The organism is Psychrobacillus sp. FSL W7-1493 (genome assembly GCF_038004905.1).
Lineage (GTDB): Bacteria > Bacillota > Bacilli > Bacillales_A > Planococcaceae > Psychrobacillus.
Genome location: NZ_JBBOSB010000001.1, coordinates 1576885 through 1692227, shown reverse-complemented (window position 1 = coordinate 1692227; position 115343 = coordinate 1576885). Strand labels below are relative to the sequence as shown.

Annotated in this window: 106 protein-coding genes, 1 other RNA gene, 2 pseudogenes and 4 other annotated features (2 of these 113 only partly in view); of the genes and pseudogenes, 18 read left to right on the top strand and 91 right to left on the bottom strand. The window is 37.1% G+C overall.

The genetic code is table 11. The features are described from left to right. The 4 genes in view from aroE to MKX96_RS08515 are tightly spaced (at most 37 nt apart) and all read right to left on the bottom strand, a layout consistent with a single transcriptional unit that may run on beyond the window. A protein-coding gene (gene aroE / locus MKX96_RS08530; protein WP_340883196.1) for a shikimate dehydrogenase crosses the window boundary here: on the bottom strand, positions 1 to 641 show its 5' portion. The gene continues 175 nt to the left of window position 1, outside the view; 641 of the gene's 816 nt are visible here — the first part of the coding sequence; the start codon lies at positions 639 to 641; the stop codon falls past the left edge of the window. 12 nt (positions 642 to 653) lie between these two features. Beyond that, positions 654 to 1757, bottom strand: a complete 1104-nt coding sequence (gene yqeH / locus MKX96_RS08525) for a ribosome biogenesis GTPase YqeH (protein WP_298470404.1) — start codon at positions 1755 to 1757, stop codon at positions 654 to 656. Then, positions 1754 to 2275 carry a YqeG family HAD IIIA-type phosphatase gene (locus tag MKX96_RS08520; RefSeq protein ID WP_169358034.1) on the bottom strand — a complete coding sequence of 174 codons (522 nt, stop codon included), beginning with the start codon at positions 2273 to 2275 and terminating at the stop codon, positions 1754 to 1756. The genes yqeH and MKX96_RS08520 overlap by 4 nt, the downstream gene beginning before the upstream one ends. Before the next feature lie 37 nt (positions 2276 to 2312). Further along, entirely contained in the window at positions 2313 to 3095 is a 783-nt protein-coding gene (locus MKX96_RS08515) for a phosphatidylserine decarboxylase (protein ID WP_340883195.1), read from the bottom strand. A 90-nt stretch (positions 3096 to 3185) separates the two neighbouring features. On the opposite strand from MKX96_RS08515, the gene pssA reads away from it, so the two are divergent. Then, entirely contained in the window at positions 3186 to 3725 is a 540-nt protein-coding gene (gene pssA / locus MKX96_RS08510) for a CDP-diacylglycerol--serine O-phosphatidyltransferase (RefSeq protein ID WP_169358032.1), read from the top strand. A 115-nt stretch (positions 3726 to 3840) separates the two neighbouring features. After that, positions 3841 to 4578, top strand: coding sequence for an RNA polymerase sporulation sigma factor SigK (sigK, locus tag MKX96_RS08505; RefSeq protein ID WP_169358308.1), 738 nt, complete (start codon positions 3841 to 3843; stop codon positions 4576 to 4578). Here sigK and MKX96_RS08500 read toward each other — a convergent pair. From MKX96_RS08500 to cymR, 18 genes are all read right to left on the bottom strand, one after another. After that, complete coding sequence (locus MKX96_RS08500; protein WP_340883194.1) at positions 4575 to 4703, bottom strand: hypothetical protein; 129 nt, start codon at positions 4701 to 4703, stop codon at positions 4575 to 4577. The two genes, sigK and MKX96_RS08500, sit on opposite strands and share 4 nt — an antisense overlap. 62 nt (positions 4704 to 4765) lie before the next feature. Further along, positions 4766 to 5458, bottom strand: coding sequence for a 5'-methylthioadenosine/S-adenosylhomocysteine nucleosidase (gene mtnN / locus MKX96_RS08495; RefSeq protein ID WP_169358031.1), 693 nt, complete (start codon positions 5456 to 5458; stop codon positions 4766 to 4768). An 84-nt stretch (positions 5459 to 5542) separates the two neighbouring features. Then, positions 5543 to 6214, bottom strand: coding sequence for a YrrS family protein (locus tag MKX96_RS08490; protein ID WP_340883193.1), 672 nt, complete (start codon positions 6212 to 6214; stop codon positions 5543 to 5545). Between the two features lie 706 nt (positions 6215 to 6920). After that, positions 6921 to 7394, bottom strand: coding sequence for a transcription elongation factor GreA (gene greA / locus MKX96_RS08485; RefSeq protein WP_251555598.1), 474 nt, complete (start codon positions 7392 to 7394; stop codon positions 6921 to 6923). Positions 7395 to 7506: 112 nt separating this feature from the next. Then, positions 7507 to 8145 carry a uridine kinase gene (gene udk, locus MKX96_RS08480; protein WP_251555599.1) on the bottom strand — a complete coding sequence of 213 codons (639 nt, stop codon included), beginning with the start codon at positions 8143 to 8145 and terminating at the stop codon, positions 7507 to 7509. After that, on the bottom strand, positions 8145 to 9419 hold the full coding sequence (locus MKX96_RS08475) for a peptidase U32 family protein (protein WP_340885930.1): 1275 nt from the start codon (positions 9417 to 9419) through the stop codon (positions 8145 to 8147). The genes udk and MKX96_RS08475 overlap by 1 nt, the downstream gene beginning before the upstream one ends. A 55-nt stretch (positions 9420 to 9474) precedes the next feature. Beyond that, the gene (locus MKX96_RS08470) at positions 9475 to 10404 is read right to left on the bottom strand and encodes a peptidase U32 family protein (protein ID WP_340883192.1); all 930 of its coding nucleotides are present in this window, start codon (positions 10402 to 10404) and stop codon (positions 9475 to 9477) included. Between the two features lie 5 nt (positions 10405 to 10409). Further along, positions 10410 to 11042, bottom strand: coding sequence for an O-methyltransferase (locus MKX96_RS08465; RefSeq protein ID WP_340883191.1), 633 nt, complete (start codon positions 11040 to 11042; stop codon positions 10410 to 10412). Positions 11043 to 11228: 186 nt separating this feature from the next. Further along, positions 11229 to 12347: an endolytic transglycosylase MltG gene (mltG, locus tag MKX96_RS08460; protein ID WP_340883190.1), complete on the bottom strand. Its 1119-nt coding sequence runs from the start codon at positions 12345 to 12347 to the stop codon at positions 11229 to 11231. Positions 12348 to 12444: 97 nt separating this feature from the next. Next, complete coding sequence (locus tag MKX96_RS08455; RefSeq protein ID WP_251555603.1) at positions 12445 to 12738, bottom strand: DUF1292 domain-containing protein; 294 nt, start codon at positions 12736 to 12738, stop codon at positions 12445 to 12447. 11 nt (positions 12739 to 12749) lie between these two features. Beyond that, on the bottom strand, positions 12750 to 13169 hold the full coding sequence (gene ruvX, locus MKX96_RS08450; RefSeq protein WP_169358024.1) for a Holliday junction resolvase RuvX: 420 nt from the start codon (positions 13167 to 13169) through the stop codon (positions 12750 to 12752). Between the two features lie 2 nt (positions 13170 to 13171). Then, positions 13172 to 13438, bottom strand: coding sequence for an IreB family regulatory phosphoprotein (locus MKX96_RS08445; protein WP_053588802.1), 267 nt, complete (start codon positions 13436 to 13438; stop codon positions 13172 to 13174). Positions 13439 to 13514: 76 nt separating this feature from the next. After that, positions 13515 to 16148, bottom strand: coding sequence for an alanine--tRNA ligase (gene alaS, locus MKX96_RS08440; protein ID WP_340883189.1), 2634 nt, complete (start codon positions 16146 to 16148; stop codon positions 13515 to 13517). An 85-nt stretch (positions 16149 to 16233) separates the two neighbouring features. Continuing rightward, positions 16234 to 16449: a binding site (T-box leader), on the bottom strand. Between the two features lie 38 nt (positions 16450 to 16487). Then, positions 16488 to 18932 (bottom strand): SF1B family DNA helicase RecD2, encoded by a 2445-nt coding sequence (gene recD2, locus MKX96_RS08435; protein ID WP_340883188.1) that lies wholly within the window; start codon positions 18930 to 18932, stop codon positions 16488 to 16490. Between the two features lie 20 nt (positions 18933 to 18952). Further along, the gene (locus tag MKX96_RS08430) at positions 18953 to 19609 is read right to left on the bottom strand and encodes a tetratricopeptide repeat protein (RefSeq protein ID WP_340883187.1); all 657 of its coding nucleotides are present in this window, start codon (positions 19607 to 19609) and stop codon (positions 18953 to 18955) included. Positions 19610 to 19623: 14 nt separating this feature from the next. Beyond that, entirely contained in the window at positions 19624 to 20739 is a 1116-nt protein-coding gene (gene mnmA, locus MKX96_RS08425) for a tRNA 2-thiouridine(34) synthase MnmA (RefSeq protein ID WP_298470374.1), read from the bottom strand. 18 nt (positions 20740 to 20757) lie between these two features. Further along, entirely contained in the window at positions 20758 to 21891 is a 1134-nt protein-coding gene (locus tag MKX96_RS08420; protein ID WP_340883186.1) for a cysteine desulfurase family protein, read from the bottom strand. A gap of 17 nt (positions 21892 to 21908) precedes the next feature. Further along, entirely contained in the window at positions 21909 to 22331 is a 423-nt protein-coding gene (gene cymR / locus MKX96_RS08415; protein ID WP_340885928.1) for a cysteine metabolism transcriptional regulator CymR, read from the bottom strand. Positions 22332 to 22781: 450 nt separating this feature from the next. Between cymR and MKX96_RS08410 the strand changes: the two genes are divergently transcribed. Further along, positions 22782 to 24068 carry a replication-associated recombination protein A gene (locus MKX96_RS08410; RefSeq protein ID WP_169358017.1) on the top strand — a complete coding sequence of 429 codons (1287 nt, stop codon included), beginning with the start codon at positions 22782 to 22784 and terminating at the stop codon, positions 24066 to 24068. Between the two features lie 96 nt (positions 24069 to 24164). Here MKX96_RS08410 and MKX96_RS08405 read toward each other — a convergent pair whose 3' ends face one another. From MKX96_RS08405 to ssrS, 3 genes are all read right to left on the bottom strand, one after another. Then, positions 24165 to 24359, bottom strand: coding sequence for a hypothetical protein (locus MKX96_RS08405; RefSeq protein WP_340883185.1), 195 nt, complete (start codon positions 24357 to 24359; stop codon positions 24165 to 24167). Between the two features lie 69 nt (positions 24360 to 24428). Continuing rightward, complete coding sequence (locus tag MKX96_RS08400; protein WP_298470366.1) at positions 24429 to 25190, bottom strand: tRNA threonylcarbamoyladenosine dehydratase; 762 nt, start codon at positions 25188 to 25190, stop codon at positions 24429 to 24431. Between the two features lie 358 nt (positions 25191 to 25548). After that, positions 25549 to 25735, bottom strand: a non-coding RNA gene (gene ssrS / locus MKX96_RS08395) — 6S RNA. Between the two features lie 235 nt (positions 25736 to 25970). Here ssrS and MKX96_RS08390 point away from each other — a divergent pair. Together MKX96_RS08390 and MKX96_RS08385 are read left to right on the top strand one after the other, a co-directional pair. Further along, positions 25971 to 26600 (top strand): LysE family transporter, encoded by a 630-nt coding sequence (locus MKX96_RS08390; protein WP_340883184.1) that lies wholly within the window; start codon positions 25971 to 25973, stop codon positions 26598 to 26600. A 123-nt stretch (positions 26601 to 26723) separates the two neighbouring features. After that, a complete protein-coding gene (locus MKX96_RS08385; RefSeq protein WP_340885926.1) occupies positions 26724 to 27932 on the top strand; it encodes an MFS transporter in 1209 nt (402 codons plus the stop codon). Positions 27933 to 28078: 146 nt separating this feature from the next. Here the strand turns inward: MKX96_RS08385 and MKX96_RS08380 are convergent, their stop codons facing one another. From MKX96_RS08380 to hisS, 3 genes are all read right to left on the bottom strand, one after another. Then, positions 28079 to 28354: a YqhV family protein gene (locus MKX96_RS08380; RefSeq protein WP_340883183.1), complete on the bottom strand. Its 276-nt coding sequence runs from the start codon at positions 28352 to 28354 to the stop codon at positions 28079 to 28081. Between the two features lie 358 nt (positions 28355 to 28712). After that, positions 28713 to 30485, bottom strand: a complete 1773-nt coding sequence (gene aspS, locus MKX96_RS08375) for an aspartate--tRNA ligase (protein ID WP_340885924.1) — start codon at positions 30483 to 30485, stop codon at positions 28713 to 28715. Continuing rightward, on the bottom strand, positions 30485 to 31762 hold the full coding sequence (hisS, locus tag MKX96_RS08370; protein ID WP_340883182.1) for a histidine--tRNA ligase: 1278 nt from the start codon (positions 31760 to 31762) through the stop codon (positions 30485 to 30487). The genes aspS and hisS overlap by 1 nt, the downstream gene beginning before the upstream one ends. Positions 31763 to 31816: 54 nt before the next feature. Then, positions 31817 to 32050 (bottom strand) — a binding site (T-box leader). A 113-nt stretch (positions 32051 to 32163) separates the two neighbouring features. Between hisS and MKX96_RS08365 the strand changes: the two genes are divergently transcribed. Next, positions 32164 to 33723: an SH3 domain-containing protein gene (locus tag MKX96_RS08365; protein ID WP_340883181.1), complete on the top strand. Its 1560-nt coding sequence runs from the start codon at positions 32164 to 32166 to the stop codon at positions 33721 to 33723. 125 nt (positions 33724 to 33848) lie between these two features. Here MKX96_RS08365 and dtd read toward each other — a convergent pair whose 3' ends face one another. The 6 genes from dtd to MKX96_RS08335 form a co-directional block, all read right to left on the bottom strand. Next, a complete protein-coding gene (dtd, locus tag MKX96_RS08360) occupies positions 33849 to 34286 on the bottom strand; it encodes a D-aminoacyl-tRNA deacylase (protein WP_340883180.1) in 438 nt (145 codons plus the stop codon). A 42-nt stretch (positions 34287 to 34328) separates the two neighbouring features. After that, complete coding sequence (locus MKX96_RS08355; protein WP_169358008.1) at positions 34329 to 36521, bottom strand: RelA/SpoT family protein; 2193 nt, start codon at positions 36519 to 36521, stop codon at positions 34329 to 34331. Between the two features lie 150 nt (positions 36522 to 36671). Continuing rightward, the gene (locus MKX96_RS08350) at positions 36672 to 37184 is read right to left on the bottom strand and encodes an adenine phosphoribosyltransferase (protein WP_340883179.1); all 513 of its coding nucleotides are present in this window, start codon (positions 37182 to 37184) and stop codon (positions 36672 to 36674) included. Continuing rightward, positions 37175 to 39529, bottom strand: coding sequence for a single-stranded-DNA-specific exonuclease RecJ (gene recJ / locus MKX96_RS08345; protein WP_340883178.1), 2355 nt, complete (start codon positions 39527 to 39529; stop codon positions 37175 to 37177). Before recJ ends, MKX96_RS08350 begins: the two co-directional genes overlap by 10 nt. Before the next feature lie 115 nt (positions 39530 to 39644). Beyond that, positions 39645 to 41915 (bottom strand): protein translocase subunit SecDF, encoded by a 2271-nt coding sequence (gene secDF / locus MKX96_RS08340; RefSeq protein ID WP_340883177.1) that lies wholly within the window; start codon positions 41913 to 41915, stop codon positions 39645 to 39647. A 157-nt stretch (positions 41916 to 42072) separates the two neighbouring features. Further along, positions 42073 to 42387: a post-transcriptional regulator gene (locus tag MKX96_RS08335; protein ID WP_169358004.1), complete on the bottom strand. Its 315-nt coding sequence runs from the start codon at positions 42385 to 42387 to the stop codon at positions 42073 to 42075. 38 nt (positions 42388 to 42425) lie between these two features. Here MKX96_RS08335 and MKX96_RS08330 point away from each other — a divergent pair, with 38 nt between their 5' ends. Further along, positions 42426 to 44006 (top strand): putative polysaccharide biosynthesis protein, encoded by a 1581-nt coding sequence (locus MKX96_RS08330; RefSeq protein ID WP_340883176.1) that lies wholly within the window; start codon positions 42426 to 42428, stop codon positions 44004 to 44006. A 63-nt stretch (positions 44007 to 44069) separates the two neighbouring features. Here MKX96_RS08330 and MKX96_RS08325 read toward each other — a convergent pair whose 3' ends face one another. The 8 genes from MKX96_RS08325 to MKX96_RS08290 all read right to left on the bottom strand — a co-directional run bounded on the left by MKX96_RS08325 (position 44070) and on the right by MKX96_RS08290 (position 51084). Beyond that, on the bottom strand, positions 44070 to 44708 hold the full coding sequence (locus MKX96_RS08325) for a DUF421 domain-containing protein (RefSeq protein ID WP_340883175.1): 639 nt from the start codon (positions 44706 to 44708) through the stop codon (positions 44070 to 44072). A gap of 68 nt (positions 44709 to 44776) precedes the next feature. Beyond that, positions 44777 to 45043, bottom strand: coding sequence for a preprotein translocase subunit YajC (yajC, locus tag MKX96_RS08320; RefSeq protein WP_169358002.1), 267 nt, complete (start codon positions 45041 to 45043; stop codon positions 44777 to 44779). A gap of 42 nt (positions 45044 to 45085) precedes the next feature. Then, a complete protein-coding gene (gene tgt, locus MKX96_RS08315; RefSeq protein WP_340883174.1) occupies positions 45086 to 46225 on the bottom strand; it encodes a tRNA guanosine(34) transglycosylase Tgt in 1140 nt (379 codons plus the stop codon). Next, positions 46226 to 47266, bottom strand: a complete 1041-nt coding sequence (gene queA, locus MKX96_RS08310; RefSeq protein ID WP_340883173.1) for a tRNA preQ1(34) S-adenosylmethionine ribosyltransferase-isomerase QueA — start codon at positions 47264 to 47266, stop codon at positions 46226 to 46228. A gap of 18 nt (positions 47267 to 47284) precedes the next feature. Next, on the bottom strand, positions 47285 to 48295 hold the full coding sequence (gene ruvB / locus MKX96_RS08305) for a Holliday junction branch migration DNA helicase RuvB (RefSeq protein WP_298470340.1): 1011 nt from the start codon (positions 48293 to 48295) through the stop codon (positions 47285 to 47287). Between the two features lie 17 nt (positions 48296 to 48312). Further along, positions 48313 to 48933, bottom strand: coding sequence for a Holliday junction branch migration protein RuvA (gene ruvA, locus MKX96_RS08300; RefSeq protein WP_340883172.1), 621 nt, complete (start codon positions 48931 to 48933; stop codon positions 48313 to 48315). A gap of 91 nt (positions 48934 to 49024) precedes the next feature. After that, the gene (locus MKX96_RS08295; protein WP_340883171.1) at positions 49025 to 49873 is read right to left on the bottom strand and encodes a hypothetical protein; all 849 of its coding nucleotides are present in this window, start codon (positions 49871 to 49873) and stop codon (positions 49025 to 49027) included. A gap of 2 nt (positions 49874 to 49875) precedes the next feature. Beyond that, the gene (locus MKX96_RS08290; protein ID WP_340883170.1) at positions 49876 to 51084 is read right to left on the bottom strand and encodes a LysM peptidoglycan-binding domain-containing protein; all 1209 of its coding nucleotides are present in this window, start codon (positions 51082 to 51084) and stop codon (positions 49876 to 49878) included. A gap of 136 nt (positions 51085 to 51220) precedes the next feature. On the opposite strand from MKX96_RS08290, the gene MKX96_RS08285 reads away from it, so the two are divergent. Further along, positions 51221 to 51751 (top strand): transcription repressor NadR, encoded by a 531-nt coding sequence (locus MKX96_RS08285; RefSeq protein ID WP_340883169.1) that lies wholly within the window; start codon positions 51221 to 51223, stop codon positions 51749 to 51751. Positions 51752 to 51956: 205 nt separating this feature from the next. Here the strand turns inward: MKX96_RS08285 and pheA are convergent, their stop codons facing one another. The 9 genes from pheA to MKX96_RS08240 all read right to left on the bottom strand — a co-directional run bounded on the left by pheA (position 51957) and on the right by MKX96_RS08240 (position 57516). Then, a complete protein-coding gene (gene pheA, locus MKX96_RS08280; protein WP_340883168.1) occupies positions 51957 to 52835 on the bottom strand; it encodes a prephenate dehydratase in 879 nt (292 codons plus the stop codon). Between the two features lie 13 nt (positions 52836 to 52848). Next, the gene (locus MKX96_RS08275) at positions 52849 to 53304 is read right to left on the bottom strand and encodes an ACT domain-containing protein (RefSeq protein WP_169359905.1); all 456 of its coding nucleotides are present in this window, start codon (positions 53302 to 53304) and stop codon (positions 52849 to 52851) included. Between the two features lie 15 nt (positions 53305 to 53319). Next, the gene (gene obgE / locus MKX96_RS08270; protein WP_169359904.1) at positions 53320 to 54609 is read right to left on the bottom strand and encodes a GTPase ObgE; all 1290 of its coding nucleotides are present in this window, start codon (positions 54607 to 54609) and stop codon (positions 53320 to 53322) included. A gap of 5 nt (positions 54610 to 54614) precedes the next feature. Then, positions 54615 to 55148 carry a Spo0B domain-containing protein gene (locus tag MKX96_RS08265; RefSeq protein ID WP_340883167.1) on the bottom strand — a complete coding sequence of 178 codons (534 nt, stop codon included), beginning with the start codon at positions 55146 to 55148 and terminating at the stop codon, positions 54615 to 54617. 139 nt (positions 55149 to 55287) lie between these two features. Next, a complete protein-coding gene (rpmA, locus tag MKX96_RS08260; protein WP_340883166.1) occupies positions 55288 to 55578 on the bottom strand; it encodes a 50S ribosomal protein L27 in 291 nt (96 codons plus the stop codon). Positions 55579 to 55590: 12 nt separating this feature from the next. Beyond that, positions 55591 to 55926: a ribosomal-processing cysteine protease Prp gene (locus MKX96_RS08255; protein WP_340883165.1), complete on the bottom strand. Its 336-nt coding sequence runs from the start codon at positions 55924 to 55926 to the stop codon at positions 55591 to 55593. 1 nt (position 55927) lies between these two features. Beyond that, positions 55928 to 56236, bottom strand: coding sequence for a 50S ribosomal protein L21 (gene rplU / locus MKX96_RS08250; protein ID WP_142538629.1), 309 nt, complete (start codon positions 56234 to 56236; stop codon positions 55928 to 55930). 14 nt (positions 56237 to 56250) lie between these two features. Further along, positions 56251 to 56330 (bottom strand) — a sequence feature (ribosomal protein L21 leader region). 51 nt (positions 56331 to 56381) lie between these two features. Continuing rightward, positions 56382 to 56978 (bottom strand): site-2 protease family protein, encoded by a 597-nt coding sequence (locus tag MKX96_RS08245; protein WP_340883164.1) that lies wholly within the window; start codon positions 56976 to 56978, stop codon positions 56382 to 56384. Beyond that, positions 56968 to 57516, bottom strand: a complete 549-nt coding sequence (locus MKX96_RS08240; protein ID WP_169359900.1) for a hypothetical protein — start codon at positions 57514 to 57516, stop codon at positions 56968 to 56970. The genes MKX96_RS08245 and MKX96_RS08240 overlap by 11 nt, the downstream gene beginning before the upstream one ends. Positions 57517 to 58277: 761 nt before the next feature. On the opposite strand from MKX96_RS08240, the gene MKX96_RS08235 reads away from it, so the two are divergent. Then, positions 58278 to 59555 carry an IS110 family transposase gene (locus tag MKX96_RS08235; protein WP_340883163.1) on the top strand — a complete coding sequence of 426 codons (1278 nt, stop codon included), beginning with the start codon at positions 58278 to 58280 and terminating at the stop codon, positions 59553 to 59555. 704 nt (positions 59556 to 60259) lie between these two features. Here the strand turns inward: MKX96_RS08235 and minD are convergent. The 6 genes and pseudogenes from minD to MKX96_RS08205 form a co-directional block, all read right to left on the bottom strand. Beyond that, complete coding sequence (minD, locus tag MKX96_RS08230) at positions 60260 to 61060, bottom strand: septum site-determining protein MinD (protein ID WP_298470315.1); 801 nt, start codon at positions 61058 to 61060, stop codon at positions 60260 to 60262. 1 nt (position 61061) lies between these two features. Beyond that, positions 61062 to 61733, bottom strand: a complete 672-nt coding sequence (gene minC / locus MKX96_RS08225) for a septum site-determining protein MinC (RefSeq protein ID WP_169359898.1) — start codon at positions 61731 to 61733, stop codon at positions 61062 to 61064. 37 nt (positions 61734 to 61770) lie between these two features. Continuing rightward, positions 61771 to 62298 (bottom strand): rod shape-determining protein MreD, encoded by a 528-nt coding sequence (gene mreD / locus MKX96_RS08220; RefSeq protein ID WP_169359897.1) that lies wholly within the window; start codon positions 62296 to 62298, stop codon positions 61771 to 61773. Beyond that, on the bottom strand, positions 62295 to 63206 hold the full coding sequence (gene mreC, locus MKX96_RS08215) for a rod shape-determining protein MreC (protein WP_169359896.1): 912 nt from the start codon (positions 63204 to 63206) through the stop codon (positions 62295 to 62297). Before mreC ends, mreD begins: the two co-directional genes overlap by 4 nt. Positions 63207 to 63219: 13 nt before the next feature. Continuing rightward, on the bottom strand, positions 63220 to 64239 hold the full coding sequence (locus MKX96_RS08210) for a rod shape-determining protein (RefSeq protein ID WP_169359895.1): 1020 nt from the start codon (positions 64237 to 64239) through the stop codon (positions 63220 to 63222). 92 nt (positions 64240 to 64331) lie between these two features. Then, positions 64332 to 64466 (bottom strand): annotated as a pseudogene (locus tag MKX96_RS08205) (JAB domain-containing protein); the annotation flags it as partial. A 482-nt stretch (positions 64467 to 64948) separates the two neighbouring features. On the opposite strand from MKX96_RS08205, the gene MKX96_RS08200 reads away from it, so the two are divergent. The 3 genes from MKX96_RS08200 to pckA all read left to right on the top strand — a co-directional run bounded on the left by MKX96_RS08200 (position 64949) and on the right by pckA (position 68696). Beyond that, complete coding sequence (locus MKX96_RS08200; protein ID WP_340758911.1) at positions 64949 to 65293, top strand: ArsR/SmtB family transcription factor; 345 nt, start codon at positions 64949 to 64951, stop codon at positions 65291 to 65293. Positions 65294 to 65398: 105 nt separating this feature from the next. Then, entirely contained in the window at positions 65399 to 67153 is a 1755-nt protein-coding gene (locus tag MKX96_RS08195; protein WP_340758912.1) for a SulP family inorganic anion transporter, read from the top strand. 34 nt (positions 67154 to 67187) lie between these two features. Next, a complete protein-coding gene (gene pckA / locus MKX96_RS08190) occupies positions 67188 to 68696 on the top strand; it encodes a phosphoenolpyruvate carboxykinase (ATP) (protein WP_340758913.1) in 1509 nt (502 codons plus the stop codon). A gap of 217 nt (positions 68697 to 68913) precedes the next feature. Here pckA and MKX96_RS08185 read toward each other — a convergent pair whose 3' ends face one another. The 16 genes and pseudogenes from MKX96_RS08185 to MKX96_RS08110 form a co-directional block, all read right to left on the bottom strand. Further along, positions 68914 to 69279, bottom strand: coding sequence for a DUF6262 family protein (locus MKX96_RS08185; RefSeq protein ID WP_340758914.1), 366 nt, complete (start codon positions 69277 to 69279; stop codon positions 68914 to 68916). A gap of 1 nt (position 69280) precedes the next feature. Then, on the bottom strand, positions 69281 to 71194 hold the full coding sequence (locus MKX96_RS08180; RefSeq protein WP_340758915.1) for a tyrosine-type recombinase/integrase: 1914 nt from the start codon (positions 71192 to 71194) through the stop codon (positions 69281 to 69283). Between the two features lie 3 nt (positions 71195 to 71197). Further along, entirely contained in the window at positions 71198 to 72283 is a 1086-nt protein-coding gene (locus MKX96_RS08175; RefSeq protein WP_340758916.1) for a tyrosine-type recombinase/integrase, read from the bottom strand. 131 nt (positions 72284 to 72414) lie between these two features. Further along, positions 72415 to 72951, bottom strand: a pseudogene (gene radC, locus MKX96_RS08170) (RadC family protein); the annotation flags it as partial. Positions 72952 to 72974: 23 nt separating this feature from the next. After that, positions 72975 to 73577 (bottom strand): Maf family protein, encoded by a 603-nt coding sequence (locus tag MKX96_RS08165; RefSeq protein ID WP_340883162.1) that lies wholly within the window; start codon positions 73575 to 73577, stop codon positions 72975 to 72977. A gap of 93 nt (positions 73578 to 73670) precedes the next feature. Continuing rightward, the gene (locus MKX96_RS08160) at positions 73671 to 74327 is read right to left on the bottom strand and encodes a hypothetical protein (RefSeq protein WP_340883161.1); all 657 of its coding nucleotides are present in this window, start codon (positions 74325 to 74327) and stop codon (positions 73671 to 73673) included. An 86-nt stretch (positions 74328 to 74413) separates the two neighbouring features. Then, on the bottom strand, positions 74414 to 75169 hold the full coding sequence (locus MKX96_RS08155) for a prepilin peptidase (protein ID WP_340883160.1): 756 nt from the start codon (positions 75167 to 75169) through the stop codon (positions 74414 to 74416). A 9-nt stretch (positions 75170 to 75178) separates the two neighbouring features. Next, complete coding sequence (locus MKX96_RS08150) at positions 75179 to 76738, bottom strand: sensor domain-containing diguanylate cyclase (protein WP_340883159.1); 1560 nt, start codon at positions 76736 to 76738, stop codon at positions 75179 to 75181. Between the two features lie 42 nt (positions 76739 to 76780). Then, positions 76781 to 77503, bottom strand: a complete 723-nt coding sequence (locus MKX96_RS08145) for a hypothetical protein (protein ID WP_340883158.1) — start codon at positions 77501 to 77503, stop codon at positions 76781 to 76783. Then, on the bottom strand, positions 77500 to 78081 hold the full coding sequence (locus MKX96_RS08140) for a PilN domain-containing protein (RefSeq protein WP_340883157.1): 582 nt from the start codon (positions 78079 to 78081) through the stop codon (positions 77500 to 77502). Before MKX96_RS08140 ends, MKX96_RS08145 begins: the two co-directional genes overlap by 4 nt. Then, positions 78081 to 79061: a type IV pilus biogenesis protein PilM gene (gene pilM / locus MKX96_RS08135; RefSeq protein ID WP_340883156.1), complete on the bottom strand. Its 981-nt coding sequence runs from the start codon at positions 79059 to 79061 to the stop codon at positions 78081 to 78083. Before pilM ends, MKX96_RS08140 begins: the two co-directional genes overlap by 1 nt. Positions 79062 to 79181: 120 nt before the next feature. Further along, the gene (locus MKX96_RS08130; RefSeq protein WP_340883155.1) at positions 79182 to 79688 is read right to left on the bottom strand and encodes a prepilin-type N-terminal cleavage/methylation domain-containing protein; all 507 of its coding nucleotides are present in this window, start codon (positions 79686 to 79688) and stop codon (positions 79182 to 79184) included. Between the two features lie 31 nt (positions 79689 to 79719). Next, the gene (locus tag MKX96_RS08125; RefSeq protein WP_340883154.1) at positions 79720 to 80925 is read right to left on the bottom strand and encodes a type II secretion system F family protein; all 1206 of its coding nucleotides are present in this window, start codon (positions 80923 to 80925) and stop codon (positions 79720 to 79722) included. Further along, positions 80925 to 81965 carry a type IV pilus twitching motility protein PilT gene (locus MKX96_RS08120; protein WP_340883153.1) on the bottom strand — a complete coding sequence of 347 codons (1041 nt, stop codon included), beginning with the start codon at positions 81963 to 81965 and terminating at the stop codon, positions 80925 to 80927. The genes MKX96_RS08125 and MKX96_RS08120 overlap by 1 nt, the downstream gene beginning before the upstream one ends. A 10-nt stretch (positions 81966 to 81975) precedes the next feature. Beyond that, positions 81976 to 83640 carry a GspE/PulE family protein gene (locus tag MKX96_RS08115; RefSeq protein ID WP_340883152.1) on the bottom strand — a complete coding sequence of 555 codons (1665 nt, stop codon included), beginning with the start codon at positions 83638 to 83640 and terminating at the stop codon, positions 81976 to 81978. Positions 83641 to 83656: 16 nt separating this feature from the next. After that, positions 83657 to 84982 carry a VanW family protein gene (locus MKX96_RS08110; protein WP_340883151.1) on the bottom strand — a complete coding sequence of 442 codons (1326 nt, stop codon included), beginning with the start codon at positions 84980 to 84982 and terminating at the stop codon, positions 83657 to 83659. Positions 84983 to 85225: 243 nt separating this feature from the next. Between MKX96_RS08110 and MKX96_RS08105 the strand changes: the two genes are divergently transcribed. From MKX96_RS08105 to MKX96_RS08095, 3 genes are read left to right on the top strand one after another with little or no spacing between them, the layout of a single operon-like run. After that, on the top strand, positions 85226 to 85627 hold the full coding sequence (locus MKX96_RS08105) for a type IV pilus modification PilV family protein (RefSeq protein ID WP_340883150.1): 402 nt from the start codon (positions 85226 to 85228) through the stop codon (positions 85625 to 85627). Further along, positions 85620 to 86129 (top strand): PilW family protein, encoded by a 510-nt coding sequence (locus MKX96_RS08100; protein WP_340883149.1) that lies wholly within the window; start codon positions 85620 to 85622, stop codon positions 86127 to 86129. The genes MKX96_RS08105 and MKX96_RS08100 overlap by 8 nt, the downstream gene beginning before the upstream one ends. Further along, on the top strand, positions 86130 to 87914 hold the full coding sequence (locus tag MKX96_RS08095; protein WP_340883148.1) for a hypothetical protein: 1785 nt from the start codon (positions 86130 to 86132) through the stop codon (positions 87912 to 87914). Between the two features lie 95 nt (positions 87915 to 88009). Here MKX96_RS08095 and MKX96_RS08090 read toward each other — a convergent pair whose 3' ends face one another. Together MKX96_RS08090 and MKX96_RS08085 are read right to left on the bottom strand one after the other, a co-directional pair. Beyond that, positions 88010 to 89716 (bottom strand): sensor domain-containing diguanylate cyclase, encoded by a 1707-nt coding sequence (locus MKX96_RS08090; protein ID WP_340883147.1) that lies wholly within the window; start codon positions 89714 to 89716, stop codon positions 88010 to 88012. A gap of 97 nt (positions 89717 to 89813) precedes the next feature. Then, the gene (locus MKX96_RS08085; RefSeq protein ID WP_340883146.1) at positions 89814 to 91034 is read right to left on the bottom strand and encodes a bifunctional folylpolyglutamate synthase/dihydrofolate synthase; all 1221 of its coding nucleotides are present in this window, start codon (positions 91032 to 91034) and stop codon (positions 89814 to 89816) included. 87 nt (positions 91035 to 91121) lie between these two features. On the opposite strand from MKX96_RS08085, the gene MKX96_RS08080 reads away from it, so the two are divergent. Continuing rightward, positions 91122 to 92000: an ATP-grasp domain-containing protein gene (locus MKX96_RS08080; protein WP_340883145.1), complete on the top strand. Its 879-nt coding sequence runs from the start codon at positions 91122 to 91124 to the stop codon at positions 91998 to 92000. Then, a complete protein-coding gene (locus MKX96_RS08075; RefSeq protein WP_340883144.1) occupies positions 91997 to 92806 on the top strand; it encodes an ATP-grasp domain-containing protein in 810 nt (269 codons plus the stop codon). The genes MKX96_RS08080 and MKX96_RS08075 overlap by 4 nt, the downstream gene beginning before the upstream one ends. Before the next feature lie 891 nt (positions 92807 to 93697). Here MKX96_RS08075 and MKX96_RS08070 read toward each other — a convergent pair. Next, positions 93698 to 96340 carry a valine--tRNA ligase gene (locus tag MKX96_RS08070; RefSeq protein ID WP_340883143.1) on the bottom strand — a complete coding sequence of 881 codons (2643 nt, stop codon included), beginning with the start codon at positions 96338 to 96340 and terminating at the stop codon, positions 93698 to 93700. Positions 96341 to 96385: 45 nt separating this feature from the next. Then, positions 96386 to 96612, bottom strand: a binding site (T-box leader). Between the two features lie 73 nt (positions 96613 to 96685). Between MKX96_RS08070 and MKX96_RS08065 the strand changes: the two genes are divergently transcribed. Beyond that, entirely contained in the window at positions 96686 to 96877 is a 192-nt protein-coding gene (locus tag MKX96_RS08065) for a hypothetical protein (RefSeq protein WP_169359874.1), read from the top strand. Here MKX96_RS08065 and MKX96_RS08060 read toward each other — a convergent pair. The 15 genes from MKX96_RS08060 to MKX96_RS07990 all read right to left on the bottom strand — a co-directional run. Next, complete coding sequence (locus tag MKX96_RS08060; RefSeq protein WP_340883142.1) at positions 96857 to 97543, bottom strand: hypothetical protein; 687 nt, start codon at positions 97541 to 97543, stop codon at positions 96857 to 96859. The two genes, MKX96_RS08065 and MKX96_RS08060, sit on opposite strands and share 21 nt — an antisense overlap. A 228-nt stretch (positions 97544 to 97771) precedes the next feature. Then, positions 97772 to 99064 carry a glutamate-1-semialdehyde 2,1-aminomutase gene (hemL, locus tag MKX96_RS08055; protein ID WP_340883141.1) on the bottom strand — a complete coding sequence of 431 codons (1293 nt, stop codon included), beginning with the start codon at positions 99062 to 99064 and terminating at the stop codon, positions 97772 to 97774. Then, positions 99064 to 100047 carry a porphobilinogen synthase gene (gene hemB, locus MKX96_RS08050; protein ID WP_340883140.1) on the bottom strand — a complete coding sequence of 328 codons (984 nt, stop codon included), beginning with the start codon at positions 100045 to 100047 and terminating at the stop codon, positions 99064 to 99066. Before hemB ends, hemL begins: the two co-directional genes overlap by 1 nt. Before the next feature lie 5 nt (positions 100048 to 100052). Continuing rightward, positions 100053 to 100808, bottom strand: a complete 756-nt coding sequence (locus tag MKX96_RS08045; protein WP_340883139.1) for a uroporphyrinogen-III synthase — start codon at positions 100806 to 100808, stop codon at positions 100053 to 100055. After that, positions 100801 to 101730 (bottom strand): hydroxymethylbilane synthase, encoded by a 930-nt coding sequence (hemC, locus tag MKX96_RS08040; RefSeq protein ID WP_340883138.1) that lies wholly within the window; start codon positions 101728 to 101730, stop codon positions 100801 to 100803. The genes MKX96_RS08045 and hemC overlap by 8 nt, the downstream gene beginning before the upstream one ends. Positions 101731 to 101746: 16 nt before the next feature. Further along, the gene (gene ccsA / locus MKX96_RS08035; RefSeq protein WP_340883137.1) at positions 101747 to 102577 is read right to left on the bottom strand and encodes a cytochrome c biogenesis protein CcsA; all 831 of its coding nucleotides are present in this window, start codon (positions 102575 to 102577) and stop codon (positions 101747 to 101749) included. A gap of 83 nt (positions 102578 to 102660) precedes the next feature. Next, complete coding sequence (hemA, locus tag MKX96_RS08030; RefSeq protein ID WP_340883136.1) at positions 102661 to 104025, bottom strand: glutamyl-tRNA reductase; 1365 nt, start codon at positions 104023 to 104025, stop codon at positions 102661 to 102663. 545 nt (positions 104026 to 104570) lie between these two features. Then, positions 104571 to 105152, bottom strand: a complete 582-nt coding sequence (yihA, locus tag MKX96_RS08025; protein WP_169359866.1) for a ribosome biogenesis GTP-binding protein YihA/YsxC — start codon at positions 105150 to 105152, stop codon at positions 104571 to 104573. Continuing rightward, positions 105153 to 107468, bottom strand: coding sequence for an endopeptidase La (lon, locus tag MKX96_RS08020; RefSeq protein ID WP_169359865.1), 2316 nt, complete (start codon positions 107466 to 107468; stop codon positions 105153 to 105155). A 161-nt stretch (positions 107469 to 107629) separates the two neighbouring features. Next, positions 107630 to 108901, bottom strand: coding sequence for an ATP-dependent protease ATP-binding subunit ClpX (gene clpX / locus MKX96_RS08015; protein WP_340883135.1), 1272 nt, complete (start codon positions 108899 to 108901; stop codon positions 107630 to 107632). A 240-nt stretch (positions 108902 to 109141) separates the two neighbouring features. Beyond that, positions 109142 to 110422, bottom strand: a complete 1281-nt coding sequence (tig, locus tag MKX96_RS08010; RefSeq protein WP_169359863.1) for a trigger factor — start codon at positions 110420 to 110422, stop codon at positions 109142 to 109144. Between the two features lie 973 nt (positions 110423 to 111395). After that, complete coding sequence (locus MKX96_RS08005; RefSeq protein ID WP_340883134.1) at positions 111396 to 112580, bottom strand: anhydro-N-acetylmuramic acid kinase; 1185 nt, start codon at positions 112578 to 112580, stop codon at positions 111396 to 111398. Between the two features lie 40 nt (positions 112581 to 112620). Beyond that, positions 112621 to 113568, bottom strand: coding sequence for a GNAT family N-acetyltransferase (locus MKX96_RS08000; protein WP_340883133.1), 948 nt, complete (start codon positions 113566 to 113568; stop codon positions 112621 to 112623). A gap of 9 nt (positions 113569 to 113577) precedes the next feature. Then, positions 113578 to 114555: an N-acetylglucosamine kinase gene (locus MKX96_RS07995; protein WP_340883132.1), complete on the bottom strand. Its 978-nt coding sequence runs from the start codon at positions 114553 to 114555 to the stop codon at positions 113578 to 113580. A 60-nt stretch (positions 114556 to 114615) separates the two neighbouring features. Continuing rightward, on the bottom strand, positions 114616 to 115343 hold the 3' portion of the coding sequence (locus MKX96_RS07990; RefSeq protein WP_251553447.1) for a MurR/RpiR family transcriptional regulator. The gene runs 139 nt beyond the window's last position; 728 of the gene's 867 nt are visible here — the last part of the coding sequence; the start codon falls outside the window, past its right edge — the gene reads right to left on this strand; the stop codon is at positions 114616 to 114618.

Genomic DNA, 115343 nt, shown 5'->3' with positions numbered 1-115343 from the left:
ACAATATCCGCAACAATTGTATACTCTTTAATACCTTTGAGTTGAATAGGAAGCTCTTTACTATTACTTTTCATACCAAGAGGAGTTGTTTGAACAACCACATCAAACGATTGTAATTGTTCCTCTGCCTCTAGGTATGTAATTGCTTGACCAAATTGAAGCTCATCTACAAGTTTTTTTGCATTTTCTAATGTACGATTTGCAACTGATAGATTTTTATATCCCAGCTGCTTAAAGGCAAATATAATTCCTCTAGCTGCCCCGCCTGCCCCGAGCATCAATATTTTATTGGATTGGTCGGTTTCTCCAAGCGAACGGATAAATCCTAATCCATCCGTATTATAGCCCACGAATTCCCCTTCATCTGTTTTGACGACTGTATTTACAGCTCCAATTTTGGCAGCTGATTCATCCAGGCGGTCCAAAAAAGGAATGATGGCTTCTTTATATGGTACCGTTACATTCCATCCACTACACCCTAGAAGCTTTAAACCTTCGATAGCGTCCTTTAGCTTCCCTTCCTTCACATGAATAGGAATGTAGCTTGCATTGATATTTTGCTCCTGTAGCCAAGCATCATGCATATAAGGTGATAAAGAATGGGCAATTGGATTACCTATGACTGCAAACCATTTCTTCAAACTTACTTCCCCCTAAATAAGAGATGGACGAATAGAAACCTCTACACCAGCAGGAGCATGGGCTGCTATCACAACTCCGCCTTTTTGCACAGTTATCCAACCAAGTCCTGAAAATACGATATCCGTTTTATCATCTTTTATCTTAAATTCATGTCTTACTAAAGGTGGTAATAGGTCTATAAATTTCTCAGAAGGTGGTGACAACAATTGACCGCGATGCTCTTGCCATAAAGTATCAGCATTCTCAAGCTTCGTACGATGAATTGGAATATCGTTTGCTATATGACAAGTAAAGGCAGATCGTTCGCCCTTTATAAAATCAAATCGGGAAAGTCCTCCAAGATAGAGGGTTTGCTCACTATTTAGTTGGAAAACCTTTGGCTTCACTTCTTTTTTAGGTGTGATATATTTCAGCTCCGATGGATCTAAGAAATGGGCCATTTGATGATGATTAATGATTCCTGGAGTATCATATAGAGCTTTTTTATCGTCTAAAGGTATCTCAATCATGTCTAAGGTTGTCCCAGGAAAATGAGAAGTAGTGATAACTGCTTCTACTCCGGTAGCCTGTTTAATAATCCTGTTTATAAATGTAGATTTACCAACATTGGTACAGCCTACTACGTAAACATTTTCACCTTTACGATAATGCTCTATGGCTTCCATAGCTTCTGGCATACCAGTACCTTTATGTGCACTGACAAATAGAACATCAATTGGTGATAAGCCTAGTTTTTTTGCTTCTTGCTTCATCCAATTGATTACTTTGTTTTTCTTTACGGATTTAGGCAGTAAATCTGCTTTGTTTGCTACTAATAGTATTGGATTGTTACCAACAAATCGGTGTAGGCCAGGTAGCCAGCTTCCGTTAAAATCAAAAATATCTACAATCTTCACTATTAGTCCTTTTTTTGTTCCTAAACCATTTAAGATTTTTAAGAAATCATCGTCGGTTAAAGATACCGGCTGCAACTCATTGTAATTTTTTAAACGAAAACAACGTTGGCAAATAATATCCTCTTTTTCTAACGAAGAAACAGGAGCATATCCTGGATCTCCAACTACCTCGGTTTGGATTACTGTTCCACAACCTATACATTTTGGTGCTTCTGTCACGCTTCTTCCTCCCATGTAACTTGTCCTTTTTTGTCCAAGTAACTAAAAATTCTTCTCTCCACCATACGATTGAACTTCGTCACGAAACCATCTGATTTTGCGACAGGTATCACTAAAATGGTATGGAGCTTTTGTCTATTTCCGCCAAAGACATCCGTTAATAGCTGATCACCAATAACTACAACTTCCTCTTTTTTAACGGACATTATACTTAGAGCATGACGAAAAGCCTTTCCTAAAGGCTTTTTTGCTTTATATATAAAAGGAATCCCTAATGGATCTGCAAATGACTTAACACGTAATTCATTGTTATTGGATACAATGGTTACTTGAATACCTGCTTCTTTCATATTAGTGAACCATTCTATTAGCTTAGGGGTTGCATCTGGTCGATCCCATTCAACTAATGTATTATCCAAATCTGTAATAATTGCCTTTACGCCTTTTTCCTTTAACATTTCCGGTGTTATATGAAAGACACTTCTAACAAATTCACTTGGTATAAAATTTGAATACAAAGACAAACACTCCACTTCGACACTTTTTCTTTAACGATTATAGCATATTTGCGACTCTCTCACCCATTCGAATAAACTTTCCAGGAGTTATTTCTCTTGAAAACTCTATACTGTCTTCTTCAAATAACAAAACTACTGTTGAACCGAAAGAAAAGTAACCTACCTCTTCTCCCTTTTTCCATTCTAACTCCCTATTAGTAAGTTCAATGGAATTGACGAACATTGCCCCCACTTTAATGTGAAAACAACGCTTATCATTAGGCATCAAAAGCTCTGTTAATAGCCGATAGTTGCCACTAATTGTTTCTTTACCATAAGCTAGACCCCATTTGTTCACTGGATAGGATTTTTTTCCTAGTACATACTGTCGAGTAACCTTACCATCAATTGGGGAATGGATTCGGTGATATTCCGCCGGGCTTAAATATAAAATGATAAATTTACCTTTTTCATATTCTTTACCTATTTTGTCGGAGCCGAGCATATCATAAAGCGTGTATGGTTTTCCTTTTACATGAAAAATTCCATCATACGTTATATCCCCGAAAGTTTCAATAGTCGCATCTACTGGACTTATAATTCCGTTGGCAGCAGGGTCTATATTTCTACTATTTTGTTTTAATGGGCGAACAAAAAAATCGTGCAATGTAGAAAATTCATGGAGATGACATGGCATTTCAGAAGGATCTATATTAAAATGTTTCATATAGGCAGGTATTATTTTCTTACTGAGATTAGACTGAGCAAAGCCTTTGATTAAAGATGATGACCACCTACCATTGGTCAGCTCAATCATAGATTGATATATTTTTTCTTTCATTTCTTAGTCTCCCTATAAAAATTTACTTACAATTTTTGTTTACTCGAAGTATAATGAACAAATATGTTATTTGTAAAGGAGTGATTTGCAATGTATTTACAAAATGCTATGACTCAAACAATAAAAAAACTAAAAACGCAGGCTGCTAATATGATAACAATTGGTAATTTAGCATTCGGTGGAGCAGCAATTATGGCTACAGTAAATGAATACTACACGTTTAGCGTGTTATTTATATTTATAGCAGGCTTGTTAGATCGTTTTGATGGCATGGTTGCCAGAAGATTCAACTTAGAGTCAGAGCTTGGTAAACAATTAGATTCGATGAGTGATATTATATCATTCGGAATTGCACCTGCTCTTTTAATGTACTCCTTAGTTTTACAGGAATTTAGTATTGCAGGAATGATTATTACTGTTATATATATAGCTTGTGGCGCATTTAGATTAGCCCGCTTTAATATTTCTGAGTCAAATGGATTTTTTACAGGACTACCAATTACGGTTGCCGGAGTAATTTTAACATTATCATACTTCGCTATTAATTTTGTTCCGCCAGTTACGTACATGTTTTTATTTATTATTCTTGCATTATTAATGATTAGTACCTTTACTTTAAAAAAGGTCTGATATGCTTTAAGCAATTATATATTTCTTAAAAGGCGACTGCAAATGCAGTCGTTTTTTTCATATTTTGTCGTAATTCCACATATATTGAAAGTATAACTAGATGGAGGTGAACATAATTTCCGGTCTTCTAACCGCATTTATAAACATGGTCATCGATTTGCCACTTGTGCTTGGTTATTTAAAAGGGCAGGCGTTCCATCAGCCCCTTTCTCCGGAGGAAGAACAAGTAATGATTCAACGTTTTCTAGATGGAGACCTCACAGCAAGAGATGAACTAATCGAACGTAATATGCGGCTTGTTGCACACGTAGTTAAGAAATTTCATCCGAAGCATGAGCTTTTAGATGACTATATATCAATAGGGACAATTGGGCTGATGAAAGCTGTTAATAGCTATACACCTACCAAGAAAACAAAATTAGCAACATATGCTGCTCGCTGTATTGAAAATGAAATTCTTATGTATTTGCGTTCATTAAAAAAAGTTCAAAAGGATATTTCTTTACATGAGCCTATTGGAATGGATAAAGATGGACATTCTTTAGAAATCACCGATTTACTACAAGGACTGGATAAAAGCTCGGACGAACAGCTAGTGGAAGAAGAAGATACCAATCGTTTATATAAACACCTATCCCAACTGGAGAAACGAGAGCTAGATATCATCGTTCGTAGATATGGACTATTAGGCCATGAGCCAATGACTCAAAAAGAAATTTCTAAGCAATTAAAAATTTCAAGAAGCTATGTTTCTCGTATTGAAAAGCGTGCGCTTGTAAAGCTCTATCAGTATTACATCCATGAAAAAAACTCTCTTGATGGATCAAACACCAAGAGAGCTAGAGAAAATTAATCTTCACTTGTTTCGGCAATCATTACAAATGCTAATACAGCTGTAACCAAAACAGACATAGCCATGATAAAAACCATTTGATCTCCCCCTAGACTATTGTGGAAAGCTTTTAATACTTTCATCATAGCACATATAGGAAATACTAATTACATGCATTCTATGCTATAGTTTGTCCAATTAATGACAACTAAATGTTTTCAATTACACGAAGCACTATTTGTGTGGAATGCTTAGCTGCAACTGGCAGAAACTCATCAAAGCTAATCGAGGATTCTTTTCCTGCTATATCGGAAAGAGCCCGAATAACTACAAATGGCACTGAAAATTGATGACAAACCTGCGCGACGGCAGCAGCTTCCATTTCACAAGCTTTCATAGAAGGAAAATAACTCCGAACTAGTTCTACTCGTTCTGGATTATGCATAAAGGTATCACCAGTAGCAATTAAGCCTGTTGAGGCCTGATGCTCACCGATTTCATTTACCGCATCTTCTGCAAGCTTCATTAAACGCTCGTCCGATTTAAATGCAGGTGGCATTTGAGGAACCTGTCCCATCTCATATCCAAATGCAGTTACATCTACGTCATGATGTCGAACTTCATCTGAAATGACAATTGCTCCTACTTCTAGCTGAGGATCATATCCGCCAGCAGATCCTGTATTAATGACATAATCTGGCTTATACTCATTTAAAAGAATAGCAGTAGACATGGCTGCATTAACTTTACCAATTCCACTTTTCAACAGGATTATTTCATGGCTTTTATATGTACCAGTTGTAAACTCACTATTTGCAATTTCTATAGTCTTTGCATTTTCAACCGCATTTCTTAATAATTCTACTTCTTCTTCCATTGCTCCAATTACAGCAATCTTCATTATTAAAAACCCCTCTCTAAAAGTACTTCTTTTAAAGTAAAGGAGAGCGGCACTTTAGTCAAGTACCGCTCCCACATTGTATATTTATTTTGCTGATAACAGCTTTTCTTTTTTGGTTGGCTTCCACCCTTGACCATCGACCCATTCTAAAGATATGCGATAAATTTCTTTTCCATCTTTAGATGTAACGGTTCCTATAGATTTTTGTGGACTTCCACCATTACCCAGAAATTGGACAATCATATTAGAAGGGTCTAAGTTTGCCGCGTAAGCTAATGCGTCAACCTTCTCTTCCCAATCTACTGTATCCTTCGTATAACTCGAGACATGTTCTCCTACTTGAGCTGTCCCTATTGGTTCCCATGAAGGGTCTACTACCACAGCCTCAACATTTGGATCATCGGATTCTTCTGTAATTTCATTTGAGCCGTCAGAAGATGAGCCTGACTCTGTGGTCGAATCATTGTTTTCAGTGGCTGTTTCGTTTTGTTCGTCCTCTTCGGCTATTTCCTCAGTAGTCAATTCAATGTCTTCTGATTCCTCTTCTTCGACTTCACTACTCTCTGAAACGGATTCAGTTTCCTTTGGGTCTTGGGCAATATCTTTTTCCTCTTTATCACCTGTCACTAAATTAACAACAACTATAATGATTAACAGAAGAACTACTCCAATTAGGACATTCAATATTGTATTTGTTTTTTTCTTACGATTATTTTTGTTTAAGCGTGAATTAATTCTTTGATTTTGCTCTGACATACTCTTCCTCCTTTTAAAGATAGAGAACTATTAATATTAGACGTGAATATAGACACTAAGTTTCATAACATTAGGTGCTAACTAATTTAATACATAAAAATCCTTTTAGCAAGTCTCATTTTTATTCCAAAAATTATATGTTGAAGAATTTTAAAGAGGAGAAAACAAAATCCATTATAGATATCAATAAGCGACGGGAGATCGCTTATCGCTCCCCCCGCGGAAAGCGTCCGACTAGAGCGGAGATCAATTCTACTTCATTCTTAGAAAATCTCTAAAAGGCATGGTTCATTTGTGTGGTTTTCATTTATGAAATGGACTCTGTTAGTTGCATCTTATTAATAACATTTTCTAGTTAATCGCTAATTTATCTATATTGATTGAAGCGACAGGCGGCGACTCCAGCGGGAGGAGGGAGACAGATAAGACATCACAACCACGCGCGATAGCGATGGGTGATGGCTTATCGCTCCCCCCGCGGAAAGCGTCCGCCGAAAGCGGAGATCAATTCTACTCTATTCTTAGAAAATCATGTAAGCTACTAAAGTTGAATTAATGTGAACAAAAAGAAAGAGTCTCGACTTCCTCCTACACCTGCCTCTACATATACAAAGAGACTTTTGTCTCTAAAATTCATTTTCCTGAAATTTAAAATGAGGAGTAAACATATAAATGTCTACTCCTCATTTTTAAAATATAATGTTTTTTATGAAATAGAAATAATTTCTACATCCATTTCTCCGCCTGGAGTAAGGATTTTCACTTTATCTCCTGTTGTTTTTCCAAGTAAGCCTTTAGCAATAGGAGAATCGTTTGAGATAAGACCTTCTAAAGGATCAGCTTCAGCAGACCCAACGATTGTGTAGCTTTCTTCATCTCCATCTGGAATTTCAACAAATGTTACTGTTTTACCTAAAGAGACAACATCATTATTATCTTCCTCTTCGATAATCACAGCATTTCGAATCATGGATTCAATTGTAGAGATTCTTCCTTCAACAAAAGCTTGGTCTTCCTTAGCAGAATCATACTCCGAATTCTCCGATAAATCACCGAAGCTACGAGCTATTTTGATACGTTCTACGACTTCTTTACGTTTTACAGTTTTTAATACTTCTAATTCTTCTTCTAGTTTACGTTTACCTGCTACAGTCATCGGAAATTGTTTCTCAGTTGACACTTCCATACACTCCTTTAAAATCCCTCTTTATAAACATATATTTCCTATTCATATGCTTCGAGTTAAAATGATATGAATTTAATGAAATATTTGTAAATCTTTCATCATCATATTATACAATAGCATTAGTTTCAAGAATAGTTTTTATTTTTGTAACCATTAAATCGATTGCTACCTCATTTTGACCGCCTTCAGGAATAATTACATCTGCATATCTTTTAGTAGGCTCTATAAACTGATTATGCATCGGGCGAACGACTGTTAAATATTGCTCTACTACAGATTCTACCGTACGGCCCCTCTCATGAATATCACGTAAAATTCTTCGAATAATACGTAAATCTGAGTCTGTATCTACAAATAATTTAATATCCATGAGGTTTCTTAAACGCTCGTCCTCTAGCACTAGTATACCTTCTAAAATAATTACATCCTTTGGTTGGATCAGGACTGTCTCGCTTGAACGCGTGTGCTGTGCGTAATCATAAATTGGTTTTTCAATTGCTTTGTCGTTCAGCAAATCATTTACATGCTGAATAAGTAGGTCATTGTCAAAAGCAAAGGGATGATCGTAATTTGTATTCAATCTTTCTTCAAAAGCTAAATGGCTTTGGTCTTTATAATAATAATCTTGTTCAATAACTACTACTGAATGGTCTTTAAAAACTTCACTAATTGCTTGGGTAACGCTGGTCTTTCCTGAACCGGAACCACCAGTGATACCTATGATAAGCGGAGTACGTTTAGCCATTAGTTTAACCCCTTTCTCATCATGTTGTTTGGATATAATTTAGTCGGACATGTAAATTGAACTATTTCTAAGGGATGTCTTGCTGCATCTAGAACTTTTCCCTTTTCATTTTTAAGTTCACCAATTACTAATCGAACGTTGTCGATTTCGGGTCCAAAGAATTCCACTTCATCTCCTGGCTTGAAGTAGTTTCTCTGCTGTAATGTTACTACTTGTGTTTCATCGTTATAGTCTAGAACTAGCCCAACAAAGTCATATCCAAGTTTTTTGTCATGAACGCCATACATTTGTTGTTCAACACCAGGCTCACCCTCAAAGAATGCTGTATCTGCTTCTCGGTTTGCACACTTTTCAAGCTCTTCCAACCATTCCTGCTTCATAACAAAGTTTTCTGTGTCCGCACAGTAAGCATCGATGACTTTACGATATACACTAATAACTGTAGCTATATAGTGAATAGATTTCATACGGCCTTCTACTTTTAGTGAATCAATTCCCATTTCAATCATTTTAGGAATAGATTCAACTAGCTTCAAATCTTTTGGACTCATAGCAAAAGGAGTATCTTCCTCTTCAAATAATGCTTTCTCTTCTCCATTAGAGCTTGCTTCGTAGAGATCGTAGTCCCAACGACATGATTGACAGCAGCCGCCTCTGTTGGAATCACGAGCAGTCATATGATTAGAGAGTGTACATCTACCGCTATATGCTATACACATAGCTCCATGGATAAATGTCTCAATCTCTATATCCACTTTTTCTTTCATTAGCTTTATTTCTTCACCGCTTGTTTCTCGAGCTAAAACAACTCGGTGTAAGCCTTCTTCCTTCCAATATTGGACTGCTTTCCAGTTAGAAAGGGATTGTTGAGTACTTAGATGAATTTCTAACTTAGGAGCTGCCTCCCTACAGGTTTCTATAATTAAAGGATCTGCAACAATAATTCCAGTTACTCCTGCAGCCTCTATTGACTTTAAATAATCCTCTAGCCCGTCCATATTTTCGTTATGAGCAAAGATATTAGTTGTAACATAAATTTTTGCTCCGTATCGATTGGCAAACTCGACACCCTCACGCATTTCATCAATGGAGAAATTACCTGCGTTTGAACGTAAGCCAAACTCTCTACCACCTATAAATACTGCATCTGCACCATAATGGACAGCAATTTTCAATTTTTCTAGACTACCGGCCGGAGCCAATAACTCAGGCTTTTTCGTAATGACACGTTTGCCGTCGACTAATTCACTTATTTCATCTATTTTCGTGTTTATCACATGAATTCTGTCCTTTCTGAACCGAAAATAATTTCAGCTAAGAGCTACGCAATTAGTATACTGTTTCTTTAAAATAGAATCCGGTATCCAAGGGTCTAAGTGGAGGTTGAATAGCTTCAATTTTCTTAAATAGTTCCTTTTTAATCTCTTTATAAGCTGATCGTGATTCATAGTACGCGTCAATTGCCTGACGATAGTAGCTAGTGACTTCCGTTACATATGACGTTTCATGGAGAATGCCATCAATTTTCAAGCTATCCACTCCTGCATCTAAAAACTCATCTAACTCATCAATCATACAAATATCATTGGGACTAAAAATATGGGTTCCATTTTGATCTTCGAAGATAGGGTACTTATTCGATCGCTCTTTATCATGTAAAAACATATTTCTATTTTGAGAGCGATTTTCCACTTCCATTGCTTTATCTTGAAAAAGAAAATAGTTGCCGATTAAAGATCGCTTTGACTGGAACATACACGTCATTCCGTGCACCTGCGCCTCTATTTCGACTTTTGCATTTTCCTTTATATCTATCACTTCTTCTAAGCTAAGCTCACGAGCTAAAACAGCTCTTGTAGAACCACGTTTTCCCCAATAGTTTGCTGTAAAGAAATTAGTAGCTGTTTGTTCGGTATTCCAATGAAGAGGTATTGTAACTCCCGCCTCTCTCCTTGCAATAATTACTGCCGGGTCACCAAATACAATTGCATCTACACCGATTTCTTGTATTTTCTGCAAATAAGGGCCAAGTTCATCTACTTTGTCATTGTGAAAAATGCCGTTCATGGCAACGTATATTTTTTTATTATGTTCTTTTACTAGCTTTGTCGCTGCTTGAATATCATCTAGTGTAAATTCTCCTGCTAGCCTTAACCCAAAATACTGTTCGCCTACTAAAAAAGCATCTGCACCCGCCTGTAGAAGCTCTCGTATGTGCTCTACATTTTTAGGTGTCACTAGTAATTCTGCTTTTTTCATGCTTGTCACCTCTTTATACTTACTAGCATTCCGTCTCCAACAGAAAAGAATGCTGTGTCATAGTCTGGATGCTGCATTAACCATTCCATAAACTGATGCTGGTTTCGCACCATGGTTCTTTTCCTTCTCGGCACCTCTTCTATTGGAAGCTCGGAGAGACCGTTTAACAATATATTATCACAGTAAATAACGCCCCTATCGTTTAACAAAGGTGCGTACTTTTCAAAGAATTTTTTATATTGTCCTTTTGCAGCATCAATAAAAATAGCATCAAATCTTTGATAATTCAAAGCTTCCTCATCTAACTCTAAGGCGTCTCCAATAATGACTCTGATGCGTTCCTCCAAGTTGGCTCGGTTAATATATTTCTTAGCTAGCATTGCTTTTTGCTCATCACGCTCTACTGTGACAATAGAAGCATCTAGTTTGTCGGCCATGCGCATAGAAGAATAACCGATTGCTGTTCCAAGTTCTAAAATAGAGGTTGGCTTCTGTAAAGAGAGTAACTGTAGCAATACTTCCATTCCAGACAATTGCATAATTGGTACATGGTTTTCTTTTGCATAGCTCTCCATTTCAACAAAGATAGGTTCTCTCGGCTTAATTAGATTTTTCATAAAATCTTCACTGATGTTCATAGCTTAACTCCTTTTAGATGCAAGGTTATTTCGTTATGTAAACTGGAGATACCTCTGCTTCCCGAAATTCTACTCCTAAGTGTAAGGATAATCAACAGACAAATATAACCTGATACGTAAAAAACCCATCTTATAATAACATAGCAGGAGAAGGAAAGCGATAACCTTCCTTCTCCTGCATGCTTATTATTTTAAATGTTCGTCTATTTTTTGAAGATGTTCATCATATGTCTTTGAAAAATGATTTTTTCCTTCTTTATCAGCTAGGAAATAGAAGTATTCTGTCTTTTCTGGATCTAATGTTGCCTCTATGGACATTTTCCCTGCATTTGCAATCGGACCTGGTGGTAATCCTTTGTTTTTATACGTGTTATATGGATTATCATATTCTAAATCCTCAAATAATACTCGTTCCTTATGGCTACCTAAGGCATATAGTACAGTTGGATCGGTTTGTAAAGGCATATCGATTTCAATACGGTTATAAAAGACGCTAGCTATCTTTTCACGATCTGTTTGAGCAGTTGCCTCTTCTTCTAGTAAGGAAGCAAAAGTTAACAGCCAATGTACCGACTTTTCTTCTGCTTGTAGCAGCTCATAATAAGGAGCCAATGCTTTGTCCGTTTGGGCCAATAACAATTCTGCTATTTCTTCATTTGTAGGATTTTCCTCGTAAAATGGATATGTCGATGGATATAAATAACCCTCTAATGCGTAGCGGATATTTTCCCCTTTAATTTCTTCTGTTAACAATGTAGGATACTTACTCATCATTCGATCAACAAATTCTGCGTTAGTAACTAGCTCAAAGAATTCCTTAGAAGAATTTCCAGTCTTCTTTTCCACTACATCTCCAATTTGCTCTAGAGTCAATCCCTCTGGAATGGTTAAGGTTAGTAGTGGTTCCCTATAAATTTTTCCAGTTTTGAGACTTTCGATAATTTCATCTAAAGTCATATCCTTAGACAATGCATATGTACCTGCTTGAAAATCAGATTGGTTATTAAACTTAACATAGTATTTGAAAATCTTTGCATTTTTAATTATTCCATTTTTTTCAAGAGTCGAAGATATGCTATCGATACCTGAGCCAATTGGAATTTCAACAGTCACTTTCTCAGTAGAGTCAGGATCCATTGGTGAAAGAGCACCTTTTACATAGTTATAACCAGTGAATCCAGCTATAGCAATAACGACCAAGAGAACTAATGCAATTATCATTACTATTTTTCTAACAAGTTTTACTTCTTTTTTTTTGTTTTTCATCTGATCAAACATTATCTCTTTTTTTGATTTGTTTTCCACGGGCTTTCCCCCTTTATTCTCCCTTATTATACATGATGCTTCACAAAAAGAAAAAGGATGGAATGAGAATACTCAGTCCACCCTTTTTAGATTTGAATTAGTCTTCGTCTTCTTCTGTTTCATCTAAAAATGTGTTTAACATTTCTTCGATCATATCCCATTCAGCATCTGTCTCGATTGGATGTAAATCTCCATCTTCTCCGTTTTCATTTGGAGTGAAAGAAGAAGCATGAATTTCTATTTCTTCGTTCTCATCTTCTTCAGCACCGATTGGGTAGTAAAGTACATAAGATTTACCGAATTCATCTGATTCAAATGTAAATAATACGTTACAAAGCTGTTCATTTCCGTTGTCATCAACGATTGTGATATTTTCTTGTCCGTGGTCCATTTGTGGTCACCTCATCTGTTTTTTCTATCAAGATATCCTTGTAAAATCATTACAGCAGCCATTTTGTCAATAACTAGCTTGCGTTTTTTACGACTAACATCCGCATCTATTAACATACGTTCTGCAGCCATAGTTGTCAATCTTTCATCCCATAATGTTACTGGAAAGTTATATTTATCAGTTAACAGCTTGGCGAATTGTTCCGAAGCTTCTGCACGCGGTCCGATAGAATTATTCATGTTTTTAGGAAAACCTACAACGAACTCACTCACTTGATGTTGTTTTACCAATTCATCAATTCGTTCCATCCCAAATTCTTGTGCATCTTCGTTAATTTTAATCGTTTCAATTCCCTGGGCTGTCCAACCGAGGGCATCACTTATTGCAATGCCCACGGTGCGAGAACCGACATCTAAACCCATTATTCTCATAATTACGCCTCATTATTCTTTTTAATATAGAACTTAACTAGCTCCTCTAAAATTTCATCTCGTTCTAATTTACGGATCATATTTCGAGCATCTTGATGGCGAGGAATATAAGCTGGATCACCAGAAAGTAAATAGCCAACAATTTGATTTATAGAGTTATACCCTTTTTCCTCTAATGCAGAGTGAACCTGAAGCATCACATGTTTGACTTCTTGTTCCATCGATTCCTCTGGGAAATTGAATTTCATTGTTTTATCAAATGAACTCATGATCAGCACCTCGCTTTCAAATTGGTAATAATGTTTGCTTAGTTATTTGTTAAGTATACCCTATTTTTGAAATAGTTTAAACTGATTTGATATATTCGTAAACGGAGTTAAGTGCAAGCTCCAGCTTACTTGCGTCTTTAGCCCCAGCCATGGCAAAGTCCGGACGACCCCCACCTTTACCTCCACATTGTTCAGCGACTAGTTTGACAATATTTCCAGCATGGTAGTTCCCACCTACTAAATCCTTAGTCACTCCAGCAGAAATCATTACTTTTTCCTCATCTACTGCACCTAAAACTATGACAGCATTATCCATTTTTTGTTTTAAATCATCCATCATTTGTCTTAGCTGATTATTATCCTTAGCATCTACTTTAACAGAGAGCACAGTAATGTCATTAATAGTTTGAGCTGATGATAAAACGGAAGATGCCTGACTATTAGCGATTTTAGCAGATAAGGATTCATTTTCTCTTTGAATGTTTTTCAATTCACTTAACAATTGAGAAACCTTCATAACTAAATCCTTTGGTTGAGCTTTTACTAGTGAAGCAGCTTCCGTAAGAAGCATTTCTTCCTCTTTAATAACCTCAAACGCACCTTTTCCAGTAACTGCTTCGATACGACGTGTTCCTGCACCGATACCGCCTTCAGAAAGGATTTTAAAGTAACCTATCTCAGAGGTGTTTTTCACATGCACTCCACCGCAAAGCTCTAATGAATAAGCTCCCATTTGAACTACTCTCACAATATCTCCATATTTTTCTCCGAAAAGAGCCATGGCACCCATATTTTTTGCCTCTTCAATATTGTGATATCCAGTTACTACCGGGATATTATCCCACACCTTTTCATTAACTATACGCTCGATTGTTTCTAACTCTTCTTTCGTTACTTGCCCAAAATGAGAAAAGTCAAAGCGTAAACGATCTGGTCCAACATATGAGCCAGCTTGGTTTACATGTGTTCCTAGAACGTCTTTTAAAGCTTGATGTAGGATATGTGTTGCTGAGTGATTCTTTATAGTATGCCCTCTTAATGTTTGATCTACTGTAGCTACTATGTCAGCCCCAGCCGTCATTTCTCCAGACTCAATAATAACAGTGTGTAGATTTTGACCATTTGGAGCTTTTTGAACATCCTTTACAAAACCACGGAAATTATCATTTTCAATTGTTCCATGATCTGCTATTTGACCCCCACTTTCCGCATAGAAAGGTGTCTGGGTTAAAATAATTTTCACTTCATCGCCTTCTTGTGCAGAATTAACTAATTCTTGCCCAAGTACAATAGAGGTAACCTTTGTAGTGACACTTAACGTATCGTAGCCAACAAACTCACTTTCATCTTGTAAGTTACTAAAAACAGCAGATTGCACCTGCATAGAATCTACATTCTGACGAGCAGCACGTGCTCTAGAACGTTGAGCTTCCATTTCAGCTTTAAAGCCCTCATGATCAACTGTCATATTTGCTTCTTCTGCATATTCCTCTGTTAACTCAATCGGGAAACCGTATGTGTCATAAAGTGTAAAAGTAGTTGTTCCAGGTATAAATGATTCACCTTTTGAACGCTGCTCCTCAATTACTTTTTCTAAAATGCTAAGCCCGTCATGTAGTGTTTCATGGAATCTTTCTTCCTCTGTTTTAATAACACGCATGATGAAGTCTTTTTTCTCTGTAACTTCTGGATAGAAATCCTTCATGATTTCCCCTACTACAGGTACAAGCTCAAATAAAAATGGCTGATCGATACCTAGTTGTTTTGCAAAACGGACAGCTCTACGAAGAAGTCTTCTCAGTACGTAGCCACGTCCTTCATTGGAAGGTAAAGCACCATCTCCAATAGCAAAAGCAACGGTACGAATATGGTCAGCAATTACTTTGAAAGCTACGTCATTTTCCTTGTTTTGGCGATACTTCTTACCAGCAATTGTTTCAGTTTGCTCGATAATTGGCATGAAGAGGTCTGTATCAAAGTTAGTTGGAACATTTTGTACAACACTAGCCATACGCTCCAAGCCCATTCCAGTATCGATGTTTTGCTTTGGTAATGGTGTATATGTGTGATCTGGATTATGGTTAAACTCAGAGAAAACTAAGTTCCAGATTTCTAAATATCGATCATTTTCTCCACCTGGATAAAGTTCTGGATCATTTACATCATTACCATAGGTTTCACCACGGTCATAGAAAATTTCTGAGTTAGGTCCACTCGGTCCTTCTCCAATATCCCAGAAGTTTCCTTCTAAACGAATAATACGCTCTTCTGGAATACCAATTTCATCCTTCCAAATAACATATGCCTCTTCATCTTCTGGATGAATAGTAATAGATAGCTTTTCAGGTTCAAAGCCCATCCACTTTTCATCAGTCAAAAACTCCCAAGCCCAATGAATTGCCTCTTTTTTAAAATATTCACCGATTGAGAAGTTACCTAGCATTTCAAAGAACGTATGATGTCTAGCTGTCTTTCCTACATTTTCAATATCATTTGTACGAATAGATTTTTGTGCATTTGTGATTCTTGGATTTTCTGGAATTACACGTCCATCAAAATATTTTTTTAACGTAGCAACTCCACTATTGATCCAAAGAAGTGAAGCGTCATTAATCGGTACAAGTGGCGCCGATGGTTCCTGTGAGTGACCTTTTTCTATAAAAAAGTCTAAATACATTTGTCTAATTTGTGCACCAGTTAAATGTTTCATTTTTTCTTTCCTCCTAATAAAATTATTCCTCTTTAACAAAAGATTTGACGCTATGCAAAATAAAATAAAAAAAGCCTTCATCCCAAAAAGGGACGAAAGCTATTATTTCGCGGTACCACCCTAGTTACATAATAGAATACAACCTATTATGTCTCTTAAGAATCCTTAACGCAGATTTACGGCAGGTATTAGCTGCACTCAGGAGTAGCTTTCCTAATTGTTATACGCTGGGGATTCTTTCAGCCAAAGGAACCCTTCTCTCTTCAGGTAACAACAGTACTTTCTCCGTCATCATGTTTTTATATGCAATTTTGATTATAATTAACAATTTGTACTATGTCAATCTGTATCTAAGAACTCATATGGGGTAATCCCCTTCATGCCTATAAGAGGATCGATTAAATGATAATTATCTGCTGACAAATATGTTGAGTCCACTTCATCAGCCTCAACAGACAATGTCTCTTCAGTACGACCTTTTTCTGCAGATACAGATGATGTAGATTTTGTCTCTATTTCTTCTTTTTCTTCATCTGATAAACGTTCTTTCAATGTAGTTAAACGCTGCAAGTCATCTGTTCGTTCAACGCCAAATTTAAATACCTCTGGATCTCCACAAAGAATTAAGAAATTTTTAGCGCGAGTAATTCCAGTGTAAAGCAAGTTACGTCTAAGCATTTTCATATAGCTTCTAGTAACAGGCATAATGACTGTTTGGAACTCACTCCCCTGTGATTTATGAACGGAGCAACAATACGCTAGAGTAATTTGATTTAAGTCATTCTTTTCATACGTAACTTCATTGCCATCAAAAGAGACAACAAGCATCTCTTTCTTCTCAACCGTTTCATTGGCTCTAAAAATAGCAACAACTTCCCCCATATCACCATTAAAAACGTTACTTTCCGGTTGATTTACTAGCTGGAGTACTTTATCGCCTATTCGATAAATTGTATCTCCAAAGGTCATTTCCTTACGTGTTCCATCGGTATTCGGATTGACCATCTCTTGAATCATTTTATTTAACGCATCTATTCCAGCAGGCCCTCTATACATAGGAGCTAGCACTTGGATCTCTCGAATGGATTGACCTTTAGACAATGCCGCCTTTAACACTTGTTCTACTACTTTAGGGATTTGTTCAGTAGTTGCCTTGATAAAGGATCGATCTTTTGTTTTAGCGGTAAGTGTAGCAGGTACACTTCCTTGTTTCATTTCATGTGCTAATTCTATAATGGAGGATCCCTCTGATTGTCGATAAATATCCACCAGTTCGACTGTTGGAATTCTTTTAGATGCCAGTAAGTCCTTTAATACCTGACCTGGACCAACAGGTGGGAGCTGGTCTTGGTCACCAACAAAAATAACCTGAGCATCCTTAGGGATAGCTTTTAAAAGCTGATGACCTAGCCAAGTATCTAGCATAGAGGTCTCATCAATAATAACTAGTCTTCCTTCAATTTCTTTACCTTCTGTATCGGTGTCCTCTTGGCCATTAAAACCAAGTAATCTATGAATGGTCATTGCAGGCAGCTCTGTAGATTCACTTAAGCGCTTAGCTGCTCTACCAGTAGGTGCAGCAAGAACAATTGGAAAAGGCTTTTGCTCCTTTGCCCATTCCTTGGGATCTAAGGACAGCCCGTGCAATTCAGAGTATAGTTCTACAATCCCTCGTACAACGGTTGTTTTTCCCGTACCAGGTCCACCCGTTAATAACGTAATATTCGAATTAAGAGCTGTTTCAATAGCCTTGATTTGTGTATTGGCATATTTAACACCAAGACGTTTCTCTAAAGGACCTAAATGCTTCTTAATTTCTTTTAAAGGAAATTGGTGAATATCTTTATCCATTAGTAAAGTTTCTACCTTGGAGCTGATGCCAACCTCTGAAAAATAGAGAGATGGAATATAAAATTTATTTACCTCTCCAACAATCCTGCTTTCCTCAGCTAGCTCTATACAACATTGTGTTATTGACTCATAAGAGATTTCCTCTCTTTGTGCATTTTCAAGCATTCTTTTAACGTCTTCTAAGAGCTGCTCAGCATATTGAAAGACATGGCCCTCACTAAGCGAAGAAGTTTGAAGTAAATGGTATATCGCTGCTTTTATACGGTCTGGATGGTTTCCTTTTATCCCGAGCTTGTAACCTAACTCGTCAGCACGTACAAAACCAACCCCCTCAACATCTTCTATTAAACGATATGGGTTTTCCGTTAACTTAGCAATTGTTTCTTCTCTATAGGCCTGATAGATTTTCATTGCAACTTGGGGACCAAAACCCCACTCATTTAGCTGAATCATAACCTTTTCTAGTCCTAAATTTTGTTCTAATGTGGCTCTAATAGTTTGTTTCTTATCTTCACCTAGCTTTGGAATAATATCTAGAGACGCTGGATCATCTAAAATTCGATTAATCGCATTTTCTCCTAGTTTCTTAACAATTAGCTCCGCGGTCTTCCTACCTATCCCAGGAAACATATCACTAGATAGATAATGAACAATCCCTGTCTCTGTTGCCGGGACCTCCTTTTGGAACGTTTCGACTTGAAACTGTATACCATACTTTGGATGATTTTTTATAACACCTGTAAATTTATACGCTTCTTCTAAAACTAACTGGGGGAAATAACCTGTAACAATTATTTCTTTATCTGTGTATGTAGTATTAGTGGATTTTATCTTTAGTTTAATAATGGAGAAAAGATTTTGCGGATTATGAAAGATAGAGACGATTGGTCGACCTGATATAAATTGTTTTTCGTTATTTATTTCATTTGTCATTTCAATCGTCTCCTAACTTCCTAATTGCGTAGTGAAATCATATCGTATACATATCTAGCTTGATCATAGTTTGGTTGTATTGTAAAAGCTGCTTTTAGATGTTTAAGAGCGCTTTCTGTGTCAGATGTAGACACTGCATATAAAACTCCCATGTTGTAATGGGCATCTGCGTTTTCTGGGTCTAGCTCTAGTATTTCTTTAAAAATTGGTTCTGCTATATCGAACATTTCAAGGCTTGCCAGAGCGATACCATATGTTAGTTTAATCTGAATATCTTGTGTCTCGTCTAATTCGTAAGCTCTTTGAAGATATGGAAGTGCAAGCTTCGTTTGATCAACCTTTTGAAAGCTTTTTCCTAGCATGAAATAAGCATCTGGACCTTCAATACCTTTTGCAATTGCTTTTTCATAAAGCTTCGCAGCTTCTTCAAAACGCTCCGTATTATAATACAAATTAGCTAGGCTATAAAAGGCTGTCGCAGCTTCGTCTAATGTGATTGCCTTTTGAAAAAAGCGTTCAGCACGTTCATTTTCATTCATAGAAGCTAGTAGGTTTCCAAAGTTTATAAAACCAATTGATTCTTCTGGATTTTCTTCAATTGCTTTGTTAAACAATTCTGCTGCTTTTTCATAATTTTCTTCTTGTATTGCTTGTATCCCTAGTTCATTGTAATTCAAATCCAATACCTCCATTAACCAACGTAATCCAATTTAAGTCCATCTTTAAAAACCTCGTCTATCGTCGCTCCACCAAGACACTCATCTCCTTGATAGAAAACAACTGCTTGTCCTGGAGTGATCGCACGAACTGGCTGATCAAATACTACACGAACACGATTTTCAGACAGTAGCTCTACGTGAACTCCGACATCTTCCTGACGATAGCGGAATTTAGCCGTACATGTAAAGGAAGATGGTTTGTCTAGCGTAGTTGTAAATGATAAGTCAGTAGCTGTAAGACTCGTAGAGAACAAGGCGTCATTATTAATATTCTGACCGACTAATAAAACATTTCTTGCTAGGTCTTTTCCGATAACAAACCAAGGGTCTCCAGCTCCACCAATACCTAAACCATGGCGTTGACCAATTGTGTAATACATTAAGCCATCATGTTTACCCATTACTTGACCGTCCATTGTTTCCATAGTACCTTGCTTAGCTGGTAAGTACTGACTTAAAAATTCTTTAAAGTTTCTTTCACCTATAAAGCAAATACCAGTAGAGTCTTTCTTAGTTGCAGTTGCTAAACCTTGTTCTAATGCTATCTCACGGACTTTTTTCTTCTCTAAATGACCGATTGGAAACATGACCTTCTCTAATTGCTCTTGGTTAAGTTGATTTAAGAAATAGGTTTGGTCTTTGTTGTTGTCCTTACCACGCAGCATTCTCGTTTGGCCTTCTTTAACTTCTACTTGTGCATAATGTCCTGTTGCAAGATAATCAGCTCCAAGTGCCAATGCATACTCTAAAAATGCTTTAAATTTAATTTCCTTGTTACACATCACATCAGGGTTTGGCGTTCTTCCCGCCTTATATTCTTCTAAAAAGTAAGAAAATACTTTATCCCAATACTGTTTTTCAAAGTTTACAGCATAATAAGGGATACCAATTTGATTACAAACCTTTATAACATCTTCGTAATCCTCTGTTGCTGTACATACACCATTTTCATCGGTGTCATCCCAGTTTTTCATAAATATACCGATTACATCGTAACCTTGCTCTTTTAGCAGATAGGCCGCTACGGAGGAATCAACTCCTCCAGACATACCTACTACTACTCTTGTATCTTCTTTTTTCTTCATCATTTAACTCACTCTTTTCAGTTATCCAAGAATAATTTTACTTATTTTATTGGCCGCTTCTATTGCTTCTTCTTTTGTATTGTTTAATCCAAAACTGAATCGCACTGAATTTCTCAGCTCAGGTGTTTTTTCACCATACATCGCTACTAGGACGTGCGAAGGGTCAATGGAGCCAGCGGTACAAGCAGAACCACTTGACGCATCAATCCCAGCTAAATCTAACTGTACGAGAAAAGTCTCAACATCTGTTTTGGGGATACTTACATTTACTACATGAGGTAGTAAATTTTCTAGTGATCCATTTATTTTAAACTCTACTCCATTTGTTTGTAATTGCTCAACAAATGTATCTCTTAACGTTCGATAATGCTCGTTGCTTTTTTCAATGTTTTGCTGCTTAATTTCCACTGCTTTTGCAAAGGCAACAATTGCCGGAACATTTTCTGTACCTGCACGTTTTTTGCGCTCCTGCTGACCACCATACAATAATGGTTTAAGGTAAATATCCTTATTTTGATATAGAAAACCGATCCCTTTTGGTCCGTTAATTTTATGGCTGGAGACACTGAGCAAATCGATATAGGTCTCTTTTACATCAATTGAAACACTTCCGTATGCTTGTACTGCATCTGTATGGAAATATGCTTGATGATCCTTTAATATGCTGCCAATTTCTTTTATAGGTTGAATCGTTCCTACCTCGTTATTGGCAAACATAATGGAAACTAAAATAGTATCTTGTCTTAAAGCTTTTTTCAAGTCATCTATACTGATTAAACCTGTTCGATCAACCGGTAAGTAGGTTATTTCAAAGCCTTCTTTTTCAAGCTGCTGACATGCATGCAAGATTGCATGATGCTCAATCTGTGTCGTAATAATATGTTTACCTAAAGCTTTACGGGCATAGGCAGTGCCGAATAATGCGTAGTTGTCTGCTTCTGTCCCACCACTTGTTATAGTTATTTCAATTTCTTGTGCTCCAATAGATTGAGCTAATATTCTTCGAGCATCATCTAATTTTTTTCGAGCAATTCTTCCTGTTTGATGGATACTTGATGCATTGCCATAAACATTATTTATCTCTTCTACTAAAGTATGGACAACTTGCTCTGCCATAGGTGTTGTTGCAGCATGATCTAAATATATTCTATTCATAGTGAACTCTTAACTCCTTATATATAAAACATGTACCCTTCCAAATCAGGGTTTTCTTCTGTGTATTTGGACAAATCTTCAATCGTTGTCGTATCAAGCACATTTTTAACTGCATCACGAATTCTTAACCAAAGCTCGCGCTGTGCTGCTGCTTCCTCATCTATACCTTCTACAATTTGAATTGGACCCTCTAATACACGAATAACGTCGCCAGCAGTTATCTCGTTTGGCGCTTTAGACAGCATATAACCACCATATGCTCCTCTAACGCTTTTTACTAAGCCAGCATTACGTAGGGGTGATACAATTTGTTCTAAGTAAGCTTCAGATAAGGAGTGCTCCGTAGCAATTTGTCGTAAAGCATGTGGACCTTCCCCATACTGTTTCCCTAAAGCTACCATGATGGTAAGTCCATACCGACCCTTTGTTGAAAATTTCAACATTTTCACCTCATTTTAATTTAACAAATTACTTATTTGATCATTCTTAAGTATAATTTTTGCGTTTAATGTTATATTCATCAGGGTATAAAAAATTCTTTCCCTAGTATAGCATAACTCATAGGGCTAACGACTTCAAAATGACTTTTAGTCCCATCTTCTATATAATAAAGGAACAAATGTACGTTTTAAAGTACAAAAAATCATTTGTTTCTTAAATGTCTAAGTTAAAATAATAAAAATGCAACTAGCTGAAGCTTTTAATTTACTGAAATAGCCAAATATATTCTAAAGTCAATTACAATACTTTGTTTTATCACCGTTCGGAGGGATTTATCACCGTTCAGCAGGGTTTATCACCGTTCGCGCAGTTTTATCACCGCTTAGGCTTAGCCTGAGCCACAAATAAAAATAATCTTGATAAATACATAGAAAAAGGAGAGATTCGTTTTGCAAAATGAACCGTTAGCCTATCGAATGAGACCACAAACAATAGATGAAATTGCAGGACAGCAACATGTAATTGGTAAAAATACAGCTCTATATAAAATGATTATCAATGGACATGTTCCCTCCATGCTCCTGTACGGAGATCCAGGTGTAGGCAAAACCTCTTTGGCTTTTGCCATAGCTGGAACAACCAAGCTCCCTTTTGTAGCCTTAAATGCAACTAAAGCTGGTAAGAAAGACGTGGAGGATGTTGTTGCAGACGCAAGAATCAGTGGAAAGATTATATTATTCTTAGACGAAATTCACCGATTCAACAAACTACAGCAAGATACTCTTTTGCCACACGTTGAAAATGGTTCTATCATTCTGATCGGTGCTACAACGGAAAATCCTTTCCATGACGTCAATCCAGCGATCCGCTCCCGTTGTGGAGAGATTAAACAGTTGAAGCGGCTTACTACGGAGGATGTAGACGTTCTTCTAAAAAGAGCTTTAGAGGATAGCGTTAAAGGTCTCGGTAAAACCCCTATAAAAATTACAGAAGAACAACTATTAAAGATTGCAGATGCCTCGAATGGTGATGCTCGTAAAGCTTTGACTCTATTAGAATCAACTATTTTTGCAAGCTTTGAAGAAGATGGTATTACCGTAGTAGAAGATTCTACGCTGGATAGCCTTATTGATCGAGTAGGTGTATTTGGAGATAAAAAGGGCTCTCACTTTTATAACTTATTATCAGCCCTTCAAAAATCAGTGAGAGGTAGTGATACGGACGCAGCTTTATATTATCTTGCACACCTTTTAGAAAATGGGGATTTGGTAGCTGTCAGTAGAAGACTTTTGGTGATGAGCTATGAGGATATTGGACTTGCCAATCCTGCAGTAGGACCACAAGTATTAGCCGCAATTCAATCAGCAGAAAGACTAGGGCTTCCGGAAGCACGTATTCCACTGGCAAATGCAGTAGTTCTAATGTGCTTATCCGAGAAATCCAACTCTGCGTATGTAGCACTCGACAAGGCGATCAGCAGTATCCATGCGGGTAAAACCGGGGATATTCCAAGTCATTTAAAAGATACTCATTACGCTGGTGCGAAGGAACTTGGGCATGGTGGCTATGTATATCCTCACGATCATAAAATAGGAACGTTCGGTGGTTGGGTGAAACAAACCTATCTTCCAGATAATTTAGTCGGTACAAGATTTTATGATCCGATAGATGCTGGCGAAGAAAAGCGATTGGCAGCTATTTATAATCGTTTAGAGAACTTTAAGAAGGAAAAATAAAGTAAAAAGAGAACACGAGTCATAAAAATTTAAAACGCTACCGAAAACATCGGTAGCGTTTTGTTTTGTCTCATCTTTTAAGCATGATTATAAGGATTATACACCCATTTTTCTGCGTGTATTGCTTACCTTTTTAGTTTGTTGACTTTTCATTTTTTGATTAGCTGCTGGACCAGCCCCTTTTAAGTTACCGCCACCAGCTTGGTTTTTCTTTTCTTCTAGCTTTTGTTTAACAGCTTCTTGAAGAGTCATTTTTTTCTTTGGCTCTTCCTGATTTTTTGTTTCAGTCATTTTAGATTCCACCTCGTTTGAAATGTGATTAGTTTTAGTATAAGTGATGTAAAAAAAACTGCAACCTATTTACTGCACTCTATTAATTGTAATATTTTTTGTAATGTCATTTATTACCCAACTAGCACAAATTAAACCTACCACAGACGGCACAAATGCATTAGAGGAAGGTGGCATCTTAGCTTTACGGATAGCAGCATCTGGCTTTCCAACTGTTTCTACTACATCTTCTCTCACTACAATAGGACTTTCATCTGAAAATACAACGGGAATTCCTTTTGTAATACGATCTTCCTTACGTAACTTTGTACGTATTACTTTTGCAAGTGGATCGGTATGTGTCTTAGAAATATCAACAATTTTAAATCTCGTTGGATCTGTTTTGTTGGCAGCTCCCATACTAGAAATTATTTTAATACCACGCTTTAAACATTCTTTCATCAAATGAATTTTATATATTATTGTATCCGATGCATCTATAACATAATCAATTTTCATATCAAAAAATTGTTCATACGTTTCTTCGGTATAGAACATATGCATATCAATTACTTCACAATCTGGATTAATGTCTGCGATTCTTTCTTTCATTACCTCAGATTTTGATCGTCCTACAGTAGACATGTAAGCTACTAATTGACGATTTATATTTGTTATATCCACATTGTCCTTATCTACTAAAATAATTCTACCCACACCACTTCGGGCGCATGCTTCCGCAGCAAATGATCCAACGCCTCCTACACCCAAAATAGCTACTGTTGTATTCTTTAACAGCTCTACTCCTTCTCTTCCTATAGCAAGTTCATTTCTAGAAAATTGATGTAACATAAAAAACACTCCATTTATATAAGATTAGTTGGTTTTATCTTTTCACTACTCAAATATTATCACATTAGTTCCAGTCAAGTGCTATTCTATTAATATTTTACCCTTGAAAATTTATTATAAACGATGGAGTGTACTATGGTACACAGATAACCTATTTACTAAATTCACTAATTTTATAGCGTTAGGAAATGCTAAATTGGATTAAAGGAATTCTAATTTGCAGTTTATTTTTATATTACTAAATTTGCTTAAAAGTTTTTGCGAATATGATTGTTTTTGTACGAGCAACTGTCTCTGAAAGTTATTATTCATTCCACTAAAAAAGTCCCCTGAAAATACAGGGGACTTTTTTAAATAGACGAATCCCAATCGTGCCGACTAATAGTGCTTATCGTTTTGAACCCGCACAGAGCAGGTGGGTGTCCTCTTTACTGTCTTTGAAGTCCCTAACTAGAGGGCATGTCATCAACAATAAAAGTCAGACTCCCGACGATATAATTGTTCGGTCAAAACTGATTGGCGTTTCGCGAACACATCAGGATTCGTATTACTTGTATAATAGCATATCCCTTTTAAAACTTCAATGAATATACCATGATATTATTTGACTATTCAGAATCATGAAGGTTAGTAGATATATCATATATAACACCTTTCTTCCATATCCTTACCCTTCTTTCACACTTACAAACGTCGATAAAAATACTCTATAAAACTAGTCCTAGATATCCTTGTCTATGAATAATATACATAGACAAGACTTTAAACGGAGGGCTCTATGTGAATTCACTAACCACTTATTTTATATTAGGTATATCGTTGGCTGCACCAATCGGCCCTGTAAAGGCAACCTTGCTGAACACTGGCATAAAAAATGGGTTTTTTCATGCTTGGTTTTTTGGTTTAGGAGCAATTGCAACTGACATTCTCTACATGTTAATGGTGTACTTTGGTGTCGGACAATTTATTGACAATCCAATGATGAAAACGTTTCTTTGGTCTTTTGGATTTTTTGTCCTCATGTACACAGGGATTGAAAACTTGTTAACGGTAAATAATATTTCTATGGATGCAAAATATCGAAAGGTCGTAAGGTTAAGACATTCCTTTCTATCTGGGTTACTTATGGCTCTATTGAATCCTTTGACTATTTTATTTTGGCTTGGAATTTATGGTTCCATACTTGTTGGAGGAGCAAGTGGATCTTTATCAGGGATTGAGGTTATTTTGTATAGTATTACTATCTTATTAGGAATTACACTTGTCGATCTGACGATGGCTACTATTTCTAGTGGGTCTAGAAAATTACTATCTACGCCTCTTTTAAAAACTGTATCCATCATCTCTTCTATTTCCATGATAGGTTTTGGTATATACTTCGGAATTCAGGCTTACTATTCTTTATTTTAAACAAGAAGTCAATTCTTATAAACATATGCATAAAAAAATCCCTATAGGAGAACATACCTTTATTCTATAAAAATTGAGGTGTGTAGGTTGGGGAAGAAAGATGAAAATCTTATCGTAAGCAAGATGACTATTATTAGTATAGCTTCGATTCCATTAGTGATGACACTGGGGAACTCCATGCTTATTCCCGTGCTTCCAATACTGGAGAAAAAGGTAGATATTAGTTCTTTTCAATCAAGTATGATTATAACTAGCTACTCAATTGCTGCCATCATTCTTATTCCAGTCGCTGGCTATTTATCTGATCGATTTGGGAGAAAGAAAATTATATTGCCTTGCTTACTTTTAGCATTGATCGGTGGTCTTATAGCTGGAATGGCCTCCTGGAAAATGGACAGTCCTTACATGATGATCATTATTGGTAGGGTTTTGCAAGGTATGGGTGCTGCCGGTGCTATGCCGATTGTCTTGCCTCTAGTAGGTGATTTGTTTAAAGATGACCCCGAGAAGACAAGCTCCACCTTAGGTCTGATTGAGACATCCAATACTTTTGGTAAAGTTTTAAGCCCTATCCTAGGTTCAGCTATAGCTGCTGTATTATGGTTCTTCCCATTTTTCTCTATCTCTATTTTTAGCGCCATCGCCTTCATACTCATATTATTTTTCGTTAAAGTTCCTAAAGGAGATAACGAAGAACCAGATAAACTTAAGGAATTCTTAAACAAGGTCAAGGAAACATTTAAAGCTGAAGGTAAGTGGTTAACCTCGGTATTTTTAAATGGAATATTTGCGATGTTCGTTCTTTTCGGGGTTCTATTTTATCTATCAGAAATATTGGAGAAAATTCATGATATTAAAGGAATTAAAAAAGGGTTTGTATTAGCCATTCCTTTATTATTCTTATGTATTGCATCCTTTATTACTGGCAGAAAGATCAAGGGACAATTAAAAACGATTAAACGTCTAATGATTATTACACTCATCGTTGCTTCGGCAAGTGTTGTATTTATAGGATTTGTAAAAGACAGCATCTTTTTGTTAATCGCCGTTTCCAGCATTCTTGGAATCGCAATTGGTGCCATCCTTCCTGTTTTAGATGCGATTATTACTGAAAACATAAAAAAAGAAGAACGAGGAACCATTTCTTCCTTTTACAGCTCTGCTCGTTTTTTAGGAGTAGCAGCAGGACCACCTATCCTATCATTAGTCATGAAAAACTATATCAATCCTTTTTATATAGGCTGTGGTGTTCTAGGAATTATACTCACGTTTCTTGTCTTTAAGCTGGTTAAAGTTAGTGAAATCGAAAAAAAAGATGAAAAGCCCGCTTAAAATATTGTTAAATATAAAAATAAAACCGATAATGCCTTCAAGTTATCGGTTATTTAATAAATCCTCAAAAAAATTAGCACCAACTTCCATTCTCACTATTGAGAAGGAAACATGTGCTAGTTTTTTTAGCTTATAATTTGATAAACTCATTTTGAATTTACACTAAAGAGTATTAATAAAATACCTGCGAATAGGCATACGATTCGAGTCATAGATATTTTATCCGCTAATCCCATTAAACCTATACCTGTCGTAACGATCAAAATGCAAGGCCCTACTAGTGCAAGCATTGAATTAATATAGAATGCTTTTTCTAAGTCATTAAACTTTAGCATAAACATGGCTGCAGTAATTTCTATGCTACCAGATGCAAGTCTTAATAAAATTATAAAGAGTAATGCCTTTTCAATAACTCCAATCATCCTCCCAATTATGTATAATCTCTTAAAAGTATATGTGACCTCATCTTAAATTATTTTAGTTAGATTTTGTTATCTTCCAATTTTTATTTAGTTTTAGTATTTGGAAGAGTGTTTTAGGTATTACTTTCTCTACTTTTAATTGTGTCTTCACTTATTAGGTATCACTTTCTCTTCTTTATGTTGCACTTCCCTCCCTCTTACGTGCGGCGCCTCATTGTGATTTAGGTGTCATTTCCTCTACTTTTAGGTGCGATTCCCGCTGTTTTAAGAGGAACTTCCTTCCATCCCCTATATTTAAACTCACAAATAAAAAAACACCTTTTAAGCATAAATTTCATGCTTAAAAGGTGGTAACTATTTATTGTTCTTTTTTATTTAAGCTTAACTGTAGTTCATCAAGCTGTGCTTCTGCTACTGGACTTGGTGCTTGTGTCAGTAAGCAGCTAGCACTTGCTGTCTTAGGGAAAGCAATTGTATCACGAAGATTTGTTCTTCCGGATAGAAGCATAACTAAACGGTCTAATCCGAATGCTACTCCACCGTGAGGAGGTGTACCATATTCAAACGCCTCCATTAAGAATCCAAACTGAGCTTTTGCCTCTTCGTCAGAGAATCCAAGAATCTCAAACATTTTTTCCTGTACTTCTCTTGAATAAATACGAAGAGATCCGCCACCTAGCTCATAGCCATTTAAAACAAGGTCATAAGCTTGTGCTTTTACTTGGCTTGGATCAGTTTCCATTAACGGCAGGTCTTCGTCAGCAGGACGTGTAAATGGATGGTGGGCTGCGTAATAACGTCCTTCTTTTTCATCATACTCGAATAGTGGCCAGTTCACGACCCATAGGAAAGCATAACGACTTTCATCGATTAGCTTTAAATCTTTACCAAGCTTCAAACGTAACGCTCCAAGTGCATCTGCAACTACTGATTTCTTGTCAGCTACAAATAGCAATAAATCTCCTGCTTCAGCAACTAGAGTTTGAATAAGCGTACTTGCCGCTTCACCTTCAAAGAATTTTGCAATAGGCCCTTTAATGCCTTCCTCGTCAACTTTAAGCCATGCAAGACCTTTTGCACCATAACGAGATGCATATTCTCCAAGGGCATCAATATCTTTACGTGAATAGTTATCTGCTGCTCCTTTGACGTTAATAGCTTTAACCTGGCCGCCAGCTTCTACTGCAGATGCAAATACTTTAAAGGAGCTATCCTTCACTTGCTCTGAAAGATCTGTTAACTCTAAACCAAAACGAACATCTGGTTTATCTGATCCGAATCTTGCCATTGCTTCGTCATAATCCATTCGTGGGAATGGAATGCTAACATCTACTTCTTTAACATCCTTCATGATCTTTTGCATCATGCGCTCATTCATCTCAAGAATTTCATCCATGGACAGGAAGCTCATTTCCATATCAATTTGTGTAAATTCTGGTTGACGATCAGCACGTAAATCTTCGTCACGGAAACAGCGAGCAATTTGATAGTACTTTTCAAATCCTCCAACCATCAGCAACTGTTTAAACAATTGTGGAGACTGAGGTAAAGCGTAAAACTCTCCTCCATGTACACGACTTGGTACTAGGTAATCTCGAGCTCCCTCTGGCGTAGATTTTGTTAAGATTGGTGTCTCTACTTCAAGGAATCCTTCATCGTCTAAGAAACGTCTAACTGTTTTTGTAATATCTGAACGCATTTTAAACGTGTCATACATCACTGGTCTTCTTAAATCTAGATAACGATATTTTAAACGGACATCTTCCCCTGCGTCTGTTTGATTTTCAATTGAAAAAGGAGGATTTTTTGCCTCGTTGATAACGGAAATTTCATTTGCTTGAACCTCAATTGCACCAGAAGGGATGTTGCGGTTTATTTGATTTTCTGCACGTGCAACGACATTCCCTTTAATTTCAATGATAAATTCGTTTCGTAACGTATTTGCCACCTGTAGAGCAGTTTCTGAAATTTCTGGATTAAATACAACTTGCACAATACCAGTACGGTCTCTCACATCAACGAAAATTAGTCCGCCCAAATCTCTTCGTTTTTGAACCCAACCGATTAGTTGAACCGATTCACCTATATGTTGTTCGTTTAGTTGTCCACTTGTATGCGTTCTGTTCATGATTATTTTGCCTCCGTTAATTTTTTAACTTCATCTATTAAGGATGTAAATGGTACTAGCTGTTGAGTCCCGGTAGTTAAATCTTTCAACATAACACTTTGTTTTTCGAGTTCATCTTCACCGATTACAATCACTGCTTTTGCTTTTAATCGGTCCGCTGATTTCATCTGAGCCTTTACTTTACGGTCTAAATAGTCCATATCAGCAGAAATTTTGTTTTGACGCAGCTCAAAGGTAAGCTCCGTCACTTTTTTCTTAGCTTCCTCACCCATAGCCACTAGGTAAACATCTAGTGAAGTATGGTCTGGAAACGCAATTTTTTCTGCCTCCATCGCCAGTAGAAGTCTTTCAATACTCATCGCATAACCGATACCCGGAGAATCTGGCCCACCTAGCTCCGCTACTAAGCCGTTATATCTTCCTCCACCAGCTAGCGTAGTGATTGCACCAAATCCCTCAGCAGTACTCATAATTTCAAATGCAGTGTGATTATAATAGTCTAGTCCTCGTACTAAATTAGGATCTACCTCGAACTCAATATTTAACGTGGTTAAGTATTGTTTTACTTTTTCAAAATATGCTGCAGATTCTTCATTTAAAAAATCTGTTAAAGATGGTGCTTTTGCCATCAAAGGATTGTTACGATCTACCTTACAGTCTAAAATTCGCAGTGGATTTTTTTGCAATCTATTTTGGCAATCAGAGCAAAATTCCTCGATATGCGGTTCAAAATGGTTCACTAAAGCTTCTCTGTGAGCGATTCGGCTTTCTGTATCCCCTAGTGAGTTAATCACTAGTTTCAAGCTTTTTAAACCAGCTTTTTTATAGATCGACATAGCTAGAGATATTACTTCAGCATCGATTGCTGGGTCAGCACTACCGATTGCCTCCATACCAAATTGAACAAATTGACGATACCTACCAGCTTGTTGACGCTCATAGCGGAACATAGGTCCCATGTAATATAGCTTTACTGGCTGATCAGGATATCCGAACATCTTATGTTCTACAAATGATCGTACAACTGATGCTGTTCCTTCAGGTCTTAACGTAAGTGATCGATTTCCTCTGTCCTGAAACGTGTACATTTCTTTTTGGACGATATCAGTTGTATCTCCTACTCCTCTAGTAAATAGTTCAGTATGCTCAAAGACAGGTGTTCTAATCTCTTTGTAGTGAAACATACGACACTCGTCTCTTATTAAATCTTCTACTATCTGCCACTTTGCTGTTTCAGATGGCAAAATATCTTGTGTTCCTCTTGGTAATTTAATATCCATTATGTTGGACTCCCTTCAAATACAAATAAAAAAAGCCCTCATCCCTTGCATATAGCAAGGGACGAGAGCTTTTAAGCTTCCGCGGTTCCACCCTAGTTGGTTAATATAATTAACCCTCTCAACGCTGGATAACGGCCAGATCCGTTTTTGCCTACTAAAGAATACTCTTTCGACAAAAAACCTCTCGAATGTTGTTCACTGTAGGGGTCTGTAGGAAAGATTGCAGCCACGTCTTTCCCTCTCTTGTCATTCCTTATAAACAGTTACTTTTTCGGTCAATGGTTTGTTTAAATTTTTAATTATACTTTATCATAATAACGTAAATGAAATAAGTCAACCTTTTTAAATAAATGGTAGTAATTTTTTGTTAGACTATTTACAATAAAGAGAGAGGTGATCCAATGAATAACAAAATAGTCCACAAATTGGTAACATTATTACTAGTATTTTCGCTCTTCATACATTTTGTTAATATACAGGTTCAAGCTCAAGAACAAGAGGCTGTAGTAAGTGTATCATCTTTAAAGGTGCGTAGTGGTCCGGGATTAACATATGACACAATTGGTTCAGTACATAAAAATGATAAACTCACAGTAGTTGGAAAAGAAAATGATTGGTTAAAAGTTAAATACAAAAATACTACTGGTTGGGTTGCTAGCTGGTATGCAACTATTGAAACGGAAGGATTAGACAATAAGCAAATTGTCTCCAAAGTAAATAATTTAAACGTTCGTACAGCTCCTTCAGTTTCTTCAGCCGTTATCGGTAAATTAAATGAAGGAGAAAAGTATGTTGCACATCAATCAGAAGATGAATGGGTTGAAATTGATTACAATGGACAAAAGGGATGGGTAAATAATACATATGTGACTATAGTTGAACATACGGCAACAAAAACCCCATCACCGGCATCATCGATAAAAGAAAGAAAGTTTGTTATTTCTGTGGATGCTTTAAATGTACGTGCTAAACCTGACTTATCTTCAAAAAAAATAGGTCAAGTTAACAAAGGAGACCAATTTAACGTACTTGCTACGGACCACCAATGGGTTCAAGTAGAACTTGAAACAGGAAAAAAGGGATGGCTTTACAGCTTTTATGGTAGTTTTACAAATGCAGTAGGATCTAGTTCAAAGACCACTTCATCAGAGTCCATTACTGTGCTATATAGTGGAACAAATATCCGCGCTGAGAGTAATACTAACAGCGAAGTAGTGAAAAGAGCTGCGGCCGGTGAATCATTTAAAGTCATTGAGACAATTAATGACTGGTTTAAAATCGATTTAGGAAACGGAAAAAATGGGTATATCGCTAACTGGGTAGTATCCTCCTCAGAAGAAACAAATACTCCGGAAACTTCAAAAGAAACAGAGAAAGAGCAAAAGAAAGAAAAAGTTACAAGAAAAAAAGGGACATTAAAAGGAGCAACAATTGTAATTGATGCCGGCCATGGTGGAAATGATCGTGGGACAACCGGTGCTTTAGGGACCGATGAAAAAGATATAACGCTTAAAACAGCTGAATTGCTCTCCTCTAAACTGCAAGCTGCAGGTGCTAATGTTAGGATGACCAGACAATCGGATGAATATGTAGACTTACGTAAAAGAGTTTCTATAGCGCATCAAGTGAATGCCGATGCTTTCATAAGTCTCCATTACGATGCCATTAATAATAGTTCCGTACGAGGCTATACAACGTACTACATGAATAGCCATCAAAAAGAGCTTGCTAACTACGTTCATAAAGGACTCGGTGACATGATTTCCTTAAAAAATCGTGGTGTTCAACCAGGTAACTATTTAGTACTTCGAGAAAATAAGCAGCCTGCTATTCTCATAGAATTAGGATATTTGAGCAATCCAACAGAAGAACAGCATGTGACTACACGAGCATTTAGGGAACAAGCAACTCATGGAATATATAATGGTATTATCGACTACTTTGATAGTCAATTGAAATAATTAAAAAGCTAATTGTCTTTTAACATTCATGAAGTAAACAAAATAAGTCCTGAAAATTTTACTGTTCGTAAAATTTTCAGGACTTTTAATATAAAGTAGGATTTATTTCAGTCTCGTTTTTAAGACTAAGCCTCAAGCACGATAGTTACTGGGCCATCATTAGTGAAAGTGACATCCATCATGGCTCCAAAAACCCCTGTTTCCACTTGGATTTCCTTTGCCTGTAACTTGCTATTGAACAGCTCCCAAAGTGGCTTAGCTTGTTCTGGTCTAGCGGCCTCTATAAAACTAGGACGTCTTCCTCTTTTAGTATCTGCATAAAGTGTAAATTGAGAGACAGAAAGAATGGAACCATTCATTTCTTGAATGGAATGGTTCATCTTACCATCTTCATCCTCAAATAACCGTAGACCCGCTATTTTCTCTACTAAATAATCGACTTCTTTTTCAGTATCTGTAGTTGTAATTCCTACTAATAACATATATCCACGATCTATCTGACCAGTAATTTCGCCATCTACTGTTACTTTTGCATTTTTACATCTTTGTAGAACTACTTTCATCTAAATTTACTCCCTTTAACTAAATTCAGTTTATAGTTTGTATTAGTTAATAATACGCTGAACAGAATAGACATCTGATAGCTGTTTAATTCGATCCACAACTTTGTGCAGATGTGCAATATTAGAGATTAAAATAGACAGATGGATGGAAGCTATATCATTATCTGATTTGCCACTAACTGCAACTATATTGGTTTTAGATTCGTTTACTACTTGGAGTACTTCGTTTAGCAAGCCTGTCCGATCAAAAGCAGATACTTCGATATCTACTTGATATTCCTTTTTCGACGGGCTATCTGATTGCTCCCACTCAACTTCAATGATACGAGAATGGGCATCGTCATTTTGAACATTCGGACAGTCCGCTCGATGAACAGAAACTCCTCTACCTTTCGTGATAAATCCAACAATCGCATCTCCTGGCACTGGACTACAGCAGCGGGAAAGACGAATAAGCAGATTATCGATACCTTTTACTACAACGCCAGATTCTGTTGTTTTCTTAATCGTAGGCGTTTGCATTTCTGTATTAATCTTTTCAAGCGCCTCTTCTTGGTCACGAATTTTGCGCATTTTTTCCGCTAAACGGTTTACTACCTGTTGAGCAGTTATTCCACTAAAGCCGACAGCTGCATATAAGTCTTCTTCCCCGGCAAAAGCGTATTTTTCGCATACTCTTTTAATGTTCTCAGAAGTAAGAACTTCCTTTATATCAAACTCTTGAGCTTTTATTTCTTTTTCAACAGCTTCTTTACCTTTTATAACATTTTCTTCTCTGAGCTGTTTTTTAAAGAATTGCTTAATTTTATTTTTTGCCTGCGATGATTGAGCAATTTTTATCCAGTCCCTACTCGGTCCAAAAGATTGTTTAGACGTCAGAACTTCAATAATATCTCCAGTTTGTAGCTTGGTATCCAGCGGTACCATTTTTCCGTTCACTTTAGCACCAATCGTTTTGTTACCGACCTCCGAGTGGACTCGATACGCAAAATCTATTGGAACAGAGCTAGCGGGAAGCTCAATTACATCGCCCTTTGGAGTGAATACGTACACCATATCAGAAAACAAATCGAATTTGAGGGATTCCATAAATTCTTCAGCATTTGATGATTCCTGCTGAAATTCTAAGATTTCTCTAAACCAAGTAAGCTTGGAATCAACGTTTTGCTTGCCTGCCTCTACCTTTTTGCCCTCTTTGTAAGCCCAATGCGCTGCAACCCCATATTCAGCAATATTATGCATTTCCTCAGTACGAATCTGAACCTCTAAAGGTTCTCCGTTAGGTCCGATTACCGTAGTATGGAGGGATTGGTACATATTTTGCTTAGGCATAGCGATATAGTCTTTAAATCGTCCGGGCATTGGCTTCCAAAGTGTATGAATAACCCCTAAAACGGCGTAGCAATCCTTAATACTATTTACAATGATTCGCATTGCTAATAAGTCATAGATTTCATTGAACTGCTTGTTTTGAACGACCATTTTGCGATATATACTGTAAATATGCTTCGGTCTCCCAGATATATCCGCTCCTACTTCCATTTCATCTAGCTGATTTCTTATATCATCCATAACATCCGTTAAATAAAGCTCTCGCTCAGTACGCTTCTTCTTCATAAAATTAACAATTCGATAATATTGCTGCGGATTTAAATAACGCAATGCTGTATCCTCTAGCTCCCATTTCACTGCTGAAATCCCTAGTCTGTGGGCAAGAGGTGCAAAAATCTCTAATGTTTCGTTAGATATACGTCGTTGTTTTTCCTCAGGTAAATGCTTTAATGTACGCATATTATGTAAACGGTCAGCAAGCTTAATCAAGATAATTCGAATATCCTGTGCCATTGCTATAAACATCTTCCGATGATTTTCAGCCTGCTGTTCTTCTTTAGACATATATTTAATTTTACCTAATTTCGTTACCCCTTCTACTAACAGGGCAACCTCTTCGTTAAATTCACGAACAATATCTTCTCGTGTATATTCAGTGTCTTCTACAACATCATGTAGAAAACCAGCGGCAACAGTCTCGGGATCCATTTGAAGATCAGCAAGAATTCCTGCTACTTGTATGGGATGTAGAATATATGGCTCCCCAGAATTACGGAATTGTTCTCTATGAGCATGCTCTGCCAATTCGTATGCTTTCTTAACGAAGTCAACATGTTCTTTATTCATATAAGTGGAAACTGTTTCAAAAACATCTTCTGCTGTCTTCACCTGATCTTTTGCCATGTTAACTCACCTGATTTCGTTATTTTTCAAAAATAGTATATAAGCTATATTTTATAAAAAAAAAGAGGGACTTGTAAAGTCCACCCTTATCTTGTATAGTCAATTACTTTCTTATTATGCACAATTTGTGTCAATAAAGAAAGAAGAATATTAGTATTGCATCAACGTGCGGATGTTATAGTCCTTAAGCTTGTCACGTCCATCTAAATAAGACAATTCGATTAAGAATGCACAACCTACTACTACACCACCAAGTTCTTCTACTAATTTGATAGTAGCCTCAATTGTACCACCTGTAGCTAACAAGTCATCTACAATTAGTACACGTTGCCCTGGTTTTACAGCATCTTTATGCATTGTCAAAACATCTTTCCCGTATTCTAATCCGTACTCAGCACGAATTACTTCCCGAGGAAGCTTGCCTTCCTTGCGAACTGGTGCAAAACCTATGCCTAAAGCATAAGCAACTGGACATCCAATGATAAATCCACGTGCTTCCGGTCCAACGATTATATCTACACCCACTTCTTTGGCATATTCCACAATTTGGTCAGTTGCATATTTATATGCTTCCCCATTATCCATAATTGTTGTAATATCCTTGAAACGAATACCTGGTTTAGGCCAGTCCTCTACAATTGTAACATATTTCTTTAAATCCATTTTTGCTCCTCCTCAGGAACGGTTTGTACTGCTCTTCGCTCTTCAAACCATTGTTTCAGCTCTTTATATGGTGCGTACAATAGCTTCTGCTCTAAATCAATTTGCTTTGTACGCTGTTGATAGATTGGTGCTTCCGATAAATCTCTTTTAGGTAGATTTTCATTCAACACCAATGTGCCACCCTCTATTCTAACAAAATTCAATTCAAAAAACACCTTTGACATAAAATTAATTGTATTTTGGCTCCATCCAGTATGCTTAGATAGCTGTTGTATATGCTGTTTTAAGGCAAATGTTTTTCTTTTTGCGATGAAAGAATAGTACCATTTAAACTGTTCTCGCGTAGGTAAGCCCTCAAAGTAAGTCGACTCCGATGCAAAAAAGTGAGCATAGATTCTTTTCCAATCGTGGTATTGTAATAAATTCATCAATTGCTCTTCATCTTCAGGCAAGTCTAAGAGACATAAACAGTTTGCTTTGACTTTTTCTTTTATCAAGCTATCCCATGACCATATATTTTCAGAAACAACGGATTCAAAATGGGAAATAGATTCTTTGTTAAAACAAACAAAAACAGTCTGAGAAACGGGAATGGTTGGTAACCATCTATTTACTTGTCTCACACCACGTATATCAAACAACTGCCATTCATTTGTTCTAGCATCCTGAATCATAAGCTGAGGTTTCTTACGACCATTCCACTCGTTAATTTGCAAGTCCCCTATAAAAGATAACTTCGTAGCTGGTGCTATCTCATCAGCTAGCTCTCCTTTTCCAAAACCAACCGCATCTAACAAGACTGCTCCCTGCATTAGCTCCATTTTGACATGATTTTGAGCAGACCCAATCTTTTTTACCGAATTTACTTGTATATTTTCTATACAATACACTGGCTTAGCAAACCCCATTCCAAATGGAGAAAGACGTTGAATAGACTCTATGGACTCGGTAGAGATTTCATCCATTTCTAATGGTACGTCTATGGATACTACAGGTATTAACTGTTCCTCTGTTAAGCATTCTCTTGCCTGCTCATTGAGCCTCTCTCTAAACTCATCTACATGTTCAAGTGGAAACGTCATACCTGCCGCCATCGGGTGACCACCAAAATGAGAAACAATATCGCTATTCTTAGCTAGTTCATTGTACATATGGAAGCCTTCGATACTGCGTGCAGAGCCTTTAGCAATTTGCTTATCCGGATCAAATCCAAGAACAATTGTAGGACGATAATATTTCTCTACTAATTTCGAAGCGACTATTCCTAAAACACCAGGGTTCCACCCTTCCTTACCAACTACGATGACACTTGGACCCTCGATAGTATGGTTTTGCTCTAGGAGTTCCACCGCTTCATCTGTGATTTGCTTAACAATGGCTTGTCTTTCCTTATTTTTATCATTCAGCATATTGGCAAGTGCAAGTGCTCGATTCGAATCTTCAGTTATGAATAACTCAACCCCTGGGGCTGCTTCACCAAGGCGACCTACAGCATTAATACGTGGTCCGAACATAAAACCTATTGTTTCTTCATTGATCGTGTTTATTTCTACGCCACTCACATTTGCTAAAGCTTCTATCGCTATGTTGGTAGTTTTTCTCATTTGCTTAATACCTTCTTGTACGAAGTATCGATTTTCTCCCTTAACCGATACAAGGTCAGCAATTGTACCGATAGCTACTAAATAAAACAAGTCTTTAGGTATTTCACCAAGTAATGCATGAGCCACTTTAAAAGCTACTCCTACGCCTGCTAAATGAGAAAAAGGATATCTTGTATCTTTTAAACCAGGATGTATGATAACATCTGCCGCTGGAAGCACATCTCCTGGTTCATGGTGATCCGTAACAATGACATCCATCCCTAAATCTTTTGCAAACTGAATCTGCTGGATCCCTGATATCCCATTGTCGACTGTAATGATAAGTTTTACACCCTCATCATAAGCTTGTTGGAATAAACGCTCACTTGGTCCGTAACCGTCTATAAACCTGTTTGGAATCTTAAAAATAACATCGGCACCAAGGGCCTCCAATGTTTTTATCATGACAGTAGTACTTGTTATTCCATCAGCATCGTAATCGCCATAAATCATTATTTTTTCATCAGCGTCTATTGCTTGATGTACTCTTGCTACCAATTTCTCCATTCCTTCAAAGAGAAATGGGTCATGTATATGTTCTTCCGTTATATATAAAAAGTTTTTAGCATCTTCTACACTATTAAAACCTCTGGAAACTAGTACTTTTGCACAGACGCGAGGTATGGTCAGCTCTTTTTCAAAAGAATTTACTAATTCGTCATTGGGTCTAGATATTCTCCATCTTTTTTGTGATTGGATCATTTTTCTTCACTTCCTTAATAGTTATTATAACGTATAAAACAAGAAAGGATGAATATATTACTGCAAAGAAAAAAGGGGCAGAGTATAAAATACCCTGCTCCCTTATTTTGTTTCATTATACTACAGGCTCATCTGAACCCCATTTTTTCTCTTCTTTTTCCACTTTAATACCACCAGTTTTACGAAGCTCTTTGGCTTTCAGATCATACCATAACTGAGCTGCGATAAATAATGATGAATATGTTCCTGCTAATAAACCAATTAACAGTGCAATAGAGAAGTTTCTAATACCTTCAGCACCAAATAATAATAAGGCTACTACTACAAGAACCACTGTCAACACAGTGTTGACTGAACGTCCTAATGTTTGGCGAAGAGACTTATTAACGATTGTTGCAAGTTCTTCTTCTGTAGTAATCGCTTTACTACGATGAAGGTTTTCTCGAATTCTGTCAAAAGTTACAATTGTATCATTTATCGAATAACCTACTATCGTTAATATAGCTGCGATAAAGGTAATATCAACTTCCAAACGTAAAATACTAAAAATAGCTACCATTAGGAAAACATCGTGGAGTAAGGAAGCTATAGCTGCAAGACCCATACGCCACTCAAAACGAAACGCCACATAAATTACTATACCCAACGCAGCGAAAAACAATGCTTTCATTGCATTTGCAGCAAGTTCCGTACCTACCGTAGGTGAAACTGTACTTACTTGTGGTTCCGCTCCAAATTGTTCTTTCATATCTGCTTTTAAATTTTTAATCTCTTCTTGAGAGAATTCATCCTTATAACGGACAACTGCTCCTTCGCTATTGTCACCTGAAATGACGATATCTTCAGTAGACAATCCAATAGCATCCAATTTCTCGGCAACTATCTCCTGAGTCAATGGTGTAGTGGAGTCAATCTGTACGCGTGTACCAGAAGAGAAATCAATTCCTAGATTTAGCTTAAATACACTTAATATGACAATTCCGGCAACTGTCAAAATAATAGAAGCTGTATAATAAATTTTTCGGTTATGAACAAAGTCTACTCGATCAAACTTCGTTGTTAAATCTAACGTATCTACTTCCTCTTCAGGAGAGTGAACACGTTTTTTTGAAATCCCAAACCAGCCTGGTTTATTGTCAAAGTATCCACTATGAACTAGCAGTCCTAAAAGAATACGTGACGCAAAAACTGCAGTTATAAATACAACCAAAATACTAATTATCAAAAGTGTCGCAAATCCTTTAACAGAACTTGTACCAAAATAGAATAATACAACTGCTGCTAAAAGGGTGGTGACATTCGCATCAAAAATCGCTGAGAATGAAGATTTCGCTCCGGCCTCAAATGATTTTTTCACCGATTTTCCAACTCTTAGCTCTTCCCTTATCCGTTCATATGTTAGGATGTTGGCATCGACTGCCATCCCTACCCCAAGAACGATGGCTGCTATACCTGGGAGAGTAAGAACCCCATTAATCCAATCAAATATGACTAGGATTAAGAAGATATATACGACTAAGGAAATTACTGCTACCAGACCTGGCAAGCGATAATAGAAAATCATAAATATGAAAATAGCCGCAACACCTATAATACTAGCAAGAATAGTGCTGTCTAATGCTTGCTCACCGAATTGCGCACCAACTGAAGTAGAGAAAATTTCGGTAAGTTTAACAGGTAATGCTCCCGCATTTAAAATACCAGAAAGATTTTTTGTTTCTTCTACTGTAAATGATCCTGAGATTTCCACACTATCTGAACTAATTCGTTGAGATACTCGCGGATTAGAAGTAAATTTAGGATCTTCCTTTAACACCTCTGCAGCATAGGAATCTACGCCTTCTTCAAAATCTAACCAAATTACTAATACATTGTCTGGAGCTGGTCTTGCTGCTATTTGCTCCGTTACTTCTGCAAATTTGCTTGCCTCTTTCAACTCTAATGTAACGATTGGTTGGCCTTGCTGGTTGAATGCCGCTTTAGCACCGCCCTCTTTAAGGTCCATACCATCTAGCATTATATTATCGTCAGAATCTCGGAATGTTAGATTAGCTTGAGTAGATAGCAATTCCCTTGCAGACTCCTGATCCTCTACACCCGCTAGCTGTACCCTGATTCTGTGATCATTCTCAATTTGAATACTAGGCTCACTTACACCAAGCACGTCGATGCGGCTAGTTAAAGCTGAAGCCGTATCTGCTACGATCTCATCTGTAATCTCTTGTCCATCCTGAAGTTCCTCAACCTGATAGAGAACCTCGAAACCACCTTGTAAATCTAGCCCTAATTTAATATTATTTAAAACTCCGCTAACTGTAGGGCTTATTGTCCCTGCAAAAATTACAAGAAGCAGTAAAAACGCAACTATGCGTCCTCTTGTTTTCATATGTACTTCCTCCTAAGAATAACCACAGACTTCCTTCGTCAGAAAGACTATTGCTAAAAACAATTATGAAATAGAATATTCCATCTATTTCAATTCCAAAAAAATGCAACACATTTATTATGAAACACGATGCCCTTACTGTCAAATGACTGTTTGCTTATTTTTTCTCATTTTGAGGATTTAATAAGACTTGTAATTCCTCTTGGTTAATGTCTGCAAACCAATTAGATGTTCGAGAGTTTTGAATTTGCTCGTAAGTCATATACTCTGCTGGTGTAATAGAAAGAACGTCATTGACAATCTGATGAAGAGATAAGGAAAGAACATCTAGCTTCCTCCATTTCTTTTCCACACAATACTTCCAAATATCTTGTTCTGTTACTGTTTCGTACTGATAAACTTTAAATTCACTCTTTTTGCTCTCTAAAGCTGGTAGCACGTGTAGAAAGATATGATTGTATGAGTTTTCCAAAATACTGCACCTCTTTATAGAATAATGTGGTAAGTGGCTTGCATATTATTATTGTAAACGAAGTTCCTGCATTTGAGAAGGAAGTGTTTAATTTGTCAACGTATTTAAGAGGGTCCATTGTATTAATGTTTGCCATTTTTTTGTCCAAGTTCTTAGGCTTTATTTACCGCATGCAGTTTGTTCGGTTGACTGGAGAAGAGGCAGTTGGTATTTACAGCACGGCGTATCCAGCCTTTATCTTCTTCTTATCCCTTATCCAATTGGGTATACCGATTGCTATAACTAAAATTATAGCTGAGCTTCGAACGAGAAACGCTATATCTGATTATTTCACAGTTATGCGAACTTCCGTAATTGTAACCGTAGTATCTATGATTATTTTTACACCAATCTTTATTTTTGTCACTCCGCTTATTTCTAGTAATCTTTTGAAAAACGATGCAATCACGATGACTCTCTATGTATCTATTGCTATTGTCCCGATCGCAGCGGCTGGTGGAATCTTAAGAGGATTTTTACAAGGAATTGCTAAATTAGAAGAAACAGCAATAGCCCAGCTAATTGAACAAATAGTTCGTATCTTACTAATCACTTTTGCCTTGCCTTTATTTTTAACATCTTCATCTCCACAGGAAGCTGCTGCATACGCCATGTTCTTAGCTTTGGTTGCAGAGGCAGCATCATTGCTTTATCTCAAATGGAGATATGAAAAGTGGAAAAAACAACAAACATATACAAAGTCTAAAAAGGCCTACCCACTACCACCTTTATTCGCTATAGCCCTACCTTCTTCTGGCAGTAAGCTTTTTGGTTCATTCACATGGTTTTTGGAGCCTATCATTTTTATCAAGGCTTTAGCTATTACGGGTATAAGCGCTGTTGCTGCTACAACGCTATATGGGGTAATTTCAGGCGTTTTAGTACCGTTACTACTCTTCCCATCCTTTATACCCTTTGCACTCTCTATCGTCCTTATACCTGCTGTAAGTGACGCTTATGCTAGAAAGAACTATAGTCTGCTTAAAGAGAGAATCCATTTATCTTTAAAATTTTCTACGCTAACGGGCTGTTATGCAGCTACCTTGTTCTATTTACATGGTGGTGAGCTAGTCTATGAACTGTTTCATGTTGAAAACGCAGAAGTCTATATGAAAATTCTATCTCCAATTTTTTTCTTTTACTATATTCAAAGCCCTTTGTTCTCTATCTTGCAGGCTCTCAATAGCTCTAATAGCGCATTTCTCAACTCGCTTTATGGCGGGGTAGGTAAACTACTATTACTATTTTTCTTAGCATCTCAGGCTGGCATCCAGGAGAAGGGTGCAATTGTTGCGATAGGATTTGGTGTTCTGATCACTTCATTTCTACATATCGCTTCACTTAAACAAAAGAAAGAAGCTCAAATTGGGTTCTCTTTCTTCGCTTTACCTTATGTCGTATTTCTTTTGACTATTATTACTCGACCAATGTTAGTGTCCATAGGTAGCCAATCATTGATAATAGATTGTTTACTTACTCTAGCTTATTTAACAATCGGCCTATTACTATTTGGACAAATCCGACGAAAAGAGCTAAGTGTGATTTTTAAAATAGCTAAAAGCTCTAAAAATAGATTTTAAGTCCAACAGTTAAAAAGTAAGAGTCCAAGATCCCCTTCAAAAGGGTGGTTTTGGGCTTTTTAATTAAAAAGATGTCTTGAGTTGAATATATAATTCTTCTTCCTCATAGGAACAATAGAATACTTTTTTATAATCATAAAGCATTTTCTTATTCAGTTCGTCCAATAACCATTCTTTACTTTTTCCAATTCGAATAAGATGATCCATTTGTATATCTCCATCAATAATTAAAGGAAATATAAACTGCTCCTCTTTCTTTTTGAAAACTGATAAGTTTCCCGATGGCTCTAAAAAGGCGTAGGAAACTGAACGAATAGAACCAATCTGCTGTTCTCTAAGCTGTTGGAGCAAATCATCTAGATTATATCTCTGTTTCCTCATCTCTTTTTCCACTATCACACCATCTTTTATAATAATGGATGGATGGCCCTCCATCATATCTCTAAATTTTTTACTCTTTAAGGAAGTATACGAGGCAATCAGTTGAATAATCAGCAAGATTCCCATTGGTAAAAAAGCATGCCAGAAATTACTTTCCGGATTATCAATTGCAACTGAACCCACTTCTGCAATCAACAAAAAGACAACTAAGTCAAAAATACTTAGCTCGCCGACTTCTCTTTTTCCCATAATTCTTAAAATAGCTAATATAATCCAATACAATGCTATTGTACGCAAAATGATTATGAGAGTATCATTCATAGAATTCACCTCAATTTTATATTGCCCACAAAAAAAAAACTTACTCATTAGAGAGTAAGTTCTTTTACTTAAATTGTAGAATCTGTAACCACTCGTCCAACTGCAACACGTTCAAATTGTAAACGAGTACCATCAGCTACGACTACATAAATTGTTTGATCATCCACTGCATCTACCTTACCGTGTAATCCACCTACTGTAATAATATGATCTCCACGCTTTAGATTACTTTGCATTTCGGCAGTGCTTTTCTGTCTCTTTTGCGCTGGTCGAATGATAAAAAACCACATAACGACGAACATAGCAATAATTGGCAATAAACCTACTAAATCCATTAATATTTCCCCTCCTTTGCCTCTTTATACAGTATACAAGAATCAGAAGTTTTTTGCATTTGGTTTGTTGTACCCATACTCTTCAAAAAACTCTTCTTTAAAATCTAACAGTCGATCTTCTCTTATCGCCTGACGTACATTTTCCATTAATTTCATCAAGAAATGGAGATTATGGTAAGATGCTAAACGCAGTCCAAAGGTTTCGTCTGCTTTGAAAAGATGACGAATATATGCTCTAGAATAGTTTTTACACGTATAACAATCACACTTCTCATCGATTGGTCCAAAATCTCTAGCAAATTTAGCTCCTTTAATCACTAATCTACCTTTGTGAGTAAAGAAAGTTCCGTTACGAGCAATTCGTGTCGGCAATACGCAATCAAACATATCCACTCCACGAATAGAGCCATCGATTAATGAGTCTGGAGAACCTACTCCCATTAAGTAACGAGGCTTGTTATCAGGCATTAAAGGAGTTGTGAAATCTAATACTCGATTCATAACGTCTTTTGGTTCACCTACAGATAAACCACCAATTGCATAACCAGGGAAGTCTAATGAAATTAAATCCTTCGCTGACTGGCGACGAAGCTCTTCATATTCTCCACCTTGAATGATACCGAACAAGCCCTGTTTATCAGTATTTGTATGAGCAGTTAAGCATCGTTCTGCCCAACGAGACGTACGCTCTACAGATGCTTTCATATATTCGAAAGTAGCTGGATAAGGAGGACATTCATCAAAGGCCATCATAATATCAGAGCCTAGTGCATTTTGTATCTCCATCGACTTTTCTGGACTTAAAAATAGCTTGTCCCCATTCAAGTGATTGCGGAAATGCACACCTTCTTCTTCTATCTTACGCATATCGCTTAAACTAAATACTTGGAAGCCACCTGAATCTGTTAAGATTGCTCGATCCCAATTCATAAATTTGTGTAATCCGCCAGCTTCACGAATAATATCATGTCCAGGTCGAAGCCACAGATGGTAAGTATTACTTAAAATTATTCCTGCGTCCATCTCTTTGATTTCTTCTGGAGCCATTGTTTTAACAGTTGCTTGTGTTCCAACCGGCATAAAGGTGGGTGTCTCGAATGACCCGTGAGGTGTATGTACAATACCAAGACGGGCTCCTGTTTGTTTATCTTTTTTTATTAACTCATACGTAATTGCAGTCATTTAATAGTTCCTTCCTTTTATAAACATCGCATCTCCAAAGCTAAAGAAGCGATAACGCTGCTCGATTGCTTCGTGGTATGCGGACAATATAAATTCCTTTGATGTTAAAGCACTTACTAGCATTACAAGTGTGGACTTCGGTAAATGGAAGTTAGTAATCATTCCATCGATACATTTAAATTCATATCCTGGATAAATGAAAATGGATGTCCATCCGCTATCTTCTTTTAATGTACCATCAAATTTTGTAGCGACAGTTTCCAATGTTCTTGTGGAAGTGGTACCAACTGCTACTACCTTACCGCCAGCTTCCTTCACTCCATTAATCAGTTCAGCAGTTTCCTGTGTAACACGGTAGAATTCCGAATGCATCTCATGGTCATCTATGGAATCAACGCTTACTGGTCTGAATGTACCCAATCCTACGTGAAGTGTTACAAATGCGATTTTAATACCTTTCGCTTTTATCTCCTCTAGTAGTTCGTTTGTGAAATGTAAGCCTGCCGTTGGAGCAGCAGCTGAACCTTGTTCTTTTGCATAAACCGTTTGGTAACGATCCTTATCTTCCAATTTTTCATGAATATAAGGTGGTAATGGCATCTCGCCGAGCTTGTCCAATACCTCAAAGAATACTCCAGTATACTCAAAACGGAATATTCTTCCTCCGTGATCTTTTAATCCGGTACATACTGCTGTCAATAATCCTTCACCAAACACTATTTTTGTGCCTATTTTCACTCGTTTAGCTGGTTTGACAAGAGTTTCCCATTCATCCCCTTCCAACTGAGTTAACAAAAGCACCTCAATATTGGCACCAGTATCCTCTTTAGTTCCCATTAGTCGGGCAGGCATTACCTTAGTGTCATTTAGTACCAAGCAGTCACCTTCATGCAATTCATCAATTATTTTCGAAAAATTTGTATGTGTCAGCTTTTGGTTCGCATAATCGGTAATTAATAGCTTACTGCTTGTCCGATCAGCTAACGGTACTTGTGCGATTAACTCTTCTGGTAAATTAAAATCAAAATCTTCTACTCTCATTTATAAGGACATCCTTTATTAATTGTTTCCATCGATTGGCAATGGTTTTCCTAAATGTTCATAAGCAAGTGGAGTTACAATTCTTCCACGAGGAGATCGTTGTATAAAGCCTATTTGCATTAAATAGGGCTCGTAGACATCCTCAATAGTTGTAGATTCTTCTCCAATACTCGCTGCAATAGTATCTAACCCTACGGGGCCACCTCTAAAACGCTCAATCATTGCATTAATCAGTTTATGGTCAATATGATCCAACCCTCTAGGGTCAACCTGTAATAGTTCCAACGCTTCTTTGGCAATAGTTATCGTAATGTTACCATTACCTCTCACTTGAGCATAATCCCTAACCCTTTTTAACAAACGATTGGCAATACGGGGGGTGCCTCTAGAGCGACGGGCAATTTCACCAGCTGATTCATGATCTATTGCTGCATTGAATAGCTCTGCGCTTCTTAATACAATTGACGTAAGGGCTTCTTCATCATAGTAATCCAAACGAAGCAGTACTCCAAAGCGATCTCGTAAAGGGGCAGATAGTGCGCCTGCTCTTGTTGTTGCTCCAACTAACGTGAAGGGAGGAAGATCAAGTCGTACACTTCTTGCCGAGGGACCTTTTCCTACTACAATATCTAAGCAGAAATCTTCCATAGCTGGATAAAGAACCTCTTCAATCGAGCGGTTTAAACGATGGATTTCATCAATGAATAATACATCGCCAGGCTCCAAAGAGCTAACGATTGCTGCCAAATCACCTGGACGCTCAATTGCGGGACCACTTGTCATCCTCATTTGAACATTCATTTCGTTAGCTATGACAGCAGCAAGTGTGGTTTTACCAAGACCCGGTGGACCATAAAGTAAGCAATGATCCAAGCTCTCATTTCTCATTTTTGCAGCTTCAATAAATATAGCCAAATTATGCTTTATTTTATCTTGCCCAATATACTGAGTTAATAACTGAGGACGGAGGGATTGCTCAAAAGGTTCATCATAGGAAGAAATTTCACTGGAAATAACACGTTCTGACAAACAAAACTCCTCCTTTCTTACTTACCAGAGAATAGTAGCTGCAATGATTTTTTCATGAATTCGTCAGTTGTAGTCAATTCATTATTTGCCTTAAGCTTAGGACGGATTTTGGATAATTCTTTTTCTGAATATCCTAGAGCTGTTAGTGCGAGCATAGCCTCTTCCATTTCATGAACAGTATCATGCTCAGTGAATAGGCTTGGCTCATCGTCCTCAAATTCTAGCTGTTCGATATCTATTAGGTCATTTAATTTACCTTTTAAATCTAGAATCATTTGTCTTGCAGTTTTTTTACCTACTCCGGGAAACTTGACCAAGAACGATTCATCTTCTCTTTCAATCGCTTGTATCACATGTGTCGGCTCACCACTTGCTAGTATGGCTAGTGCACCTTTAGGTCCAATTCCAGATACAAGGATCAATTTTCGAAATAGCTCTCTTTGTGCCAGGTTAGGAAAGCCCATTAATTGTTGGGCATCCTCTCTTACATGTAGATAAGTAAAGACTTGCGTTTCTTCCTCACTTCTTTGAAAGGCGAACGGATTAGGCGTAAACAATTGATAGCCAATTCCCTGTTGTTCTAACACAACGTATTCAGGTGTCACTCGAGTGACCTGCCCTTTTATGTAATCATACATACTTTATTTCCCACCAATCCTTCTAATCATTATAACATATCAAACAAAGAGGGCCGCCCATGTTCTTTGAGCGACCACTACATGTAAACTATTATAGCTGACTTAAATTATAGCATAAAATAGGCCAATTTGTTAAAGCTTTGTTCGTATACGGAATAAGCTGATTTATAAACTTCTGTTTACGTTCTTCTGGTAAGGCAAATGCATATAACCATTCTCTATACAATTCATTCGGATACATGATTGCTTCTTTGTATTTGGACATTATTTTTTCTAGTTCTGGAAACTCATTTAAAAATAACTCAATATTGTAGTCCATTTCAGGTAGTACTCGATGAATCCATAGGATAAACTCCATTTCCTTTGGACCTAGCACCGCTAAATCAAAATCAATCATCTTATACGTATCATCTCTTACTAGAAAATTATGATGAACTACATCCCCATGTAAAAGTGTTAAATTCTTCAAACTAAATGGTCGAATTTCGCGAAGAGCAATCTCCCCATAATGTAAAAGCAATTTAGTTTGGTTATACCCAATGTACGTTTCTATGAATGGCACAATCTCTGAAACCTTGAAATACCTAGCTTGCCATTTAGAGATAAGGTTAAAGGGATAAAGAAATGGGCTCTTTTCCCATTCTATTTTCCTTCTCGTTCCATGCATTCTTTTCAGTAACGTGTACGTTGCTAATCGATCTTTTTTATCCTTGTAGCTTACTGCACGACTATTTTCGAACCATGGCTGAATGATATACCCTTTTTGGGTAGTCGGGATAATAGGTAAGACAAATGGTTTTTTAAGTGCAGACAGTTCATCATGAATATAGCCTATCTTTGCAGCCTGTTCCTGGGAAGCATATTTCTTAACTGAAAAAATACCGTCTTCCTTTTTCCACTTCCACACATTCTTTTTAATTTGCTTTATATAAGTATCCACATTTAAAAGTGTCTATGAGGATATGGTGGGCAATGAAAATTTGGTTGGTAAAAATGTTGTGGAGGGCAAGGATAGCCACCTAAATATGGGTTGTGTGCATACATTTCTGGCTGAGCATGGTTAGAGCCTCCACATGATGAACATTGGACCTGATTATATGCAGGATACTGTTGAAATTCCGGCTGAGCATATGCTTGGTGAGCTTGTGGCTGCTGAGTATGTTGCATATAATCATAAGCCATTTCCATTGCAGACGATGGATCCTCTACAAACATTTGCATTACCTGTTCATGAACATTTTCTTCCACTTGCATACGTGGATGACTAGGTGTTGCACTAAAGTGTACCTGACCCTCCGCTTCCATAGTCGTCGATTCAATTAGCATCCAGTTATTTGGCGATGGCATTTCAAATTCTGGCTTAGACATCATATGCATTGGAGCAGATGTCGTTGGTTGAACAGCCATTGGTTGCATATGCGGTAAATAGTGTACAGGATAATCTGGCGGACATGGCATCGGTGGGCAAGGCATTGGTGGACATGGCATTGTGTATACTGGTTGGTGCATTGGTGGACATGGAATTGGTATAGGCATTGGCATCGGATGTACCTGAATTGGTTGTACTGGTTGTTGAATTGGTTGTTGAATTGGTTGAACTGGTTTTGGAGCTGGAACTGGAACTGGTTTAGGTTGAGCTATTGGCTTAGGTGCTGGTGTAGGTTTCGGTGCAGGTTTTGGTACTGGTTTTGGCGCGGGAGCTGGTGTGGGTTTGGATTCGCGAATTGGAATCGGAATTGGGATTGGGATTGGAATCGCTTTTGGTTCCGCCTTAGGTTGAATTGGTGGCATGGTAGGCATAGTCTGAATAGGTTCCGCTTTTTGTATAGGTGGTACTTGTGGTGCTGGTTGAGCTTTAGGTGTCGGCGCTACTTGAGCTGGCTGAGCTTTTTGCATATGTTTAAGGTTTCCATCGTAAGGCTGCGCCGTTCCATCCCCCATCATCCCCTTTTTGTTGGGACGATTATCTCCGTACGGATGTACCATAGTCTCTGCCTTTTTAGTTTCTGGGATGAAGATTTTCATGCCAGGTACTATATATTCTGGATTTGCTAAATGAGCGTTAATCTTTTTTAAATCATCAAAAGAAACTCCATACTCTCTGGAGATTTTCCAAAGGGTGTCACCCTTTTTGACAATATGAATTTGCAAAGTCTTCCTCCTTCCTTCACATTAAAATATGTGTAACATCAAAAATTGGTCACAGATTTTAAAACAATGTTACTTCCCTTCATGATAAACTTATGAATAGTAACTATACCGTTATGCAAGATTGGAGGGATTTACATTGAAAAAATTAAAAGGGGCAGCGCGAAGAGAATGGATCTTGACTTATTTAAAGGAACAGAACTCCCCAATCACTGGAGCTGATCTTGCGAAGCTAACTAATGTAAGTAGGCAGGTTATCGTCAGTGATATCACTTTACTAAAAGCTATTAACCATCCTATTTTGTCTACCAGTCAAGGTTACATCTTACTACCCAATCAAGAGGAAAGTAACTTTGTAAAAAGAAAAATTGCCTGTAATCATAAGTCAGAAGATACGAAAGACGAGTTACTCACATTAGTGGATGCAGGTGTCACAGTGGAAAGTGTAACTGTAGAGCATCCGGTTTATGGAGAAATCACCTCCTCTATCATGGTTTCTAATCGCCATGATGTTGAAAACTTTTTAAAAAAAGTCCAAGAAACAGAGGCATCTTTTTTATTAGAGCTAACTGCTGGACTTCACATTCATTTGTTATCTGCTCCAAATGAAGAGGTATTACAACGAGGAATCGAAGCAATACGAGAAAAAGGCTATGTGTTCGAGGGTTAATATTCATTAAGAAAAGCGCAAACGCCTATGTCTGCCCCGACAGGCAAATGGGGAAATGCGAGGAGGCAGCTCCTCAGCCACCGCAAACGCTTCTGTTTGCTACGAGCTTGCGCAGGAGCAGTGTTTCCCCATTTGACCCCGAGGGGCAAGGCGGTGGAGCTAGACATTAATTTATCCACAGATTAGATAAAAAAGCGGAAGCATCTCAGTTAGAGGTTGCTTCCGCTTTTGTTTCATATGTATAGTAGGAGCCGAGTGATTTTACTTCACACCCTAAAGCTATTAGCTCTTCCATCGCACCTTTCATCATAGGTGCTTTTTCATTTTCAAGCACATCGATAATAAAAAAGTACTGTCCTAGACCCGTCTTCAACGGACGAGATTCAATTTTACTTAAGTTCAGCTGACGCCAAGCGAATACGGAAAGCACTTGATGTAAAGCACCAGATCGGTCATCTTTTGGCAATGTAATCATAACCGTCGTTTTAATTTGTCCGTTATGACCTATTTCTTCAATACTTGTTTTCGTCTTTGAAAGGACAAAGAAACGAGTATGGTTAAAATGGAAATCATGAATATTTTGTTCCACGATTTTCAGCCCATATTCTTCAGCAGCTGAAGTATTAGCAATTGCTGCAATACATTGATCACTGTGCTCCGAGACATATTTGGCTGCGGCTGCAGTTGAGGATGCTTGCTCAAGTGGAACCTTACCAAATCGGTAATACAAATATTTATGACACTGGGCCAAAGCATGAGGATGGGAGTAAATGTTTGAGATCTCTTCCCATCTTTTTTCATTATTTGGATGAACCATTAAATGCTGTGCTATCGGTGATAGAATTTCTGCAATAACAAAGACGTTAGCCTCGTGAAACAAATAATCTATTGTTAAAGGAACCGTCCCTTCTAGCGCATTTTCTAATGGCACTACTGCTATTTCAACTTGACCGTTGCTCACCATCTCAATACACTCTGGAATCGTACGGATAGGTAACAATGGTGCCTCTGGAAATAATGCCTGTGTTGCTAAGTGGGTAAAAGATGCCTCAGGTCCAAGAAAAGCAACTTGGTGATTAATCATACACAAACACTCCTTAAAAAGCACCAGAACTAATTATTTCTGCTGATTCTACAAAGTCTAGTCGCTTCATTTCGTTTATAAACTCGTCTAATTCCTTTGCCATGGCTGTTACATCCAATGACAATGTCACGCTAGCTCGTCCCTGTATCGGGATCGTTTGGTGAATTGTTAAGACATTGCAAGCATAATCAGCCACTAGGGATAATAATCGTGCAAGCGTTCCTTCTCGGTCCTCTAACTGTAAAAAAACTGTTAAGATTCTTTCTTGTACAATAGAATGGAACGGAAAAACCGCATCACGATATTTGTAAAAAGCACTACGCGATAAATCGACTTCTTTCACAGCATCCCAAATCGAAGAAACTTTCCTCGATTGAAGGAGATGCTTAGCTTCTAAAGTTTTTTGCATTGCTTCTGTCAACACATCTTCTCTCACTAGAAAAAATCGTTGGCTTGTAACATCCTTCATGCGGTTCCCATCTCCCTATTCGATAAATTCAAACTCGAATTGTAATAGTCGTACAGTATCTCCATCTTTTGCACCACGTGTACGAAGAGCATCATCGATACCCATTCCACGTAATTGTCTAGAGAATCTGCGGATAGAATCTTCTCGACTGAAATCTGTCATTTTAAATAATCTTTCTACAGTTCCACCAGAAAGCACGAATGCACCATCGTCATCTCTAGAAATAACAAAGTCATCCTTAGAAGCTTCATGCTTGTACATGACAGATGTTTCTGTTTCTTCTTCCTGCATATGCTCTAATGGATACTCAGGAGCATCTTCTAAGATATCAGCTATAGCAAAGAGTAATTCCTGTAATCCTTGACGAGACACTGCAGAAATAGGGAATATTTTTGCATCTGCTCCCACTTTTTCTTTAAATGCTTTTAGGTTTTCCTCTGCTTCAGGCATATCCATTTTGTTTGCTACTATAATTTGAGGACGTTCAGTCAAACGTAAATTATATTGTCTTAACTCCTCATTAATCGTTACATAATCCTCGTAAGGCTCGCGACCTTCCATGCCAGACATATCAATAACATGTACAATTACACGAGTACGTTCGATATGACGCAGGAATTGATGTCCAAGGCCTACACCTTGATGAGCACCTTCGATAAGTCCCGGTAAATCAGCCATTACAAAGCTACGGTGATCTTCCGTTTCTACTAACCCTAAGTTAGGTACAATGGTTGTAAAATGATATGATGCTATTTTAGGCTTAGCAGCTGATACTACAGAGAGTAATGTAGATTTACCAACGCTTGGGAAGCCTACTAGTCCTACATCAGCTAACACTTTTAACTCTAAAACAACGTTTAACTCGTTTCCTGGTTCTCCTTTTTCGGATAACTCAGGTGCTGGATTCGCTGGTGTTGCAAAACGTGAATTTCCGCGTCCGCCTCGTCCACCTTTAGCGATCACAGCTCTTTGTCCATGCTCAACTAGGTCAGCGATAACTTGTCCAGTTTCCTCGTTCATCACTACAGTGCCTTCTGGTACTTTAACAATTAAATCATCCGCGTTTGCACCGTGCATATTCTTACTACCACCGTGTACTCCTCGGTTCGCTTTAAACTGTCGCTTATATCGGAAATCCATCAAAGTACGTAATCCTTCATCTACTTCAAAGACTACATTACCTCCATTTCCTCCATCGCCCCCAGCGGGACCTCCCATAGGAACATACTTCTCACGACGGAAACCAACCATACCATCTCCGCCATCTCCACCTTTTACATACACCTTTACGTGATCGACAAACATTTATTTCACTCCAATCTTTCCTTTGCAACTAACTTAAATTGCAGGTATCCTACTGTGTTGTTCAGTCTTTCCATAGTAAATAATTCATGATTCGAATATTCTATCCAAGAGAATGGAGACCAATCTCCATTTACTTCAATTATAACTTCAAGTAATTCATTTGAATGGATATGAACCTTTAGAATCTGTTCTTGATAGCCTTGCAGCTTAGGATAAATAGTTTGCACAAAGCAATCGAGAATATTTTCTAATTCATAATCGAACATTTCTAGTCCACGTTTTGACACAGATGTTTGAATTTCTAAAGTCATCTGACTATACGTTATAGGAAACGTTTGCAGCCATTCATTCGTCTTTAACAATCCTAAATTGTTTAAATCGAAGAATTGGGCGCACTTCTTTGAATACCTATGAATTAATTGTTTAGCCTCTTCGGGTCTACCGATATCCAAATTCATTTGAATTAAATGCATATGATTTAAAAAATCATGCATGGAATGACGAAGTACTTCGTTAATTGATATATTTTTAGGATTCATATTAGTATACACGCTCCAACGTTTACTATTCTTCTAGTATAACAGGTATAGAATTATTTTGTGCAGGAGTATGATTACTTTTTTGTTATTTAAGAAAATAAAAAAGGACTGCATAAATGCAGTCCTCTTATTTTGTAAATTAAGCTTCTTGAGCTACAGGATATACACTTACTTTTTTCTTGTCGCGGCCGAAACGCTCAAAGCGCACTACACCGTCAACTTTCGCGAAAAGTGTGTCATCTCCACCACGGCCAACGTTTTCACCTGGGTGAATTTTTGTACCGCGTTGACGGAATAAAATTGATCCGCCTGATACGAATTGTCCATCAGCACGTTTAGCGCCTAGACGTTTCGATTGAGAGTCACGACCATTTTTAGTCGAACCTACTCCTTTTTTCGATGCGAAAAACTGAAGATTTAATCTTAACATATGTTCCACCTCCTACTTTTTGAAGGTTATTTTTATATACTTAGCGTAATCTTGCTCAATCGTTTGTAAAGATACAATCATTGACTCCAATATTAACTGCATGCTTGCAGCTTTTTCAGAGCTTTCAATGCTAGGTACTTCAACGTATAAATACCCTCCGTCACCCTTTTGCTTAATAATAGGAGTAATTTTTGTAAGTGAGATAATGGCATTCACTGCACCAAATGATACAGCAGAAGCTCCTGCACAAACTAAATCCTTCCCATGTTCAGCAAAATCAGCATGTCCTTTCATTTCAAAGGAATGAATAAGACCTGATTGATCTCGTGTAACAGTCACTTTAATCATATTATAAGCTAATAGATTCTACTACTAATTTAGTATATGGTTGACGGTGACCTTGTTTTTTACGATAGTTCTTTTTAGCTTTGTATTTGAAAACGATGATTTTTTTAGCTTTGCCGTTTTTTACAACTTTCGCTGTAACTTTAGCACCTTCCACGAATGGAGCACCAACTTTAACATCATTCCCACCTACGAATAAAACTTTATCAAAAGTTACAACTTCATCAGCGTTTACATCTAATTTTTCAATATAGATTTCTTGCCCTTGTTCAACTTTGATTTGTTTACCACCAGTTTCAATAATTGCGTACATTTACCTGCACCTCCTCTTAGACTAAGACTCGCCTTACAAAAGGTGATTCGATCACTCGAATGCTTGAACCTTTTCAGAGCGGTTGTAGCAACGGGTGCTGCTACAAACAATAACATTAAAATGTTAACACATATAAAAAATCGAGTCAAGCGTTTTTCGTCATTCGATCAAATGCTAGCTTGTACTTTCTAAATCTCCAAGAAGAATAATTTTGTATAGCAACAAATAAAAAGATTAGCGATACAAATAAACCTTTAGGAAAGTAGTACAGACTGGTATAAAAGATTAGCATACTGATCCATAGAGAAAAACTGACTAACTCGATATAAAAGTTCGGAAATATTGAATAGATAACGCGTCCGCCATCAAGTGGATAAATAGGAAGTAAATTTAATCCTAGGATTACTAGCTGCGTGTAGGTAAGTAGCTCCACCTGTGGAAAATGCAAAATTAGACTTAATAAAAGAACTAACAAAGTAACAAATGGTCCTCCAAAAATAACAACAAGTTGCTCTCTCTTTTCCCATTTAGAAAATTGTTCGATTTTAATTTCTCCTCCATACGGGAGAATCGTACATGAATATATTTTCCCACCAACTAGCTTTGCAGCTCCTAAATGACCTAATTCATGTAAGATGAGAGAGCCGAAAACGATAGCATAAACTGCAATCTCTCCAGATAAATAGAAAAAAAGAAGAAAGGGGATCATAATCGGATGTATTCGGAAAAGCCTATTCTTCATAGTTTAAAGCTAGCCAGTCAACGATTTCCGTCGTATCTAATACTTCCCCATCCTTCTCTACTTGCACATACAGTATATCTCGCTTTACTGATGCAAATATTTCTCCAGCGCTTACAGAAGTATACGGTAGCTGGAAGAAATCCTCCACAAATCCATAAGTAACTGTTTCTCCATTGTCGTATAAAATAGATATAGTCTTGCCAGTTTTCTTTTTGTAGCCAGTAAATATAATCAGACCATTTTCAGAAGCTCCAATTTCCTGTGAAGCAGAGAGCGACAGGACTGCCCCCTCACTATATGGTTGAATAGTGCTGTACTCCAGTACTGGATTTTCTAAAAGCGGTCCACTCACTGTGACTACTTCCTCGTTTGGGGTAATCCAATCTCTTACTTTTTGATACATTTCTGTAGGCTTTTGAGGAGCTAAAAGTTTAGACGCATAGTTAGTAGACAGTGCATCATTTTCTTCTAATTTGTCCATCGCGATAAAAGTAAATACTAATAGAAATGCAAGAACCCATTTTCTTTTCGATAGCATAACATTCCCCCTAAAAAAATATATGACTATCTGTCCCATTTCATGATAGAAAAATGGAATTCCTAATAATTTTAACGTTCTTGTTTAAGAGGTAAATGAAATTAATAGTAAGTAGATTTTGATTTACGTTCCAGACGGAGGCTTTCCGCCGGCATGGCCTCAGCCTCCTCGTCGCTGTGCTCCTGCGGGGTCTTCACCTCATGCTATTCCGGCTGGAGTCGCCATCTTCCACTTCAATCAAGAACTAGGGAGGTTTTTGATTAGGTAAGCTTGCTTCTATTTATGAATTTATCTATTTTAAATACTTTTAAAGAGTATTAATAACGAGTAGACTCTGATTTGCATTCCAGACGGACGCTTTCCGCCGGCATGGCTTCAGCCTCCTCGTCGCTGTGCTCCTGCGGGGTCTTCACCTCATGCTATTCCGGCTGGAGTCGCCGTCTTCCACTTCAATCAAGAATTATGGAGGTTTTTGATTAGGTAAGCTTGCTTCTATTTATGAATTTATTTATTTTATATACTTTTAAAGAGATTAAAAGCGAGTAGACTTTGATTTGCGTTCCAGACGGGCGCTTTCCGCCGGCATGGCTTCAGCCTCCTCGTCGCTGTGCTCCTGCGGGGGTCTTCACCTCATGCTATTCCGGCTGGAGCATTCCTGTATGATTACTTTACAGGCTCTTGAAAAAAAAAGAACCCTCTTATATGATGCTAGAGTAACAACAACCAATTGAATACTCAAAACATATATAGGAGGGCCTCTTATGAATAATAGTACGAATCATAAAATTAATCAAGTGAGTGAAAAGACGTTGGTCATTGGGATCGATATCGCCAAGCGCAAACATTACGCATGTGCTGTAGACGACCGTGGACGAGTATTGCATAAGTCATTCCCTATCAGACAGTCGGCAGAAGGATTTACGACCTTCTATGAACAGCTACTCGCATTAAAAAACAAACACGAGAAATCAGAAATCCTTGTTGGGTTCGAACCAACGGGACACTACTGGATGAACCTAGCGGCCCATTTAACAGCGCATGGCATCCGCTATGTGCTTGTGAATCCTAGTCACGTGAAGAAATCCAAAGAATTGGATGACAATCTACAGACAAAGAACGATGTGAAGGATGCGATGGTCATCGCCAAGCTAATCCGCGATGGGCGGTTCAGCTTCCCACGCATTTTAGAAGGCATCGAAGCGGAACTGCGCAATGGTGCATCCCATCGCGCCTCGCTTCAGAAAGAGCTTGGCATCATTACCAATCGAATCATTCGATGGACAGATCGGTTCTTCCCAGAATTCCAACATGTCTTTAAAGACATCGGGAAAACCGCCCTGGCAGTGCTGGAGAAAACACCATTACCAGAGGACCTTCGAGAAAAAGAAGTGGCGGAGCTACTCCCTTTCTACAAAGAGGTTGCTGGGTTAAAGTGTGTCTCTTCTCCCAAAATAGTTAAACTCAAGGAAGCCGCTGAAATCTCGATCGGGTTGACCGAAGGCCTGGAGATGGCTCGATTTGAGATTCATACCTTGGTTATGCAATATAGACTCGTTCAACAACAGTATGAATTACTGGCAGAACGGTTACAAGAAATCGCTCAGAATATGCCCGATTATCTCTTTTTGGTATCTATCGAGGGGGTCGGCCCCAATACAGCCGTCGAGCTGTTATCAGAGGTAGGGCCGTTCACTAACTTTCATAGTCCACGCCAAATTATCAAACTAGCGGGACTGACATTACGGGAGAACTCCTCGGGTGAACAAAAGGGACAAAAGAAGATTTCTAAACGAGGACGCAGAAAATTGCGTGCAGCCCTCTTCCGAGCCATCTTGCCTATGATTCGTTACAATCCTGCCTTTAAGGCACTGTATCATTATTATATTGAACGCCCAGTAAACCCTTTAAGAAAGAAAGAAGCCATGGTGGTCTTATGTGGCAAACTATTAAAAATCGCACATGGCCTCTGTACGAAGAAACAGATGTTTCAGTCAGAACGCATGATACAAGACCTGACTGTTCTTCAAACGGCAGCGTGAACCATTTCATTAGTTGTTTAACTTAGTTGGATGACATAGAGAGCTGGCACAACCGCGACATTCGACTTCAAGTCCCTGCTGGAGCATAGCCGGCCTCTGCCTTATGACTAGACCGAACGAAGGAATGTATGCGTGCGACGCAAAGAGATATGGGAGGGTACGTCATCATAAGTTCTGCAGAGAAACAGAGTGCATCCAAGAATAGTATATTTATGGAATTTTTAACCAAGATTTTTAGCGGAGCACAGCCTTCGTTTCCAATATTTTTAATAAGTGGTTTAATAAGGGTGCAAAAGATCAGTTAGACGAGTTAAAAAAATTTTTTTCACTTTAAAATACGTAATGAAACCATTGGTACGACTACATTTTAAGAGGGAGTCGCCGTCTTCCACTTCAATCAATTAATATCTTCCTTTTAAATTATTAAGCATAAGGTATTTCCTATGAAGAATAGAAACACACGAAAAGTAAAATCAGTAAAGTCGATTTGGTAAGTTTAAATTCAGTAAAAACACGTAGAGTAGTGATTCGCCTTTAAGCAAAAGGATGAGTTGATTTAAGGCTAGCAGGATAATAAAGAGATAAAAAACAATGATACATGAGTCTTAAGTGAAAATTGAAGTTGTTAGAAATACACAAACAAAGAAGACACTTTCTGTTCAAAATAGAACAGAGAGTGCCTTCTTATAATGTCTCTTATTTTTTTATTTAGCAAAAATAGATTTAATTTTAGAGATAACGCCTTTTTTAGGGGTATCCATTGACATAAGTGGTACGGATTCTCCTAGAATGCGTCTTGCAATGTTTCGATAACCAAGTGCAGCACGGTTAGATGGGTCCATTACTACAGGCTCACCCTTATTAGAAGATGTAATAACATTCTCATCATCCGCTATGATTCCTAATAAATCGATGGATAAATGCGTTGTAATTTCATTGATATCTAAAGCGTCTCCACTTTGCATAAGATGCTGGCGGATTCGATTGATAATTAATTTTGGAGGATCGATAGCTTCCTCTTGCTCTAACAAGCCGATTATACGGTCTGCATCACGCACAGCTGAAATTTCAGGTGTTGTGACAACAATTGCTTTGTCAGCTCCTGCAATCGCATTCTTATATCCTTGTTCAATACCTGCAGGACAATCTATTAATACATAGTCATAATCTCGTTTAAGCTCTGTAACCAGTTCTCTCATCTGTTCAGGATTGACTGCATTTTTATCCGTTGTTTGTGCTGCTGGCAAAAGGTAAAGTTTATCCTCAAAACGTTTATCCTTTACTAATGCTTGGTGAATCTTACAGCGACCTTCCACAACATCTACTAAATCATAAATAATTCTATTTTCTAGTCCTAGAACAACGTCTAAGTTTCTAAGACCTATGTCTGTATCCATTAAACAAACTTTCTTACCTTGCAAAGCCAATGCAGTACCAAGGTTAGCAGTGGTCGTCGTTTTACCGACTCCTCCCTTACCTGAAGTTATTACGATTGCTTCTCCCACATTAGCTTCCTCCTTTAAATGTCGATAAATTTGGTCTTATTAATCTAAGCTCCTGTAAACGGTCAATTGCGATAGAGCCATTAGTATGTAAATAAGCACATTCCATTTCGGGTTGCTCCGATAAGACACTTAACTCATCCGTCATCGTTTCTATAACATTATCAATTATTAGATGGGTTGCCTCTAGCCAGGAAGCTGCGATGACTGCATTTTTGTTGCCATTTGAACCAGCATGTGCGATGCCCTTTAGCCTTCCAAGCACAAACACATTTCCTCCAGCTACTACTCGTCCATTCGGATTGACATCTCCAATGACCACGAGGTCGCCCACTGCTTTGATGACTTGTCCAGACCTTACAATCCCAACATATGTCTCTGACTGATTTTCTAATAATCTTCTATTACAATCTTCAACGGTCATTACTTCACTCTGTATTTTAGAAACACGGAGATGTGCCGTCTGTTGTACACAATTTATAATTTCTTTTGCCTGTTCGTCATTACAATATCGATATCCAAGTTGTAAGAGTACTTCTGCCTGGCCTTCAAAACCTTCATCAGAAACCTTTTTCGTTAATTCTTCTAAAAGTTCTGTGTATGAACACTGATCGTCTAAACGTAATACAAGGCCCTCTTTCGTTCCTTTAATCGATATTAACTGCTTTTTCGTCAATCAAGTCACCTCAGATCTACTGTGAAACCAAAAAATATTATTTTTGAAGAAGTAATGCTTTTTGATTAAAACGGTATAGAAGAATATATTTAAATAACCATCCGAACATCAATATAAAGATGAGGTTCGCCAACATTGTTGGTAAAAGATTATGTTCATAAAAACTACTAAATGTCATGATTTTAATACCAATTGCTGTATAGAAAAAGAACAGCAATGTCTCTACTACTGCCACTAAAACTAGCGACAAGATAGTAGCTACCAGCAAGTGTTGGTGTATAAATTTTACTATAAAACTTGCTACCAAGCACATTAATGGGTAAATAAAAGAATATAATCCAATAATATCAATGAAAAAGACATCGTACAAGAGCCCAAACAACAATCCATATAACATTGCCCTTTTTTTATCATAATAAATAGAAACAAAAATCAAATATATAATTAAAAACCTTGGTACTAGTGTATAAAGTTCATTATTTAGCTCAATTGGCGAGAAAAGACCAAAAATCGGTTCCATATAAAATAATAGAACCGAAATGAGCACTACTAGATATCGCATCATGAGCCATCCCCTGCCTCTTTCTCGGCAGCCAAGTCAGCCTCCGTATTAGCACCATCAGAACCATCTACTCCGTTCATAGAACGATTTGCGATGATTACATGGTCCAATATAGAGAAGCTTGCCTCTGGTTTAATGTAAGCGAGTTTAGTCAAACCATAATCATCTGTGGTAACCTCAGTTACCTCACCAACTAAAATTCCTTTTGGGAATATTCCACCCAAGCCTGAGGTAGTGACTTTCTGCCCTTTTTTCACCTCAAACTCCGAATCAATTCTCTTCAGAACTAATTCTTTTCGTTCTTCGTCAAAGCCTTCTATTAATCCAAACACTTCTCCCTCTTCGCTTGCAATGACAGCTGATACACGATAATTCGGGTTTTGTGTAGATAAAAGCTCAACCGTAGAGGTATATGGAGTAGTTAAAATGACCTTACCAATTAGACCTTTGGCAGTCATTACGGCCATATTTGCTTCTACTCCATGAATTTCTCCCCGATTAATGATTATTTTCTCTTCCCATTGATCGGGATTACGAGCAATAACCGTTGCTTGGATAGGGTTGAAATCACGAAGATCTTCTTTTTTATCAACTATTTCTTGTAATTCTTTTTTTTCGAGCTTTAAATCATTTACTTCTGCTTGTAAGGAGGCATAATCTTCTAATCTTGCTTTCAATCTTTTGTTCTCATCATATGTATTAAGTAAAGAATCTATATTATTAAAAACACCCGTTACATATTGAGTAGGTTTGGAAAACAACGTTTGTCCAAACCCGACTACATCTTTTACTAATTGTTCTGGCAATGATGCATGATTTCGATCGCGCAATGTAAAGCTGATAAGTGCCACAAGAAAAATCATCCCTACAAGTAGCAAGATTAATCGCTTATTTGAAAAAAACTGTGGCATATCTCACTTCCCCTTAACCTTTTGTTTGTTGACGTTTCAATAATCCCATATGATCTAACGCTTTACCAGTTCCGATTGCAACACAATCTAATGGGTTTTCAGCGATAAATACAGGCATATTCGTTTGATCACTAATTACTTTGTCCAGGTTACGAAGTAAAGCTCCACCACCTGTAAGCATAATGCCGCGCTCCATTACATCTGCTGAAAGCTCTGGAGGAGTCTGTTCTAACGTTTTCTTCACTCCATCAATGATAGACGCAATAGATTCACGCAATGCATTTGCGATCTCTTTTGATGATATTTCAATTGTTTTTGGTAACCCCGTCACAAGGTCACGTCCACGAATATCCATAGACTCTTCTGCTTCCATAACACGTGCAGATCCAATTTCCATCTTGATTGCCTCTGCAGTACGTTCACCGATTGTTAGGTTATACGTCTTACGAACATAGCTTGTAATTGCTTGGTCCATTGCATCCCCGCCAACACGAACGGATTCACTCGTTACTACTCCACCAAGAGAAATAACAGCAACTTCTGTAGTTCCTCCACCTATATCAACGACCATACTTCCAGTAGGTTCCCAAACTGGCAGATTAGCTCCGATGGCAGCTGCAAACGGCTCTTCGATAGTCAATGCTTCACGAGCTCCTGCTTGCTTAGCAGCATCAATTACAGCGCGTTGTTCTACTGAAGTAATACCAAAAGGTACGCAAATCATGACATTGGGCTTGCTCCAAGACATTCCTGATGACTTCATCGCATTTTTCAAATAGTATTCTATCATGGCTGAGGTAGTATCAAAATCTGCGATAACCCCATCCTTCATTGGGCGAATCGCCACAATAGAACCGGGAGTACGGCCAATCATATTTTTTGCATCGTTACCTACTGCAACAATGTCACCGTTTTGTACGTTTTTTGCTACTACGGAAGGCTCTCTTAAAACGATGCCCTTCCCTTTGATGAAAACAAGCGTATTCGCTGTTCCTAAGTCTATTCCTACATCTCTTGATCCAAATCCAAACACTATTTTTTACTCCCTTTCTAATCTAAACAAGTTTCACTTATTTTTTAAGTAATAACACTTATTATAACGGAAAGAAAGAAAAATGCACAGTGTCACATATACCCCTTTTCTTTTAAACTTATAAATTGATGGTCCCCTATGATTACATGGTCAAGAAGTTCAATACCCATAAGCTTTCCCGCCTCCATTAACCGTTTCGTTACATCTATGTCTTCAGTCGAAGGAGATGTCAAATATCAATAGTAAAGTGGGAGAAATATTATGAAAGCAATCTCTTGGCTTTGACTACATGTCTTCAGAGTTAGCATAACTAAATTATAAAATTACCTTTTTTATGAAAGAATTAGTCAAAAAAGATAAGAGAAACTGTTTAACTTTATGGGGGCACTTCAAATGAGTGGTCGCCTTTTTATTTCGTTTACCCCTGTAAATTTAGTTTTCGGTGGGGATCATGTCGTTTTGCCTTTATTAGAACAGGAACTTGTACCAACTGGATGGATAAACGAAGTCTGGTCGTTCGCTGTAAAGATACTTCGCACTAGGAATTGTTGATTAACTAATTAATTTAGGTATTAACGATAGAAAACTACATTTCTGTATTTTTAACTTAAAATGATTTGTAAATCAAAAGAACTGGAGGTATAATTCGATTATACATATTCAAACATTTGAATATGTATAATCGAATTTGTCAAAGGAGGAAAATTGATTGTGGACAGATATACAACAATTTAAAGCTGATTTTTTTAAAGCCTTGGCACATCCACTAAGAATACGGATTCTTGAATTACTGTCAGAAGGAGAAAAGAGCGTTACAGAAATTCAAAGCACTCTTAATAGTGAAGGTTCCGCAGTTTCCCAACAACTAAGTGTATTACGCTCTAAAAATATTGTAGTTGGTATCAAAAATGGTAAACGAGTTGTTTATTCACTTCGCGACCCATCCATTATAAAACTTTTAATAGTTACACGAGAAATCTTCAATAATCATTTAATTGATACCCTTTCTATGTTAGAAGAATTAGATGAAGAAGATACACTTTCTAAATCATAGAATCGGAGTAATCAATGGAAATTTAAATAGATATAACTCCCTAAACAATCAATAATATACAATCAATTTACTATTTTAATCATTCATAGAAAAAGAAGGGGTATAATGAAAAGCTTTTTTACAGGAAGATTTGATGACTATTCAATACGGCATTTCCAAAAAGATCTTCTTTCAGGCGTTATTGTAGGGGTAATTGCTATACCATTAGCTATGGCATTTGCTATTGCATCAGGTGTGAAACCAGAATACGGGATTTACACAGCATGTATTGCTGGTATCTTAATTTCTTTATTTGGTGGATCGAAATATCAAATTGGAGGACCTACTGGTGCTTTCGTACCTATTCTTTTTGGGATTGTCATAGCTTATGGATATACAGATTTATTACTTGCTGGTTTTTTAGCCGGTATTATCTTGTGTTTAATGGCGATTTTTAAAATAGGTTCTTTGATTAAATTCATCCCTCGTCCTGTCACAATTGGTTTTACTTCAGGGATTGCCATTATTATTTTCACAGGGCAAATTGAAAATTTCTTTGGACTGACAGGGCTTGAAAAACATGAGAAGTTCATTGACAACATGAAGGAAATTATCTTTCATATTGATACAATGAATTTTTATAGTATAGGAATTGCCATATTGTGTCTTTTCGTCATTTTACTCACACCGAAATTATTGCCGAAAGTTCCTGGATCACTAATTGGTTTAATCGTAACAACAATAATAGCAACAGTATTCTTTTCAGGCAATATTTCAACTATAGGCTCCACCTTTGGAGAAATTCCAAGCCAACTCCCTCATTTTCGCTTTCCCGATATAACATGGGAAAGAATACAGCGTTTAATAGTACCTGCATTTGTAATTGCTATATTGGGAGGAATTGAATCTCTCTTATCCGCTGTAGTAGCAGATGGGATGACGAATAGTAAACACAATAGTAATCGTGAATTAATGGGCCAAGGAATTGCAAATATCATTACTCCTTTATTTGGAGGAATTCCAGCTACAGGTGCAATTGCACGAACAGCGACAAATATTAAATCTGGTGCTACTTCTCCTATGTCAGGGATTATTCATGGGATTTTTGTTTTATTAACCCTCTTAATATTAGCACCCTATGCTTCACTTATTCCGTTAGCTAGTATGGCGCCTGTTTTAATGATAGTGGCTTGGAATATGAGTGAAAGAAAACAGTTTCTTCATGTGTTGAAAATGAAAAGTGGCGATTCTCTTATTTTATTGGTTACATTTCTTTTAACTGTCTTCACCAGTATTACGATAGCAGTTATGGTTGGTCTCATCTTAGCTGTCGTTTTATTCGCAAAACGCATGAGTAATATGTTGGTTGTTTCCAAAGTGTTACCAGACCACACTCATAAGAATGAAATTGTTCAATCCCATGTAGTTAACGAAGCTCATAACTGCCCACAAATTAGCATTTATACAATTGAAGGGCCACTTTTTTTTGGTGCTGCACAAGTGTTTGAACAACGCATAATGGATACAATTCATTATGAACCTACTGTCTTGATTTTACGTATGGGGAAAGTACCGTTCATCGATTCGACAGGTGAAGCGAATTTGAAGAATATTGTCAATTATTATAAAAAACAAGGTGGAATTCTTGTGCTTTCAGGTATAGTTGATGATTTGAAAAAGTCATTGAAAAAGTCTGGTCTTTATGATGAAATTGGTGAAAAGTATATATTTAGTCGTACAGGCGAAGCCATTGACTATTCCATCTCAGAAATTAACCATAATAAATGTTTAGGATGTAAGCATTTCGCTTTTCATGAATGCAATCAACTTTCACATACAGGAAATCTCGATAAAAAGGAGTCTAAATTACTAGAAATATAAAAAATAAAAGATAACTAAAAAGGATGGATATAAAATGGGACTAAACAACGCACTCAAATTACATTTTAATATAACACCTAGTCAACTAATAAAAATCGCTATCAAGCGTAAAGAGGTTCAACTTTCTTCTGGTGGCGCGATAGTAGCGAAAACAGGTAAATATACAGGCCGTTCACCTAAAGATAAATTTATTGTTAAAGAACTTGCCTCTGAACTTGCAATTGATTGGAAAACAAATCAACAAATGACGTCAGCAAATTTTGATCTTCTTTTAAAGGATGTTTCTAATTATCTAGAAGAAAAAGAACTATTTGTATTTGATGGGTTCGCTGGAGCCGATCAAGCATATCGTCTACCTATTCGAATCATTAACGAGTATGCTTGGCATAATTTATTTGCTCATCAATTATTTATTCGTCCAACAAAAGAAGAGTTAGCTGTACACAAAGAAGATTTCACTGTAATCTGCGTTCCTAATTTTGAAGCTACACCTTCCATTCATGGAACAAATTCCGAAACTTTTATTGTGATTAATTTCGATAAAAAAATCGTATTGATTGGAGGAACACAGTACGCAGGAGAGATTAAAAAATCGATTTTTACTATAATGAATTATCTTTTACCAATTAATGATGTTCTTTCTATGCATTGTTCTGCAAATAAAGGATTAAATGAAGATGTTGCTTTATTTTTTGGTTTATCAGGTACGGGAAAGACCACTCTCTCAGCAGATGCTAATCGTATGTTAATTGGTGATGATGAACATGGTTGGTCAGACAAAGGTGTATTTAATATTGAAGGTGGTTGTTACGCAAAATGCATCAACTTATCAGAGGAAAAAGAACCAGAAATATTTCGCGCGATTACTTATGGATCTGTTTTAGAAAATGTCATAATCGATCCTCATACACATTTGGCAGATTATAATGATTGTAGTTTAACAGAAAACACACGAGCAGCTTATCCGATCCATAACATTCCGCATGCTCTTAATCCGAGTACGGCAGGACATCCAAATGTTATTTTCTTTTTAACAGCAGATGCGTTCGGTGTTTTACCACCCATTTCTAAATTATCAAAAGAACATGCCATGTATTATTTTCTTTCAGGTTATACCAGTAAATTAGCTGGAACTGAAAGGGGCATAACAGAACCAGAAGCAACATTTTCAACCTGTTTTGGTGCACCATTCTTGCCATTATCACCTAGAGTTTATGCTGAAATGCTTCGAGAGAAAATTCGGAAACATGACGTGGATGTTTATTTAATTAATACAGGTTGGTCAGGAGGCCCTTATGGAATAGGCGAACGTATTTCCCTTTCCCATACTCGAGCGATGGTTACAGCAGCTATTGAAGGTCAATTAGCACATACAGAATTTGAAATGGAACGGAGTTTTGGTCTTAACATACCTAAAAGTTGTCCTAATGTACCATCTGAAATTCTTAACCCCCGCAATACATGGAAAGATAAAGAGGCTTATGATATCCAAGCAACAAAATTAACAAATCTATTTCGGGAAAATTTCGAGAAGTTTTTATAAAAATCATAAAATAAAGGGTAAGTGGAGAAAAACGAGTCGTTTTTCTCCACTTACTTTTGTATATTTTGATTTTTCCCCAAGGGAATGTTATCTATCCAGTAACATTAGCTGTAGTCTAACCATAGAAGATCTTCGGGAATGCCTTGCTCCATATTTAACAGAGTGCTTTTCTTGTTTTAATTTGCAATGTACTATTTTATCTTATTCAACAAGACCTCTAAAACAACTTGCCATGTAATTTTTGAACTTGATCCCTTAATTGTTTGTTTTCTTCTTCTAGTGCCTTTATTCGGATTTTTAATGTCTTAATTAAACTATCTTCTGAACGAAGGTTTTTACTCTGTTTACGGGGAACTAATTCACTTATTTGCATCCCTCTTAATGTCTCTATTCTAGTTCTAATGTCTTTTTGTTTGTACAGCCATGACTTTGAAACACTTGCTTTTTGTGCAACGGAATTAAAATTAATCTTCTCTTTTTTCAGTGCCATCTCTGAAATTGTCTTTTCAACCCTAATTCTTGTCTTCTCCGACTTTTCTTTGGATAGTTGAATTATGGCAGTTGTGTTACTCTTTCTAGTCATCTTAATTCGTCTCCTTTAACGAATGAATAATTTGCTCTAATCTATTTTTAACACGTTCGTTAGTTTCAACCTGACGCTGCCATTGGTTCTGTTTAGCCCTATTTAATATTTCTTTAGTTCGGTCTAAGTGCTCTTCATGTTCATTTAGAAATTGTTTACTTGTACAGAAGTTCGTACAATCTAAACAAGCATTTGCGTGAGGACACGGTCCCGCAATTACTGGTAAACGACAATAGCCATTAGGAAGTGCTTGTGCATTGATATTTTTTTTAAACCATTGAAGATCTGTATTGTCAGCTTCAGTATTTTCTTCGGTTAAATCCAGAATGCTACCGCTATTCGTCACCAAAGTTTCCTTAAACTTTATGAACTCTTTCTTTAGAGTTTCATCAAAAATATGGGCATATCTTGCAGTCATTTCTGGTGATTCATGCCCTAAGAATTTTTGAACAATATGCTGTGGCACTCCGTTGTTTATCATTCTAGTGCCAACTGTATGCCGAAAGGCATGAGCATGAAATCGGAAAATCTCTCCTTTATTATCCGTTATCTTTTCTTCATAAGCTAATTTATTTAATTTAACTCTAAAGGTATCTTGCTTCAATGGAGAACCATCTTTCCGTGGAAATACATATACACATCCATCGTCAAGTTCATAAGCCACTCTTTGCTCTTGAACCAATATCAATGCAGCAATTTCTTTAGAAATAGGAATGGTATGTTCTTTCTTCATTTTCCACTGATAATACTTTAAAAAGCAATCCCCTTCTTTATCTGTTATGACACTCCCTTTTTTCAATGTACAAAGTTCACCGATACGCATTCCGCATTCTTGAAGTACCATAACCATTGCAGCCATATAAGGTTCCAATTTATCCAATTTAACATTTAATTGTTCAAGGACATGTTCATCTATATAACGTGGTTGTGCCTTCGGCACTTTAGGATAATCTTCTCGAAAGATAAGGATTTGGGAAGGCGAATCCTTCCAATCAAACCTTTGAAGTGTAGAGAAAAAAACTTCTAAAGTAGATATTCGTCCAGTCGCAGTACTAGGTTTTAAACCTTTTAAATTAATTTCATTTAAATATTGCTCAACTTCATTCCTAGTTAATTGATGAATCCTTCGTATGCCTTCACAATTTGTATTTATAAAATTAAAAAACTCTCTTAATTTTGACGCCATATCAACTACATGGGAAAAGCTACGTGTATTTAACATTAACTTACAATATCGCTTGACGATTTCTTTAAAATAATCATTTTCAAAACCCTTGAAATTGATTGTATATTCGTAGGACGTTGGATTTATCTTATCTTCCGGCAATGAAAGTTTTCTTAGATCCCAAACATCTTTATCCCATTCTTCACCATCAAAATAGAAATCCTCATAGAACTCCATAAACTGTTTTAAATTAGTAACGTAGTAGGAGTTCGCTTGCACAGAAATTTTATTTTGATTTATATCAAGCTTGTAATTTTTAGTCGTAGATTTTATTCCTTGTTCTACTAAGTAAGTTCGGTATTCCGTCAAAGCTTTTACTATAGGTACTTCAGTTATAGAGGTAATATCGGGATATTTTAAATTTAAAAACCCCAACATTCGACTTATCACTGTTCCTTTTCTAATCCAAACAGTTTTTGCACTCCAAGTTCCATTATTTAAGAGAACATAATAAAAGTATTTTAATTCTGTTTTTAACCAGATGTTTTCTACTTTATCAAAATTTACCCAACGATTTCTTAACGAAGGATTCTTACTTAACTCTATCGCACTAGGATGTGGGCAAATTCTTATATCCCATCTATCTGCTGCCCAAAACCCTTGTAAGACACTAGTCATATCCGCTATTTTTTTATTAATCTCTGTGTTAGTGACGAGCTTTCGATTTGTTGCAACGCTTGGAAATTTCATTTTTTATGTTTCTCTCCCTTGGAGATACGCTTTATATTCATTTTTCATATCTTGATCAGAAAGATGAACGTATGTATCAAGTGTTGTTTGTACATGTGCATGACCTAACCTTTTTTGTACGTAAGCAGCATCCCATCCACTTCTAATGAGTTCTGTGGCATGCGTATGACGCAACATATGGGCAGTGAAGGTAATCCCTGTCCGTTTCACCAATCGCCTTATAAGATCTAATACACTTTGATATTTTAGAGGTTTCCCAAAATAAGATTCTTTGAGATTTATAAATATATAATCATGCTCCAAATCTTCCCCATATTCATGAACTAAATAATCGGTGTATAAAGCCATTAATTCCTTGCTAACATCGATTGTTCGTTCTTTTCTAAGCTTAATATAAGCCCCATTTTCGTTGTGATCTCTTGGCATGATATTAATCTGATTATCCCAAGTAGAAATATCTTCGATACGAAGGGATAATACCTCTCCTACCCGAAGTCCTCCTTCATACATAAGCATAATAAGTAACTTATCCCTTTTTGTATGACACGCATCGATTATTGCTTTAACTTGTTCGTGTTCTAATACTTGTACAAGTTTCTTTTTGACCCTAAGCTTTAAAATATTTTTTTGATAAGATTTACCTTTAGAAATATGGTGAAGAAACCCCTTGAAATTTCTTCCCCTCGCTTCTTTAGTCATATCTATAGCTTTAAAATCTCCTGTACGATTTAAATACTCTAAGAAACTAGTTACAGCATTAAGTATGGCATTAACAGATGTTTCTTCTCTTTTAGCCTTCTTTGGTTGTAAATCTATTACCTTTACCTCCCCCGTTGGATTTCTTAACCATCCCACAAAGTTTGACATTTCCTCGAATTTCAAATCTTCTAATCTAATTCCTCTTTGGCTCATAAATTCATAAAACAGCTTGAGATGATAACAATATGTTTTAATCGTATTTGGCGCTTTCCCCGTATTATCCAAGTACTTTATATATCTCTTAACCGGTTCTACCACTTCAAAATTTTTGTCTAATAGTATGTATAATGGATATGATTTTTCCTCAACAACTACTTTTTGAACTTTCATTTCTCCACCACCTTTAAATACCTTAACTCCTATAAATAATACCTATATTTATTCATTAGTTAAAGTATTGAATTAAAAAAATCCTAAACTTTAAGTACTTAGAGTACTCTAGTTTAGGATACTATGTTTATAGGGTTTCCTGAAGGATGGTTGTGAGCACAAATAATGGATGCAGCGGAACGTTTTACCGCTTCTCTAAATATTTCCCTAGGATGAACGATGGAAGCGTTTAAAGACCCGATAAATATCGTTTGCTTGTGTAGTATTTGATTTTTTACATTTAGGAATAATGTTACGAAGTGTTCTTGCGTGAGGGAGGTCATATCTGGCATTAAATAAGTGGCTGCGTCACTCGGGGATCTAATTGTAAACTTCTCATTAGTTTTTTGCTGCGATAATCTTTTTCCTAGCTCGACCGCTGCTAGAAGTTGGACAGCCTTTGCTTGGCCAATTCCTTTAACCGTCATCATTTCTTCCAGCGTAGCATTTTTTAACTCTTGAATCTGTTCAAAAAAACCCAAAACTCGATTGGCAAGATGAAGAACAGACTCTTGCTTCGTTCCAGTACGAAGCAAGATTGCAAGTAGTTCTTGGTTTGATAAGCTTGAGGCACCTTGTCTAATCAGTCTCTCTCTTGGTCTGTCCGCTATATGTACATCTCGGATCATTAGAGCGGGAGAAATTTTAGCACTCATTCAGAAGTCTCCTTTTCTAACTGGATGACTTTCAATGTTAAAAGCGTCTGGAACAAACGACCTAGCGGTAATCCGACTACATTATTGTAATCGCCAGTGATTTTTTCAACGAACATTCCACCCATTGTTTGTATACCGTAAGCGCCTGCCTTATCGAGTGAATCTCCACTAGCAACATAAGCATCTATCTGTTCTTCTGTCAGTTCGTAAAATTGCACGGCAGTAGTTTCGGTAAAGCCAATAGAAATACCTGCTCCTTGGATGGATACTCCTGTGATCACCCGGTGCTCTTGACCAGAGAGTGCTTGAAGAAACTCTTTTGCCTGATTAGAATCAACAGGCTTAGTTAATAGTTTTTCGCCCAAATATACAGTAGTATCCGCGGCTATAATGATGGCATCTTCATTTCCTTGTACTACTTCATCTGATTTTTTGGTCGCTATCGCAAGTGTAAATTCCTCTGGAGATAGCTCCTGTTCGATGTCCTCGGATACACCTGAGGCTTGTATTTCAAATGGAATCCCTAATCTACCAAAAAGCTCTTTTCTTCTGGGTGACTCGCTTGCTAGAATAATTCTGTTATTTGTTGTTATTTTCATTGAAATTCCCCCTTTTCCTAAGCATACAAAAGAATGGAGAAAATGAAAATTGTGTTAAAAACGTGACTATTTGATTTTGGGCTGTTTTCTTATTTAAAAATTTAATTTTACACAATCGTTCTGTTCTAAATAGTGCGTAAAAACATGCAGTCGAATGACTGATGGACTGTCCGAAAACGTTGTGATAGCTTGAACAATTGTAGCTAGATCATCGGGATATTTCTCCTTACTGGCAATGGAGTCAAAAAAATTTTTAGACAAATTTTCCTCAGTTAATAATGTCATCATGTTTTTAACTTTTGGATTCTCACAGCTGCTAGTAGACACATAAAAATTTTTTATAAAGGATGGCAATGCTTCTGTGCTAACAGCAGCAGTTTCTTTTACGTATAAATCACTCCAAATATAAAACTGTCCTTCTGCCTGAATAATACCGGCGCGTTCCAGTGAGGGTTCAACTGCCATAAAAGAAATGGCACTTTCTTTTGTAGAGAACATTCCATATTGCTTAGCCTTGAAAGTTAGGGACGGCTCCGTAGATGTCTCTACCTTTTCTCCTCCCGTTTCCTTTCCATTTTCGGTAGCCGGCTTTTCCGTATTCTTATCTCCACTTGCTTCTCCTTCTACCTTCCGATCGTTAGCTATATTTAATAACAACCCAAACAATAAAACCCCGACAACTCCTATAACAAGCCCTTGTAGTCCAGCCATTAAAATCATTTTCTTAGGATTTTTTTTTCGAAATGGCATAAATTCACCTCTTTTTTCACCACTTTACCATTCCCCAATTAAAAAAGGACAAGACCTTTGTCGGCTTGCCCTAAAAACTTATCGAGTTAAAAAAACAAATTAATATACAAGTCGACAATTGCTTGACCATAGAAAAAAGAAATTATCGCTGCGATTGCTATAGAAGGTCCAAATGGAATAGGAGTTTTCCTTCCCTGCTTGGATATTTTCAACGTAATAATACCCACTACCGTTCCTATAACAGAGGCTAAAAATAATGTCACTAAGGTGGATACCGTTCCTAACACGACACCAATAACAAAGAAAAGCTTGATATCACCTCCACCCATGCCACCTTTCGACACCATAGCGACTAAGAGTAATATTCCAAATCCAACAATTGCTCCGACTATACTGTCCCACCAAGGAGTTAAAGGTGAGATAATGCGACCAATAATTAGTGGAATTAAAAAGAATAAAAGTATTTTATCAGGAATGAGCATATACGCAATATCGGAAACTGTAATGATAATTAATAAAGAAATAAACAACAGTGAAACAAGGAACTCCCACGAAAAACCAAGTTGGAAGTATGCAAATGTGAATAATACACCGGTAGTTAGCTCGATAACTGGGTAAACCCAATGGATTTTAGTATCACATCCGCGGCACTTTCCCTTTAAAAAAACATAGGATAAGACCGGCACCAAGTCTTTAGCCGTTAAATTGCGATCACATATCGTGCAATGAGAAGGCGGGCGAACAATAGATTCACCTTTCGGGACTCTTAATCCCACTACATTATAAAAAGAGCCAAGCACTAAACCATATATAAATACTAATATTGCGATTACGATTTCCATTCAAACACCTTATTTCCTACTTTTTAAACTTTCTTTATCTGCATACATATTGAGGTCAGCTACATGAAAAAGATCCTCAAAGGAACCTCCCTGCTCAGGGCAGTAGGCTATCCCAATACTTGGTATAACCTTGATATGGATATCGTTATAAATAAAGTTTTTTTCCTTAAATGTCATTCTTAATTGAGATAGCCATCCATCAAAGTCTTCACGGGTTTTAAAGTCATCCAAAAATAGAACAAACTCATCTCCACCAAAACGGGCTACCAAATCGTTTTTATTCGTTGCATCTTTCAATACTTCAGCAGTATATTGCAGTACTTGATCCCCAACCGAATGACCAAAGCTATCGTTAATAATCTTAAATTGATTTAAATCTAGTAAAACAAAGTATGCCTCTCCAGCTTCCTTTTGCGACATTTCTACTAATTTTTTGTTAATATGCGTGACAAAAAAAGCTCGATTATGTAAATCAGTCAGGACGTCATGATAGGCCATATGCATAATCATTTTTTCCTTTTCAACCTCGCTCGTGACATCTCTAAGCATAGCGTAGTAGATTCTTTCCTTTCCAGTAACCACGTACTTGGCATCTATGGAGATGTGTATTCGTCCATCAAGGTATAGATTGTCTAGTGCCAAAGAATAGTCTCGTAAAGTACCTTTTAGCTGAAGTTGTTCAATTAGTTTCCGGAGAAGCTTTTTATTATGCTTGGTCCGCGCATATTTCATCAAATTCATATCCGTAGGATCACTGATATTCAACAGAAACTTACCTTGCTTGTTTATTTCTAAAATATCCAAGTTATTATCTAATATCATGATTGGTATGGGACTGATATCAAATAAGGTTCGATACCGCCGAGAAATGTTTGGCAGTAAGTCGTTATGCAGGAAGGAAAAAGATATAAAAATGGAGAAAACAATTCCTTCAATCAGGAATGTATAGGGAGGTATATGTTCCCCGAAATTTAGATAACCCATGGACGCCTTTAAAGTAAACACAACCAATGTACAAACGATTAAAAACTTTAATAGCTTTCGTTGCTGTAAATTCACGGTCTTTCGCAAACCTATCATTAAAATAAAAACCATCATAATATTCAACATAGCGGATGACGTCAAAACAATATAATATTCCTCATTATAAATAGGCACGTACCAGAAGCCCCTTGACTCGTGAGAAATAAATGGAATGGTCCTCCAATGTAAAATTTGAGCCACTAGCATGATCAAAAAAGGCACATAAAAGACAACAGGATACACGATGCGTGGGATATATATGTACAAGTTGGAAACGTGTATATACAAATGGAGAGTAAGACACACCACCAACAAACCAATTAAACCAAGTCCAATACCAGAAACGGTTGAACTATATTCAATCGGTAACAGGTGCCGAAAAAACTCCCCAAAGTAAAGGAAACTGTAGGCCACTAAAATAGCCGTAATCAATCTATTTTCCAATCTCCTGGACTGCTGTATTAGCACCACACAAGCTAAGCCAAACAAATATAAAGCCGGCATAATATACACGGCTAGATAAATACACAATTGAGATATCGACATAGATAGACTCCCTATCTAGTTATTTTATAAATGTTAGATGAATCATTCCTTATGAAAGAAAGTAGTTAATTGAATGGTGGCTGAGGTAGCAGTAGGTAATTCTTGATCTAACAGCTCTTGTTCCCCAGGAGCATTCATCGTAATTTGATCTACTCTCAAGACTCGCTCTAAATTTTCTATTTCTTCTATTAAAAGAACTAAATGTTCATAGTTTTTAGTTTGGACAGTTACATTGAAGGTAATTAACTTTAAATTAGCTGGCAAAGTAATTTCTGAAACTGAGGAGATAGGAAGTTCCTCTAAAGCTTCCTCATTAGCTTCTGTGGTCTCGTTATCTTCCGTATCTTCCGTGACTTCTCCAACTTTTTCTGTATCTTCTGTATTATCATGAACCGGGTAAAGAGCTAATTGTGCTTCATCTATAATTCCATCATAATTATTAAATTCAATAGATTCTATTTTTGAATCACTTAGCAGCTCTACTTCCTCTAAAGAAAGCAAGAGTTGATCTAATTCGCGTTCTAACGGCACCTTGTCTTTCATCTTGAATACATTCTCATCTGAGTTAACATCAAGTTCAAAAGTATTATATTCATCTCTTAAGACCTTAACCTCTCCTTTAAGCACTTCAACAGTAACCTCTTTAGTATCTCTCTCATTTTTTAGAGGTGAAATTAGAAAATAATATAATGCAAATAACAACAGCAAGACTAATAAACCAATTAAAATAACGGTATTTTTTTTATTACTTACTAGCTCATTCAAGGAGTTACACCACCATTTTTCAAATAAACGGAATCAATTTCTAAAGTTAATTCTGCCGAATATCTTGGAATTATTTCGAAATATACTTTGTTTTCTTGTTCCGAGCTATCTATGTCAAAGCTAGTAACACTCTCTACCTTAATATCGTTAAAATATTCGCTTGCAGAAAGGTTCGTAACCAATCTAGATATGGTACTCATTGTTTCAACATCCAAAGTAAGCGTGATTTGTTGCTCTAAAAACTCATATTTTCTAAGATATGTATGTTTCTCCAATAGGGAATTGACCTCTATAAGTAATGGGCTTACAGGATATGAAATATTCTCAGCGAATGAAACAGAAGCTATCAAATCCCCTTCGCTCGAAGTCTTCACACTTTCCAAATTAGTTGTCAAATCTACCTGTTCCTCTAAAGAATACGCCTCATCAGAACTTAAAGTCTCAATATCTCTTGTTAACGTAATATATTGAATGAAAAACCATAACAATATCGTGATAAATAAAATTAAACTTATGGCAAAAATCAATATAGTGTTAGATTTCTTTCTTTCTCTTTCCGGCAATAAATTTATTTCCATTATTGTTCCTCCCTATATATCAGTCCAATAAGTGGAATATCTTTAGAAGAGAAGTTTGCATGAAATGCTTGAACTTTTCCGTCGTTTATATATTGAATCGGTGTATTAAAGCTGGACCTCATCTCAGAAACAATATAATCCATCTCTGGTGAACATCCAAAGACAATAATTTCATCTACTGCCCTTTCCCCTTTATATAAGGAAAAACGATAGAAGTTTAGTATTCGGTCTAATTCAGCTATCTGATCTAAAAGTTGTCCGCGGTACTCTTCTATATTACCGTTATAAGTAAATTGATGTTGGTTATTATCTAGAATAAATTTCCATTTTTCCTTCGATATGTCGATTGGTTGATGGCGCAAAAACTCAACTTTTCTATCCTTGTAAATACTAATGGAAACACCATCTAAAGCCCATTCTGATATTAAGTAACTTTTTCCCTTAGCAAGGCCTATAGTCTTCTCAAAAAAACGAATGGATGATAGTGGTCTTACATCTGCAATTGTAGGGTGAAGAGATAAATCGTCCAATAAACCAGCTAACTTATTTATTTCCTCAGATGGTGCAGCAAAAAGAGTTGCCTCTCCATCGTTTGGTAGATAATCATAAACGTCAATTAATGGTTGATTGAAAGGTAAGTGGATTGTTCTCCCTAACTCCATCTCTACATATGACTTTAACTTTTCAGTTGACACATCCGATGGGTGTTCGAATGACTTCATCATCACTGAACTATCTGGCACAAAAAAGCGAACGTCATATCGCTTTACTTCCCACTCTTGAACTAGCTTTTTCAATATGTCATAAAGAACCATTTCATCTACTAAAATGTCTCCTTCAAAAATTCCACTATTTAGTGGGTATTCGTATATGGTAGCCTGCTTAATGTCTGATGTATTCATTACGATTGCTCTAATCAAATACTCATTCACATCAAAAGCAACATATCGGTTTGATTTTTTCTTGAATCTATTAAACATTTTATCACCCCTATGTATAACGTTATTTAGATTTTCATTTGAGCCAATGAATTAACACAAGCTTAAATCAAAAACTAAGAATCTACAGCAACTTCCAGCTGCTGTAGATGGTTAACTTAATTATGGTTGAGTAATTGTTTCACCTGTAGCTGCGCCAATAGTGTAGTTTCCTGCTCCGCTACCTTTATTAGAATCACTATTAATTCCTTTAATAGTTGCATTAGTAAAAGTAACTTTTTTATTACCAGAATAATTTACCTCTGCTTTGCTTAGAGATATTGGACTACTTTTAGTAACTTCAGCAGTTAGTGGTATCGAACCCTCCGACTCTAAATACTTATTAGTTTTTAATTCTGTCACAGTAACTTTTGTTTTACTTGAATCATCTGTAAAATACAACTGTGCTGCACTTAACACATTCGTTGCATCTGCTTTAACTGCGTTATATCTACTGTTCTCTATTATGTTCCCGATTGCTGGTACTGCGATTGCAGCTACAATAGCTAAAATTACAATTACTGCTAATAGTTCAACTAGTGTTAAACCCTTTTGATTTTTTAATAATTGCTTCATTTTTTTCATTTTATTATCCCCTTTGCTTGTATGTTTTTTTGATTCGTTCGTCATGAACTTTTCACCTCCTTTTAATGAAAACCTTCTAAATTTGCTCGTACATGCTAAACATTGGCACCATGATTGCCATTACAATCGTTCCAACTACCCCTGCTAAAAATACAATCATTAACGGCTCGATCATTGATTTTAACGTGTCTACTGTTCGATCTACGTCATCCTCGTAAAAGTCAGCAATTTTTTCAAGCATATAATCCAAAGAACCCGTCGATTCTCCAATGGAGGTCATCTGTGTTACAAGTGGAGGGAATATCCAGCTTTTAGCTAATGGTGCTGAAAGCGTACTTCCTTGTTCAAGACTAGTACGAGATTCCCTTACTACTTTTGCAACAACGGGGTTGCCAATAACGTTCTCCACAATAGACAATGCATGTAAAATTGGAACAGCGCTGCTGAACAATGAGGAAAGCGTTCTTGTCATTCTAGCAATTGCAGATTTTTGAAGTAGCTTTCCGAATATCGGTAACTTCAACAAAATTAAGTGGAACCCATAGTTGAACTTTGCGTTATTTTTATATAAATAATTTACAATAATTCCGAAGAGCAAACTTATAATCAAGAATATATACCAAGAGGACTGTAAGGATTCACTTAAAGACATCACTACTTTCGTAATTAGTGGAAGATCCGCGCCCAAATCATCGAACATCGAGACAAATTGCGGGACAATAGTAAGCATTAAAAACACTGATACGACTATTGTTAAAAACAACAAAATAAGAGGATAGGCTAAAGTAGACTGAACCTTCTTCTTTAAGTTAAATTGTTTTTCATATGAAAAAGCTAACCTATCTAACGATTCGTCTAAATTACCTGTCGCTTCACCGGCTCTGATCATATTTACGAAAAGTACTGGGAAAATTTTAGAGTTTTTGGATGCTGCATCAGAAAAAGATAAACCCGATCTCACATCCTCTTCAACCGCCTGCAGACCTTTCTTTAATGGCTTACTAGATGTTTGCTCTGCCAATATTTTAGTAGATTCCAAAATCGAGACACCAGCTCTAATTAGAGTTGCAAACTGTCTGCTATAAATAACAAAATCTTGATTTTTTACGTTTCCTCCTAAAGATAATTCTTTATGAAGAACACTTTTAGATTCTTCAATTTCTCGTGGGTTAATTCCCTGAGAACGAAGTCTAGTAATGGCCATCTGTTTATTAGTAGCATCTACAATTCCTTTTTTAATCGTTCCCCTAGAGGTTCTTCCAACATATTTATAAACGACCATTAATAGTCACCTACGTTCATAAAGGGCTTAGCAACTTCAAAGGTAATTGTACCTGCGCTCACCAGTTGTTGGATGGAGTTTTCAAGCGTATGCATCCCTAGTGCTCTACTAGTTTGCATAACATTTTGTATTTGGTGTATTTTTTCATTTCTAATGAGATTTGCAACTGATGATGTCTGTATTAAAACCTCAGTGGCAGCTACTCTACCTAATTCATCCTGCTTAATAAAAAGCCGTTGAGAAATAATTCCTTGCAATACATTCGCCAGCTGAACACGAATTTGTCCCTGTTGATGTGGAGGAAATACATCAATAATCCGATCAATAGTAGTAGGTGCGCTACTAGTATGTAAAGTCGCCATTACCAAATGCCCTGTCTCAGCTGCAGTGATTGCTGTAGAAATCGTTTCTAAATCTCTCATTTCCCCAACTAATATTACGTCAGGGTCCTGTCTCAATGCTGCCCGAAGGCCATTTGCAAAACTATTAGTATCTGAACCTACTTCTCTTTGATTTATAATTGATTTTTTATGCTCGTGCACATATTCAATCGGGTCCTCTAAAGTAATTATGTGTTTAGAGGTAGTAGTATTAATATAATCTAGCATCGATGCTAATGTTGTAGATTTCCCTGAACCGGTAGGGCCTGTCACCAATATTAGTCCTTGAGGCTTTTCAGACAAGGAGTAAAGTATGTCTGGCATCCCTAACTCCTCTATCGTAGGAATTTGATACTCAATCATTCTTATAGCAACTGCCACATTACCTTGCTGGTGATAAGCATTTATGCGGAAACGGCATAAATTAAGTAAAGAATAGCTGAAATCTAGTTCACCTTTGCCGTTAAGCTCTTGCTGCATTTCAGTAGTTAATAATTCTTCAATAATTTCTTTTGTATCATTTTTATCCAAAATAGCGTCTCCATAGTTTTCCAGCTTTCCATTTCTACGATAAACTGGTGGTAGCCCTACGGTTAAATGAAGATCAGACGCTTTTATCTGAAATGCTCTTTCTAATAGCTTTGTAATATCAAACTTCATATATGTCACCTCAATTAACTGTAGCTACTCGAAGAACTTCTTCTGTAGTTGTAAGCCCCTCTTTTACTTTCAATAAACCATCCTCTAAGAGTGTTAAATATCCAGTTTCCTCCATATATTTACGTAGCTGTGCTGGACTTTTACTAGTTAAAATGACATCTTTCACAAAATCATCTACAACCAATACCTCATGAATCGCTAGCCTTCCGCGATAGCCAGTTTGGTTGCAAGCAGGACAACCTCTCCCCCGTCGAACATCCTCAATATAGATTCCTCTTTCATGAAAGATTTCTTTTTCTCTTTCATTTGCTCTTAGGCTCTCTCCACAATCACGACATACTTTTCTTACTAATCGTTGTGCCACAATTCCTACCAGTGAAGATGAAAGTAAAAAAGGTTCAATTCCCATGTCTTTTAAACGCGAGACAGATTCGATAGCACTATTGGTGTGAAGAGTACTCAATACTAAATGTCCTGTTAAAGAAGCCCTGACAGCAATTTGAGCAGTCTCAAGATCACGTATTTCTCCAACCATTACAATATCTGGGTCTTGTCTAAGGATAGAACGTAACCCGGCAGCAAATGTTAGGTCTACTTCTTCTCGTACTTGAATTTGGTTGATACCTTCAAGTTGGTATTCAACGGGGTCTTCAACAGTAATAATATTTACTTGTTCATTGTTTAGTTTGTTTAATGCTGCATATAGCGTTGATGATTTACCTGAACCCGTTGGACCAGTAAGAAGGACGATTCCATTAGGATGTTCTATCATCTTATTGAAAGCTTTTAAATTTTTTTCATTGAAGCCTAGCTTTGTTAGGTCGTTTAAAGCATTGGTCATGTCTAAAATACGCATTACTACCTTTTCTCCATATATTGTAGGCAAGGTGGAAAGTCTTATGTCAATCGCTCTCATGTTAACGGTTATTTTTATACGACCATCTTGTGGAACTCTATTTTCAGTAATATTTAAATTTCCCATTATTTTTATACGAGCTAGTATCACATTTTGCATGTACTTGGGTAATGATCGTTCTGTTTTTAACATTCCATCTACACGATATCTAACCTTCAAATCAGTCTCCTGAGGATCAAAATGAATATCACTCGTACGTTGAGCCACACCATTGGCAATTATTTGATTTACTAAGCGGACTATTGCAGAATCCTCATCCGTAATTTGTGTATCATTCTCAATTTCAGTCGGAGTCATATCAATCAATGCTTGATCCATTGATTCTTGTAGATCATAGTACTTAGTTATCGTTCGAAACAAGTCATCCTTAGCAGCAATGCTTGTCTCAATTTGACAGCCAGTAGCCATACGAACCTCTTCAATTGCAAAGTAATCCATGGGATCTGCCATCGCTATTAAAAGTTTATTCTTATTCTTTTTGAGAGGCATTATATTGGTTCTCTTTGCCAGTTCCTTAGGCACCAGCTGAAGAAGTTCAGGATCTATAGAATATTGATTTAAGTTTACATGAGGAATACCTAGTTGAAATTCTAAAACCTCTATCAATTGTTGTTCTGTAATAAGATTTTCAGTAATCAAATAGTCTCCGAGCTTTTCATCTCTTCTTTTTTGACTTAATGCAAAATGTAATTGTTCATCAGAAATTACATTTGATTCTACTAATAGATCACCCAATAATTTTCGAGTTTTATTTTTCACTTGATGTCTCCTCACTTTATTTAGGAGTTATTATATTTCCAGCCTTATCATAATAACTACCCTCTGGTAATGTATCTGAATCTATATTTTCAGATTCTTCAATATCATTCTGCTCGCTTTGATTATTTGTATTATTTGAATCGTTATTTCCTCTATCCGGTAATCCATCCCCATTTAAATCGACCTCAAGGTCTTTATCACTAACATTAGGCTCACCTACTGCCTTCATAATAATTCTATGAGTAGGTGGATAATAGTCTGTACTCACCAATTCTTGAGATTCATAAGGCCCTTGCTTATCGGATACAGTTCTATAAACAGATACTTTTAAGCCTGGCACACCTTCTTGGACAAGAGTTTCTTCTCCTGCATTCATAGTCGAAGAATAGCGGTATATCGTTCTAGGTGTTACTGGTTCTTTTTCAAGCACCTGATATTCACCTTTTATATTATTAGGAACAGAGAACAACTCTACTAACAATGCATTGTCTTTTAAAATAACCTTTAAAATAGAAGGTGTTTCATTAATATTTTTAAACTTAAAATCTTTTCCAGAGTTTATATCAACTTTTGCTTCTATTCCTGCTTCTAGGTAGTTAGGGATTTTTTGTTGTGAATGTCTCTCGATAATTTCATAATTTGTTTGCAAAATCACACTATATAATAGAGATGCTACTAAATCGATTGTTTCTTCATTATAAGTAATACTATCCTTCTGAATTTTTTCCTTCAGAGAAAATATCTGTCCATTAGGGATAACTTGATTATTTAAGGCATCTATAATTTCTGGAAGATTTACTAAGTTTGAACTCATTTCCTCCAAAGTAAATGCTTGACGCTCTGATTCTAGAATGGATAAATCTAGTGCCACTGTTTCAATTGGCTCATTCGACAAATTTTCTGCATGTTTTTTAATGTTTGAAATTGTTTCCTCTTGGTTTAAATGAGAATATTTAAGAAGTTCATTTTTCAAGGTTTGATCCATTTTTACACTTAGTGGTATATGTATCACAGGATCTTTTTTCCAAAAAGTGTACCAAGGCCGAGAAGATTCTATCAAATAACTTTCAATGGTAGTATTTACATCAAAAGTAAACCAGTCAGGGTTTAACGAAATATCTGTACCATTACCGGATAAAACAATAGGATTTTCCTTCCACAATTTAATTTCTTCTTCTAGTAAAACTTTTATTTCATCAACTTTTTCAGATTCAATTTCTATATTTCCAATAGTTGAGCCAGATTCCGTGCTTTCTGCCATTACAAGCACTGTAGGTTGGAAGGAAACTACATAAAAAAACAACAAAAATATAGAAAGGAATAATTTACTTGTTTTTTTCATTAATCTCACTCCTTAATTTATTCCAAAAATATATTTCGCTTCTATTTTTTCATAATTTACGCCAAAATGTTACAATAAAAATATTAACTTATAATTAAGTAAAATTACACAGGATAATAGTAATGTTTTTATAAAATTAATGTTTAATCAAAAATTAATTGAAACATTTTGCTTATTTATATATGATAAAACTAGTTCCAACGGTTTAAATATTGGATTTTCTTGTAGAAAAGGGTGGAGTATATGAAGAATGAAAAAGGATTCTCGTTATTAGAAGTTTTGGGTTCTCTAGTAATATTAACTATAATTTCCCTTTCTTTTTTTCAAGTTTTTATTAATTCTAATAAAATTGCGACTGTTAATAATGAAAAGTTAGTAATGATATATCTAGCAGATGCCAATCTTGAACGGACGAAGATTGATCCTTTTGAACACCTTCCTAAAATTGATCCAAATTCCAACTCCCTATATAAAGAAACTAAAGCACATCAAATTTCATTAAATGACAAAGAATATACCGTAACTTTAAATACTACTCAAAATTTAAAAGAGAAAGAGTTAAAAATGTTTAATATTGAAGTAAAAGTAACCTCTAATACAAATAAATCTGGCAGCTCAGTGGAGGGATATGTTATCTATGAATAAATTCTTAAGTAATGAGACAGGACTTACATTAATTGAATTACTCGCCTCCTTAGTTTTAACCATAACATTATCAATCTTTGCATTCAATTTATTAACTAAAGGGTTAGAACATTATGAAAATATAAAAACAACTAATGAACTGCGGGATGAAGCAGATTATATAATGGCACAATTGTTAAAAGAAATTTATACGACTAAAGAGTCGGAAATCACTTTTCACCCTAATCCTGACCAGAATAAAAATTACTTCGTTATCAGTAAATCTGGAAAAACATATAAAAATGGATTCGAAAACCAAAAAATTATTATTCAAAATAAGGAAATACCCTCCCAACACAATAATGTTAGTATTTCCAATAAATCTTATATAAAAAAACAAGACGATGGCAAGGATGCAGTAGAAATCTATAATGTTCGCTTAGTATTGGTAGATTTAAAAAAAAATAAAGAAGTCCATTTTGATAATGAGGTTAGAACAATTAATGATAAGGAGATAAATTAGATGCCATATATGAAAAATCAGAGCGGAAATACATTACTTATAACTCTCATTATTTTAATTGTATTTAGTATATTGGGCCTTAGTTTAATGTCTCTATCATTAAATGGATTAGCTAAAAATGAAATACGAGAGGATAATGTTAGATCTGAGGATTTATCTGAGAAAGGAATCGACCGAATTACTCAGCAGATAAATACTGAACTTACTAAAAAAATTGAAGAGAATAATGGACTAACTCGTACAAATTTTATCAACATACTTAACTCAACTATAAATAAGTACAAATGTACAAATGGTTCTCCTATCACAGACAGTTCAGGAAAAACAGGAACATATACAACATGTATTAAGGAAGTTAAGCCTACCTTTGAAAAAGGTAATCCCACAGTGGAAAACGAGCTTAGAAAGTTAATTGTTTTTGAAAGTCATGGAATCTCCGGTAATTCCACGAAAACTATGGCAACAGAAATTGAAATTGGTGCTGAGTCTGCTCCGGAAACTCTTAAGTATGCTGTAGGGACGAACATAAATACTAAAGATGGAATACAGAATGGAGAAGGTAATCTTTACATGCATGGAGGAGTTTCTGTAAAAGGCGACTTTAAGGTCGATGGTAATATTATTACAAGGGACCGCGGTTATGCATACTTAAACGGTGAGCAATGGATTTCAAGTATATTACCTGAATCAATACCTACCGATGGAATCCCAAACTCTAAAATTGTGTTAGGCAAGAACTTCTATACATTTAATTCAAATCTAGCGTATGGCAATCATATTGCAAACAATAATTTTTCAAATTCAAATTACAAAAAAGAATCAGATATAAAGAAACTATTTCTAGAAGGCAAATCTCCCAAGATAATTGTAAGGGAGCCGGTAGTTAGTCCTATCGGAATAACAGATCAGCGAACAAATTTCTATTTGAGCAATGGAGAAAGGTTCTCTACAGGATTGAACAGTAAAAAAATTGCTAATGTTAATAAACCAAACTCAAAAGTGATACCTACTTATACCGAAAGAGAATGTACAAGATGGTTTATATTTTGCGTAGAATATAAGAACGTAGAAAAAGAAGATGCCACCTTTGAAATGACTGGAAACAATACGTTTGAGCAGTTATCAACTATTGGTAGTCTTGAAATAGAAAATTCAAACTCAATCTTTAAAAAGGGCATGTATGTAGGAGGTAATCTTCAAATTGGAAACAATAATACAACCTATAATCCCTCTAACTATTCCCCCATCACTTTAGATGGACCGGTATATGTTAAAGGAAATGTAAATATTCAAGGAGCAAATTTAAAAAGTAATGTTCTGCTATATGTTGAGGGTGATGTAAACATACAGTATTCAACTATTAACGGAAAGTCTTTAGCTGATAAAAAAGAAGGCTCCTTAATTATTTTCGCTAAAGGACAAATAAAAATTTCTAATAACTCAGTAAACCAGGACACTCCTAGCCAAATTAAAGGATTTTTCTATACAGAAGAAGATTTAGAGATATTTGGTGTAGGATCTAATATTCGAATTGAAGGAGGAATTTCAGCTAGAAGAATTGTCCTGAATGCTATTAGAGGTAGGGCAGATAATAGATCATTTAGTGGTTCCCAAAAGATAACTAATGATAGCTTTTTTGAAGGGGTAGCCGGACAAAGAAGTAAACAATCACGACTACAAATAATTTACGATCAGGATATAATAGAAACCTTCTCTAATCTGAAACAACCGGAACCTATTATATATAAAGTCGAACCTCCTATAGTTAAGGATAGAGAACTATAAGTAAACTTGACCACCCCACATAGTACAGTCCAAAATGTTTAAACAGAAAAAGGCGAGAATGCTAGTTAACAGCATCCTCGCCTTTTTAGTTGTTATTAAGACTTCACATACTCCGCAACTCTATTTCTACCTGCCTGCTTAGCTCCAATATAAAGTGCACGATCAGCATTACGTATTAGAGAATTACCCTCGTCACTATCCTCTGGGGCGGTGGAAACGCCAATACTTGCTGTAATAAAGATGATTTCTTCTCTCGTTACGTCAGCTAGGTCTAGTTCGACCATAAATGGCGTTTGCTCGATTTTTAAACGTAGCTGTTCAGCAAGATTCATGGCTTGTAGCTTGGTGTAATTAGGCAAGATGACGACGAACTCTTCTCCACCGTATCTCCCAACAGTGCCTTCCTTGCCAATTTCACTTTTTATGAGCTGAGCAAATTCTTTTAGAATAATATTTCCACTATGATGTCCATACGTATCATTCACGGCTTTAAATTTATCTATGTCCAGCATGATCAATGAAAGAGATTGATATGCCCCTGCCTCCATTTTTGCCATATCGCCAGCTATTTGTTTGTCTAAATATCTATAGTTAAAGAGTTTTGTAAGCTCACAAATTTCACTTTGTGCAACAGCTTCACGAACCAATCTTGCTTTTTCAAGGGAAACAGCAAAATAGGAGCATAATAAATGAACTATATTTAACTGATATGGCTCAAAGGCGAACTTACTCTTCGTTGCTAGAACCAATACTCCCTCAATTTTTTGGTTGCGGTAAATTGGTACACACATGACACTTTGCATTTCTGTTGATAAAAATGGAGGCTTTTGTGATACCCATTCTACCTGTTTATTAAATAGGGTTGGCTCCCCTTTATCGTAACAAGTACCTGCAAAGCTATTTTGAATTTCTTCATGAGGGAATTCTAGCTCTTTCATACTTCCATCTACCATTGCGCGTAAAATAATAAATTTGCCATTTAAATTATCAACAATAAAAGCACTATCAATAGGAAACATGTTAGAAACTCTTTCCACAAAAATATCTAGTATTTCATTAGATGTTAAACGTTCCGCTAACTCATGTCCAAATTCACTAGCCTTATTCAAATCATTATTGACTTTTTCTGAATCACTATATAAACGAACGATCACAGTTATTGTCATTAACGGGATCCCCATTAACAATAAAGCAATGGGACCTATTGCAGCTTCAAATAAATATAAGCTTAGCCCAAAAGGCAGTGTCATTAAAAGACATGCAGTTTCCCAATAGAAATCTTTTGTAAGAAAAAGTGGTTTAAAGCCGCAAATTACTTCTCGCCCATATAATATAATATGGTTTATGAAAATATAAGAGATGGCATATAAGGAACCAAAAATAATAACGTCCATTATATTCACACTACCCACTTCAAATCCAAGTCCAATAATAAGACTTCCGCATATTACGGAAAGAAAGAAAAACATAGATGAGTTGAAGAAGTATTTAAATAACGTTTCACGTGTTATTTTCATGTGGTAGATAATAGGAAACATGCATAATTGCATCGAAATTAATTCTGCTAGTATACCGAACTGCATGAAAATTGCTACATTGACCCAAAGGACTAGAACAATGGTGGATCCGGCTATCACAAAAGGAAATACACTAGATAACAAGGCTAAAAGTAAATAGTAGCCGTAGTTTTCCCATTCGGTAGGTTTTGTTGGGGAATTTATATACACTAACAGAGTACCTAATGGAACAAAGATAAACCATACGGCTATCATTATATTTTTTGCTCTCTGAGTGAATTCCATAGACCTTTAGACCTCCCTTCAACATATCTATTAATTTTACATATATTTGTATTATAAAGATTATAACATATATAAACTGAATAATTAAAATTACATTTTAACTGTTTATTCCTTTTAATTCGGTAATTAGATACAATGACCCTGATACAATAGTCACACTTTCTTTTTTAGGTTTATGTAGGTCTATCAAATGTATATCTTTAGTTACACGTTTATCACTATGGGAACAGTGGTTAAATAATGTAGTAGCGGCTAAAGCACGTTCATGTTTGAAGTCAACGAATTCAAAGCTAGTCGCAACTTCTTCTAGTCTACTTAATATATATTTATAATCTTTATCTTTTAAAATACCAATAATAAAGTGAATATGTTCATTAGGAAAATACTGCTTAATGGTATCAACGAGTGCATCTATACTAGCTTGATTGTGTGCACCATCCATGTAAACATGGTCATTCCACTTTTCCATGCGGCCAGGGAGTGAAGCTTTTATAACAGCTTTTCTAACGTCCTCTTCATTTAATATAAAACCAGTTTCTATCATTGCAGTAATGGCAAGGGCCATATTAGAAAGCTGATGCTTCCCTAGCATCTGAGGGGTTAGTTCCTCAAATGCATAGTTTTTATAATTATAGCTGTTTTTACGGATTTGAAAATCTTTATTTATCTCGATCAGCTGTGCATTTTGACTATTTACTTCTTTCCATATAACTTCTTTAGAAGACTGTAAAGTATCCCCTAATATCAATTTGCCATGTTCCTTTATTATTCCTGCTTTGTGCCAACTAATTTCTTCGATTGTTTCCCCAAGGAAATTAGTATGATCTATAGAAATACTAGGTATAACAGCTACGGATTGTTTAATCACATTTGTACTATCAAATCTTCCACCCATACCAGCTTCTATAAATACTACATCCAATTCTTGTTCTGCAAAGATTATAAACGCAATAACTGTTAACAGTTCGAAGTCAGTCAGCATTCCACTAATACCCACATTCATTAGCTGTGCAAACGCGTGATCCATTTGGGCCTCTGTCACATTATTACCATTCAGTTGAATTTGATCATGTACGTCAATTAAACATGGAGATGTGAAACTTCCGTACTTGAGTTTATGTTCAGATGCGATTACTCTCATAAAAGCAATCGTTGAACCTTTCCCATTTGTTCCGGCAACATGAATTATTTTTTGTTTATCTTGAGGATTCCCAAGCAAATCTAGAGCCTTTTTTATCCTATCCAGGCCAGGTTTAATCATAGTTTCACTATTAATATTCCACTTTATCTTATAATTGTTAAATTTTTTTATTTCCAAGTCATTCACCCTATTCCGTCTTGGTTACTTTTCTGCTAAACTTCTTGTGAACACATTATAACACGTACCCGTGGAGGTCATTTAATTATGCAAACTTGTTGGATCATTTACAATGGTAGTCTTACACATGATAAGTTTCTCGATCAGGCTCTCCTCCTTAAAGAAGCCGCAGAGAAAAAAGGCTTACAAGCTATTTTAGTAAAGAATTATGAACTTCTGATGAACGTTCATGAAAGCTTATCAACGAGGCCTGATTTTGTCGTCTTTCTAGATAAAGATATTTTGCTTGCGAAATATCTGAAGAATGCGGGCATACCAGTGTTCAATGATCCTAGTGTAATTGAGATTTGTGATAACAAAGCACATCAATATCTCGAGCTAGCAAAAGCTGATGTACCAATGCCAATAACGATCATAGCACCAAAAGTTTATCCTGAATTCACTATTATGCATACAGGTTATTACGAACATGTGCTACAAATACTTCAACTGCCAATGATTATTAAAGAAGCGCATGGCTCCTTTGGTCAGCGTGTATACCTAATAGAAACAAGAGAGCAGTTCTTTGATAAAGTAGAAGAACTAAAGGGAGTAGAGTATGTATTCCAGCAATTTATTGAATCTAGCAGAGGAAGAGACATACGGGTGAATGTGGTAGGTGGACAAGTCGTTGCTTGCATGCATCGCCAATCAGCTACAGATTTCCGGGCTAATATTACTAACGGTGGAACTGCAACTGAAATTATTTTAACAGAAAGACAAAAAGAAGTAGCTATTCAAGCTGCTACTGCACTGAATGCTGAGTTCGCAGGAGTAGATCTTCTGTTTGGGGAAAATGAAGAGCCTTTAGTATGTGAAGTTAACGGAGTAGCCCATATACGTAACATTTATAACGTCACAGGCATTAACGTAGGAGATGCGATGATCAACTACATTTTATCTAAAATTGGTGCTGTTGTTATATGAACGGCCTATTGATATATGAATATAAAGAGATTGAGCGAAATCAAAGCTTTATAGATCGGCTAATCCAAGCAGCAAAAACTCATGGCCATTCTCTTACCGTTATAGACGATAATCAAACTGAATTTCCGGATTGTGATTTCATTTTCTTCCGAGCAAGGAATCCTGAGCTTTCAAAAAAGCTAGAGCAACGCGGTGTTCCCATGTTCAACCGATCAGAGGTCAACGTCATTGCTAATAATAAATGGAAAGCAATCCAGCTAGTTCAAATGCTTGGAATCGCTACAGTTCCAACCTATAAAATTAACAACGTTGAAGACATACGAGATTATCCGGTTGTACTTAAGACGACTGGCGGACATGGGGGAATGCAGGTAGAAAGGTTTACGGAACCACAAGATGCGGATGTATTTCTAAGTGACTTTTCATCCCAGACCATTATCGCTCAAGCTTATGTAGAAACGAATGCTACCGATGTAAGAGTATTTATGCTAGGTAGCGAGGTAATTGGAGCAGTAAAAAGAATCGGTGCCCCAAATAGCTTTAAATCCAATTTCACGTTAGGTGGTACCGTAGAAAAATATGAGCTCTCTGCAACTCAAGAATCAGATGTGATTAAAATAGCAAAAGCCATTAAAAGCGATTACGTAGGAATTGATTTCTTACTTCTACCCGACGGCAGATGGCTATTCAATGAATTAGAGGATCCTGTTGGAGCAAGATCATATTATCAAACAACCCAGACGGATATCGCTATACCAATTATGAAATATATTGATGAGCATTTAAAAAAGTACATTGAGCGTTAAGCTTGATGTACTTTTATTTGTTTATGTGGCCATTCATTCTGAAACACTTCCAGCCAGTTGTGCAACACTCTCTCTATTTCCCGCAATACTTTTATCTCCCGCAACACCTTCGAGTTTTCGCGCAACACTTCATCTCATTTCTGCAACACTTCCGACCCGTTCGCCCAACTCTTTCTCTATTTCCCGAAACACTTTTATTCTCCGCAATACCTTCGAGTTTTCGCGCAACACTTCATCTCATTTCTGCAACACTTCCAGCCATTCGCGCAACTCTTTCTCTATTTCCCGCAACACTTTTATTTCCCGCAACACCTTCGAGTTTTCGCGTAACACTTCATCTCATTTCCGCAACACTTCCAGCCATTCGCGCAACAGTTTCTCTATTTCCCGCAACACTTTTATTTTCCGCAACACCTTCGAGTTTTCGCGCAACACTTCATCTCATTTCCGCAACACTTCCAGCCATTCGCGCAACACTTTGCCTCTTTTCTGCAACACTTCCACTCGTTCGCGCAACTCTCTCTATTTCCCGCAATACTTTTATTTCCCACAACACTTCCGACTATTCGCGCAACACTTTGCCTCTTTTCTGCAACACTTCCGACCCGTTCGCCCAACTCTTTTTGCCATCTCTTTAATACGTTTTCCATCACCGCTTCACATTATCACTCGCAAGGTTCTACTCCATCTCCGCAAGATTTTCCCCCGTCTCCGCAAAGTTCCACTCCATCTCCGCAAGGTTCTCCCCCGTCTCTGCAAGGTTCTGCACCATCTTCACAATACTTCCCACTCACCATTGCTCCATCTCAGCAATATATTAAAACACCATTATCCATTAAAAAAGTGTAGCCAGATACCTCATCGGTACTGGCTACACTTGCACTTGCTTTTTTACAAACTATTTAATTCCTCAATACGTTTTAGAACGGTTGCGTGTTTTTCGAGGTAATCCTGTTCTTTTGCACGCTCTTCAGCAACTACTGCCTCAGGAGCTTTTGATACGAAGCGTTCATTGGATAATTTCCCTTGAACTAGCTTCACTTCTTTTGCCCATTTTTCTAATTCTTTTTCCAGACGTGCTTTTTCAGCATCAATATCGATTAAGCCTTGTAATGGAAGGTATAAAAGAGCACCTGTTACTACTGCTGACATCGATTGACCTGGATCATCGAGGTCTTGACCGATTACTAGAGGCTCTGGATTACAGAAACGCTCTAAATATTTTGCGTTTGCTTCTAGTACTGCTAGCGTATCTGCATCTTTTGCAGAAATGTATAACGGTACTTTTTTGCTCATCGGTGTTTGTACCTCTGAACGGATGTTACGAACAGAGCGAATGATCTCTGCTAGTAATTTCATGCTTGCTGCTTGGCTTTGATCAGAAAGCTCTTCATTTACTGTCGGCCATGTCGCTACGGTAATAGATTCGCCTTCATGAGGTAGGTTTTGCCAAATTTCTTCTGTTATGAAAGGCATGAATGGGTGCAATAAACGCATCGTGTTGTCTAATACGTATGCTAGAACCGACCGAGTCATATGCTTCGCTTCTTCGTCTTCTCCGTTTAGTGGGAGCTTCGACATTTCGATATACCAGTCACAGAAATCATCCCAGATGAAGTTGTATAGGGCACGACCAACTTCACCGAACTCGTATTTATCGGAAAGTCTTGTTACTTGTTCGATTGTTTCATTTAAACGAGTTAGGATCCAAGCATCTGCAACGGATTTTTTCCCATCTAAATTAATTTCCTCGTATTTCAATCCATCCATATTCATCAATGCAAAACGTGAAGCATTCCAGATTTTATTGGCAAAGTTCCAAACAGCCTCTACTTTTTCTACTGAGAAACGTAAATCTTGTCCTGGAGAAGAACCAGTACTTAAGAAATAGCGTAGTGAATCTGCTCCGTACTTATCTATTACATCCATTGGGTCGATACCATTTCCAAGGGATTTAGACATCTTACGTCCATCTTCTGCACGTACAAGGCCATGAATTAAAACATCATCGAATGGTCGAGTTCCTGTAAATTCTACTCCTTGGAATATCATACGTGACACCCAGAAGAATATAATATCATAACCTGTAACAAGGGCATTTGTTGGGTAATACTTCTTCATCTCTTCGTTATCTACATCCGGCCAGCCTAGCGTAGAGAAAGGCCATAACGCAGAGGAGAACCATGTATCTAGAACATCTTCATCCTGCTTCCAATTTTCTTCGTCTGCTGGAGCCTCATGCCCAACATACACTTCTCCAGTTTCTTTATGGTACCATGCTGGAATTCTGTGTCCCCACCATAGTTGACGGGAAATACACCAGTCATGTATATTTTCCATCCAACGTAAATACGTTTTTTCAAAGCGATCCGGTACAAAATTAACCTTACCCTCTGACTCTTGCAACTTTATTGCTTCTTCTGCAAGTGGCTGCATTTTTACAAACCACTGAGTGGAAAGGTAAGGCTCAACTACTGCTCCGCTTCGCTCAGAGTGGCCTACCGAATGTGCATGCTCTTCAATTTTAAATAAAACACCTGCATCTTGAAGATCTTTTACGATTTGTTTGCGGCATTCAAAGCGATCTAAGCCTTCATATTTAGCTGCATTTTTGTTCATTGAACCATCTTCATGCATAACTAAAATACGCTCTAAGTTATGGCGATTACCTATTTCAAAATCATTTGGGTCATGTGCAGGAGTAATCTTAACCGCTCCACTACCAAACTCCATATCAACGTAATCATCTGCTACGATTGGAATTTCACGGCCTACTATTGGTAATTTCACCGTTTTTCCGATTAAGTGTTTGTAGCGCTCATCCTCAGGATGTACTGCAACAGCTGTATCCCCTAGCATTGTTTCTGGTCGAGTTGTTGCAACATCGATCGAACCAGTACCATCTGCAAGTGGGTAATGCATATGATAGAATGCACCCTGTATATCTTTATGAATTACTTCGATATCAGATAGTGCTGTTTTTGTAGCAGGATCCCAGTTGATAATGTATTCCCCGCGGTAAATCAAGCCTTTGTTATAAAGCTTAACAAATACTTCCTTTACTGCATTGGAAAGACCCTCATCTAAAGTGAAGCGTTCACGAGAATAGTCTAAGCCTAGACCTAGTTTTGACCATTGCTTGCGAATATGTCCTGCATATTCATCTTTCCATTTCCAAGTTTCTTCCACAAATTTTTCACGACCTAGGTCATATCTCGAAATATTGTCAGCACGTAATTTTTCTTCTACCTTTGCTTGTGTAGCGATACCTGCATGGTCCATTCCTGGTAGCCATAGAGCGTCATATCCTTGCATACGCTTCATGCGAATAATAATGTCTTGAAGAGTTGTATCCCAGGCGTGACCTAAATGTAGCTTCCCTGTTACGTTAGGCGGTGGAATCACAATGGTATATGGTTCCTTTTCACTTTCTGGATGCGCCTCAAAATATTTACCTTTTAACCACCATTCATAGCGGCCTTTTTCGATTGACTGCGGATCATACTTGGTTGACATCGTTGTCTCATTTGTCATATCGTTTCCTCCTTAAAAAAGAATATAAAAAAACTCCTATCATCACTAAAGGACGAAGGAGTTTGTTCGCGGTACCACCTTTATTCGCAGATGCAATACAACACATCACGCTCTCAATTAGATAACGGCTTCAAACCGGCAATTGCTACTGTTAGTTCACAAAAGCTGCTCTTGGGCTACCTTCAAATGGTGGCTAACGGAAACATTTCAGCAAATTGTTTCCTTTCTTTAGATAACCGTGTCATTTTACTCTTCCCATTCATAGCATCCATATATAGTTGTTTTTATTGTATAGGATATTATTATATGCCGTCAAGCATAGTCTTGTGAAAGGAGGAAAACACTATGAAAAGAGGATACAACCCCTATTTACTGCCCGACTGGTTACGAAGAACTCGTTTTTACGTGAAAGGAATCATTATACCAATCGGTTGCTTTCAACTTGTTCGTGTTTTAATTGTTCCAACAACATGGGATTTTCTCTTGCTAGTATTTCTAGCATTTCTTGGTTTTCTATTATTTAAGGACATTATTTGATGGAAAGGAAAGCTTGGTATACCCATCCTCCAAATTAAATATAAACTGTAGCTCAGAATCATCCTCAGCCGGGCTTTCCACTTCTCTATTTTTAATCGTCACATTAGTCTGTTCCGGAACTGGTTCCTGTACCGTACGTGGGGACTGCTGTTCATTGCTTACAAAGGCCTCTCTATGGCTACTAGACTCTAAGACTAGGGTTTCTTCTACTTCTTCAATCATTTCTTGTCTTACCTCTGCTACTACTTCCTCCGTTTTCGGACGTTGCGTCTCATATTCACAATTCACTAGCCATACGATTTCAATACCATCAGACTCTGCCTTGCAATTTATAGTTTCTATACTAACTGTCGGTAACGTTTCGGCTTGTATTCTATCTTTACTAATCTCTACACTCATCGGTACCGCATATTCAAAATAACCAAGCTCACCGTTTAAATCTAGATCTTCGATTTCCGTAAATTCACTTGTTGCGTGATGCTCCACTTCACCCTCCTCGAACTCCACGTGACAAGTAATGTGATAAATACCGTTGATATGCACCATATTGTCCATTTCCTCATGAAAATACTGTGGGGTTACATTGATTGTTTTTACTTCCTTAGGCACTCCAAAACTTTGTGGAAAACAGAACTGTTCCTTTACTTCCCAACTTTTAACTTCCATGTTTCATCCTCCTTCATATAGGACAAATTATGTTTCAACGTAAGAAAATATGAAAAAAACCTCTCAATTATGCCAGCTTTTCAAAAGTTTTACCCAGTCTCCGCTATCTTTTCTATTTTCTCAGTGAGTTCCGCCTCTACTTATAACTAATTGTAAATATAAAATAAATACAAAAAAACAGACAAGCCATTCTAATTGCTTAGAACGTTTGTCTGTTTTTAATATTTATTATCGAGCTAATTTTTCAAACACTGTATGGAACGCTTGAATTGTTTTTTCAATATGCTCCTCAGTGTGCGCAGTGGAAAGGAACATTCCTTCAAATTGAGAAGGTGGTAGATAAATTCCTTCCTCAGCCATTAGGCGATAGTATTTTGCAAATAAGTCAAGGTCTGCCGTTTTAGCTACGTCATAGTTCACAACATTATCATTTGTAAAGAAGAAGCCAATCATAGACCCAGCACGATTTACTGTATGTGGAATGTTGTATTTGCTTGCAGCTTCTCTGAATCCTTTTTCAAGCATGTCACCAAGCTTCACAAAATACTTATACGTATCCTCATTCAAGCGTGATAATGTCTCATAGCCTGCTGTCATTGCTAAAGGATTGCCTGAAAGCGTACCTGCTTGATATACAGATCCTGCTGGTGCAATCATTTCCATGATTTTGCGTTTCCCACCGAAAGCTCCTACTGGTAGGCCTCCTCCGATTACTTTACCTAAACAAGTTAAATCTGGAGTAATACCAAAATGTCCTTGTGCACAGTTATAATCAACACGGAAACCCGTCATTACTTCGTCAAAGATTAAAACAGTTCCATTTTTCTCTGTTAATTCACGCAATGCTTCGAGGAATCCTTCAATTGGAGGCACAACTCCCATATTACCTGCCACTGGCTCCACAATAACTGCTGCTAAATCGTCACCAAAGTTTTCAAACACGTAGCGAACACTCTCAATGTCATTATAAGGTGCCGTAATCGTATTTTTAGCAATCGACTCTGGAACACCAGGGCTATCTGGAAGACCTAGTGTAGCAACACCAGAACCGGCTTTAATAAGAAGGCTGTCTCCATGTCCATGGTAGCATCCTTCAAATTTTAAAATCTTGTTGCGGCCTGTGTAGCCACGAGCCAATCGCAAAGCACTCATAGTAGCCTCTGTACCAGAGGAAACCATACGGACCATCTCGATTGATGGCACTCGCTCCATAACTAATTTTGCAAGTTTATTTTCAACTAACGTAGATGCTCCAAAGCTAGTCCCAGTTGCAGCTACATCTTGAATTGCCTTCACGACATTCGGCTCCGTATGACCTAAAATAAGTGGTCCCCAAGAAAGTACGTAATCAATGTATTCATTACCATCAATGTCCTTCAATATAGCGCCTTTTCCACTTTCCATGAAAATCGGATCCATGTCGACCGATTTAAACGCACGAACCGGACTATTTACGCCACCTGGCATTAAGTCCTTTGCTTCTGCAAATGCTTCTTTAGATAATTTGTATGATTTAGACATTATTTCTCCTCCAACCAACGCGCTACATCTTTAGCATGATACGTTAAGATGATATCTGCTCCAGCACGTTTCATTCCTGTTAACGTTTCTAAAACTGTTTCTTTTTCGTTTATCCAGCCATTGATGGCAGCAGCCTTCACCATTGCATATTCTCCGCTCACGTTATACGCAACAATTGGAGCGTCGAAGCTATTTCTAACATCACGAATAATATCCAAATACGCTAGTGCAGGTTTAACAATTAAGAAATCTGCTCCCTCTTCGATATCAGAAGTGGCTTCGCGTATAGCTTCCATTCGGTTAGAATAATCCATTTGATAGGTTTTGCGGTCTCCAAATTTAGGAGCTCCATCTGCCGCTTCACGGAATGGACCGTAATAAGCGGATGCGTATTTAACTGCATACGACATAATTGGTATATCGTGAAAACCAGCTCTGTCTAATCCTTGACGAATAGCAGTTACAAATCCATCCATCATGTTAGAAGGTGCAATAATATCTGCTCCAGCTTGAGCCTGACTTACAGCTGTCTTTGCTAACAAATCTAAAGATGGGTCATTCAGTATTCTTTCATGCTCGTCTACTACTCCACAGTGACCGTGATCCGTAAATTCACATAGGCAAGTATCAGCTATAACAACTAAGTTTGGATGACGCTCCTTGATGAAGCGAATTGCCTTTTGTACAATTCCATGATCATGATACGCTTGAGTTCCCTCCGCATCCTTTGTTGCAGGTAAGCCAAATAAAATAACGGATGGGATTCCTAAAGAAACGACCTCGTCTACTTCTTCACCTAAACGGTCTAATGAAAATTGGAAAACTCCCGGCATAGAGTTAACGGGATTTTTAATGTTCTCTCCATCCATAACGAAAATCGGATAGATTAAATCCTCTTTATGTAAGTAAGTTTCTTTTACCATTGCTCTAATACCAGCCGATTGTCTTAAACGGCGGTGACGTTGAAAATATAAGTCTGTCATTACATTCATCCCTTCCATTGAGCTAGCGCATTTACTACCTCTGTTAAAGTATAGGTTTTAGGCATTACCTGCACGGTAACACCTAATGATTTTAAATGGTTTTTCGTTATATGACCAATAGCACATACTGTAAAGCTATTATAGCCTAAATCCTTGCCAATCGTTTGATGAAAGGCATTAACCGAGGAAGGACTAGTGAATACTACCGAGCAACTATTCCCACTAGTTAAAAGCTTCTTCACCATCTCCACATTATCTTCTAGCATCACGGTCTCATAGACTGTCCACTCATCAACTGAATTGACCAGGCCCTCTGTAATTGTATTTTTTGCAAGATTCCCTCGGAAATACAAACATGCATCATCCGGGACTGCTACCTGTGGAAACTCTTTAATAAAAACATCCGCACTAAAGATAGTCGGCATAAAATCTATTGTAAATCCAATTTTTTCGAGAGCTGACGCCGTTTTTGAACCGACAGCGGCCATTTTAACCTGAAAAGCTTCTACACCTAAATGATAGGTAAGCATCTTTTGATGAAAGGCAGCTACACTAGCCTGACTCGTAAATATAAACCATTGGTAAGCTTTACTGTTTAAGAGTTTATCTTTGTCTTCGAGCTCCACAATTTCCTTAGTAGCTATGAAGGGTGCCACATAAGGAACCCCTCCTAAACTAGCAGTAAGGTTTGCTGCCTCATCTGATCTATTCACCCCTGTAAAAATGATATGCTCATTTTGTAGAGGTGAATTTTTAGACATTTAAATCAGCCTTAACCTTTTGGATTAAATCATAAGCTCCTTGTTCTGTAACAATTCGTGCCGCTTCTTTTCCTACTGTTTCCGGGTTTGTTCCCGATACTACTTCTTTGTACACAACAGACGCATCTGGTGCTGCAATAAGTCCAGTGAACGTTATTTCATTGCCATTCATAACTGCATGTCCTGCAATTGGTACCTGACATCCGCCATCCATAGCTGCTAAGAATGCACGTTCAGCATGTACAGTATCCCAAGTTTCTTTGTCTGAAAGCTTTTGAAGCTCAGCTAGTAGCTCAGCGTCATCCTCACGACATTCAACCGCTAACGATCCTTGTCCAACAGCCGGTACACAATCCTCTACCGAAATGTATTCAGTAACTACTTCATCACTCCAGCCAAGTCGTTTAAGTCCAGCTGCAGCCAATATAATAGCATCATATTCTCCGTCTTGAAGCTTTTGTAGTCTTGTATCCACGTTGCCTCGTATCCACTTAATCTCGATATCTGGACGTAATAATAGTAATTGAGCGCTTCTGCGTAGACTACTTGTCCCTACAATAGCTCCCTTAGGTAAATCCATTAGCTTCACATGTCCTGTAGAAATGAAAGCATCACGTTCATCGATACGCTTAGGAGTACATCCCATTACTAAGCCAGGAGGCAAGACTGATGGCATATCCTTCATGCTATGTACGGCAAAATCTATTTCCTTGTCAAATAGCGCTTGCTCAATTTCCTTAACGAATAGACCTTTCCCTCCAACTTTGGAAAGTGTTACATTTAGGATTTGATCACCTTTTGTAACAATCTCTTTTACTTCAAACTCAAATGGTGCGCCCATATCTTTCATTTGTTGGATAAACCAATTTGTTTGTGTTAGAGCTAATTTACTTCTTCTTGAACCTACAATAATTTTACGCATAAACACGCTACCTTTCTTAATACCAAAAGTGGAATTGTGATAATTGACTACCTAGTAAAAAATTAATTATAACAAATAAAAATGCATATACGTGAATCCACGCATAATTCGTTCCTTTATATCGTACACCCTTTCTTATTAAAAGAACGACAATATATAGAACTAATAGAATAAAGGAATTAACAATCTTAAAATCAAATATAGAAAACTCATTTAAAGATATATAAGCCCATTGTAACCCAAGAACGAGACTTACAAACAATAAAGGTATTCCAGTAATAATAGACAGGGTCATTCCTGTTTCCGCATGCTGTAGAGAAGGTAATCTACTAAATTGCTTTGTCCATTTTTTCTTCTTCAACACTCTATACAATATCAAATAAAGAATAGAAAAAACAAACGATAAAGCAAATGCTGCGTATGCTAAAAAAGCAAATGTAATATGAATGAATAATAACTCCGATCGGAGTGCATCACCCACTGGAGATTGCTCCAATTGGCTCGGGGCAAATGTATGGATAGTCATAAATATGAAACCAATAATATTTAAAAAGAATCCAGGCAAATCTGATTTGAAAACTAGCTGCATGACTAAGGAAAGCAAAATGATGAGCCATGCATAAAAGTAAATCCCTTCAAACAACGATAAAATTGGAAAGCGCTTCATTTCAATCATATACAACACTAAAAACACCGTTTGAAGTAGCCAGACGATGGAAAGAAGCCCTACCGCCAAGCGATGAACTTGCCGATCCTTATTAAGATAATCTATAAAATAGAAGACAAGGCTAACGGATTGAAGGACGACCATAATCTCGTGGAGCCGTGTCATCGTCAAATCAGCCATATAAATTTCTCCCTTTGTACAACAAAAAAGGTGTTTTTATATCTCTCTAGTTGCCATAAAGATACAAAAACACCTCCTTTAGATTAATTGAACGTTAAGTTCTCTTTTAAATCTTGATGCATTAACGCTTGCTTCAAATTAATTTTTGCTTTTTCAGCTTGGCTTTCGACTTCCATTTTCACATCATCCTCAATACCAAAGATCTGTTGGAATAATTGAAGCTGTTCACCTGGATTTTTAGACGTAGAAAGCTCTTTAGCTTGTAATATTGGCTCTTTTAAAAGCTGATTAACGATTGATTTCGTATGTTTATTTAATATTTTTCGTTCACGATCAGATAAGTTTGGCATCTTGTTTTCAATAGAACTCATTGTTTCCATTTGAATTCTGTTAGCTTTTTGACGTAATGCAGATATGATTGGCACTACTCCAAGCGTAGCTACCCATTCATTAAACTGATCAATTTCTGTCTCAATCATTTTATTGATTTGGACTGCAGCACGTTCTCTTTCTGCAAGATTCGCTTCTACAATTCCTTGAAGATCATCAATATCATATAAGAACACGTTTGGTAAATCACCGATACGTGGATCTAAGTCGCGCGGTACAGCAATGTCTACCATGAATAAAGGCTTGCCTTTACGTAAACGGTCTACAAATTGCATTAGCTCATAGTCAATTACATACTCAGTGGCACCAGTAGAACTGATAAGAATATCAGCCTCTAATAGAGCACATTGAAGTTCGTCCATCGGCTTAGCGTTTCCAGCGAATTTAGACGCAAGCTCCTTTGCTTTCTCATACGTACGGTTTATAACCGTTACCTTTTCAGCCCCGCTACCATGTAGGTTTTGGATAGCTAACTCGCCCATTTTCCCAGCACCTAGGATGACCACGTGCTTATGATTTAGCGAACCAAATATTTTTTTACCTAACTCAACTGCTGCATAAGAAACAGATACTGCATTTTCACCAATAGATGTCTCCGCATGAGCACGTTTCGCAAACGTCACTGCTTGTTTAAATAATTGGTTAAATATCGTACCAGTTGTCCCATTTTCTTGCCCATTTAAAAAGCTCTTCTTCACTTGTCCCAGAATTTGAGTTTCCCCTAGAACCATGGAGTCGACTCCAGCAGTAACACGGAATAAGTGATTATTTGCTTCATTGTCTTCATGAATAAATAAATATCTAGAAAGGTTCTCCATCGGGATATCGAACCAATTTGCTAGAAATTGTTTTACATAGTATCTTCCTGTATGCAATTGATCTACAGTAGCGTAAATTTCAGTACGGTTGCATGTAGACACAATAACGTTTTCTAAAATACTTTTCTGTTCTTGTAACGCCTGCATCGCATTTGGAAGCTCCGCTTCAACAAAAGAAAGCTTTTCACGAATCTCAACAGGTGCAGTACGATAATTGACACCTACCACTAGTGTGTGCATGGAGTCATGTCACCCTTTCACGTTCATTTCATAAGACCTATTATAGCATAGGTTCACAAGTAGAGAATTCGACATTTGTGAACAAGCTATGAAATCTTAATTAGAATTATTATAAATTAATAATAGCAAAAACTATTCGCATATACAAACATTCTGTCCAAGTTTATAAAAGATTAACTATTCAATTTAATTTAATTTAATTTTTAGCTTTTCGAGATGGACATTCTCTGTGATTGATTGTAACGGCAGGCGGCGACTCCGGCGGGATGAGTGAGACAGATAAGACATCACAACCACGCGCGTAAGCGATGGGTGATGGCTTATCGCTCACCCCGCGGAAAGCGTCCGCCTAGAGTGAAAATCAATCTTTATTTAATTCATAAAAAGGATATAAATAACATGATTCTCTACTCAGTAATAATAGTTAGATTAATTCGCACAAAAAAAGATTAACTAAGGATGGTATTCCCCAATTAATCTTTTTTAATCTTATCTAGACTTATTAACGACTTAATTTAAGGCATAAAAGAGTATATATGAAAATACTACATTCTAGTTTCGATTTCCTTCCAAGCTGCATCGAATCCTAGTCCAGTTTCAGAAGAGAAAACAATTAGTGGATCGCTTTTATCCATTTGAAGTTCGTCTTTTACAATCTTCTTATGTTTGTCCCATTTTCCTTTAGGAATTTTGTCCGCTTTTGTAGCGATTACGATACATGGAATGTTGTAATGCTTCAAGAAATCATACATCATACAGTCATCTTTAGTAGGTGGATGTCTTAAATCCACTATTAATAGTACACCTTTTAGAACCTCACGAGAGGTAAAATAAGTTTCAATCATTTTACCCCACGCGGCACGTTCTGATTTTGATACCTTTGCATATCCGTATCCAGGTACATCGACAAATAGCAGATCTTCTTCTAGCTTATAAAAGTTCAGTGTTTGTGTCTTTCCTGGCTTGGAAGAAATACGAGCCATGCTTTTTCGCCCAATCATCTTATTGATGAACGAGGATTTCCCAACATTGGACCGCCCAGCAAGCGCAAATTCCGGCAAGTCACCTTCTGGATATTGCGCTGGCCTTACGGCACTTATTAATAGTTCGACGTTATGAATTTTCATTTATTTTGCCTCCTCTAATGCAAGTTGAAGCACCTCTTCAGCATCGGAAACAAAATGGAATGTTAATACTTCGCGAACACTTTCTGGAATATCTTCAATATCACGCTCGTTGTCTTTCGGACAAATAATTGTCGTCAAACCAGCGCGATGAGCACTTAATGTTTTTTCTTTTAAACCACCGATTGGCAACACACGACCTCTTAATGTAACCTCACCAGTCATCCCGACCTCACGTAGAATTGGGCGTTTAGATAGTGCAGAAACAAGTGCCGTCACAATCGTTATACCTGCAGATGGGCCATCCTTTGGAACAGCACCTTCTGGTACGTGAATATGAATATCCTTATTTTCATGGAAGGTAGGATCAATTCCGAAATCAGCTGCCTTAGAGCGAACATAAGATAACGCAGTTTGAGCCGATTCCTTCATAACATCTCCAAGTTTACCTGTAAGCTGTAATTTACCAGACCCGGCTGATAAGGAGACTTCTATTTGAAGTGTATCCCCACCAACTGTTGTATAAGCAAGACCAGTTGCAACACCTACTTGATTTTCCGACTCTGCTTGTCCATAACGGAATTTTCGCTTACCAATAGTATCTTCCAAATTCTTTGTGGAAATAGTAACTCGTTTTTTATCACCTGAAACAATCAGGAGAGCTGCTTTACGGCAAATATTAGCTAATACTCTCTCTAAGCTACGAACACCCGCCTCACGAGTGTAATAACGAATCACATCTATAAGTGCATCGTCCTTCACTTGAAGCTGAGTTTTCTTTAATCCATGCTCTTTCAGCTGCTTTGGTAGCAAGTGATTTTTAGCAATAGACAGCTTTTCAATTTCTGTATATCCCGCAATTGATATAATTTCCATACGGTCTCTTAATGGACCTGGAATTGTGCTTAAATCATTAGCAGTAGCAATAAACAATACATTGGATAAGTCATAGGTCTCCTCAATGTAGTGATCACTAAAGGAGTTATTTTGCTCTGGATCTAGCACTTCTAGCATTGCAGCTGCAGGATCTCCACGGAAGTCATTGGACATCTTGTCAATTTCATCTAAGAGAATTAACGGATTGATCGTCCCTGCCTTTTTCATTCCTTGAATAATACGACCAGGCATAGAGCCTACATAGGTTCTTCTATGTCCACGGATTTCTGACTCATCTCTTACCCCTCCAAGAGAGATACGAACGAATTTTCTACCTAGGGACTCTGCAATAGATTTCGCTAATGAGGTTTTCCCCACTCCGGGTGGTCCCGACAGACAAAGAATTGGTCCTCTTAGTGATTTAGTCAATTGACGAACTGCTAAATACTCAAGCACGCGTTCTTTAACAGTTTCTAATCCATCATGATCGCGATCTAGAATTTGCTCTGAGCGTTTAATATCTAACTGATCTTCTGTAGAATTGGACCATGGAATAGAGACAATCCATTCAATATAGTTACGAATTACTCCACTTTCTGGAGCTTGAGTTGGCAACTTTTCATATCGGTCTAATTCCTTCAGTACATTCTTTTTAGTAGACTCAGGTAAGCCTGCTTTTTCAATACGTTTTTTTAACTCGGCAACCTCGCCAGTCTTACCTTCTTTATCACCAAGCTCTGTTTGAATCGCCTTCATTTGCTCACGGAGGTAGAACTCTTTTTGTGTTCTTTCCATCGCATTTTTAACTCGATTATTTATTTTTTTCTCAAGATTCAAAATTTCTTGTTCATTATAAAGCTGCACGATTAAAGTTTCCATGCGCTCTTTAACATCCATAATTTCCAAAATCTCTTGTTTGCCTGAAATCTTTAACGGCAGAGCTGCTGCGATCATATCAGCTAATCTACCTGGTTCTTCAATATCAGCTACTGAACGATATGTTTCCTCCGATACGTGCTTCGAAGCTTTAGAATACTTTTCGAAATTATGTAATAGAGTACGCATTAAAGCTTGATCTTCTTGATCAGCATTTTTAGGCTCAATATAAGCCGATACAGTAACCTCGTCAATTGTATCTGTCACTTTATATTCATCCCAAATTGCACGCTGTAAACCTTCTACTAAAACTCTCATCGTCCCGTTAGGTAGTTTAACCACTTGTTTTATATGTGCAATTATTCCCACATCATAAATATCCTCTTGCACTGGCTGTTCAATACCTAAATCCCTCTGAGCAGAAAGAAATAGTTTTTCCTCACGTTCCATTGCTGTGTTCAAAGCGGCGATGGAACGCTCGCGACCTATATCTATATGAAGCACCATGGTAGGAAATATAAATAATCCACGAAGGGGTAATACCGGGTAATATGTCTTTTCTGCCATCTTGGAAGTCACCTCCATCATATTGTATCCTTTATATATCCTAATAATACAGTAAATCCTCTGGATAAAAAGAGGTAGATTTCACGTTATAAAGAGAAATAGCTGACATCCTTGCTCGCGCCTAAAGCACGTAGTTTGGAAGCCAGCTTTTTCAATGGCTATTAAGCCGATGTTTTTTCGTTGTCTATTTCTTTAAGTTCAGACCCATCTTCCAATAAAAGCTTAGGACGAGAGTGTTGTGTAATTGTTTCTTTCGTAATCACACATTCCACAATATCTTCACGAGATGGTAATTCATACATAACGTCTAGCATTGTATTCTCAATGATAGAACGTAATCCACGAGCACCAGTCTTACGCTCAATAGCTTCTTTCGCAATCTCCACTAAAGCTTCATCTTCAAATGTTAACTTAACATTATCCAACTCAATCATTTTTTGGTATTGCTTCACTAATGCATTCTTAGGCTCAGTAAGAATTTGCACTAATGCTTTGTCATCCAATTGCTCTAAGCTAGCTAATACTGGAAGTCGTCCTATGAATTCTGGAATTAAACCAAACTTTAGTAAATCCTCAGGAATTAATTGGGATAATACTGATTTTACATCTACTATAGCTTTATTTGGATCTGCACCGAAACCAATTACTTTTTCACCTAAACGGCGTTTAATAATTTGTTCGATTCCATCAAATGCTCCTCCAACGATAAACAATATGTTTGTTGTATCTATTTGAATGAATTCTTGATGGGGATGCTTACGTCCGCCTTGTGGTGGAACGCTTGCAACAGTTCCTTCTAATATTTTTAGAAGTGCTTGTTGTACCCCTTCACCTGAAACATCTCTAGTAATAGAAGGATTTTCAGATTTTCGAGCTACTTTATCTATTTCATCTATATATATAATACCTTTTTCTGCTCTTTCAATATCATAGTCTGCTGACTGAATAAGCTTTAACAGGATATTTTCAACATCTTCTCCAACATACCCAGCTTCTGTTAATGAAGTCGCATCTGCAATAGCAAAAGGAACATTCAGAATTCTAGCTAAAGTTTGAGCTAGTAAAGTTTTACCGCTCCCTGTTGGTCCGATTAAAACTATGTTTGATTTAGATAATTCAACTTCATCAATTACGCTATTGGAATTAATACGTTTGTAATGGTTATAAACAGCTACTGCAAGTGATTTTTTTGCTCGCTCTTGGCCAATTACGTATTCATCAAGAATAGCTAAAATTTCTTTTGGTTTTGGAACTTCTTTGAACTCTACTTCTTCTTCTGTGCCAAGTTCCTCTTCCACTATCTCAGAACATAGATCTATACATTCATCACAAATGTAAACTCCAGGTCCTGCAACAAGTTTACGAACTTGTTCTTGTGGCTTGCCACAAAAAGAACATTTTAAGTTCCCTTTTTCATCATTGAATTTGAACAAAATATTCACCCCTATTCAAGCCATTATCTTACAAGATTCTTTGTCCAGAATCAAATAATAAGTTTGCTTAAGATTTATTCTATATACGCTGTTACATCGGATTGCATTACTCAAGGTAGTATTCAGACTAGATACAAGTGACAACGATAGCAACAGCGCCATACTAAAAAAGTTATGTATGTATAAAACAAGGCACAGACAGATGCTGTACCTTGTTATATTATAACGCGTTATGTGTAATTATGAAATTTTAGCGTTTTCTACTAAGAATTCCACAGTTTTTTGGAAGCGAAGGTCTTTTTCAAGAACTTCCGTACCACCAAGTGCACGTTTAATATCATCAGCTGACATATTGAATTGAGCACTCATTTTTTCTAGTTCAGCATTAACCTCTTCTTCAGAAGATTGAAGCTCTTCTTTTTCTGAGATAGCTTCAATAGTTAATTGTACTTTCACACGCTTTTTAGCATCTTCTGTCATTTGCTCACGTAAAGCAGCTTCGTCTTGACCAGAGAACTGGAAGTAAAGTTCTAAGTTCATACCTTGTTGCTCTAAACGTTGACCAAATTCTTGTAACATGCGGTCTACTTCTGTTTCGATCATAGCTTCTGGGATATCGATAGTAGCGTTTGCAGCTGCAGCTTCTACTAAATCATCACGAAGGTTTTGTTCAGACATTTGTTTTTTCTCTTCAGTTGCTGCTTCTTTTAGCTTAGTGCGTAAAGCTTCAAGACCTTCAACCTCAGCATCAATTTCTTTAGCAAGCTCGTCATTAAGTTCAGGAAGCTCTTTTCCTTTTACTTCTTTAACTGTCACTTTGAAAGTTGCTGCTTTACCAGCTAATTCTGCTGCATGATATTCTTCTGGGAATGTAACTTCTACGTCTTTTGATTCGCCAGCTTTAACGCCAACTAATTGACCTTCAAAGCCTGGGATGAAAGAGTTAGAACCGATTTCTAAAGGATAATCTTGTCCTGCTCCACCTTCAAATGCTTCTCCGTCTACAAATCCTTCAAAGTCGATTACTGCAGTGTCGCCTTCAACGATTGCATCTTCTTTTACAACTAATTCAGCTAAACGAGCTTGATGCCCTTTAAGTTGCTCTTCGATTTCTTCGTCTGTAACTGTTTGATCTAACTTAGTAACTTCAAGACCTTTGTAATCGCCAAGAGTTACTTCTGGTTTTACTACTACATTAGCAGTAAACACTAAAGGTTGACCTTTTTCCATAGTTACGATGTCGATTTCTGGACGATCTACTGGATCGATTCCAGCTTCATCAATTGCTGAAGCATATGCTTCAGGAAGAATGAAATCTAATGCATCTTGGTATAAAGACTCAACTCCGTACATTTTTTCGAAAATTGGGCGTGGCATTTTCCCTTTACGGAAACCTGGTGCATTAATTTGCTTAACCACTTTCTTAAAAGCTTGGTCTAAACCTTTGTTTACTACATCAGCAGCAACTTCAACTGTTAAAAGACCATTATTTCCTTCTTGTTTTTCCCATTTAACTGACATTTATTCTACCTCCAATAAATAAATTACAATAATTTAGTAGCCTGTATATTAAAAGTTTGAAACTTAACAGGACAGTTTTTCACTAATTATATTGACAACTTGTATATTATAGCATAACTGACTAGACTTTCAACATTATTGATATACAAGTAAGCTCGCCTATTTTCCTAGTAAACTTTTTTCTATATGTTATGTAAGGGCTTCAAAACTATTACCTAATCAGATAACCTTCATTACTTATAATCCTTTAATCCTTATAAGGTTGTCAACTATAAAATCGGAATTGCCGTTCTTTACTATTCATAAAATGAATTGATTTTATAATTTTTAGGCTATGTTAAAGGGTAGAGTTGAATTATAATGCAAAGAAATCTTCAAGAAAGTAGAATTGATTTCCGCCCCAGCCGGACGCTTTCCACGGGGTGAGCGATAAGCCATCACCCATCGCTTACGCGCGTGGTTGTGAGGTCTTATCTGTCTCACTCATCCCGTTGGAGTCTCCGTCTGGCGCTCCAATCAATAAATGGGAACAGCTTTAGCATCTATAAATCGAATCAATTTACTCGCATAAACAAAGCTGAAAAGCTGCAAACAACCCCAATTTCATCATCTTTTTATGTTCATAATAGCCATTTGAATATTCCTTTTCTAATGACTACAGTCATTTTAAAAAAGAACCGTTAGTCAAAATCAACCATTAACTTTAACAAAGCTAATTTTTATTTTAATTTGCTAACACAAGCTACATATATAGAATTATGACATTTAGATGCTTTTATATTTATAGAGTAGAATTGATTATCCTTTAGACGAACGGTTTTCACGAGCTTTGCTATAAGACATCACCCGTCATTAACACGCGCAGTTTTGATGTCTTAGCTGTCTCTATCATCACTACTTATATAGCGCATGCAGCTTACACCATCCGTACAGAAGAAATGCTTTTTGGTTACGATTCCTGTATTAAATCAACCTACACAATCGAATTTCCCCAAGCTATTTTACCCATAATAACTGCTTTTTTAGCCCCGGTAGCCGCAGGAAGGTTATTTGTTTTTTTCTTTAAGCATTGATAGCCTAATAAAGCGAAAATTACCGCTTCTTTCGCATCTGCGCTTACTTCATATGCTTCCATCCCAACCACAGAAACACGATCTGACATATAACCTTGTAGGCTGTTGAATAGTGTCAAATTATGTCTCCCCCCGCCGCTAACGATTACTTCTTCTATCTGTGCAGATTCAATAAATTTTAAGATTTCTGTAGCAATCGTCCGTGCAGTTAATGCAGTAATGGTAGCAATCCGATCCTCCAGACTAATAGCTAGATGTTCAGCTTCCTCCCACAGTATTCTCGCAAATTGAGTTCCAAACATCTCTCTACCTGTGCTTTTTGGGAAATTCTGATGGAAGAACGGATAAGCAAGTAGCTTAGTTAGCCATTTTTCATTCACCTTACCGCTTGCTGCTATAGCTCCATCGCGATCATAGTCATTTTTACTATTTGTTGCCCATTGGACAAATGCATCAATGATCATATTTCCCGGGCCGGTATCGTATGCAATAACCTCCGATGCTGTAGCTCCTTTCGGAAGGACAGTTATGTTAGCAATTCCTCCTATATTAACGAGCACTCTCCCATGACTCTTATTCGTATAAAGCATATGATCAGCATAAGGGACTAACGGAGCTCCTCCTCCCCCTACGGCCATGTCTCGTGTCCTAAAATCACCAACAGTCGTAATACCGGTACGTTCAGCAATTACTGCTATGTCCCCTATTTGTAGAGTGGATGTAACATCTCTTCCTTCAATGTTAATCGAAGCCGGCTGGTGAAAGATAGTTTGACCATGGGAGCTTACAAGTAAAATATCTTGCGGCATTAAATTGGCTTGTTGAATAATAGATAAGGTAGCCTCAGAGAAGATTTCTGCTAAATACATATTCATCCCACTAATGTCTGTTACTTTTGCTATTTCAGGAGTGCAAATTTCTCTAAGCTTTTCTTTTAGTTCCCTTGAGTAAGGGACTGACAAATACTTTACTAAATCTATTTGCAAATTGTCATTAATATCATTAATTTTGACGAGAGCTGCATCTACCCCATCTAGTGATGTTCCGGACATAAGACCAACTACATAGCTCGTTTGCTCTTCCAAATACATCTCTCCCTATAAAGAAATTTATAATAAAAGCATATTAGAGCTCTTTTCTATAAGAGGTGTAGCCTTTCCAAACCTCATAATCTAATTTACGATAAAAATCGACAAGCCCGGTCCAATCAATGACAATATGTTTAATGTCTCTATTTCTTAGAAAAGCTATAGCAGCTTGTACGATTGCTATACCGTATCCATTCCCGCGTTCCATGGAATCGACCCCTAAAGGTCCTATCCCCCCTAATTCTTGGCTGAATAGCGGTGCCCAGTACACGTTTTGAGCGATTAAGGGCGAGCTATTATCGTTAATTCTTGAAAACCCAATAATCTTATATTCTTTTTTAAGAACGGCAAATTCCCTACCATTCCCACCCTTTTGGAAATATTGATGAGCCTCGTATTCCCATCGTCCTGGAAAGCATCCATGTAAAAATGCAAGGAACGCCTCCTTTTCCTCATGCTTTAATATTGAAAACTCAACATTAGGAAGGGCAGGTAATTCTTTCGCTACCTCACCCTCATATTTACAGAGCATATCGAACTCTTTTCCAAAAGAATGATAGCCTCTTTTTTCAAACCAATCTTCATAGCTATCTAATGGGACACCAGGGAAATAATGCCATGGGTCTTTTCCTAATAATATTTCCTGCATTCCAGCTAATTGAAAAGCGTCCTCTGCATGCCTTAATAGATTAGAGCCGATCCCCTTGTTTCGGTACTCACGATGAACAAGAATTACTTGAATCCAGCCTGTTTTATCCTTCATCGGTATCTCTAATTCTTCCTGCCACCTTTTACCTACTACAAACCCGATTATTTGACCTTGCTCATTTACAGCTATTCGGGAAGCATCATAGCAAATATTTTCATCCTGAAAACTATTTTGCTCAAATAGCTCCTTTCGCATTGGAAAATCTCTTCCTAGCTCTTGATTCCACAAACTCACCAATTCATCTAGTCTATCTAACCGCCATTCTATCAACTGCATGCTTTCACCTCAATTATCATAGTTTGTTCTATTAAATGTTTCTAAAAAATACTCTTCTATTTCTATATTTTCTTCTAAAAGAGCAGCAACTACTGCCCCACCTGCCGGTAATATTTTCGGGAAGATTATATCTACATGAATACCTTCATTCTTAATCGTTCTTTCGATTGATTCTTTCAAAATGTCATATCTATTAAAAAGTCCACCTACTAAAACAACTCGTATAACATCATTCCCTTGGCTGAATAGCTGTTTTACAAGAGCAGATATCGCCAATCCAAGCTCTACTCCATTCTGATCGATGATGCGCTTGGCAATCATATCATTACGTTCTACCGCCTTCATAACAAGCACCGTGAGAGAGGATATCAGCTTTTTCGGATTGTCTGCCTGATAAATAACCGGAATAATATCCGGCAATTCTTCTTTAGTGAAATGCTGGATAAGTAGGTCAGACAATAATGTTTGTTCCATGAGACCGTCCCTCGCTTTAAAGGCAGCTTCTAATGCATCTCTTCCAATGGCATATCCACTACCTTGATCTCCAAACAGATGGCCCCATCCTCCTACACGCGCTCGATCGGAAGCTTCATTCACACCGTATGTGATTGCTCCAGTTCCAGCAATTTGGACTACCCCTGGTTTTCCTATTGTCCCGGAATAAAGTGCTGTAATCGCATCATGGTCTATAGTAATACTTACCTCTGAAGAAAATAGAGGTTGTAGTATGGCTTTTAAGGCGTCTTGATTGGTTATATTGCCCGCTCCTGCCATACCAGCAAATACACGCTTTACTAGTAAGAAATTTTGTGGTGCCAATTCTTTTAGTTCTCTTATAAGCTTTTGCAGTTCTGATTGGACAGCTGTTTTGCCCGTACTATTAATATTAGTTCCACCAACCGTTGCTTTTGCTACTACTTCCCCTTTAGATGTAGCAATGATTCCAGTAGTTTTCGTTCCTCCACCATCAATCCCTAACACATACATTCTCTACACCCCTTTTGACAATAAACAAGATAACTCATAGAGAGTCAGCTTATGAATAAATTATTTCTTTGAATCCTTTGATAGAAAATTGACCGCATCTCGGGTAGCATCTAAATACTTAACCGTTTCTTCATATTGCAGAGAAGCAACTCCCATAAACAAAATATCCACCACTTGCAGCTGTCCAATTCGAGAGGAGGTAGCGCCACTACGAAACGTTGATTCTCTAGTGGCAGACGTATATAGCTTAATGTCTGCAATTTTAGAAACGATAGAGTTACCATATTTCGTAATACTGATAATAGAGATACCCTTTTCCTTAGCAAGCTCTAAAACTCTAGCAACTTCTGATGTCTCTCCAGAAAAGGAAATTGCTACAACCACATCCCCTTTTTCGGCAGTAGCTACGAGTGTCATTGCTAAATGCATATCTGGAAAGGCATAAGAGTTCTTGTTAATACGCAAAAACTTTTGTTGAGCATCTTGTGCAATGATATTAGAAGCTCCTACTCCAACAAAATGGATTGTATTGGCCACTCTAAGTAGGTCAATAGCTTTTTCTAATTCTTCGGTATTTAACATTTCAGCCGTTTCTCGAATCGTTTTAATACTATTGTTTGTCATCTTATCTATTATCGACATAATTGGTTCGTTCGGTTCTATATCTCTAAAACCATGCTCTGTTGTCTTTTGTAAATCTCCTGCAATTCTTAGCTTCAGATCTTGTAAGCCTTTTAAATCTAATGACTTACAAAGCCTGATGACTGCCGCCCCACTAGTAGAGCTTC

Excerpts from the sequence above, each read along its gene's own strand:
- MKX96_RS08155 (WP_340883160.1), bottom strand. The coding sequence starts at position 75,169 with ATGGAAATCGTAATCGCAATATTAGTATTTATATATGGTTTAGTGCTT.
- MKX96_RS08385 (WP_340885926.1), top strand. The coding sequence starts at position 26,724 with ATGACTATTATTAGTATAGCTTCGATTCCATTAGTGATGACACTGGGG.
- tgt (WP_340883174.1), bottom strand. The coding sequence starts at position 46,225 with ATGACTGCAATTACGTATGAGTTAATAAAAAAAGATAAACAAACAGGA.
- ccsA (WP_340883137.1), bottom strand. The coding sequence starts at position 102,577 with ATGGCTGATTTGACGATGACACGGCTCCACGAGATTATGGTCGTCCTT.
- dtd (WP_340883180.1), bottom strand. The coding sequence starts at position 34,286 with ATGAAAGTAGTTCTACAAAGATGTAAAAATGCAAAAGTAACAGTAGAT.
- recJ (WP_340883178.1), bottom strand. The coding sequence starts at position 39,529 with ATGATCCAATCACAAAAAAGATGGAGAATATCTAGACCCAATGACGAA.
- MKX96_RS08105 (WP_340883150.1), top strand. The coding sequence starts at position 85,226 with ATGAAGAATGAAAAAGGATTCTCGTTATTAGAAGTTTTGGGTTCTCTA.
- MKX96_RS08365 (WP_340883181.1), top strand. The coding sequence starts at position 32,164 with ATGAATAACAAAATAGTCCACAAATTGGTAACATTATTACTAGTATTT.
- hemA (WP_340883136.1), bottom strand. The coding sequence starts at position 104,025 with ATGCACACACTAGTGGTAGGTGTCAATTATCGTACTGCACCTGTTGAG.
- pheA (WP_340883168.1), bottom strand. The coding sequence starts at position 52,835 with ATGATTAATCACCAAGTTGCTTTTCTTGGACCTGAGGCATCTTTTACC.
- MKX96_RS08355 (WP_169358008.1), bottom strand. The coding sequence starts at position 36,521 with ATGGCAAAAGATCAGGTGAAGACAGCAGAAGATGTTTTTGAAACAGTT.
- MKX96_RS08000 (WP_340883133.1), bottom strand. The coding sequence starts at position 113,568 with ATGCAGTTGATAGAATGGCGGTTAGATAGACTAGATGAATTGGTGAGT.
- MKX96_RS08245 (WP_340883164.1), bottom strand. The coding sequence starts at position 56,978 with ATGAAGAATAGGCTTTTCCGAATACATCCGATTATGATCCCCTTTCTT.
- ruvX (WP_169358024.1), bottom strand. The coding sequence starts at position 13,169 with ATGAGAATAATGGGTTTAGATGTCGGTTCTCGCACCGTGGGCATTGCA.
- MKX96_RS08070 (WP_340883143.1), bottom strand. The coding sequence starts at position 96,340 with ATGACAAATGAGACAACGATGTCAACCAAGTATGATCCGCAGTCAATC.
- MKX96_RS08265 (WP_340883167.1), bottom strand. The coding sequence starts at position 55,148 with ATGAATCCTAAAAATATATCAATTAACGAAGTACTTCGTCATTCCATG.
- MKX96_RS08165 (WP_340883162.1), bottom strand. The coding sequence starts at position 73,577 with ATGAAAATAACAACAAATAACAGAATTATTCTAGCAAGCGAGTCACCC.
- MKX96_RS08500 (WP_340883194.1), bottom strand. The coding sequence starts at position 4,703 with ATGATGAAAGTATTAAAAGCTTTCCACAATAGTCTAGGGGGAGATCAA.
- MKX96_RS08405 (WP_340883185.1), bottom strand. The coding sequence starts at position 24,359 with ATGACTGAAACAAAAAATCAGGAAGAGCCAAAGAAAAAAATGACTCTT.
- MKX96_RS08490 (WP_340883193.1), bottom strand. The coding sequence starts at position 6,214 with ATGTCAGAGCAAAATCAAAGAATTAATTCACGCTTAAACAAAAATAAT.
- MKX96_RS08240 (WP_169359900.1), bottom strand. The coding sequence starts at position 57,516 with ATGCTATCGAAAAGAAAATGGGTTCTTGCATTTCTATTAGTATTTACT.
- MKX96_RS08125 (WP_340883154.1), bottom strand. The coding sequence starts at position 80,925 with ATGGTCGTTTATAAATATGTTGGAAGAACCTCTAGGGGAACGATTAAA.
- hisS (WP_340883182.1), bottom strand. The coding sequence starts at position 31,762 with ATGGATATTAAATTACCAAGAGGAACACAAGATATTTTGCCATCTGAA.
- tig (WP_169359863.1), bottom strand. The coding sequence starts at position 110,422 with ATGTCAGTTAAATGGGAAAAACAAGAAGGAAATAATGGTCTTTTAACA.
- MKX96_RS08090 (WP_340883147.1), bottom strand. The coding sequence starts at position 89,716 with ATGGAATTCACTCAGAGAGCAAAAAATATAATGATAGCCGTATGGTTT.
- MKX96_RS08455 (WP_251555603.1), bottom strand. The coding sequence starts at position 12,738 with ATGGACCACGGACAAGAAAATATCACAATCGTTGATGACAACGGAAAT.
- MKX96_RS08095 (WP_340883148.1), top strand. The coding sequence starts at position 86,130 with ATGCCATATATGAAAAATCAGAGCGGAAATACATTACTTATAACTCTC.
- MKX96_RS08140 (WP_340883157.1), bottom strand. The coding sequence starts at position 78,081 with ATGGAAATAAATTTATTGCCGGAAAGAGAAAGAAAGAAATCTAACACT.
- MKX96_RS08150 (WP_340883159.1), bottom strand. The coding sequence starts at position 76,738 with ATGTCGATATCTCAATTGTGTATTTATCTAGCCGTGTATATTATGCCG.
- MKX96_RS08185 (WP_340758914.1), bottom strand. The coding sequence starts at position 69,279 with ATGACTAGAAAGAGTAACACAACTGCCATAATTCAACTATCCAAAGAA.
- MKX96_RS08325 (WP_340883175.1), bottom strand. The coding sequence starts at position 44,708 with ATGAATGATACTCTCATAATCATTTTGCGTACAATAGCATTGTATTGG.
- MKX96_RS08195 (WP_340758912.1), top strand. The coding sequence starts at position 65,399 with ATGAAAAGCTTTTTTACAGGAAGATTTGATGACTATTCAATACGGCAT.
- MKX96_RS08045 (WP_340883139.1), bottom strand. The coding sequence starts at position 100,808 with ATGTCTAAAAATTCACCTCTACAAAATGAGCATATCATTTTTACAGGG.
- MKX96_RS08120 (WP_340883153.1), bottom strand. The coding sequence starts at position 81,965 with ATGAAGTTTGATATTACAAAGCTATTAGAAAGAGCATTTCAGATAAAA.
- MKX96_RS08420 (WP_340883186.1), bottom strand. The coding sequence starts at position 21,891 with ATGAATAGAATATATTTAGATCATGCTGCAACAACACCTATGGCAGAG.
- MKX96_RS08235 (WP_340883163.1), top strand. The coding sequence starts at position 58,278 with ATGAATAATAGTACGAATCATAAAATTAATCAAGTGAGTGAAAAGACG.
- lon (WP_169359865.1), bottom strand. The coding sequence starts at position 107,468 with ATGGCAGAAAAGACATATTACCCGGTATTACCCCTTCGTGGATTATTT.
- mreC (WP_169359896.1), bottom strand. The coding sequence starts at position 63,206 with ATGCCACAGTTTTTTTCAAATAAGCGATTAATCTTGCTACTTGTAGGG.
- secDF (WP_340883177.1), bottom strand. The coding sequence starts at position 41,915 with ATGAAAACAAGAGGACGCATAGTTGCGTTTTTACTGCTTCTTGTAATT.
- pssA (WP_169358032.1), top strand. The coding sequence starts at position 3,186 with ATGTATTTACAAAATGCTATGACTCAAACAATAAAAAAACTAAAAACG.
- MKX96_RS08400 (WP_298470366.1), bottom strand. The coding sequence starts at position 25,190 with ATGTTACATCAATTTTCTAGAAATGAACTTGCTATAGGAAGAGAAGGA.
- yajC (WP_169358002.1), bottom strand. The coding sequence starts at position 45,043 with ATGGATTTAGTAGGTTTATTGCCAATTATTGCTATGTTCGTCGTTATG.
- MKX96_RS08075 (WP_340883144.1), top strand. The coding sequence starts at position 91,997 with ATGAACGGCCTATTGATATATGAATATAAAGAGATTGAGCGAAATCAA.
- MKX96_RS08180 (WP_340758915.1), bottom strand. The coding sequence starts at position 71,194 with ATGAAATTTCCAAGCGTTGCAACAAATCGAAAGCTCGTCACTAACACA.
- rpmA (WP_340883166.1), bottom strand. The coding sequence starts at position 55,578 with ATGTTAAGATTAAATCTTCAGTTTTTCGCATCGAAAAAAGGAGTAGGT.
- ruvA (WP_340883172.1), bottom strand. The coding sequence starts at position 48,933 with ATGTATGATTACATAAAAGGGCAGGTCACTCGAGTGACACCTGAATAC.
- MKX96_RS08160 (WP_340883161.1), bottom strand. The coding sequence starts at position 74,327 with ATGCCATTTCGAAAAAAAAATCCTAAGAAAATGATTTTAATGGCTGGA.
- mnmA (WP_298470374.1), bottom strand. The coding sequence starts at position 20,739 with ATGATGAAGAAAAAAGAAGATACAAGAGTAGTAGTAGGTATGTCTGGA.
- udk (WP_251555599.1), bottom strand. The coding sequence starts at position 8,145 with ATGGCTAAACGTACTCCGCTTATCATAGGTATCACTGGTGGTTCCGGT.
- rplU (WP_142538629.1), bottom strand. The coding sequence starts at position 56,236 with ATGTACGCAATTATTGAAACTGGTGGTAAACAAATCAAAGTTGAACAA.
- MKX96_RS08130 (WP_340883155.1), bottom strand. The coding sequence starts at position 79,688 with ATGACGAACGAATCAAAAAAACATACAAGCAAAGGGGATAATAAAATG.
- recD2 (WP_340883188.1), bottom strand. The coding sequence starts at position 18,932 with ATGACAAATGAAATAAATAACGAAAAACAATTTATATCAGGTCGACCA.
- pckA (WP_340758913.1), top strand. The coding sequence starts at position 67,188 with ATGGGACTAAACAACGCACTCAAATTACATTTTAATATAACACCTAGT.
- MKX96_RS08100 (WP_340883149.1), top strand. The coding sequence starts at position 85,620 with ATGAATAAATTCTTAAGTAATGAGACAGGACTTACATTAATTGAATTA.
- MKX96_RS08060 (WP_340883142.1), bottom strand. The coding sequence starts at position 97,543 with ATGGAAGTTAAAAGTTGGGAAGTAAAGGAACAGTTCTGTTTTCCACAA.
- MKX96_RS08110 (WP_340883151.1), bottom strand. The coding sequence starts at position 84,982 with ATGAAAAAAACAAGTAAATTATTCCTTTCTATATTTTTGTTGTTTTTT.
- MKX96_RS08080 (WP_340883145.1), top strand. The coding sequence starts at position 91,122 with ATGCAAACTTGTTGGATCATTTACAATGGTAGTCTTACACATGATAAG.
- hemL (WP_340883141.1), bottom strand. The coding sequence starts at position 99,064 with ATGTCTAAATCATACAAATTATCTAAAGAAGCATTTGCAGAAGCAAAG.
- MKX96_RS08255 (WP_340883165.1), bottom strand. The coding sequence starts at position 55,926 with ATGATTAAAGTGACTGTTACACGAGATCAATCAGGTCTTATTCATTCC.
- MKX96_RS08065 (WP_169359874.1), top strand. The coding sequence starts at position 96,686 with ATGAAAAGAGGATACAACCCCTATTTACTGCCCGACTGGTTACGAAGA.
- MKX96_RS08380 (WP_340883183.1), bottom strand. The coding sequence starts at position 28,354 with ATGATTGGAGTTATTGAAAAGGCATTACTCTTTATAATTTTATTAAGA.
- yihA (WP_169359866.1), bottom strand. The coding sequence starts at position 105,152 with ATGAAAATTCATAACGTCGAACTATTAATAAGTGCCGTAAGGCCAGCG.
- MKX96_RS08350 (WP_340883179.1), bottom strand. The coding sequence starts at position 37,184 with ATGGATTTAAAGAAATATGTTACAATTGTAGAGGACTGGCCTAAACCA.
- hemC (WP_340883138.1), bottom strand. The coding sequence starts at position 101,730 with ATGCGTAAAATTATTGTAGGTTCAAGAAGAAGTAAATTAGCTCTAACA.
- hemB (WP_340883140.1), bottom strand. The coding sequence starts at position 100,047 with ATGACAGACTTATATTTTCAACGTCACCGCCGTTTAAGACAATCGGCT.
- alaS (WP_340883189.1), bottom strand. The coding sequence starts at position 16,148 with ATGAAACATTTAACTGGTGCACAAATTAGACAAATGTATTTAGACTTT.
- MKX96_RS08470 (WP_340883192.1), bottom strand. The coding sequence starts at position 10,404 with ATGAAAAAAGCAGAATTACTAGTGACACCTAAAAATGTAGAGCACATA.
- pilM (WP_340883156.1), bottom strand. The coding sequence starts at position 79,061 with ATGTTTAATAGATTCAAGAAAAAATCAAACCGATATGTTGCTTTTGAT.
- mreD (WP_169359897.1), bottom strand. The coding sequence starts at position 62,298 with ATGATGCGATATCTAGTAGTGCTCATTTCGGTTCTATTATTTTATATG.
- mtnN (WP_169358031.1), bottom strand. The coding sequence starts at position 5,458 with ATGAAGATTGCTGTAATTGGAGCAATGGAAGAAGAAGTAGAATTATTA.
- MKX96_RS08275 (WP_169359905.1), bottom strand. The coding sequence starts at position 53,304 with ATGAAGGATGTTACAAGCCAACGATTTTTTCTAGTGAGAGAAGATGTG.
- MKX96_RS08465 (WP_340883191.1), bottom strand. The coding sequence starts at position 11,042 with ATGAACATCAGTGAAGATTTTATGAAAAATCTAATTAAGCCGAGAGAA.
- MKX96_RS08175 (WP_340758916.1), bottom strand. The coding sequence starts at position 72,283 with ATGAAAGTTCAAAAAGTAGTTGTTGAGGAAAAATCATATCCATTATAC.
- MKX96_RS08445 (WP_053588802.1), bottom strand. The coding sequence starts at position 13,438 with ATGAGTTCATTTGATAAAACAATGAAATTCAATTTCCCAGAGGAATCG.
- obgE (WP_169359904.1), bottom strand. The coding sequence starts at position 54,609 with ATGTTTGTCGATCACGTAAAGGTGTATGTAAAAGGTGGAGATGGCGGA.
- MKX96_RS07995 (WP_340883132.1), bottom strand. The coding sequence starts at position 114,555 with ATGTATGTGTTAGGGATTGATGGTGGAGGAACGAAAACTACTGGAATC.
- queA (WP_340883173.1), bottom strand. The coding sequence starts at position 47,266 with ATGAGAGTAGAAGATTTTGATTTTAATTTACCAGAAGAGTTAATCGCA.
- MKX96_RS08515 (WP_340883195.1), bottom strand. The coding sequence starts at position 3,095 with ATGAAAGAAAAAATATATCAATCTATGATTGAGCTGACCAATGGTAGG.